This is a genomic window from Arthrobacter sp. PGP41 (assembly GCF_002953935.1).
Taxonomy (GTDB): Bacteria; Actinomycetota; Actinomycetes; order Actinomycetales; family Micrococcaceae; genus Arthrobacter.
Genome location: NZ_CP026514.1, coordinates 1 through 114,784 on the forward strand (window position 1 = coordinate 1; position 114,784 = coordinate 114,784).

Consider the following 114,784-nt stretch of genomic DNA (forward strand, 5'->3'; position numbering starts at 1 on the left):
GTTTTGAGGGAACCGATTGATGACAGTAGACGAAGCCAACCACGCCAATACTGTCGGAAGTTCCTGGCGGCGCGTTGTCAGCCTGCTGGAACAGGACCACCGCGTTTCACCGCGGCAGCGCGGCTTTGTCATCCTCGCCCAGGCGCAGGGCCTGATCGGGTCCACCCTCCTGGTGGCAGTTCCCAACGAACTCACCCGCGAAGTGCTCCAGACCCAGGTCAAGGACGCCCTGGATGACGCACTGCACAACGTTTTCTCCGAGGACATCCGGTGCGCGATCGACGTGGACACGGACCTGGTGCCTATCCACAAAGAACCCGAGCCCGTCGTCGTCGAGCCGTCCTTCTCCCCGGACCAGCTCATCGAGCAGAAGCCGCAGCCCATGCTGCCCAGCACTTCCCACGAGTTCGGCCGCCTGAACCCTAAGTACGTCTTCGACACGTTCGTCATCGGCTCCTCCAACCGCTTCGCGCACGCAGCGGCCGTCGCCGTCGCTGAAGCACCGGCGAAGGCCTACAACCCGCTGTTCATCTACGGTGATTCCGGGCTGGGCAAGACGCACCTGCTGCACGCCATCGGCCACTACGCCCGCCGGCTCTACAGCGGCATCCGCGTCCGCTACGTCAACTCCGAAGAGTTCACCAACGACTTCATCAACTCCATCCGTGACGATGAAGGCGCCAGCTTCAAGACCACGTACCGCAACGTGGACGTACTGCTCATCGATGACATCCAGTTCCTCGCGGGCAAGGACCGGACGCTGGAGGAGTTCTTCCACACGTTCAATTCCCTGCACAACAACAACAAGCAGGTGGTCATCACCTCGGACCAGCCGCCCAAGCTGCTGGCAGGATTCGAGGACCGCATGAAGTCCCGCTTTGAGTGGGGCCTCCTCACGGACATCCAGCCGCCCGAACTCGAAACCCGCATCGCCATCCTCCGCAAGAAGGCCCTGAGCGAAGGGCTTTCTGCTCCGGATGACGCGCTGGAGTACATCGCGTCCAAGATCTCCAGCAACATCCGCGAACTTGAAGGTGCCCTGATCCGGGTCACTGCCTTTGCAAGCCTCAACCGCCAGCCTGTGGACGTGGCACTTGCGGAAATGGTCCTCAAGGACCTCATTACCGACGACGGCGCCCAGGAGATCACGTCCAGCCAGATCCTCCAGCAGACCGCCGAGTACTTCAAGCTGAGCATGGAAGAGCTGTGCAGCAAGTCGAGGACCCGGACCCTGGTGACAGCACGCCAGATTGCCATGTACCTGTGCCGCGAGCTCACCGATATGTCGCTGCCCAAGATCGGCCAGGAACTTGGCGGCCGCGACCACACCACCGTGATCCACGCCGACCGGAAGATCCGCGAGCTGATGGCGGAACGGCGTGTGATCTACAACCAGGTGACAGAGCTGACCAACCGGATCAAGCAGCAGCAGCGCGACTCCTAGCCGGCGCACCCATACCTTATTAACAGGTGCATGTGGATAAGCCTGTGGATACTTAAGGGGACAACCGCGGTTAATGGGCTTAAAACCCTTAAGGCGCCTGTGGATTCGAGAAATCGCGAAAAATCTTGTCCCCATCCACACCCTGTTTAAAACCTGCGCCACCCACACTGGATGAACAGGGCTTAACCCCTGAATCCCGCGGCAGGGGAAGGTTATCCACAGTTTCCACAGCAGTTATTAACACTACTAATCCCAAGAAATTGAAATCCCTCAAACAACAAGACCTCCGCGCTCGTCCAGACCACACCGGGCCGGGCGGCCCTTCGGGCAGCGGAGAGCATCGGGGATGGGTTAATCCCCGATCTTCCGGCTAAGCTGTCAGCAGCGCTCCCATCCTTGGGTTTTCGTGTGGTTCCTGCAGCACGGACCATGCAGGTTCAGGTGGTGGGGCACCCCACTTTTAGGAACTGCCTGCGGGTAGTTCCAGGTCTTATGGCAGCAGCAATGAAAGGCGGCACCCTTCCGTGAAGTTCAGAGTCGATCGGGACGTCCTGGCAGAAGCCGTCACCTGGACAGCCCGGTCGTTGTCTCCGCGGCCGCCTGTGCCAGTCCTGTCCGGCCTGCTGTTGAAGGCTGAAGCCGGCACGGTCAGCCTCTCCAGCTTTGACTACGAGACCTCTGCCCGCCTGGAAATCGCAGCTGACGTCAGGGACGAAGGCACCATCCTGGTATCCGGCCGGCTCCTGGCGGACATCTGCCGCAGCCTCCCTTCGGCACCGGTGGACGTCGAAACGGACGGCAACAAGGTCACCCTGACCTGCCGTCGAAGCAGCTTCCACCTCGCCACAATGCCCGAGGCCGAGTACCCCCCGCTTCCTGCGCTCCCGGCAATCAGCGGAACTGTCCCCGGTGATTCCTTCGCCCAAGCGGTGTCACAGGTCATCATTGCCGCCAGCAAGGATGACACCCTCCCCATCCTCACCGGTGTGCGGATGGAGATCGAGGACGACCTCATCACGCTGCTCGCCACTGACCGATACCGCCTTGCCATGCGCGAAGTGCCGTGGAAGCCGGTCACCCCGGGCATCTCCACCAGCGCCCTTGTCAAGGCAAAAACCCTGAACGAAGTCGCCAAGACCCTCGGTAACAGCGGGGACATCAACCTTGCACTCGCCGACGACGACAGCAGGCTTATCGGTTTCGAGAGCGGCGGACGAACCACCACCTCGTTGCTGGTGGACGGGGACTACCCCAAGATCCGCTCGCTGTTCCCGGACTCGACTCCCATCCACGCGACAGTGCAGACCCAGGAGCTTGTTGAAGCGGTACGCCGCGTCTCCCTGGTGGCTGAACGTAACACCCCCGTCCGTCTCGCGTTCACCCAGGGGCTCCTGAACCTGGACGCCGGCACCGGAGAGGACGCCCAGGCATCCGAGGAACTCGAGGCCCAGCTTTCCGGTGACGACATCACGGTGGCCTTCAACCCCCACTACCTGGTGGAAGGCCTCAGCGTGATCGAGACCAAGTTCGTCCGGTTCTCGTTCACCACTGCGCCCAAACCGGCCATGATCACAGCCCAGGCGGACGCCGACGGCGAGGACCAGGATGATTACCGCTACCTCGTGATGCCCGTCCGCCTCCCCAACTAGCACCCTCCAACTAGGTAGCGCTAAGTGTCGTTTTGGAGGTTCAAAACGACACTTAGCGCTACCTAGTTGGGAACACGGTCCCGCAGCCACACCTCTAGCGCAGAAACGAGTTCCAGAATGCACATTGGACTGATCGGCCTTGGCAAAATGGGATTCAACATGCGCGAACGGCTGCGCAAGGGCGGCGTGGAGGTCACCGGTTTCGACCGGAACCCGGACATCACCGACGTCGCGACCCTTGATGAGCTTCTTGCCGCAGTCCCGGTTCCGCGGCTGATCTGGGTCATGGTTCCCGCCGGCGCAATCACGGACGCCGTCATCACCGAGCTCGGCGAAAAGCTGGACCAAGGCGACCTGGTGATCGACGGCGGCAATTCCCGCTTCACCGAGGACCAAAAGCATGGCGAACTTCTCGGGGCCAAGGGCATCCGCTTCGCAGACTGCGGCGTGTCCGGCGGAGTCTGGGGGCTGCAGAACGGCTACGGCCTGATGGCGGGCGGAGATGCTGCGGATATTGAACGCGCACTTCCAGTGTTTGATGCCCTGCGCCCGGAGGGCGAACGCGAAGACAGCTTTGTGCATGTGGGCGGGATCGGCGCAGGCCACTACGCCAAGATGGTCCACAACGGGATCGAATACGGCCTGATGCAGGCGTATGCCGAGGGATACCAGTTGCTGGCTTCCAAGGACATCATCAACGACCTCCCCGGCACCTTCCGCGCCTGGCAAAAAGGCACTGTGGTCCGGTCCTGGCTGCTGGACCTGCTGGTCAAGGCGCTGGATGAGGATCCGGGGCTGCAGAACATCGACGACTACGTCGAGGATTCGGGTGAGGGCAGATGGACGGTGGAAGAGGCCATTGCCAACGCAATTCCTGCCCCGGCCATCACCGCGGCACTGTTCGCCCGCTTCGAATCTCGCGAGGACAGCTCCCCGGCCATGAAAATGGTGTCCGCCCTGCGCCACCAGTTCGGCGGGCACGCCACCCGTCCAGCCAAGTAGCATCCACCCGGGAACCCGCGAGGTTCCCAGAATTGCCGAAATCCGCGTGTACCTCGAACACCTCTCCCTGACTGACTTCCGCAGTTACGCCCAGGTTGACCTTGCCCTGGGTCCGGGCGTCACTGTCCTGGTTGGATACAACGGCATCGGCAAGACCAACCTGATGGAGGCCATCGGCTACCTGGCTACCCTCAGCTCCCACCGTGTCAGCTCGGATGCACCCCTCTTGCGGTTTGGAACGGACCGGGCTTTGGTGAGGGCTCGCCTGGTCCGGGGCGGACAGACTACGGTCCTGGAACTTGAGATCAACGCAGGGCGGGCAAACCGCGGCCGAATCAACCGCAGTAATCCGGTTCGCGCCCGTGACTTGCTCGGCATCTGCCAGACGGTCCTCTTCGCTCCGGAGGACCTGGCCTTGGTCAAGGGGGATCCTTCTAACCGGCGCCGTTTCCTGGACGAGTTGCTCGCGAGCCTCATTCCGCATCATGCCGCAACGCGGAGCGATTACGACCGCGTGTTGAAGCAGCGCAATGCGTTGCTGAAGTCTGCCCGCGCAGGCAAATTCACTCCCGCCCATGAGGCAACGCTGGATGTGTGGGACCAGCACATGGCGAAGGCCGGCGCGGAACTCCTCCACGCAAGGCTTGAACTGGTGGAGCGGATCCGCCCGCACCTGGCGCGGGCGTATGCTGACCTGACCGACGGGTCAAAACCGGCAGATGCCGTCTACCGCTCCACCCTCCAGGACCAGGTGGACGACGACGGCGCAGCGCTGCCTCCCGCTGCGGGCAGCGCGGCTGGAGGTACTTCGGCGGACGTGGAGGACCTGCGCCAGTTCTCCGTGGACCAGTTGGCGGAGCGGTACGTCCGCGCCTTCGCCGAATCCCGCCGTAAGGAACTCGAACGGGGCATTTCGCTCGTGGGACCGCACCGCGACGAGCTGGAACTCATCCTCGGCCAGGCGCCGGCCAAGGGTTATGCCTCGCATGGGGAAACATGGTCCATGTGCCTCTCGCTGCGGCTCGCCTCCTACTACGTGATGCTGGACGACGCCCGTACCGGAGGGTCGGCTCCCATCCTGATCCTCGACGACGTTTTTGCCGAGCTGGACGTCCAGCGGCGGCGTAAACTGGCCGCAATAGTCTCCGGCGCGGAGCAGGTCCTGGTGACCGCCGCCGTCGACGCCGACATCCCGGAAGAGCTGTCCGGACGGCGGGTGAAAGTCATCCCGGGAGGTATTGATGAGCAGGGACAATGAGAAGGGCGGCGGGCTCCAGCCCGGCCGCGATCCCGACAACATCGATGCCCCGCAGGTTGCCCTGAACCGGATGCGCGAGGCCGCCGCAGCGCGGGGCGAAATCCGCAGGGCAGCGCACCGCCCGGGCACCCCCAAGGCGAAAAAGGGCACCCGCGACACCCGCGGCTTCAGCCAGTTCCACGCGACGGGCCGCGACCCCCTTGGCCTGGGCAAGGTGGTGGGGCGCCTGGTGGCGGAACGAGGATGGACCTCCCCGGTGGCGGTGGGGTCCGTGATGGCTGAATGGGCAACCCTGGTCGGGCCTGAAATCTCGGCCCACTGCATCCCGGAAAGTTTCACCGACACCACCCTGCACGTCCGCTGCGACTCAACTGCCTGGGCCACCCAGCTGCGGCTCCTTAGCACCAGCCTCCTGGAAAAGTTCCGGGTGGAATTGGGCGACGGGGTGGTGACCAGCATCCAGGTGCTTGGCCCTGCGGCTCCGAGCTGGCGCAAGGGTGGCCGCTCGGTAAACGGCCGGGGCCCCCGGGACACTTACGGGTAGTGCCCGGCACCGTCCTCTTGATAATCCGCCCAACGGCGTGTAGAGGCCTGTAAGGGATGCCGGGCGTATAGGCACCCGGAGGCCGTACCTCCAACGCGCCCTAGGCGCGGCCAACGCCCTCGCATGGGCACACCACTGCCCACCGACGGCCCCGGAATGCGGGGAAATGGGCTGGCGCGCGGTAGAATCTGTGTAGATAACTGGGCGCGGGTGAAACGTTGACTGAGTCCGTTTTCGCGCGCTCACAGCACGCGGAGTGCGGATCCCCACCATCAGCAGGCCACCGGCGCTATAAGTTTGTGCCTGTTGGCGGATGACTTTCCTGATCCAGGAGGGGACTCGGCCGGCCATCATCGAGAACAGAGGAGTCGACAGCGCCTGTGGCTAACGACAATACAGATATTCTGGCAGCTGAACCCGCAGTCGAGGATGCCCGTACGCCTGACACCCCGGCTGCATCGGCGACGCCGCGTGAATACGGTGCCAGCGACATCACTGTCCTTGAAGGCCTGGAAGCGGTACGGAAACGCCCGGGCATGTACATCGGTTCAACCGGACCCCGCGGGCTCCACCACCTTGTTTACGAAGTTGTTGACAACTCGGTGGATGAGGCCCTTGCCGGCTACTGCACCCACATTGAGGTTGTCCTGCAGGCCGACGGCGGCGTGAAAGTTGTGGACGACGGCCGCGGCATTCCCGTCGACATGCACCCCACGGAGCACAAGCCCACGGTTGAAGTGGTCATGACCATCCTGCACGCCGGCGGAAAATTCGGCGGCGGCGGTTATGCGGTTTCCGGCGGCCTCCACGGTGTCGGCATCTCCGTGGTCAACGCGCTTTCAAGCCGCGTGGACACTGAAGTGCGGCGCCAAGGCCATGTCTGGCGGATGTCCTTTGCGGACGGCGGCAAGCCGCAGGGCAGCCTGGTCAAGGGTGAGGAAACGGACCTTACGGGTACCACCCAGACCTTCTACCCGGATCCTGCGATCTTCGAAAGCACCGACTTCGACTTTGAGACGCTGCGTGCCCGCTTCCAACAGATGGCCTTCCTCAACAAGGGGCTTCGCATCACGCTGACGGACGAGCGCACCGCTGCTGAGGCGGATGCCGACGCCGACCTGGACCTGGACGCCGTGGTTACCGAGGGCGAAGTCAGCGCAGAGCACCGCACCGTGGTGTACCAGTACGACGAAGGCCTGCTGGACTACGTCAAGCACCTGAACTCCGGCAAGAAGGTGGATGTGGTCCATGAGGACGTCATCGCCTTCGAAACTGAGGACAAAGAGCGCAAGATAGCCCTCGAGATGGCGATGCAGTGGACCAACGCCTACTCCGAGAGCGTGCACACGTACGCCAACACCATCAACACCCATGAGGGCGGAACCCACGAAGAAGGCTTCCGCGCTGCCATGACGTCCCTGATCAACCGCTACGCGCGTGAGAAGGGAATCATCAAGGAAAAAGACGACAACCTCACCGGTGACGACATCCGCGAAGGCCTCACCGCCGTCATTTCCGTCAAGCTTGCCGAGCCCCAGTTCGAGGGCCAGACCAAGACCAAACTCGGCAACTCCGAGGTCAAGGGCTTCGTGCAGCGCGTGGTCACCGACGGACTGGGTGACTGGCTGGAGCGCAACCCCGGACCCGCCCGGGACGTCATTCGGAAGGCGATCTCCGCAGCGCAGGCCCGAATGGCCGCGCGCAAGGCACGGGACAACGCCCGCCGGAAGAGCCCGCTGGAATCCTTCGGCATGCCGGGCAAGCTCTCCGACTGCTCCTCGAAGAATCCGGAGAAGTGCGAGGTCTACATCGTGGAGGGTGACTCCGCCGGCGGCTCTGCCAAACGCGGCCGCAATCCGGAGACCCAGGCCATCCTGCCCCTGCGCGGAAAGATCCTGAACGTGGAGCGCGCGCGCCTGGACAAAGCGTTGGGCAACGCCGAAGTCCAGTCCATGATCACCGCCTTCGGGACCGGTATCGGCGAGGATTTCGACCTCTCCAAGCTCCGGTACCACAAGATCGTCCTGATGGCGGATGCCGACGTGGACGGACAGCACATCACCACCCTGCTGATGACCCTGCTGTTCCGCTACATGCGTCCCCTCATTGAGAACGGCTATGTCTACCTCGCCCAGCCGCCGCTGTACCGCATCAAGTGGTCCAACGCAGCCCACGATTACGTTTACAGCGACCGCGAACGCGACGCGAAACTCGTGGCCGGCCAGGCGGCCGGACGCCGGATTCCCAAGGACAACGGCATTCAGCGCTACAAGGGCCTCGGCGAAATGGACTACACCGAACTGTGGGACACCACCATGGATCCGGACCACCGCACCCTGCTGCAGGTGACGATGGACGACGCCCTCGCGGCGGACCAGATCTTCTCGATCCTAATGGGCGAGGACGTTGAATCACGCCGCAACTTCATTCAGCAGAACGCCAAGGACGTCAGGTTCCTCGATATCTAGGAAGCTCGCCGTCCTAATATTCGGAATCTCACATATACCTGAAACGGAAAATAATTAATGAGCGACGAAACACCCGAGAACCCGGCGTCCGACGCCGGCACTCCGGACACCGTTCTTGAAGGCGACGTGCTGATCGACCGCGTGGAGCAGGTGGACCTCCAGACAGAAATGCAGCGGTCCTACCTGGACTACGCAATGGCTGTCATTGTGGGCCGTGCCCTTCCGGACGTCCGGGACGGCCTGAAGCCGGTCCACCGGCGGGTCCTTTATGCGATGTTCGACGGCGGTTACCGCCCGGACCGTTCCTTCAACAAGTGTGCCCGTGTGGTGGGCGAGGTCATGGGCCAGTACCACCCGCACGGCGACACGGCGATCTACGACGCTTTGGTCCGCCTCATCCAGGACTGGACCATGCGCTACCCCCTGGCCCTCGGCCAGGGCAACTTCGGCTCCCCGGGCAATGATGGCGCGGCGGCACCCCGGTACACCGAAACGAAGATGGCTCCGCTTGCCATGGAAATGGTCCGGGACATCGACGAGGAAACCGTCGATTTCCAGGACAACTACGACGGCAAGAACCAGGAACCCACCATCCTCCCCGCCAGGTTCCCCAACCTGCTGGTGAACGGATCCTCCGGCATCGCCGTCGGCATGGCCACCAACATTCCGCCGCACAACCTCCGCGAGGTGGCGGACGGCGTGCAGTGGTACCTGGCCAACCCCGGCGCCAGCCGCGAAGAACTGCTGGAAGAACTCCTGCTGCGGGTCAAGGGTCCCGATTTCCCCACCGGAGCCACCATCCTGGGCCACAAGGGCATCGAGGATGCCTACCGGACCGGCCGCGGCTCCGTCACCATGCGTGCGGTGGTAAACGTCGAAGAGCTGCAGGGACGCACCTGCCTGGTGGTCACCGAGCTGCCGTACCAGGCAAATCCGGACAACCTGGCCATCAAGATCGCCGAACTGGTCAAGGACGGCAAGATCCAGGGCATTGCGGACCTCCGCGATGAGACTTCCGGCCGCACCGGCCAGCGGCTGGTCATCGTGCTGAAACGCGATGCCGTGGCCAAGGTGGTGCTGAACAACCTTTACAAGCACACCGATCTGCAGACCAATTTTTCGGCGAATATGCTTGCGATTGTTGACGGCGTGCCCCGGACCCTGAGCCTGGACGCCTTCATCCGGCACTGGGTGACCCACCAGATGGATGTCATTGCCCGCCGCACGCGGTACCGGCTGCGCAAGGCGGAGGAAGAAGCCCACATCCTGCGGGCGCTGCTGAAAGCACTGGACATGCTGGACGAGGTAATTGCCCTCATCCGCGCTTCCAACACCACCGAAGCGGCACGTGACGGACTGATGGAACTGCTGGACATCGACGAACTGCAGGCCAGAGCCATCCTGGACATGCAGCTGCGCCGCCTCGCCGCCCTGGAGCGCCAGAAGATCCAGGACCGGCACGCGGAACTTGAAGCGCTGATCGCCGAGTACAACGAAATCCTTGGTTCGGAGCAGCGCCAGCGCGAGATCATCAGCACCGAGCTCGGCGAAATCGTGGACAAGCACGGGGACGACCGCCGTACCCGGATCCTCATGGGCTTCGACGGCGACATGTCCATGGAAGACCTGATTCCCGAAGAGGAGATGGTGGTCACCATTACGCGCGGTGGCTACGTCAAGCGAACCCGCAGCGACAACTACCGTTCGCAGCAGCGCGGCGGCAAGGGGATCAAGGGTGCCCAGCTCCGCGGGGACGACGTCGTTGAGCACTTCTTCGTCACCACCACCCACCACTGGCTGCTGTTCTTCACCAACCTGGGCCGCGTGTACCGGGCCAAGGCCTATGAGCTGATGGAAGCGGGCCGCGACGCCAAGGGCCAGCACGTGGCCAACCTCATGGCGTTCCAGCCGGACGAACACATCGCCCAGGTCCTGGACCTGAAGGACTACCAGCAGGCGCCGTATTTGGTCCTGGCCACCAAACGCGGGCTGGTCAAGAAGACCCGGCTTGAGGATTACGACACCAACCGTTCTGCCGGCGTGATTGCCATCAACCTGCGCGACGGCGACGAGTTGGTGTCCGCACAGCTGGTTTCGGAAACTGACGACCTCTTGCTGGTGTCCCGCAAGGGCCAGTCCATCCGCTTCACCGCCACCGAGGATGCCCTCCGGCCCATGGGCCGGGCAACCTCCGGAGTCACCGGAATGAAGTTCCGCGAGGAGGATGAACTGCTGGCTGCCAACGTGGTGACCGACGGCTCCTACGTCTTCATCGTGACCGAGGGCGGGTATGCCAAGCGGACAGCGGTAGAGGAATACCGGCTTCAGGGACGCGGCGGGCTGGGCATCAAGGTAGCCAAGCTCGCGGAAGAACGCGGCGACCTCGTGGGCGCGCTGATCGTCCAGGAAGAGGACGAGGTGCTGGTGGTGATGGAGGGCGGCAAAGTGGTTCGGTCCTCCGTTGCCGGCGTCCCCGCCAAGGGCCGTGACACCATGGGCGTGATCTTTGCCAAGCCGGACAAAAACGACCGGATTATCGAGGTGGCACGCAACAGCGAACGCGGCCTTGAGGGCGAGGAATCACCGGAGGATGACGTAACGTTGGCTGAAGACGGCGGATCCCTCGAGGAATCAGCCAGCCCAGCATTGGCAGAAGAATCACCGGCCGTTGAGTCAGAGGACGCCTCGGGCAACGCTGAGCCGAACGAAGACCAAACGGAGGTAACGAGTGAGTAATCCCGACTCATTTCCCAAGTCGAACAATACCGTTCCCGACGGCAGCCGGCCCTCAGCCGCTCCCCGGGTCAACGCCCCCGTTCGTCCCCAACAGCGCCCTGCCGCACCAGCCTCCGCCCAGGGGCAGCGCCCGGTGGTCCCAGGCCAGCGGCCGGCCCAGGGCGACCGGCCTGCCGGACCGCCTGCACAGCGTCCTGTGGGACAGCCCGGCCAGCGCCCGGCACCCGGCCAGCGCCCGCCGTCGGGCGTTCCCGGGCAGGGCACCCCGGGCCTGGTCAAGCCTGCTCCGAAAGCCAAGGTTCGGCGTGCCCGGCTGCTGATCAGCAAGGTGGACCCGTGGTCCGTCCTGAAGATGGCGTTCCTGCTGTCCGTCGCACTGGGAATTGTCACGGTGGTGGCCGCCATTGTGCTGTGGACCGTTCTCGACCTCACCGGTATCTTCGACCAGGTGGACAGCCTGCTGGGCACCCTGGCCGGCTCCGAGGGCGGCGGCTTTGAGCTGAAGAAGGTGGCTTCGCTCGGACAGGTGGCATCCTTCGCCACCATCATCGCGGTGGTGAACGTGGTCCTGCTGACCGCTCTCTCCATGCTCTCGGCAGTGCTCTACAACATCTCTGCCACCCTTGTGGGCGGCATCGGCGTCACCCTTACGGACGACTAGGGTCCCCGCTTTCGCCGGCCGGATACCGGCGAAAATGCCCGATTTGAGATCGGGCCGGGATGTGCTGTAAAGTCATGTCTCGGCCCGATGAGGCATCGGGGCGTATAGCTCAGGCGGTTAGAGCGCTTCGCTGATAACGAAGAGGTCCCAGGTTCAAGTCCTGGTACGCCCACGGAACCTGTGCAGGTTCAAGCAGGTCTGGTTCGCGTAACCCGCAGCCCGGCCGGAACGGGGAGCATGTGAAGAAGTTGCTTGTACTGGCAGCAGCGATCGCAGGCGTCCTGCTCTACCGGAAAGCACAGGAATCCGAAGCCCGGAAAGATGCCTGGAGCAAGTCAACCGACTCGGTGGACTAGCGCCGGGCCCGGACTGGAGCTGGTCAAGCGGCTCCTGGTTCTAGGGTATGATTGACGGGTTGCTTCTTATGGGGGCATGGCGCAATTGGTAGCGCACCTGCTTTGCAAGCAGGGGGTTCGGGGTTCGAGTCCCCGTGCCTCCACCATAGGAAAGTCCCGGTCAGCGGAAACGCCGGCCGGGACTTTTGCTTTGTCCGCCGGCATGAGCTCAAACAGCAAATGGAACCGCGCATTAGGGTTGGTCAGTGAACTTCTTTATTGCAGCCCTCGGCGTCCTGGGGGTCGCGTCATCTGGTCCGCTGATTGCTGCCACCCTGGGCGCCACCACTGTGAGTGCCCTCGCCATTGCCTTCTGGCGCAACGCGATCGGCGCAGCCGTGATGGCCTCTCCCACGCTGGTGCGGGAGCCCCGGCAATTCGGCAGGATCACCAGGCGTGAGTTTCGCTGGTGCCTGCTGGCCGCCGTCGCCCTGGCATTCCACTTTGCCTGCTTCATCACCTCGTTGCAGCTCACCTCTGTCGCGGCTGCTACGGCGCTGGTGTGCCTGCAGTCGGCGTGGATCGCGGTCTTCCAACTCTTCCGCGGGACCCGCCACCGGTGGCAGGTGCTGGCCGGGCTGGGCGTCGCTTTTGGCGGTGTTGTTGCCATTACCGGGTTTGACATGGGCTCGTCCCCCCAGGCCCTGCTGGGCGACCTCCTGGCCGTGGCCGGCGGCGCGCTGGCCGGCCTTTACACGCTGGCAGGCGGAAAGGCCCGGCAAAGTATGACGACGGGTACGTACACCACCCTGTGCTACGGGATGTGTGCAGCCTTCGTGGCCGTCATGGCTCTGCTGGCCGGGCAACCGCTGGCGGGCTTTGAAGCGGCGGGCTGGCTGGGGATCCTGGCGATTACAGTCTGCGCGCAGCTTGTGGGCCACACAGCGTTCAACCACCTCCTGGCCTCCATGAGCCCGCTGGTGGTCTCCATGATTATCCTTCTGGAAATTCCGGGGGCTGCACTGCTTGCCGCGGTTTTCCTGGAGGAGACGCTCCCGGCCGGAACCTATGCCGGACTGGGCCTGATTTTGGCAGGAGTCGCCGTCGTCGTGCTGGGCCAAAGGTCAGGCAGGCCATGGCGCCGGGGAAGGCCAGCGCGGAACGGGCAGGAAGAACCGCCATCGGACCGGCCGCTTGCAGAGTTGGGAACGGACTGAGGACGCTTTGCCCGGGAGCCTACTGGCCGCCGCGGCGCACAGGCTGGGCTGTGTTGACCGTGTGGATGGCCCGGAGGAGCTTTGCGGGGAAGTACACCGAAAAGAACACCACCATGGGAGCCTTCAGCGCCATCTTCTTGACGTTGTGGGCTTTGTAGGTACGGTCGAACCGCGTGACGTAATAGCGGTAGTCCCGCGGTGAGTCCTCCAGCCGCCGGGCGGACATGCCGGAGACCATCTGTGGCCAGTACTGGATTTTCAGGTCGTGTTCGGCGAGGTGCAGGGACAGATCGATGTCCTCGTGCATCTCGTCCTTTTCATCACGGCAGGTCTCTGCCCGGATGGCGTCCCAAGCTGAGGATCGGAGGGCCATGTTGGAGCCGAACAGGAAGTGGTACTGGTGTTTGGCCAGCTTGAGCATCAGCTGGCGCATCTTGTCATCGGCTTTGAGCCCAAACCGGCGCATCGGCATGTCGTAATAGACCACCGGACCCGTGGCCGCCTGGACCGACTGGTCCTGGAATGCCCTTTGCACCTGCTCCACCCAGTCCGGCTCCACTACCGAGTCGGCGTCGATCCGGCCCAGGACGTCCCCTGTTGCGTGGTCCAGCCCGAAGTTCCGGGTGGGGATAAGGCCTTGCTCCTGGTCCTGGCTCAACAGGATCAGCGGACTTTCCGGGTATTCGAGCTGCATTTGGCGCACAATGTCAGCGGTCCGGTCCTTGGACAGGTTGTCCACCACCACGATCTCGTGGGCGGGGACGGATTGGTAGATGGCAGCTATCAGGCACTGCCTGATAACGCTCTCCTCGTTGTAGGCCGGGATGACTATGGATACGCGGGGCAGGTTTGCGGCGTCGTTCAAGGCATCCCCAGAGGGTTGTTGGGCTGGCATCACTTCAAATCTAGCATCCAACCGCAGCCGCTCCAGGATGGCGGAAACCACGGGAGACAGGAGAAGGGCCCCGCCTGCGGCGGAGCCCTTCTCGGCTGAGCTCTCCGGCCTTGGCCGGACGACACAGCGGATTGCTCATCAGGACTGGGTAGTGCCTTTGTTCCCGTTGCTGATGTTGGACGCGATGTTCTTGGTGGCAGTCTTGGCATCGGTGGCCGGAGCCGGAGCGCTTTCCGAAGCATCTTCCGCCACGTGCTTTGCCTTTTCCCCGGCGTCCTCGGCCTTGTCCGCCGTGGCTTCGGCCGGGGAGGAAACCGGTGTTGCCAAAGGTTCGGCGGTGTCGGCCGCCTTTTCCTGGACCTCGTTCACTGTGGTGGCCGGAACCGGTGCAGGCGTGGGTGTCACCGGGGACGGGGTCTTCCACGGATCCTCGACCGGCTTGGACGCCTTCCAGGCAGCGACTGCGGCCGCAACGGCCGCCGCGATGACGCCGAAGACAAGCCAGCCGCGCTTCTTCGGCTTCTCCGGCTCGGCAAGCTGGATGCCTACGGTGCGGCCAGCCTCCGTTGCGGCTGCCTTGAGCTGGGTGCCGGTGGCCTGTGCCTGCTCCTGGAGGGCATGGATGATTCCCACGTCCCCAAGCTTCTGCGCGACGGCATCAACGTGGGCGGGAGTGCTCTCCAGGGTGCGGTGCACGGCCTCCGAGGCGTGGCCGATCTGGTCTGACAGACGCGGCAGGTATTCAACAACAACCCGGTCGCGGGCGTTGAGGATCACCGGCGTGGCCTTGTCCAGGGCATCATGCAGGCGGGGTGAGGCGCCTTCCACGGCGTCGTTGATCTTGGGCGCGAGCTGCGCAAGGCCGTCCTGGATACGGGGGGTCACAGTGGCTACGCCGTCCGCCAGATTGTGGGCAGCGTACTTCAGGCCTTCCTGGATCTTTGGGGATGCGGTGTCCAGGCCGTGCTGGAGACGGTCAACAGCTGCTTCCACACGGGGGGCTGCCCAATCCCTGGCGTTCTCTACGGCGCTGGCGACTTGCAGCTCAAGGTCACGGGCAATACGGTCCGACTTCTTCACAACTACCTCCCGATTAGGTGACGGTTCTGTGGTTAGCCTACGTTGCTTGGTGTTCACCGGCTATTCCCACCGCGGATTTTCGGCGGATTTCACCCAGCGCGGAACTGCCGCCGCAGCCGCAACGGCCCGCATGGGCCGTGGAAGAATGGGGGCTATGACTGCCATCGCAACTGCAAAAGCAACCATCCACACGAGCCTCGGCGACATCGCCGTGAACCTCTTCGGCAACCACGCGCCCAAGACCGTCAAGAACTTCGTAGGCCTTGCCACCGGCGAGCAGGCGTGGACCCACCCGGAGACGGGCGAGGACAAGACCGGCACCCCGCTGTACAACGGGACCATCTTCCACCGCATCATCAAGGACTTCATGATCCAGGCCGGCGATCCGCTGGGCCGAGGAACGGGCGGACCGGGCTACCGCTTTGACGACGAAATCCACCCCGAGCTCAGCTTCAACCAGCCCTACAAGCTGGCCATGGCCAACGCCGGCATCCAGATGGGCAAGGGCACCAACGGTTCCCAGTTCTTCATCACGACCATTCCCACGGACTGGCTCCAGGGTAAGCACACCATCTTCGGCGAAGTGGCTGACGAGGAATCCAAGAAGGTTGTTGACGCTATCGAAGGCGTCCGCACCGGCATGGGTGACCGTCCCGTGGAGGACGTCACCATCAACAGCATCGACATCGAACAGCTGTAACACCGAACCATGAGTTACGGAATTCCGTCGGCCGAGCCGTCCGCGCAGGTTCCGGTATGCCCGCGGCACCCGGACCGGCCCTCCTATGTGCGCTGCCAGCGTTGCGGGCGCCCCGCCTGCCCTGACTGCCAGCGGGCGGCCGCCGTCGGATTCCAATGCATTGACTGCGTCAATGAAACAAAACGTTCGACGCCGGAGGTGCGGACGGTCTATGGCGGCGCCGCAGCTGCCGGCAAGCCTTTGGTGACGCTCGGAATCATCGCCGTGTGCGCTGTGGTGTACGTGCTGCAGTGGGTCGTCCCGGGCCAGGCGGTCTACGAACAGTTCGCCTACAACAATGTCTTTGCCACCCCCCAGTACGGGGCGTTCGAGCCGTGGCGCATGCTGACCGCAGCCTTCCTGCATTCTCCCGATTCACTGCTGCACATCCTGTTGAACATGTACACGCTGTGGATCTTCGGCCAGGCCTTGGAGCCGCTCCTGGGCCGCATGCGCTTCCTGGCCCTGTATCTGTTGTCGGCCGTGGGAGGCTCCGTCGGCTACCTGCTCCTGAACCCGGTCCTGGTGCCCGGACAGGGGCTGGTGGGAGTAGTGGGTGCTTCCGGTGCCATCTTCGGCCTGTTCGGCGCCATGCTGCTGGTCCAGCGCCACCGCGGTGGAGACACCCGGCAGCTGTGGGTCCTCATTGCGATCAATGGAGTCATCGGATTCCTGATTCCCCAGATTGCCTGGCAGGCCCACTTGGGCGGACTCATCACGGGCGTGCTGTGTGCGGCAGTCCTCGCCTACACTCCCCGCGGCCCCCGGCAGGGCCTCCTCCAGGCCGCGGGACTGGTGGCCGTTCTGGCCCTGTTGATAGCCGTCAGCTGGGTGAGGATTTCCGTCTAGCCTGTTGCCACTGCTGCGAAACCGAACTGACCAGAATCCCCGGCGTCCGAAAGGACCCCGGGGATTCCGCTTTATCCACAGCACTTATCCACATTGTTGGTAACTTACATGCCTGTAGTTCATCGTTCGGCAGTGCCGCTACCGCGCAGTGGCAGGGAATTCGCCGGATCGTGCCCGCCCTTCTCCACATCTGTGGATAACTATTGGGGATAGGGGTGTGCTTAAGTGGACAACCGGCCCCCGAAAACCGGTCCTGTGGATAAACCCCTGAAAAGCCGCCGGCGTTTCTGGCTTTACCCGGGGCCAGGGCGTCCTATCAACATGGTTATGCACACTGTTAGTAAAGAACAGCTGTGTAGTTAGGCGCTGTTTGTCCCGCTGCATCGCAACGTGCGGGCCGCCGATCGCGCCACTGGCCCCAGCCTGTTTCCACAGCTGTGGATAACTTGTGGGTATCCCGATGTTGGTAAGTGGATAAGCTTCAGGTGCCTACCTATTGCGCCCAAGCCCGCTGCCGACAGGAGAATCCATGACCGCCGTTACCAAGCACGTCTTCTTGGACAAGCAGCATCCTGCGTTGTGGCGGGCGCTGAACGGACTGGGGCTCAAGGTCAAGGAGGCGGCCCAGGAGGCCGGTATCGAGGTCCGGACCGTGGAACTGCTTAATGTGCGGATTTCGCAGCTGAACGGCTGCGCCTTCTGCCTGGACCTCCATGTCAGGGAAGCGGTCGAGGCGGGCGAGACACCGCAGAGGCTGGCGGTACTGCCTGCATGGCGCGACACAGCACTTTTCACGGAGAAGGAACGTGCTGCCCTGGCGCTGGCCGAGAGCATCACGGAACTGCCGGGCCACAGTCCACAGGAGCATGAAGAAGCCTACGCCCGGGAGCGCCTCACTGAGGAAGAGTTCTCCGTGGTGAGCTGGCTGGCCATCACGATGAACGCATTCAACCGGATTTCCATCACCAGCCACCATCCGGTTCGGCGTGAGCGGTAGGCGCTGCCTGCCCATCCTCGGGATTATCCACAGGTATTCCACACTGTTAACAACCGCATGTCCGGTGCCGGATTGGCCGTGGGAGCCCTGTGGAAGGCGGCCGCGCCCACAGGCGGCGGGTGAGGCCGTCGGTTATCCCCATTGTGGATAACTTTCCCAACAGCTGGGGATAAACAGGGCGCTCAGCGGGACGGAGCGGGCCAGATTCCGGAGGACCCTCGCCGGTGGCTTCCCACCAGGTGGGTGTCCACCATTCCGATCGCTTCCATCAGGGCGAACATGGTGGTGGGACCGACGAAGGAGAACCCCTTCTTCCTCAGGGCCTTGGAGAGCGCAATGGATTCAGCCGACTGCGTGGGGATGTCCGCATGGACCGCGGGGTGCGGAGTGGAAACGGGCTGGAACTGCCACACGAAGTCCACCAGCCCGCCGTCCCGGCGCAGTGCGAGGGTGGCTTGGGCGTTAGTGATGGCGGCGCAGATTTTCAACCGGTTCCGGACGATGCCTGCGTCCTGCATGAGCCGCGCAACGTCGCCGTCGGTGAACTGCGCAACCGCATCAGGGTTGAAACCGGCGAAGGCAGCACGGAACGCGGGGCGTTTGCGCAGGATGGTGGCCCAGGAAAGTCCTGCCTGGAAGCCCTCCAGGCAGATGCGTTCGTAGAGTCCTTGTTCGTCCCTGACCGGCAGGCCCCACTCGGTGTCGTAGTAGTCCCGCATAAGCGGGTCCGTAGATGCCCAAGCGGGGCGGGCCAGGCCGTCATCACCCACGAGGACACCAGCAGCGTCAGGAGTCACGCTTTTCTCCTTTAGGGATTACCTGCCGTCCCGGCCGTCCGGGAGTGGACCCCGTCCAGGAAGGGTCTAGGAGCGCCAGCGGGTGGTCATGAGGAAGCCTACGATGGCGATGCCGAACCCGGCCACGATGTTCCACGATTCCCAGGCCTGCACGGGAAAGCGGCCCTCGCTGATGTAGAACGTGATGATCCAGAAGAGGCCGATGATCATCAGGCCGAACATAACGGGCTTGAACCAAACCGGGTTGGGCTTGTACGCCTGGGAAGCTGCCTGCTGCGGGGTGCTGGCGGTCTTCTTGCGCGGCTTTGACTCGGGCACTGGCTCTCCTTGGCGGGCTGAGGCAAGATCGGTGTTCCGGCCTTGGTATCCTGCAAGAAGGAAATTGCCAGCGGTCTGCGCGATCTTGGTCAAATTTGGATTCTTACTAGCAGCCAATTCTAGCCGTAGTTCAGGGGCCGCCGGTGCCCGTCTGAACTGCCCGGAGGAGAACGCGTGGTATTGCAGGAGAAGGCGAGGCAAGCTGCTGTGCCGCCTGCCGGCGTCGTCATACTGCGCGGGACGGTCCAGGTTGTTGGTGAACTGCTCATCACCGCCGGCATCATCCTCCTGCTGTTTGTGGCCTGGCAGCTGTGGTGGACCAACGTGGAATCAGACGCCAGGCAGAGCGAAGTGATCAAGGAATTCGCGCAGGACATTGCCGCCGCCGCCCCTTCCGCGCCGGCCGCCGCAGATCCTCCTGCCGCTGGAGAAAACTTCGGCGAGCCCGCAGTGGCCGCCGCGCCGGCCCATGCGAGCACGATCGGCATCATGTACATTCCCCGGTTCGGGGCGAACTACACGCGCCCGATCGTCCAGGGAACCACCAGCGATGTGCTCGACACCCTGGGCCTGGGACATTACGGGAACACGGCCATGCCCGGCGCGGTGGGCAACTTCGCCGTAGCGGGGCACCGCCAGACGCATGGCGCCGTCCTGGACAACATCCACACGCTGGTTCCCGGGGACAAGATCTACGTCCAGACGAAAGACGGTTATTACGTTTACGTCTTCCGGAACAACCAGATCGTCATGCCGTCGCGCACCGACGTCCTGGAACCGGTGCCGACGCGTCCTGGGGTCACCCCCACCGAAAGATACCTGACCATGACAAGCTGCAACCCGCGCTTCGGCGCTGAAGAACGTATCATCGCCTACGCGCTGCTGGATAGTTGGCGCCCTGCTTCTGCTGGTCCGCCCGCGGAAATCGCGGACCAGGTGGCTTTGGCGATCGGAAAGGGCTGAACATGTACGGCTGGATTTTCCGCCACCTACCCGGGCCGCTCTGGCTGCGGATTGTCACCTCATTGGTGCTCATTGCCGCCGCACTGGTATTGATGGTTCAGTTCCTTTTCCCCTGGATGTCCCACTACACCCAGTTCACCGACTCAACGATTGGTTCAGCAAGCCAGCCATGACCACAACCAAGATCCTCGTGGTGGATAACTACGACAGCTTTGTCTACACCCTGGTGGGCTACCTCCAGGAACTCGGCGCCGAAACCACCGTTGTCCGCAATGACGACGTCACCTTGGCGGAGGCCATCGAACTGGCCAGCACCCGTGATGGCGTACTGATCTCACCCGGCCCCGGAAACCCTGCCGAAGCCGGAGTCTGCATAGAGCTGATCAAGTGGTGCGGCGAGAACAGCGTGCCCATGTTCGGCGTCTGCCTGGGCCACCAGGCGCTTGCCGAGGCCTTCGGCGGCAAGGTGACACACGCCCCCGAACTCATGCACGGCAAAACATCCCTGGTGCAGCACATTGGCACCAGCGTGTTTGCCGGACTCCCCTCCCCCGTCACCGCCACGCGGTACCACTCGCTGGCAGCCGTGCGGGAATCCATCCCTGACGTCCTGGAGATCACGGCTGAGACAGCAACGGGTGTGGTGATGGGCCTCCAGCACCGGACGGCACCCCTGTGCGGCGTGCAGTTCCACCCGGAGTCCGTACTCACTGAGGGCGGCTACCAGATGCTGGGCAACTGGCTTGAGTCCCTGGGAATGAAGGGCGCGGCTGCCCGCGCAGCCAAACTGAGCCCGCTTATCCAGCACTGAACCAGCACTGAACCAGCGCGGTGCCGGGCTTAGCCCTTTTTGGTGGAGGTCGGGCTCGGAGTAGGCGTGGGTGTGGGGCTAGGCGGGGGCGGCGGGGCTTTGGCCACCACGATGGTGACGGTCTTGCCCTGTTCCACGGCCGCGTTCACGGGCTCGCTTTGATCCGTCACCCTGCCCGGCTCAACCTGGGCATTCTCGGCCTCAACGACGTTGAGCACCAGGCTCAGTTCCTTCAACGCCGCCTCTGCCTCTTCGCGGGTGCGACCACGGAGTTCAGGGACAGCGACCTTGCCGGTGGACACCACCAGTTCAACGCTGGTCCCGACGCCCACCTTCTGGCCGGGGGCGGGGCTTGTGGTGATCACAATTCCGGCAGGCACGGTGGCGCTGTTTGCCGTGGTGGTGGAAGGGGCCCCTACCAGTCCGCTTTGACGCAGGATATCCCTGGCTGCCGCCTCTGTTTTGCCTGGAAGGCTCTCAGGGATCATGACGGCGCTGGGGCCCTCTGAAATGTTGAGGATCACCTCGGCGCCGGGGTCCAGCGAGGCGCCGGACGCGGGATCGGTGCCGATCGCCGTACCCTTGGCAACGGTGTCGTGCTGCGACCGGACAATCCGGGGCCGGAGTTCCGCGTTATACAGTTCCTGCAGCGCCGCCGATTCTGTCATGGCGGCCACTGCCGGCACCGTGATCTTGGGCGCTGCCGGAGCAGGGCGGTTGATAATGCTGTAGAGCCAGAGCGCGCCGCCTGCCAGGACGAGGAGCGTGAAGACCACCAGCGTGCCAATCCACGCACGACGGCGTGACTTCTGCCGCGGGCTCCGCTCACGTTCCGGAGTCAGGCCCAGCGGCAACGCATCAGCTGACCGATAGTCATCGACGCCGGCCACCAAGGGAACCATGGTTTCGTGGTCCTCGGCAGAGGCGGGGATAGCCGCCGGCAGCCGGCCGGTAGGTGCGTCGTCGAGGAAGCCTGCCCCCGTGGCCTGGAAGGCCTCGGTGGCCGGCGACGGGACGTGGTCATTGGGGTCCGTGGGCGCTTCGGAGGCCGGGACCGCCGGGACCGGCACGCCGGACCGTGCAGCGCGCAGGGCACGCCGGAATGCCGCAGCATCCTGGAACCGGTCATCCCGGTTCTTTTGCAGCGCCTTCGCCAGCACACTGTCCAGGGCAGGATTCACATCGGGGTTGAGGCTGCTGGGAGGCTCGGGAATCTCCCGGACATGCTGGTAAGCCACGGACACTGGGCTGTCACCGACGAACGGCGGCCTGGACGTGAGCATTTCGTACAAGAGGCAGGCAGCGGAATACAGGTCACTGCGGGCGTCAACTGTTTCACCGCGGGCCTGCTCGGGAGAGAGGTACTGCGCGGTACCCACCACGGCCTGTGTCTGCGTCATGGTGGCTGAAGAGTCGGCGATGGCGCGGGCGATGCCGAAGTCCATCACCTTCACCGAGTTGGTGTTTTCGCAGTACATGACGTTGGCCGGCTTGATGTCCCGGTGCACGATACCGGCCTTGTGGCTGTATTCGAGGGCTCCGAGGACGCCCAGGCAATAGTCGATTGCCTGGTCAATGGTGACGTCATGCGCACGGATCAGGTCGCGGATGGTCTTGCCCTCCACGAACTCCATCACGATATACGGCACCCGGACGTTGTCCTCCGAGCCATCGTGGACCAGGTGTTCACCGGTGTCGTAAATGGCAACAATGGAGGAATGGTTGAGGGAGGCGACCGCCTGGGCTTCACGCTTGAACCTGGCCTGGAACTGCGGATCACGAGCCATGTCCGGCCGAAGCAGTTTTACGGCCACGGTCCGCCCCAACCGGGTGTCCACTCCCCGGTAGACGTCCGCCATGCCTCCGCGGCCGATCAGGCCGCCCAGTTCGTACCGGCCGCTGAGGACACGGCGGTTATCCACCGGGAGGCTGTCCTCGCGGTGCAACGGTGTGCGCGCTGACTCGTTCACTGGCTGTCCTGGCGGTTACGGCTTGCAGGTTGGCGGGGCACCGGGCAGTTGGCCGGCGGTGCAGGCGGGCAGGGGCGATGCCACGGTGGGCGCCGCCACCGCAGACGTGGTGGCTGACGGGGCCGGTGCGGGAGCAGACGTGGTGGGTGCCGGCGGCGCTACGGCATAGACCACCGTAATGGGCGAGCCCTGGGGCACCAGGCCCGTGGGATTCAATTCTATGACCTTGCCCGGGCCATCCGCGGTACTCTCCTGCGGAATCACGGTGACGGCCAGCCCGAGCCCGGCAAGCTCCGCCTGCACCTTGCGGTAGTCCTGCCCGAGGTAGGCGGCCGGGATGACATTGACCGTTTCCTGGGTGGGTGTGGGCGTGCGGGTGGCCGTGGGCGTGGGCGACTGCGTGGTCCTGGTGGGGCTGGCGGTGGTGCTCTGCGGGCTGCTTGTTGTTGCCCCGGAGGTGGGGTCGTTCACGGGAAAGAGGATGCCCCGCTGGCTAAGGAAGAAACCCACCAACGCGAACAGGAGCAGCAGGATCAGGGCAATCAACGGCCAGGTCCAGGGACTGCGGCCCTTCCGCTGCGGCTCATCGGCGGGCTCGTCGTCGTACGTTGTTTCTTCCGGGACCCACTTGCGCTCGGCGGCCAGGGCATTGGCCCGGGCGAGTGCGCCCTGGGGAGCGTCGGGCTCCGCCGCTGATGCGGCGGCAGCCCCCGCGGCTGCGCCCGCACCCAGCACCGGCAAAGCGGAAGTGGGAGTGGGCGAACTGTCGCGCTGGGCACCAATGACGCCCGTGGGCGCAGTGGCGGTGTCCACGGGAGCGGTGATGGGGCCGGTGTTGTCAGCGTCAAAAAGGAGCATGCCGGGAACAGCGGCCCGGGCGGCGCTGATATCGCCGTTCCGGATGGCCTCGGCCGCCTCTGCCAGCTTGATGGCGTTCTCCGGCCGGTTCTTTGGATCCTTGGCCAGCATGGACATCAGGAGGGCGCGCACCGGGGTGGGAAGGGATTCCGGCAGCGGCGGCGGGGCATCGTTGACCTGGGCCAGGGCGATGGCGATCTGGGACTCGCCGGAGAAGGGACGGTGGCCGGTCAGGCACTCGTAGCCGATGACGCCGAGCGCATAGATGTCCGAGGAACCGGTGGCAGTCTGGCCGGTGGCCTGCTCCGGAGCAAGGTACTGGGCGGTGCCCATCACCTGGCCGGTCTGGGTGAGGGGAACCTGGTCAGCCAGGCGGGCGATGCCGAAGTCGGTGACCTTGACCCGTCCGTCAGGGGTGATCAGGAGGTTGCCGGGCTTCACGTCACGGTGTACCAGGCCCTGTGCGTGGGCAACGGACAGCGCCCGCGCGGTCTGCGCAATGATGGACAGAGTGCGGTCCGGGGACAGGACCTGCTCGTGCTCAATGATGTTGCTCAGGGGCTGGCCGGGGACCAGTTCCATGACCAGGTAGGCGGAACCCTCCTCCTCGCCGTAGTCGAAGACGTTGGCGATGCCCACGTGGTTCAGGAGCGCGGTGTGGCGGGCCTCGGCGCGGAAACGCTGGAGGAACCCGGGATCGCCGGTGTACTCCTCCTTAAGCACCTTGATGGCGACGATGCGGCCCAGGACGAGGTCTTTCGCTTTCCAGACTTCGCCCATGCCGCCGATCGCGATCCGCGTGGTCAGCTGGAATCTGCCGCCGAGGGTGATTCCGGTTGTAGGCCTCACTTATTCAACACCGCCTCAAAAATTCTCTTCGCGTTCGGACTGGTTAGCTGGGCTCCCGTGGTGATGTCCACGCCTTCCATGACGATCGTGACACCCACCTGCGGGTTGTTTGCGGGGGCAAAACCGGTAAACCAGGAGTTGTTGGTGCCGTTCCCCAATTCCGCAGTTCCCGTCTTGCCGGCCACCTGGACGCCGGGAACGGCTGCCCTGTTGGCGATGCCCTCACCGACGGCACTGACCATCCACTCGGTGATCTGGTTTGCAATATCCGGGGTGGTGGAGGTCCGCAGCTGCTGGGGCTGGGGTTCGTCAATGACCCGCAGGTCCGGAGAGCGGAGGGTCTTGACCAGGGTGGGCCTCATCTGGACGCCGTCGTTGGCAATCGCCGCGGTCATCAACGCAACCTGCAGCGGTGTGGCACGGACATCCTTCTGGCCAATGGCGGACTGGGCCAGCCCGGGTGCGTCCAGGTCATTCGGGAAGCCGTTGCCCCGGGCATACCCGAGCTTGAGCTGGTCACCCATGTCCTCACCGAAACCGAACTTTTTCGCCTGCTCTGCGATGGCGTCCCGGCCCAGGTCCAGTGCAATGCTGGCGAACGGGGTGTTGCAGGACTGCTGCAGTGCGAAAGCGAAGCCCGCAGTGTCCCGGGTGTAGCAGTTGCCGCCAGCGTAGTTGGGAAGTTTGTACTGGATTCCCTCGAACGGCATTTCCGCCGGGTTGGGGAGCACGCTGTCCTTGTTGTACTTTCCTGATGCAAGCGCCGCGGCGGTGTCCACCAGCTTGTAGACGGATCCCGGCGCCAGCAGTTCCCCGGTGGGCCCGCTGACGTTCTGGTTCAGGTTGATGCCCGGGACCTTGAGCAGCTCGTTGATGTTGGCGGTCTCGGCGTTCGGGTCCTGGATGGCGATCAGGTTGGGATCGTAGGAGGGCTTGGAGACCATGGCAAGGATGGCCCCGGTTTTGGGATTGGTGACCACGATGGACCCGCGCTGCCCGTCCGGGATCAGGCTGTACGCCAGCCGCTGGATTTCGGGGTCAATGGTGAGCTCCACCGACGCGCCCTTGGGCTGGTTCCCCAGGAAGAGCTGGCCCACGCGGTCCAGGAACAGCTGGTCGGAGCTGCCCGTTAGTACCTCACCCATGGCCTGTTCCAGGCCGGTGGCACCGAAATTCTGCGAGAAGTATCCCGTGATTCCCGCGTAAAGTTCCGGCTGCGGGTAGGTCCGCTGGAACTTGCAGGTCTCGGACGTGCCTTCGACCGATTCTGCTACCGGAGTGCCCCCCACGATGATGGCACCGCGGTCGTTGCAGTAGTTCTGCAGGATGGCACGCTGGTTCCACGGGTTGGCCTTGAGCTCATCGGCGCCCACAACCTGGACGTAGCTGATGGCGCCGAAGATGAGGGCGAACATGGCGACGGCCGCCACCCATGAATGCCGTATTGCCTGGTTCACGAGTGCTTCACCGCCTCAGTAGGAGTATCAATGCCCATCGAATCTGCCGCCTCGCCCGGCCGCAGCGGTGTGGTGTCCACCGGACCGCGGGCTGTATGGGAAATCATCAGGAGCAGGCCCACAATGATCCAGTTGGCAAGCAGCGACGAACCGCCGGCCGCCAGGAACGGCGTTGTCAGGCCGGTCAGGGGGATGAGCCGCGTGACCCCGCCGATCACCACGAAGCATTGCAGCGCCACGGCGAAAGAGAGACCGCAGGCAAGGAGCTTTCCGAACGCGTCCCGGGTGCCCAGCGCGGCCCTGAACCCCCGCGTGAACAGCAGCAGGTACATCAGGACGACGGCGAACAGGCCCACCAGGCCGAGTTCCTCGCCAAGGGATGCGATGATCATGTCGCTGTTGGCGAACGGGACCAGGTCCGGGCGGCCCTGCCCCAGTCCGGTTCCCACCAGTCCGCCGTTGGCCATGCCAAAGAGGCCTTGGACAATCTGGCCGCTTCCGCCCGGTGAGCGGTCGTAGACCTCCGGGGTGAAGGCGTTGAGCCAGCCGTCGATGCGGAGCGCAACGTGGGAGAAGACCTGGGCGGCAATGAAGCCGCCGCCAAAGATGAGAGCCAGGCCTATTACTACCCAGCTGATGCGGCTTGTGGCCACGTAGATCATCACGATGAACAGGCCGAAGAAGAGCACGGATGAACCAAGGTCCCGCTGGAAGATGAGCACGCCGATGCTGACCAGCCAGGCCGTGATCATGGGTCCCATGTCCTTGAACCGCGGGAACTGCAGCGGACCGACTTTCCGGCCGGCCAGCAGGATCAGGTCGCGGTTGGACGAAAGGTAACCAGCAAAGAATATGGCGAGGGTGATCTTGGCGACCTCGCCGGGCTGGAACGTCATGGGACCGAGCCGGATCCAGACGCGGGCGCCCAGGATCTCGCCCGCGCTGATGCCGGGGATCAGCGGCAGGAGAAGGAGGACGGCGCTGGCCGCCAGGGAGATGAAGGTGAACCTGCGGAGGACGCGGTGGTCCTTGAGGAGCCAGATGACGGCGATCGCAACCGCCATTGCAATGAGGGTCCACCGCAGCTGGTTGTTGCCCGTGTCATCACCGGGCGCGTCGAGGCGGTGGATCATGGCCAGCCCGAGTCCGTTAAGGGCCACCACCAGCGGAAGTATTACCGGATCGGCATACTTGGCGCGGAAGCGCAGGACCCCATGGAAAACCAGGGAGGCAACGGCGAGGAGGCTGGACTGGAACCAGAAATCCGAATCAAAGGCCTTTTCCTGGTCGACGCCCACCAGCATGTTGGCGCCGATGCCCACGGCCAGGGCCAGCAGGAGCAGTGCGAGTTCGACGTTCCGCCGTGGCTTGGGAATGGTGCTGAGCTGGCTCATGGGACGGCCTTGCAGGTGACGGTGGGGCTGGGGGACGGGCTTGCCGGAGTGGCGGTGGCCTCCGGGGCCGGTGCAGGAGCGGCCGGGTCCGTGGGGGCTGGCGCCGCCTCGGATGCTCCGGGCGACGCGGAAGCTGTTGGACACCCTTCCTCTGGGGAGGTGGTCCCGGTGAGTTCGAGGTTCTTCACGATGCGCTGGGCATCGTAGAGGTCATTGGCAGGCACGGTCTGGCGCACCCGCTGCTGCGAGAACTGGGGCAGGGAATCCATCCGGATTTCTGTAACGGTTTCTAGGCTGGAGAGTCCAATGGGGCCGAGGCGCTGGGAGACGCCGTTGAAGATGGCGACGCGGGAGTCGTACTCGCCGACGTAGTAGCGGGTCTGGGTCCAGGCATACCCCAGCCAGAGGCCCGCGGTCAGGACCACCAGCACGGATGCGGCGATCGCCCAGGTAATCCAGCGCCGCGGTTTAAGCGGCACGAGGCTGTCATCAGCCTCGGTGCCGGGCTGTTCTGCCCGGTGGGTGAGGAGGGTGGCTGCCCTCCGCGCCACGGTGCGTCCGGCGATAGTGGGAATGGATCCGGATTCTGCGGCCGCTGCAGCTGCACCCACGAGTTCGTGGGGGCGCGAGGCGAGTTCATCCCGCAGGACCTCAGCGGACAGGTGCTCGCCCAAGTGCGGGTCGGTGGAGCCCGGTTCCACTGACCGGGTGCCATGGCCGTCCTTGGAAGGTCCGGCGGCGGCCGGACTGGCGCTGGCCGCTGGTTCATTGCCCGCGCCGGCGCCCTTGCCAGGGCTTTCGGTGCCGGACGTGTTCTTGCCGGGAGCTTTGGTGCCCTCAGCCGGGGCCTTCGGCCCCGCGGCGGCCTCTGGTGACGGTTCGACTCCTGCGGCAGGGGCTGCGGCGATGGCTGTGGAAGGGACGACTTCAACGGCAGCTGTGCTGACGTCGTCGGGCGTTTCCTCAACGATTTCCACCATGACCACTGTGACGTTGTCCGGGGAGCCGGCTTCGAGGGTCAGGTCCACGAGGGTTTCCACGCATTCGCGGAGGTCTTTGGTCTCCCGGACGGTACGTTCCACGGCGTGGCCGGCAACGTAGTTGAGCCCGTCGGAGCAGAGCAGCCAGCGGTCGCCGGGGCGGACATCCAGGGTGTCGAGATCGAGTTCCGGGCTGGCGTCAACATCGCCCAGGACGCGCATCAGGACGTTTTTGTGCGGGTGGCTTTCGGCCTCCTCAGGCCGCAGCCGGCCTTCGTCGATGAGGCGCTGGACAAAGGTGTGGTCCACGCTGACTTGCTTGAATTCGCCGTCGCGCAGGAGGTAGGCGCGGGAATCGCCGATATGTGCGAAGTAGAGCTTGCCCCCGGCCAGCAGGAGCGCAGTGACGGTGGTGCCCATCCCGGCCAGCTTGGGGTTCTGGTGCACGAGTTCGGAAAGCAGGGAATTGGCCGTCTGGATTTCGTCGGCGAGGACGGTGCCGGCGTCGCCGTCGTAATCGCCGCGGTCCAGGTGGATCATGTCCAGGACGGTGGCGGCGGAGGCTACGTCGCCGCCCGCGTGGCCGCCCATGCCGTCCGCGACGACGGCGAGGTGCCGTCCCACGTAGGCGGAGTCGTCGTTCTTTGAACGGATCCGGCCGACGTCGGAGCGTGCGGCGTAGCGCATGATGAGGGGTCGCTGCGCGGACCGGGGCCCGTTGGCGGGGGTTTGCGTGACGGCCACGGCTATGGCCTCAATTCGATGACCGTCTTGCCGATTCTCACGGGTACCCCTGGCTCAACCGGCAGGGCACGGGTAAGTTGCTGGTCCGCCAGGTAGGTTCCGTTCGTGGACCCCAGGTCCTCGATGAACCAGCGGCTGCCTTGGGGGAACAGCCTGGCGTGGCGGCCGGAGGCGTAGTCGTCCTCCAGGACCAGGGTGGCCTCCTGGGCGCGGCCCAGGAGGATGGGGCTGGCGGCCAGCGGAAGAGTGGTTCCCTTCAGCGGTCCTTCGACGACGACCAGTTGGTGCGCCTGCTGCTTCGCCGGTTGCGGAGGGGCTTCAGCAAGCTCCGGGTTCCTGCGGACCTGGCGTTGGGTGGGGGCGCCGGCGGCTGCCTTCCGGCCCACCATGAGGTCCCGCCGCATCGCTGAAACGATGCTGAAGATCAGCACCCAGAGGAGCAGGAGGAAGCCGAACCGCAGGACGGTGATAGTGAGATCGCTCATGGGCGGCCACCAGTGCTGGCAGGCAAAAGGCGGAAGATGATTTTTGTCCGTCCCATAGTGATGGTGGAGCCGTCAGTGAGTTCGGTGCTCCCCGATACCTTCTGTCCGTTGACGTAGCTGCCATTGGTGGAACCCATGTCCACAGCGCTGGTCACCCCGTTGGCCGTGCGGATTTCCAGGTGGCGGCGGGAAACGCCTGTGTCTTCGACATGGATGTCGGCTTCGGACGACCTGCCAAGGACGATGGATGGAGCGTTCAGGGAGTAACGCTGGCCGTCGATATCCAGTACGGGCTGAAGCCGTGCCGGCTGCCGGCTGGGGGCCACCGGCACGTTGGGGCGTTGTGGCTGGCCTGCGGATGCGCCCTTCGATTTCTCGGTTGAGGAGAGGATCTCGAAGTCGCCGGCACGCAGCTCGGCGTCCCGGCGGAAGGAAATCCGTACTGAGCCCTGAAGGGTGTAGCCCTGGCTGCGGACGTGGTTGATGACAACGTCGCAGAGTTCTTCGGCCAGCGGGGTGCCCCATTCCTGGGCCCGTTTGAAGTCGTCATCGTTGAGCTGCACGTCGAAAACGTTTGGGGCGAGTGTCCGGCCGGCCGCCACAGTCAGGGCCTTGTGGTCCACTTCGCGGCGCAGCCTGCTGGCGATCTCCACGGGTTCGACCTGGGCGCGAGAGCCGGTGGAGAAGACGCCCCGGACAGCCTTTTCAATGCCGCGTTCAACCTTGTCCAGCAGACCCATGGTTCTTCTCCTTTCCCCTCAGCCGCGGGGCAGTTTTCGTTCCGGAACTTCACCCGCAGTGCAGCTCGCAAGTCGGCGGTGTGCCTGCCTGCAGCAGCCACTCCTACATCAGATACTACTGGTCAGGGCTATGAATGACCTTAATCAGCAACGCCTGGGCACATCCAAAAGTTCGGTCTGTTGCCTGGCCTTGCGTGGGCGGACGGAGGCCAATTGGTGTTTTCCATCCACCTTCCGTTATGCTTGATCTCGCTGCTTTTACAAGGTAACGGATCCGGGAAACCGGCCGGCGCCGGGTGAAAGAAGTTGCGCGCGAGTGGCGGAACGGCAGACGCGCTGGCTTCAGGTGCCAGTATCCGAAAGGGTGTGGGGGTTCAAATCCCCCCTCGCGCACGCAAATGTAAAGAGCTCCGGTCGAGAGGCCGGGGCTCTTTTGCGTTAACTCCACGCCACGAACTTGGGCTTGTTCGCTAATCCGGGCCTTGAAGGTTCGGATCCGCGAACAACCTTAGGTTCCGGCGAGTTGCCGGGGCGCACGCCACGTTACGGCCGCGCGGAAGCCTTGAACCGGCGTCGTGAGTTGGCCAGGTGGCTGCGCATGGCAGCCGCTGCGGCAGCCTCGTCACCGTCCGCGATGGCCTCCGAGATGGAGCGGTGTTCCTGGACCACCTGGTCGAAGTGGTCGCGGGCGTAGTGCTCGACGCCGGTCATGAGGCGGGTGCGCGGCATCGCGATCATCGTTTGGCCCAGGGCCGCCAGGCAGTCGGAGTAGTAGGGGTTGCCGGAGGCGGCGGCAACGGCGCGGTGGAACTCGAAGTCCGACTTCATGGCGTGGGCGGGATGCCCCGCGCTGGCGGTGAACTCTTCGAGGGCCGCGGTGACGGCGCGCAGTTGCCGCTCGGTGTGGTTACGTGCGGCCAGCGCTGCGGCCTCGGTTTCCACGCCCATGCGGAACTCCAGCAGGTGGAGCCGGTCCTCCATGGTGGCCACGGGACGGGCCCCGGGTGCTGCCTGGGGCCCGTCCGACGGCGGGATGAGGGCGAAGCTGCCCCGCCCGCGTTCGGTCTCAACAAGTCCCTCTGCTTGGAGCCGGGTCAGCGCAGCGCGGACAACGGTCCGGCTGACGCCGTAGTCGTTGATGAGGGTGTTCTCGCTGGGGAGCTTTTCACCCGGCTGGATGACGCCGTCGACGATGCGGTTGCGAAGGTCAGCGGCGAGGTCCGCGGTGAGGTTCCGGGTCATGGCTTCAAGGTTACGCGCCGAACTCCGCGGACTCGGTGGACCAGGTACGTGCCTGGTCGCTGAGGGTGACGCCCAGGCCGGGGCGGTCCGGGACAATCATCCGGCCGTCCTTGGTTTCGAGCCGCTCATTGAACAGCGGGTCCAGCCAGTCGAAGTGTTCCACCCAGGGCTCGCGGGGGTAGGCCGCGGCCAGGTGGAGGTGGATTTCCATGGCGAAATGCGGTGCCAGGCCCAGTCCGCGCTCGTCTGCGAGTGCTGCCAGGCGGAGGAACTGGGTGATGCCGCCGACGCGGGGAGCATCCGGCTGGATGATGTCGCAGCCGTTGGCGTTGATGAGGCCCTTGTGTTCGGCCACAGACGCCAGCATTTCACCGGTGGCGATGGGGGTGTCCAGGACGTTTGCCAGGTGGGCGTGGCCCTCGAAGTCGTAGGCGTCCAGGGGTTCTTCGATCCAGATGAGGTTGAAGTCCTCGAGCTGGCGTCCCATCCGCAGGGCGGTGGCCCGGTCCCACTGCTGGTTGGCGTCCACCATCAGCGGGACGTCCCAGCCGACGTGCTCGCGGATGCCCGCGACGCGGCGCAGGTCCTCCTTGCTGTCCGGGAGGCCCACTTTGATCTTGATGCCGCCGATGCCTTCTTCGATGGACTGGGTGGCGCGTGCCTTGACTTCCTCGAGGGTGGCGTTGAGGAAGCCACCCGAGGTGTTGTAGGTCTGGACGGAGTCACGGTGTGAGCCGAGGAACTTGGCCAGCGGCAGGCCAGCGCGTTTGGCTTTGAGGTCGTAGAGGGCGATGTCGATCGCGGCCAGTGCCTGGGTGGCGACGCCCGAGCGGCCCACTGACGCTCCGGCCCACAGCAGCTTGGTGTAGATCTTCGCAATGTCGTTGGGGTCCTCGCCGATGGCGCCCTCGGCCACTTCCTTGGCGTGTGCGTACTGCGCCGGCCCGCCGGCCCGCTTGGAGTAGCTGAATCCGACGCCGGTGTGCCCCATCTCCGTGGTAATTTCCGCGAAGAGGAAGACCACCTCGGTCATGGGCTTCTGCCTGCCCGTGAAGACCTTGGCATCGCTGATGGGGACAGCGAGGGGCAGGCGGGCGGTGGACAGTTTGACGTGCCGGATCAGGTCGACGGAACTCATGGATTCTCCTTTGGGCGGCGCCGGGCTCCTTCGCCCGCCCACTTATAATATAAGCGCGTAACTTGTATTACAAGTACTGCCTGCATGGGCTGCTCAGTCCGTTGGGGATACCGCATAAACCGTTTTTCTGCTGATTCCGTATCACTCGGGCCAGGACGGACTTCGCAGCGGCGGCTGCTGCGGCGCGCCGATCCATCTCTGCAGCATCGAATTCGACGAGGGCCCGTGACCTAAAGCATCAGGGTGGCCACGGAGGGGCGTTTTCGCCGGTGAAGACCTGAGGACAACTAGGGTGTCCCCGTCCCGTCGATGCCTCCTGAGCCCAAATGGTGCCAGGATGAAATTTACGACTCTTTGATAGCCCTGTCAGGAAGGGGCGAGCCAGCTCTTTTCTGACGTCGGTTGACTGGTCGCCTGACGTCAGGTTGGGGTGTGCTTTCTCTGAACGACATGCGGGCCCGTGATGAGCCCGGTCTTCGGACCTATCAATTCCGGCTACCAGGGGGCCGTATTCAACCTCGCCCACTTTCCGGCAGGCTTCGGGCTCCAGTGTTTGGCGCTATAAACGATCGCCTGTGAACCAACCTGTATGCGAAGGGTAGTTGCTCTTCCTGGAAAGCGAACCGTTCGCCTGCCCGCTCGCGCGTACGCTCTAAACACCAAGTCCAGCTAAAACTGGCGCCAGGCTTTATGCTCTGAGCTTCTCGGGGGTCGCAGCATCATGCATAATTCGGCCTGTCTGGCATGCTGACTGCCAGTTCTAGCGATTCGTGCTTGTAGTGCAGCAGAAACTCGTGCTTGTAGTGAAGTCCAAGCCAAGGCGAGGCACCAACGTCGTCGATGCCGGCAGCCAATTGCAATGAAGTTTTTACCGCTGCTGCTTCGAGTCTCGGCTTAGTAGTCGGGCGGGTGACGATGGGTTTCATGCGGCGCATCATCTCTTGACTGCTCGCATGTGCTGCGGCGGAGCGCTTACGTCGGCAGCATGTCCCATTTCGGCCCCGGTTCTTGGGTAGAGACAGCTTTACAAGGCGCCCGGCCAGCCGGTGTAGGCCTCTGCCAGGTAGGCTAGTCCATGCCGGGAGGAGACCACGGAGCTGAGTTCCCCGAGCTGGCGGGCGCGGGAAAAATCGTCTGCGTCGGTGGGGGTGTGCAGCATGGTGGTCATCCAGTAAGAGAACTGCTGGGCCTTCCATACCCGTTCCAGGGCGCGGTCGCTGTACGTCTCCAGCAGTCGGCCGGACCCGGAGTTGTAGTGGCTGTCGAATCCTTCGAAGAGCACCTTGACGTCATGGATCGCGAGGTTCAGGCCCTTGGCACCGGTGGGCGGAACGGTGTGCGCTGCGTCGCCTGCCAGGAAGAGGTTGCCGTGGCGCATGGGGGTGTGGACGAAGCTGCGGAACGGCAGCACCATCTTTTCGATGACCGGGCCTTCCTTGAGTTCGAAACCGTTGCCGTTTACCCGGCTGCGGAACTCGGCCCAGATCCGGTCGTCATCCCAGTCGGCCACGTTCTCCTTCGGGTCGCACTGGAAGTACATCCGCTGGACGGTCTCGGTGCGCTGGCTGATCAGGGCGAAGCCGTTGGCGGAGTTGGCGTAGATCAGTTCATCGGAACTGCGCGGGGCTTCGGCAAGGATGCCGAACCAGGCAAACGGGTATTCGTGGAAGTACCACTTGCGGTGCGCCTCGGGGATCTGGAACCGGCAGTGGCTGCGGGAGCCGTCCGCACCCACCACGAAGTCGGCCTGGATCTCGAACTCCGCGCCCCCGGCGTCGGTGAACCAGACCTTCGGCTTTCCTTCCAGGTCATGCACGCTGGTGTCCGTGACGCCGTAGCGGACGTCGCCACCGTCGGCCTTCCTGCGGGCGGCGAGGTCCAGGAAGACGTCCGTCTGGGGATACAGCCAGACAGACTCCCCCACGAGGTCCTTGAAGTCCACGCGGTGGCTTTCCCCGTTGAAGCGCAGTTCGATGCCGTCGTGGCGGTCGCCGTCACGGAGGACACGGTCCGAAACTCCGCTGTCCACGAGCATGTTGACCGTGCCGTGTTCGAGGATGCCTGCGCGCACCGTTTCGGAGATGTCTTTGTGGCTGCGGACTTCGATCACGGTGGAGTCGATGCCCGATTTGGCCAGTAGGTGGGAGAGCATGAGACCGGCGGGTCCGGATCCCATGATGGCCACTTGGGTAGTGATGGTTTTACGTGTTGCCATGGTTCGTCTCGCTTCGTTGCGGGGCCCCGCAGTCGCGGCGCCTGAGTGTGTTACGCGGCGTGTGCCTCAACAGGACGACTGGCGCCGCGCTTACAAGAGTTTTTGGCGGTCCTGGGTACACGCCCTTTGAAGGCCGCGTTGGCACCTATAGGTGGGCCGGCGATTCTTCGCCCGTCCTTGGACGGGTACGGGCGGCCACACGGGTTACGGCCTCGCGTCGTGCGCCCACCGCGTTCTCGATGGCGCCTATTCCTTCCACTGTCATGCGGACCACATCGCCGGTCTTCAGGGGCGGGGGAGTCTTTGATCCGTTCCGACCCCAAAGTTCAGCCAGGCAGCCGCTGCCGCATGTGCCGGAGCCCAGCACGTCGCCGGGCCGCACCACGGAGTCCTGCGACGCGTAGGCCACCAGTTCGGCGAACGGCCAACCCATGTTGGAAAGCATGTCCTGCCCGATGCGCTGGCCATTAACCTCGACGGCCATGGAGATGGGCAGGAACCCTTCGGCGTCGTGGCGGTCCTCAAACTCGTCCGCGGTGACGATCCATGGGCCTAGTGTGTTGGCGAAGTCCTTGCCCTTGCAGGGGCCTAGGCTGACTTTCATCTCGCGGCGCTGCAGGTCCCTGGCAGACCAGTCGTTGAGGATTGTGTAGCCGAAGATGTGCTGGTGCGCCTCCGCTGCGGTTAGGTTGCGGCCGTCGCTGCCGGGAACATGCCCGACGACGGCCGCCACTTCGGTTTCAAAGTCCAGGTCCTCGCAGCCCGCCGGAATACCAATCACCTCGCCCGTTCCTGTCACGGTGTGCGGGTTCGTGAAGTAGAAGGTGGGCGCCTCGTACCATTCGGGCACCACACCGGCCACGCCGTCGATGCTCTTCCGGACGCCTTCCACGTGTTCCTCGAACGCCACGAAGTCCCGGATGGTGGCGGGCACCAGCGGGGCCATCAACTGCACGTCCGCCAGCGAAGAGGCAACGCCTGAAGTCAGAACCTGCCGTGCAATGTTCAGCGCTTCTTCGAGACCGGCGTCCAGGAGCGTCTGGACGTCCTGGCCGGCGGGCAGGGCGTAGCAGTTCGCGCCGTCCACAAAGCCGGACTGGATCCAGTCGCCGTCATTCCAGCGGGCAATCTTGACCATATGAATCTTCCTTAGGCTGGGCGGGCGGCGGGGACTGAAGCGGGCGTGATGCCAAGGGCGGCAGCGTTGCCGGCCAGTACACGGGCCTCGTCCTCTGCGGGAAGGCGTGCCTCGACAACCTCGTCCACGGGCAGGTCGGATCCCATGTCGAACGGATAGTCCGAGCCGAGCAGCACCTGCTCCGGGCCCGCCGCGGCGATGAGCGCCCGCAGTTCAGCGGCGCTGTGGACCAGCGAGTCGAAGTACAGCTTTTTCAGGTAGGAGGACGGCGGCTGCGCGCAGCCGTGCGCCTCCGTCCGGACCTTCCAGGCGCGATCGGAACGGCCCAGGGTGGTGGGAAGGTAGCCACCGCCGTGCGCAGCCAGGACCTTCAGGTCCGGGTGCCGGTCCAGTACCCCGCTGAAAATCAGGTGTGACACTGCCACAGCGTTTTCCGCAGGCTGGGAGACGGTGTTGGCGAGATAGAAACGGTCCAGCCGCTCATCCAGGGAGCATCCGAACGGGTGCAGGAACACCAGGGCACCCAGCTCCTCGGCCCGGCTCCAGAACGGTTCCAGCCGGGGGTCGGACAGCTCAACAGTGCTGCGTTCCGCGTCGGCTGGAGTGGCAGCGAACGACCCGATTTCCACCCCGAGCAGGCCGCACTCGAGCACCGCGTGCTCCAGGGCCTCCACCATCAAGGCGGGGTGCTGGAGCGGGACCAGGCCCAGGCCGTGGAGCCGCTCCGGGGCGCGGTCAACGAATTCCCGCACGGCCTGGTTTGCGGACTTCGCTACCTGCAGTGCCAGTTCTTCGCCTGCGAAGTAGTAGAAGTGCGACGGTGACGGAGAAACCAGCTGCACGTCCACACCTTGGGCGTCCATGTCCGCGAGCCGGCGGTCCAAGTCGGTCAGCTGCGGCCAGCGCTCCTTGATCATCCGGCCCGAAGCTGCCATCGATTCGGGTCCGTTGCGCCGCACTTCCAGGGCCTGCTGGGCGCCGAAGCCCTCGGGATCAGCCTCCGCCACCAGCTGTTGAAGGGCCGGAAGCAGGATATGGGCGTGGACGTCCACCGTGGGGAATTCTGCGGGGCGGGTGCTCATGCGGGTTCCTTAACTGCTGGCATCGTTGACTCCACTACCGAAGTGCTATCGGGTTGACGGGTGATCCGACTGCCCCGGTGATGGGGAGCGGGGCTGCGATGAGCAGGAAGTCGTACCTGCCGTCCGCTGCGCAGGCTTGTGCCAGTCCGTCCGGGTCCCACATTTCGCCCAGGAACAGTCCGAGGTTGGGGATGGCGATCTGGTGGAGGGGCTGGAAGGCGGCGTCGAACTCGTTGGGCCGGACCTCGAAGCCCCACGTATCGGTGGCTATCCCGGCTATTTCCGTGCGGTGCAGCCAGGGCCCGGTGGTGAAGGACAGCCCGGGGGCTGAGCCGCCGGCGTAGTCGCCCCAGCCGTCGCGGCGGACCCTGGTGTGCTGCCCGGTGCGGATCACCACGATGTCGCCCCGGCCCACCTTCGAGCTGGGCCCCTGCAGGTCAATGGTCCGCTGGAGGTGTTCGGGGGTGATGGCGAAACCGTCGGGCAGTTCGCCGTCGTTCCGTCCAAGGTCCGGGCCGAGCGCCCGGCCGACGTCGAGCAGGACGCCGCGGGTGACGATCTTTGCGGCGGCCGTTTCGATGCCGGTCACCAGGTCGCCTTCGGAGGTGACCACGTCACCGGCGGCCCTGCCGTTCCAGGCCTTGCGCTGGTCGAAGATGTGGCCCAGGCCGTCCCACTGCGTGGAGCACTGCAATGGCATGGCGATCACATCGTCCGCACCGCCGAAGCCGTGCGGGAAACCCTGGTTGCCGCGTTCGGCGTCCACCCCGGTGTCCGTCATGGTGTGGACCGGGTTGGTCCGGCGGCGCCAGCCCTTCTGGGGGCCGTTGGTGTCGAACGGCTGGGACAGTGAGAAGGCCTCGCCCGTCTTCACCAGGGCTGCGGCTTCGATGCGCTTGCCGGCGTCGATGAAGTTCAGGGTTCCCAGGACGTCGTCCTGGCCCCAGCGGCCCCAGTTGTTGTGGGCCGCGGCCATGGCGCGGATGCTGCCGAGCGGGTCGTCACGCCGGATCACCGGGGAATCGGTTGATTCCCCGGTGACGGTGGTTGATGCTGTGTCCTGCGTGGTCACGGCTGGCTGCCTTCAGTTGCGGTTTCGTCCTTGCAGTGGATCAGCTGGGTGCCAAGGCCGGTGATGGTGCCTTCCATGACGTCGCCGTCCTGAAGCAGCCGGCCCCAGTGCTGGCCGTTGCCGGCCGGGCTTCCCGTGAGGACCAGGTCGCCCGGTCGCAGCGGCATGATCTGGGAGGCTTCGCTGACGAGCTTGGCCACCCCGAAGATCATGTCCGAAGTGGACTCGTCCTGCATGGCTTTGCCGTTGAGCTTCAGGGTCACCTGGACGTCCTGGGGGTCGCCGAAGAACTTGGCGGGCACCAGCAACGGTCCGGTGGGCAGGAAGCCGGGGGCGTTCTTGGCGCGGTACCAGTCCGATCCGATTGCGGGCATGTCCTTGCGGAAGACGTACTCACGGGTGGTGATGTCATTGACCATCGTGTAACCGAACACGTAGTCCAGGGCTTCCTCAGGGGTGACCCGGAATGCCGTCCTGCCAATGACTGCCGCCAACTCCAGTTCCCAGTCGTGGGACTTGCTATAGGCCGGGAGGGTGAGGTTGTCCGTGGCGGATGCGATCGCCGCCGGGAGCCCGATGAAAAAGTACGGCGTGCCCTGGCCTGCCCGCTTGTCCATCATGGCGGCTGTTCTGGCGCGCACTTCCTCCTCATCCTCGCCGGGTTCGCGGTGGGCTGCGGCGAGGTCGATGACGTGCTTGCGGTAGTTCGCACCGGTCTGCAGGACCTGGGCCGGTTCCACCGGGGCGAGGACTTCGACGTCGGCCAGCGCCAGGCCGCTGTCGTCGCGGGCGGAGGCGGCGAGGCTGTCCAGCTGGGCTTCGGTGGTTTCCCAGTGCTCGATCAGGGAGTTGATGTCCCCGTCCAGCGGCAGGACCCGGCCACCGACGAGCAGGCCCGCGCGGGCCTTGCCGTCACCGGCTTCCTGGAACCGGATCAGCGCATAAGTTGCTTCGGCCATGGCGTCTTAGCCCCGGCCCTGCTTGGCGTAGGGGTTCAGGAGGGCTTCCTTCATTTCGGGGGAAGCACCTTCTTCGGTGGCCGTGAAGCCCTCGGCCGGCGGGAAGGATTCGGTCATGGAGAGCGGCATGGCGCCGTTCTTGTAGAAGTTGTTGGAACCGAGGGACGGCTTCCAGGTGTTGGCGTCCCAGTCCGGGACGTAGTTGCGGTAGCCGCCGGAGTTGAGCTCCACGCGAAGACCTGAGGGGTCGCGGAAGTAGAGGAAGTTCTGTTCGCCCACGCCATGGATGGAGGGGCCGTATTCCATTGGGGTGCCGTTTTCCATCATGACATCGGCGGTGCGGAGCAGGTCTTCGGTGGCGTCCACCCAGAAGGCGATGTGGTTGACGCGGCCGGCCCGGCTGGAAGTGTCCAGGACCACGCCGAGGTCGTGGGACTTTTCGTTGGTGGTCAGCACGGAGAACACCGTGATAGGTGCCTCGTCCAGGTCGACGAAGGCCATGACGCGGAAGCCGAGGGCCTCGTTGTACCACTTGGCGAAGCCGCGGACATCCGAGCAGGCCACGGTGACGTGGTCCAGGAAGCGCGGTGCGGCGGCGTGGCTGCTGCGGCGCTCCGGCCGGTCCGGGTAGGTGGATGCGAATTCGGGTTCAGCGACGAACTTTTCCACGTCGTAGAAGAGGCGCATGGGGTGGCCGTAGGGGCCGGTGAATTCGTAGGCCTTGCCGTAGCCGTGGCCGCCGGGGGACCAGGTGCCCTGGACGCCGGTCGCTTCGATCCGCTGGGCAGCCGCTTCAAGGGCTGCCTGGGAGTTGGTGCGCCAGGCCATCCGGCCCAGGGACGCCTCGGGTCCTTCGGTGATGACCAGGCTGTAGCGGTAGTAGTCGCCCCAGCAGCGCAGGTAGACGTTGTCGTCCCCGCGGTCGATGATGCGCATGCCGAACTTTTCCTCGTAGAACCGTGCCGACGTTTCGACGTCCGGGGTAGTGATCTCGAGGTGGGCAAGATGCGAGAGGGGAGTTTCCACGTTGAAGTCCTTCAGAGTTGTTGGCTGCTATCGGTTTGGTGCAGGTCCTGTAACCACTGTGAAGGAGCTCATGTATCGGGGGAAGCGCAGTTTCGCTATGCCCACCATTCACGTTGCAAATAGTGAAACCACAACCAGGTCGCCTCGCGCGCAGCGCTGATTTCTTCAAGGCGGTACCGGCCATAGCGACTGAAGATGCCGGGCATTGAAGATTCCTATTTCCGCTCATCATCGCCCGCTAGCTAGTTTGATTGCACGCCTCGAGCCGTGACCTGATAGAAGCCGATGAGATCCGCATGCATGGTTGCGTCGTGCACTCGTATCAGGCCAACTCCGCACACCAGAGAAGCTGGAAGGAAGCCTTGCATCCCCTTACAAACATCTACCTCCCTGCGGAGGCACGACGTGAACATGAGGACGTCAGGGACGGTCCCCGGTTTCCCGGCATGTTGGAGGTGACAGACGCTGAAGGAGCTGACCTGCCCGGCGCCCTTGGGAACGCCATCGCCGTTGTCTCCCGGGCCGCTGACGAGCACCGCACTGGAATCCTGATCTCGCGTATTGGCATGGACCGCTACATCGTGCGCGCACATCCTGCAGTCCCTTACGGGATGGTCAGGCAGTCCCTTTGAAGTGCTGGTGTTCCCGATCCCTAGGAGCCTTGGACCGGGTTGGAGCAACGCCGAGGCCTCGGTGCAAAATGCGCACCGAGGCCTCTTTCTGTTCTTCAGCTGGTTCAGGAGGTCTCGACGTGGGCTCTGACGTGGCTTCCGTCGTCGCTCAGCCAGCCTTTTCCGGCGGCGTAAACCAGCATGTTGGCGAAGCGGTAGTTCCAGCCCATCCCGATCCGGCCGGCACATTCGCTCTTGATCCAGTCCACAGAGACCATTACATCCGGGTCGTCCAGCTTGCCGGCCGCCGTGGACTCAAGCAGGTTAGGCAGGCTGTCCTTGGCTTCCTCCGACAGCAACACTTTGAAGGTGGTGCAATCATCCGGTTCATCCAGCGCAACGGATCCTGGGCTGACTCGCACGTGCACGGGAACTCCTTTTACATCATCAATGTCGGTGGTTTCCACTATGCCGAGAGCGCGCTACGCCCGGAAGACGGACTTTTGGATAGCCGGTATCGTCCGAAGTTATGCCCGCAGGAAATTACGGGCGGACGGAATCTCGCTGTCCTGCCAAAAGGTAGGACGCCACCATGCCGGCGAGCTTTTCCGCGATTTCCCGCCATTCGAGGTTTCCGCTGCCTTCGACGGTGCTCCCGAGGCCCAGCCGGCGGGCCACGACGCTGTAGACGACGTTGAAGCTCCAGTCGATGTCCGCTTCGTGAAGGAAGCCTTCCGGCCACTTGTGCAGGACTTCTGAGAAGTTTTTTGCGAGGGCAGCATGCGAAGCTGCGCCGCGCTTGGAAATCGTTTCGTCCTGGGTTGCCCGCAACATAAACGGTCGAAGGATGTCCGCGTATCGCCGAAGTACTTCGATCGTCCGGTCTACGGCTTCCTGCGCAACGGATTCCAGTCCCGCATCTGGACGGGCCGGCAGGGCTTCGAAAAGATGGTTGGAGACGGCGTCAATGTCATCCATTTTTCGGCCGTGGGCGACCCGGATGAGTTCATCCTTGCCTTGGAACCGCGCGTAGATGGAACCGATTGACACGCCGGAACGAGCGCTGACATCGGCCAGCGTGAAGTCGTCGTTGCCCCGCTGCTGAAGCAGCGCCAGGGCCGCTTCAATCGTTTTTTCAAACGACTGGCGGCTCCTGGCTTGCTTAGGTTCGCGGGACTTCGTGTCCGGAAGCGTCACAACGTGATCCTACAGAGGATTCCTTCACCTGCGGCGTTTCGTGCCACCCGGAGCTCCCATTCGCCAGATGGAATCAGCCAACGGGATTTCGTCTGATCCCAGCGCCGGAAGCCGTGCGGGTCCACCGCGATTCTTGCTTCAGCCCTCTCTCCCGCGGCGACATCGACCGCACTGAATCCCATGAGACGGTAGCCGGTTTCTCCCACCGCCTTTCCATAAACCTGGACAACGTCGCGCCCGGCCGATTCACCTGTATTCCGGAGAGTCACGTGGACCGAAACGCCTCCCACGCCGGCCGCCGCATCACCGGCACGCAGTCCTGCTGATGCCGCTACAGCGTCCACCAGTCTGAACCCCGTATAGCCGAGACCGTAGCCGAAGGGATAGCGGGCTGTCCGGCCGGACGCTTCGAAATGCCGGTAGCCCATAGGTTCACTGGCTGCGTAGTCCAGATCAAGGTCGGCGTCCAGCCCGGTTCCCCACCCGGGGATGTCCTCGTTCCTTTCCGGGAAGGATACCGGGAGCCTGCCGGACGGGGCGGTGTGGCCCGTGAGCACCGACGCGAGGCCGTGCCCGAACTCCTGTCCCGGGAACCACGCCATCAGCAACGCCTTGACCCTGTCCGCCCACGGCAGCAAAACAGCACGGGACGCGTTGACCACCACCACGGTTTCCGCATTGACCGCCGCCACCGCTTCAACCAGGCGGTCGCAGTCAGGGTCCAAACCCGCCGTCGTACGGTCTGCGCTTTCGCGGGACGAGCCCTGCTCGTCCCCGACCACCACAATGACGGCGTCCGCGCGGGCAGCAAGCCTAACCGCGTCCTTCAGTGGATTGGTGGCCCGTTCAGGGACCGCCACAGCGGTGATGGCCTGGACCCTGCCGGGTTCGAACGCCATCTCCACCACAACCTCCACCTCACCGGCCGGCAGTTCGAGGGTGATTCGTTGTGTCTCGGCCCGGGCGACGACGCCCATCACGTCATCCGGTGCGGGAGGTGGCACCTCCAGCACCTGTTTGCCGTCCACCCAGAGCGAGCTGGTGCCCGTACCCCCGGTTCCCAGAGACCAGTGCGCTGCAGAGTCCAGTTTCAGCCGCGTCGTGATGCGCGCCCGGCCAGGGACGCCGGCACCCAGGCCGGGCACCGGTCCGAACCATACGAACGACGACGCCTTCCGGACCTCGCTGTACAGGACCGCATCTTCCCCGGCAGGTGCAAGGATTTCCAGCAACACCCCCGGCGTTCCGTCCGGCGCGGTACTGCCCAGTTCCGACAGGGGCAGGGCCGACGACGGTACCGTCCCGGCCTCGTGGAGGACCTCAACGTCCGGCCCCATTGCCTCACGGATGGCGTCCAAGGGAGTGACGAGCTCACCCTCTGGCCGCACCGTGGCGAAGGTTCCGCCCTGAAAGCAGGGTTTGGCGGCGTTCGGCCCCACTACGGCCAGGGTCCGGATCCGGGCTGGGTCCAGAGGCAGGATGTTGTCTCTGTTCTCCAGCAGCACGAATGACTCGGTCGCAGCGGTGCGGAGGAGCTCGCGTTGCTCTTCCGGGCTCCGTAACCGGGCAGGTTCGGGAGCAGTGCCGCCGGTCCGTCGCCCCGTCCGGTCGGCCAGCCGGGTGATGCGTTCGACGGCGTCACGCAGCCGCCCCCCGGGAACGTCGCCTGCGGTCACGGCAGCCGCGAAACGGGAACCGAGGAACCTCGCCGGGCCTGGCATCTCCAGGTCCAGCCCTGCGTTGGCAGTGGCAGCGGTGTCATCGACACCGAACCAGTCCGAAACGACAACGCCGTCGTACTGCCAGTCATTCTTGAGGATGCTTATCAGCCCGGCGTGCTGGGAGCAGTGAGTGCCGTTAACACGGTTGTATGCCAACATCAGCATCCAGGGGTTCGCAGTGCGTACCGCAGTCTCGAAGGGCCGGAGGTAGGTTTCACGCAGGACTACAGGTTCAACGCATGAGTTCATCCGGCGCCGCTCGGTCTCCGTATCATTGGCCACCACGTGCTTGGTACAGGATCCCAGGCCTTGGGACTGAACCCCTTGCACCCAGGCCGAGCCCAGCACACCGGTCAGGAACGGGTCCTCAGAGAACATCTCAAAGGCCCTGCCCGAGAGCGGAGTACGCGGCAGGTTCAAGTTGGGCCCTAGGACGACATTCACCCCGCGTTCGAGGCCCTGCTGGCCAAGCAGCTGGCCGACGTCGGAAACCAGCCCCGGGTTCCACGTGGCACCCAGGGCGGTTCCGGAGGGCATGATGAGGGAGGTGTCGCGTTCATCCATCGTTTTGCTGACGATGCCCAAGGGGCCGTCCAGCAACACTATTTCTTCGACGCCGGCCTCAGGGCTCGCTGTGGTGCTCCAGCCGTTGAGGCCGCCCGTGAGTTCGGAGCCTGTGAGGTCCGGATCCGTCACTGCTGCGTTAGCGCCTGCCACGGGTCCAACTGTCACGGGGCAGCGACCTTTTCGGCGCCGGCGGCGGCTTCCGAGGACTGGAGCAGCGGCTGGACCCGCTCGGAGAAGAGGCGCATGGACTGCTCTGTGAAGCGGCGGCGCTCTTGGGTGAGGGGGCCGCCCATGAGGGCCATCAGGACGTTGCCAATGCCGAGGTCAGCGTACTTTTGAAGTTCGGCGGCGACTGTTTCCGGGCTGCCGTACAGGCACCAGGTGCCCTTGTAACCTTCAGTGCGGGCGTCCGGAGCCGGGCGAAGGTTCACTCCGCTGATAGCCTCGGCGGCTTTGTTGGCTGCGTGCTCGCGTTCCACTGCCTCCTGGTACTGCTCAAGAATGATGTCCATTTCGGCGGCCGCCTGCTCGTCAGTTTCGGCGATATGCACATGCTGGTAGGAATGGGTGGTCCACTCAAGAGCTGCCTTAACGGCCTCCTCTGAGTGGCCGGCCGACTCCAGGGCGTTGCGGTAGTTGGTGAAGTTCTTCTTGACCTCCTCGTAGGCGTTGCCGCTGTCAATAACCGGGGGCGTGAATGCGAGGATGAACGCAGGCTGCGCCTTCTTGGCGGCGCGCTCCACGCTGGACGGCCGAGCCGCAACGGACATGACGCGGGGTTCGGGCTTGGTGTACGGGGCCGGAACGATCCGGGAAACGACGGACCCGCGGTAGTGGCCATTGTCGAACGTGACGGGTTCATCACCCGGCTTCTTTGCCCACAGCTTTTCGGCGATCTCGAGGTTTTCGTTGGCGAGGCGCGAGCTGTCCTGGAAGTTGACGCCGAAGCCGATCATTTCTTCGGGTGTGGTGCCGCTGCCAACCCCTACCAGCAGCTTGCCGTCAGTCAGCTGGTCCAGGAGGGCAAGCCGTTCAGCGAAGCGGACCGGGTGGTGCAGGGCAAGGGTCTGCACGGAGAACCCGAAATGCATGCGCTCCAGTTTGCCGGCCAGGTAGGCGGAGAAGACGAAAGGGTCGCTGGCCGGGGGAGCGTACCCGGTGAAGTGGTGGTCCGGCAGGAAGACGGCGTCAAAACCCTTTTGCTCGGCGTCGACGGCGTGCTCAATCATTGCCTGCATGACCGGGCGGTCCTCTTCAGGGCCACGGGAACGGGAAGTGAGGAACAGTGAAAAGTGCATGGAAACTCCTGGTGAGTGATGTACGGGTTGTTAAGGCATTGCCTGGGCGGCAGGTTGGGCCGCTGCGGCAGAGTCGTCTGGGCTTGGTGACGTGGAATCGCTGGGCGGTAGGGGTTCGAGTTGGGCGGCAGCTTTGACCACGAGGCGCCGGAACCACTGGTGTCCCGGGTCCCCGGATTTGGCCGGGTGCCACCAGGCGCACTCGACAAGAGTGGGAAGGCTGATAGGCAGTTGCATGATCCGGACCCCGGCCACTGCTGCCAGCAGGCGGGCCAGGCGCTCCTGGACCAACGCAAGCCGGTCGGTGCCCGCTACGGCAAAGGGAAGCATCAGGAAGGTATCAACGATGACGTCTGTCTTTTCTCCCAGTTGCAGATCGTAGACCCGGCGATCGGCAAGGGTGGAATCAACCTCTGCCCCGAAAAGTCGCGCCCAGCGCGCATCCCTCATTTCCTCAATGGTCAAGCTGCGCTCCGGTGAATCTGCGCCAGTGACGCACACCCAGTTATCCGTAAACAGCTCCGTGTGGGGAAACCCGGAAAAGTGTCCCTTGGGTATCAGCATCAGGTCCGCATTCTGCAGGGTCTCCTTGATGCGGTCCACCGCCAATGGCGTGACTGCGTCAAAGTGGATCTGCACACCGGGAGCTTCCTCCTGCAACATCGCCATCAGCTTTCCGGATAACGCCGTAAGGCAGTAGTCGGAGGTGATGACCCGGAAACTCCTGGTGGAGGATGCCGGATCAAAGACCGCTTGGGCGTCGAAGGTGCGTTCCACAAGGCGCAGGATCTCGGAGACGTCCTCCTTAAGCACCTGCGCCAGCGGCGTCAGCTCATAGGCGGAGCCAACCCGCGTCAGCAACTCGTCGCCGAACTGCCTGCGCAATCTCTGTAGGGAAGAACTCATCGCCGGTTGACTGATGCCGATCCGCGCGCCTGCCCGGGTGACATTTCGCTCCGCAAGCAGAGCGTCGAGCGATACGAGCAGGTTCAGGTCGGCTGTCAGCAGATTGACCATGTTCTTCTCCACGTTGAGGGCGGTAACCGCTGAATGACGGAACCCGAATTAGAATACTGATACTAATTATGGGTCACGTCACAGCTGCGGTCAATGAGCGCAAGCGCCCGGCGGGCTACTGGGGAGGCTGGCCTCCAATTACTTCACTAATGGAGCGGGCAGCCGTCAGTAGGCGATCCCGGCACTCAGCGAGCCTCGCAGAAGATTCCGTACCGGAAAAGCCGTTCAGGGTCAGGGTCACCGCCACCTGTCCCGTCGAGTCGAAAACCGGGGCATGGAGCGAGGTCACTCCTGCCGGGTCATCGATCGAGGCGGGCCCGGTTGATGCAGTGCGTTCCAGCAGCTTGGGGAGGACACCACTCAGGTCCGGGGCGGCGGTATCGCTGGGGACCACAACCATTCGTTCAAACTCGGCCGCGGTGGCCGCTCCGGCGGAGACGGCATAGCCGGTCTCACGGACATGCTGCAGTTCAGCGTGGGCGACTTCGGGGTCAACGTGGCCGATGACGTTGCGGGCGTTGGCGATCCAGCGGGATTCCGCGGTGTCACCGGCCCAGGCGACGTGCAGCGGCGCGAGGGGCGCTGCCAGGCTGAAGGACACGCCTACCCGTGAGGGTGAGCCGCCAGGGGAGCTGTCCACACCGGCCGCCGTGAGGACTACTACTGAGTCATCAACAATGCCGCTCACCAGGACCTCAAGCTTGAGCTCTTCGGCCAGGGCCTCGATTTGGGGACGCGCGGCGTCCGCGGCTTTGACGTGCCGGGTAAGGGCTGTTGCGGGGGAAACTATCGACGGGATACTGAAGGAGCCATATCCGCCGCGAAGGAAGAGCAGCGGAAGATTCTTCGATTCCCCGACGCCAAGGGCCTTCACACGGCCGATAACGATGTCGTGGTCACCTGCGCGGATGACGTTCTCGATATCACAGTCGATCCAGGCAGCTGCTCCATCAAGCCTGGGGCTGCCGGAGGGAGTGTCGCCCCAGCTGTTGGCGCTGAAGCGGTCCTCGGCCTTGCGGGAAAACGCCCGGCATACGTCCTGCTGTCCGGCGGTCAGGACGTTGGCGCAGAAGGAGCCGGCCTCCTGAATCTTGGGCCAACTGGTAGAGCGAACATCAGGCATGAAGGCCACGAGGGGCGGGTCAAGGGACACCGAGCTGAAAGTGCCTACCACCATACCCACGGGTTCATCACCGCGTGCTGCTGTGATGAGTGTGACACCAGTAGGGTACTGGCCCAGGACATAGCGGAACCAGGCCGGATTGTCCGGGCTGGTTTCTTGGGAATCAGCCGTGGAAGCAGGAATGGTCTGTGCCATCGGAAGCTCTCCTCTTCGTCGAGTTTCCATCCAGTAAACGCGCCCGTTGGGTGGCTGCGGAAATAGTTCCGAGGTATGCGGGCTATCGACAATTCGGATGCCAGCGTTTGCCCTCAAGGGGCAGTCCCGGGTGATAGGTTCGAGGGGATGCTGGGGCCTCTAAGGGCCCGTCGGTCGGGGTGAAGACTCCCCCGGACGCGCACCTGGCCGGCGTCGAGCCAGTCTGCTGGCTTTCCCAGAACGAGGTTGCGGTGCGCCGTTCAAACTTGTCGAAGACCACTGATCCAGCGGCTGAATTTACGGATTCTCCATTAGTCGCTACCCCGTCGGCACCGCAGGTGCAGGACGGGAAACCCGCCGCCGGAATCCGTATCGGGCGGGTTTACGTTGCCCTCCTTATCATCGTTCTACTGGGGGCACTTGATCACACCATCGTGGCAACAGCTTTGCCAACGGTGGTTGGCGAGTTGGACGGTGCCCGCCACATGGCCTGGGTCATCACTTCCTATGCCCTTGCCATGGCTGTGGCCATGCCCATTTACGGGCGGCTCGGTGACCGATTCGGCAGGCCTGCCCTGATGATGATCGCCTTGGCGATCTTCCTTGGAGCATCCGTACTGTGTGGGTTTGCACAGGACATGTTCCAGCTCTCGCTGTACCGCGGCATCCAGGGCTTGGGCGGCGCCGGGATGGCGGTGCTGCCCGCCGCGATCATCGCCGACCTCGTTCCACCCCGGCAACGGCCGAAGTACCTCGGCCCGCTGGGCTCGGTGTTCGGCATCGCAACGGTCATCAGCCCGCTGGTGGGTGGTGCCATCACGGATACCGTCGGCTGGCGCTGGATCTTTTGGATCAACCTGCCAGTGGGCATCCTCGCACTTGCAATGGCATTTTCGCTGCGCAAACTCCATACAGTCCGTGGAAACGGAGGGGTGGACTGGCCCGGCATCATCTCAATGGTTCTATTCACCTGCTCCCTGGTGGGCGCAGTCGCGTTCTCCACTGAACCGGATGTCCCGGGGGAAGTCGTGCTGGGCCTCGGCGTGGCAGCGGCCGTGTTCGGTGTCCTGTTTGTAGGGGTGGAGATCCGCTCGCGGAATGCCCTGGTCCCGATGCGCATGTTCCGAAGCTGGCCGGTAGTTAACGCTGCTGGGCTGGGTCTGGTCATCGGAGCCGGGCTCTTCAGCGTTGTAGCTTATCTGCCGAGCTACGTGCAAATGGCCTATTCGACATCGGCTTCCGTGGCGGGGATGATCCTGCTGCCCCTGGTGCTGGGCATGATGGTGTCCACTAACCTGAGCGGTTGGATCGTCACCCGGACCGGGAGGTACAAGGTCTTTCCCCTGGCCGGCTCTGCCCTGGCCGCCGCCGTAGCAATCTGCCTTCGCTTCCTTCAACCCGGAACGCCCCTGCCCGTGGTGGCCATCCTGATCGCCCTGTTAGGACTGGCAGTCGGCAGCTTTATGCAACTCACCGTTGTTGCTGCCCAAAATGCCATGCCACATTCGGTGGTAGGTGGAGTAACCGCTTCGCTGGGTTACCTGCGCGAACTCGGCGTCACGGTAGGAACGGCTGTTTTCGGTGGAATATTCGCGACTTCACTGGCGCACGCCTCGGTCAACAACAACCTAGGCGTTCCGGCGTCGACCATCACCGATCCCCATGCGGCCCAACAACTTTCCGACACGCTGCAGTCGGGCGTGGCAGAAATCTACGCGGGAGCGTTCCTGCCCATCTTCACGTTGCTTGCCTGCATCTTCGGTGTCGGAGTGCTGTTGTCCATCTTCATGCCCGAGCAACGTCTTTCGGAAGCGCAACCCGGCAAGTAACGGACGGTTCTGAAACAGTTTGTCCGTTCTCTACTTCCGGTAGCTCTTCAGATGCACAGGCCCGTGCACGGCGGATCGTCTGGCTAAAACGTGGTCCCTAGGGCAGGGGGAGCGACACTGGTCTTACCCCAGGCGTCGTCGCGCGCTGGGGGCCAATGCAGTCATGCAGTGACGAGATGGTGGGCATAGAAGAAATCTATTTCCGCGCCTTCTTTGGCCTGGCCTAGGTTGAACGCAAGGAGCGGGTCCGTGCTGCTACCTCTCGGTATAACGGCATGCCCCGGTCGAACGACCCAACGAGGAGTTATGAATGGCCGCCCGAACTGATGCCCATGAGCCGCGGAGTGAAAGAGTCGGAGAGTTCATTGAAGAGCTCCTCTCTGCCATGACATGGGAGCAAAAGCTCGCCCAACTCCAGATCGCCTTCCGCCCGCACCTGGAGGACGCCAAGGAACTGGTCAGGGGCGGTACGGGAGCCATATTCTGGCCTCGCAGCGCAGGGGCCACCAACGAACTTCAACGCACGGCCCGTGAGGAGACGCCACACGGGATTCCGCTGCTCGTCGGGCTGGACGTGGTGCACGGCCAGCGGACCACCTTCCCGGTTCCTCTGGCGCAGGCTGCGAGCTTTGACCCGGCCGTGGCTGAGGCCGATGCCCGCATTTCAGCGAGAGAAGCCGCGTCAGGCGGCGTGAACTGGACGTTTTCCCCGATGGTCGACGTATCACGGGACCCGAGGTGGGGCCGCGTGGTGGAAGGCTTCGGTGAGGATAGCAACGTCAACAGCATTTTTGGTGCTGCCAAAATCCGTGGGTACCAGGGGGAATCCCTCGCGCATGCGGACTCGATCCTGGCCTGCGCGAAACATTTCGTGGGCTATGGCCAGGCTGAAGGAGGCCGTGACTACAACACCGTTGATCTGTCCATTCAACGCCTTCGGAATGTCTACCTTGAACCCTTCCGGGCCGCCGTCGAAGCCGGCGCCGCGACATTCATGGCGGCCTTCAATACCGTGTCCGGCCGGCCGGCCCACGCCAATAGGGGTCTTCTCACGGAACTGCTTAAGGAGGAGTGGGGATTTGAGGGCGTTGTGGTCGGTGATGCCGACGGGGTGACCAACTTAATAGATCACGGGGTGGCTGCTGACCTTTGTGACGCACTCCTGCAGGCCTTCACCGCCGGTCTGGACGTCGAGATGGGCGGCACTGTGGTCAGCGCTGACGGCGGGACGCTGTTCTCCGGTGACGATCTTGCCGCTGAACGGGTGGATGACGCCGTACGCAGGGTCTTGCGGCTGAAACATGCGTTGGGGCTTTTTGATGATCCGTATCGCGATCCTGCGCTGGAAATCACAGCGCCGACTGAGGAAAGCCGGCTGGCTGCCCGCGAAGCTGCCGAAAAGGCTCTCGTCCTCCTGAAGAACGACAACGACGTCCTTCCCCTTGAACGCTCCGAGCTCCGGGTACTGCTCGTCGGGCCCTACGCGGAGAGTAACGACCATCTTGGAGCATGGGTGCAGTCCTTCGCCGAACCTGCCGGCACCCTCGCGGATGCCATTCGCCGCCAGTGTCCTGACTGGACGCTGACCGTAAAGGAGGGCAGCAAATTTTTCCACGAAGACCAGGCGCTCCTTACTGAAGCGGTCGAAGCGGCGGCGGACCATGACGTGGTGCTTGTTGCCGTAGGAGAACCCTCGTCCCTGACGGGGGAAGCCAGCTCACGCAGCGACCTCAGACTACCCGGCGGCCAGGAAGAACTGATTCGGGCAATCGCGGAAACTGGTACCCCTTTCGCGGTGGTCATGTTCAACGGCCGGCCGCTGGTGACCAATGACTGGATAGATTGGGCTCCATCCGTGCTGGAAGCCTGGCATCTTGGACTGGAAGGCCCGGCCGCTGTCGCCCGTGCCTTGAACGGCGTCGTAAATCCCGGTGGGAGGCTTCCAATGACTTTCCCGCGGTCATCGAGCCAGGTGCCTATCTACTATGACCACGAAAACACGGGGCGGCCGGCGACGTCCTCTGCCCGCCTCGAGGAAGCCGACGTCGACGTTGCGCTCAAGGGCCCCGGCAACACGGACGACCGATATACGTCCAAGTACCGGGACCTTCCGCTGGGTCCGCAATTCGCCTTCGGCCATGGACTGAGTTACACGTCCTTCAGCTACGGACAGCTTCAGGTCGAGACTAAAGAATTGGCGCTCGATGTGTTGCGGGAGGGGCAGGTCTTCCGTCTCGTTATCCCATTAAGCAACACAGGAGAGCGGGCAGGGGACGAAGTTACACTCCTTTTCATCCGCGACCGGGTGGCTTCGCTGGCCCAGCCCGTGCGGAGGCTCCGTGCATTCACCCGGACAACCTTAGGAGCCGGTGACACGGAACTGCTGAGCTTCGAATTGGGTTGGAAGGATCTCGGGTTTTGGGACAACGAGGGGAACTACGTCGTGGAACGCGGCGATTTTGAGGTCTACGTCGGTGGGGGCATGGAAGGCTGCGCCGGGGCAGTGCTGCGCCTGACATGAACCGCTCGACCGCATCAAACACACACGATTCCTAAGCGCACCTGCTGCAGGCAACCAGACAAGGACTACTGACCCCGCAGCTGCCCGACGGACTCGAACCCGGCGTCACCATCATCTACTCAAATGCATTCCTGCCGATCTTTGCACTCCTTGCCTGCATTTGCGGCCGGAGCAGCGGATGCATGAAGGCATGAACCGTAAGTCAACTCCGGAGACTTGACGTGGGCTCCCTCCACGCTTACCCTAACAATAATCATAATTACGGTTATGATTTACCTACAATGCTCAAGGAGGAGCAATTATGTCCGACCCCACCCGCAAAGAAGTGAATCGGCGGACCGTGGAACGGTTCTTCGTTACGTCCGGTCTGGAGCGCGCTGCGCTCTTCGCAGCTGATGGCAGGAAGGAGCTGCCGTGGACTTCCATGGGTCATCCAATCGACATGGAGGGCATCCGGGAGATCAGCTACAACTTCACGCGGAATCGCCAGATTTTCACGGACTGGACCTGGAGCGGTGTTGAGATCTTCGACACCCAGTACGACGACCGCTTTTGGGCAGAGTGCGACGGCAGGGGAGTGATCCGGATCGACGGTCATGAGCCGGTCAATGCCGCGAACCACTACATCATGGCTTTCAGGTTGGCGGATGGGAAGATCAAGGAGTTCCGCGAGTTCTGCGATCCCACGCAGCCGTCACGTAATGACGCCGGTGAGCCGGTTCCGACGCCGCCGTTGGGTGACTGGAAGCCGCCGGCCGAGTGGCAGACGCCTGCGGAGCTGTTGAGCTAAACCACGAAGTAGGGAGTCCCATGGAGGCGGCAGGAACGGTCAGGAAAGTTCCACAGCAGGAGCGCAGCCGGAAATCGGAACTGAAGCTCCTCGCTGCTGCCGAAGATGTCCTTGCCGAGCGCGGGGCTGGCGACTTCAGCCTGGTGGACGTGGCTACCAGGGCCGGTGTGACCACGGGTACCATCTACTCCAGATTCAAGGGCAAGGGCGAGCTCGTCCATGCGGTCCATGAAAGAGTCATGGACCGCATGGGAGCCCATGCGGCCAGACTCTTCGCCGCTAGTGACGGGCCGGATGGGGACCCTTCCGGCGTAGCCCCCGGCGGGTCAGTCGCAGACACGCACGTGACAGCAGATCCAAGGGCGCTCATCACCGACCTGATTGTCCGCCTGGCAAGTGTGTTGGAAACGGAAGCGGCTGTCCTGAGGGCGCTGATGTTCCACGCGGTGGAGGATAAGTCCATTGCACAGCGCGGCGCGGACGCGCACAGGAAGCTGGAGGCGCTGTTCGACGACGCCCTTCGGCGGCTCAAACCGGTCGTTCCCGAGCTCCCTGACGCGCAGCGATACTGGGCCTTTACCTTCTCCTATGACGTCCTCGCCCGGCACCTGGGGCTTGGCCATTCATCCGCACGCATAGAGCAGGACAACTGGGACGACATGCTCCGGAACCTTTCCGCCATGGTCTCCGCTTACCTGCTGTCCCACAGGTAAGCGGTCAACACTTGGTCCGCCCTATCCGCCCACCGCAACGAGCCGTACCGGTCCGTAAAGGCCAGCGGGGCGCACCTCGGCGGTCGCCTCGAAGATAGCGGCACCCGGTCGTGAAAGGTCACCTTCCGCGGCATCGCCGGCCAGTCTGTTCCACCACGAATTGGTCACGGCGATCTCCAGGACGTTCGCCCCGGTGCTGATGCTGTCAGTAACATCCACACGGAACGGATACGTCCATAACGTGCGAACGTCCCGGCCATTCAACCGGACCTCGGCAAGGTCCCTGACATCTCCCAAGTCCAAAACCACGCTCTTGTCGCCCTCGCGCAGTGCAGGTTCGGCGGTAAACGTGTGCCGGTATGTGGCCGTCCCAGAGAAGTACTTCACGTCCGGTGCGTGGTCATTCGACCCCCGCCCGCTCCAAGGTGCAGGGGCGGTCAACGTGAATCCCGACGGCGACTGGCCCTCGCCGTCGAATGTGACCTCCCACGGTCCGTCCAAGGGAACCTCGAGACCGGCAGGCCGATGCAAGCCGCTTCCAAGCGGTGCCGTGCCACCAGCATTCCCGGTGCCAGCATGGCGCAGGAGAATGAAGACTGATCCGAAGGGTTCCAGTTGAAGGTCGACGGCGGTCCTGCCGGTGTCGACCTGCAGCTCAACAGCTGAGCGCGAGACCTCGACCGGGTCCCACAGTTCCGCGGCGGCTGCCCCGTCCCTGAAGGTCGCCCTGACCTTCTCGCGCCGTTCGCGCTGATTGCTGACGAAATACAGGTCCGCGCCATCAAGATGGCGGTGGATGACAGGCAAGTTCGAGTCTTCGGAAGCCAGCATGGTCCAGTCCGGGTCCACTCCCAGCGTGGCAAGTGCCGTAGCCACACCATCAGATGCCGGTACCCCGGCGAGATCCACCAGGCCCGCACGCCCAGCCCAGAGTTTCTCAACGGCAGCGGTCCATACGTCAGCGTCGTCGCCGCGGCTGGGTGTGCTTTCTGGACGCCACCCCGCAACGGTCGCCCCGGCGTCAAGGAGTTCGGTGATGCGCCGTACGGCAGTCAGCGTCATGCGGTGGCTGGTTCCGCCGAGGTACAGCAACCGGTAGCGGGTGCCGCCCGTAGTGAGCAGACCACCATCGGGAGTAACTGTGACGTGGTTGAGCAAACCGTCCAGGTTAATAAAATCAAAGCCGTGGCCCTCGGGAACTTCCGGCGGCACATCTCCGAACACGCCGGTCACCGGAGCCTCTTCGCCGTAGAAATATGCAACATCGGCAGCGTATGTTCCCTGCTGCAGGAGGTGGCTGCAGCGGGCCATGTAGTCGAGCCATGGCCTCGCCGCGTGAGCCCAGGTCTCGTTCCGGGAGAACGACTGTCCGAGGTACGGCGACAGCGTGATGCCAGGTTTGGGAACGGCATCCGGCTGGTGAGGGGACGTGTGGATGTTGATGAGGTTGACGCCCAGCACGAATTCCATGTCCACGATCGGCTTGAGTTTTCGGGGTGTATAGGTGAACGGCTTCCCGAAGGCACTCATAGACTCTGCGCCGGTGGCCGCTTTGCCGTAGACATGGGCAACCGAGGCGGCGCCACGGAGGTCTGCCACGTACGTGGGCTGGGGCCCGGATTCGGGTTCGAAGCACCACATGGCGCCCATGGGAACGTCGGCGTGGGATCGCATTTCCAGGTCATCGCCCAGTTGCGGCCGGTGGTCCTCGAGCGCCTCGGCGTAGTAGGCCATGCCCCGCTCACGGGCGATGCGGGCGATGGTCCCGTAGTGGTTCTCAGCAAGGAGTTCGGAGATAGTCCTCCGGAGGTCCCAGAGGACTGCGTCGCTCTGCTGCGCAGTCCCTACGAGGATGCCAGTGACGGCGGGGAGCCATGGCAGCAGGTCATAGCCCCGGCGTTCCCGGAACTCCCGTCGCATGGCGCCAGTCCAGTTTTGCAGGCCAGACTCGATGCTGTCGCTGAGCAGGGCCGATACTCCTTTGGTACCGACAGATTCGCTTCCGAGGGCATCTTCGAAGAAGCCGAGGTAGTGCTCAAAGTACTCGGTGACCAGACCGGCGTCGAGCTTGTCCACCTCCAGCCCGGTGGCATCGACGGGAGCCGGGGCATTGAGGTGCCCGGTCAGGGAGTACCCGAACCTGAGAATTGTCCACTCACCCTTCTCGGGTTTCCAGTCCAATGTTCCATCCGCGAGGAGGTGGCTGGTGACATCAATGACATCCTCCGGCGTGATGGCGTCGGAGGTGGGGCTCGGTCCGCCGTCGAGGGCGTAGTAGTCGGGGACGGGGGCGTAGCCGGCCTTTTCCTCTGCACGGGAGATGCGGGCTCCTTCGAAGAGCTGCAACGCGGAAACCCTGAACGTCGACGCAGCCCCACAGGGTGTTGCGAACGCGAGGGGCTTGAGGCCGGGCGCTACCGGGATGGTAGGCGAGGCCCCGCTCTCAAGGACCAACCGGAACAGCTTGGCGGTGACGGTGGGAAAGCTGGCCGAGCGAACCGGCGAGGGCGACGCCGGGAGGTCGGCGACAGGGCTGAATTTGATGCCGTCATTGCTGGCCTCCAGCCGTGCCAGGGGAGCTGGCGGTACGCCGAACCCGCGCTGTGCCGGCAGTCCAGCGCGCACCGAGGCTACCGGTGTGGGCTCGTCGAATTCGGCCATGACCCACCCGGCTGCCCCGTGACCGGCGTGTTCCACCGGGACGACTTCGAGGGCGGGCCAGAAGCGGCCGTCGGCAAGCGATTCAAGGGCACGTTCCCGTGTCATGGATCCGCTCGCGGTAGTTCGTGCCGGGGCAAGGGGAAGGTGACTGTTCCGGCGCGGGAACGCCAGCACAGCGACGTCGTCGTAGTGGTCCGGCACTCCGATCGGGTCCTTTCGGACCGCGGCGAAGGGCACGTCCTGGTAGGGGCCCGATAACGACGGCGGGGGCGCAATGGTGACGGGCGCCGCCTGACCGGCAGTCACTTCGGCGGCGCTCCACACGAGTTTCTTCATGCCGGCTGCCGGACGCACCCAGGGTCCGCCGGTAGCGCTCCAACCGGCAGATGTTGCAATCGCCAGCTCGAGGCCAAGCCTGTCCGCCGTGGCAGCGGCGCATCCTATGGCCGACTGCCATGCCGGGGAGCGGAATGTTGCCCGCTCCGGGGTGTACAGGGGGATCCCCATCGATCCGGTGAACGCTTGGACGCCGCCTGCCCCGGATGCGGCGAGCCATTCCAGGTCTTTCTCAATGCCTGCTTGATCAACGTTGCCGTCCATCCAATGCCACCACGCCCGTGGCCTGGCCGACATGGGCGGATCTACAAAACCCGCAAACAGGTCGGTACCTGTCGGAGAAGGGGCGGGTGCGGCGTCATCGAACACGGGGTCGTCCTTAGGTCAGGGAGGTGGCAGGAGCCGACAAAACTAAGTTCACTTTAGGAGGTGCTGCGAAGCCTGTGGGGAAAGCAACCATGCAGAGAGAAGATGGTGAGCATAGACGATAACTATTTCCATGGCCGCCATGACCTCACCTACCGTGAATGACAGGAGCCAGCTTGTGATCCAGGGAACACATCCCGACACGAGGCTCGAATCCACTGATCGCTATGGCGACAGGACAACGACGTCATGAAAGGCCACACCATGAACAAAGCAACAAGCCAGCGCCGGAGGTTCCTCTCCGCCGCGGCGCTGGCGTCCGTAACAGCACTGGCGTTGAGCGCCTGCGGCGGCGGCGAGTCAGCCAGCGAACCAATTGTCGAGGAAACCGGTCCGGTGGAAATCACCCTGGCAACTCCTGCCTATACCGGTGGAAATAACCCTTACCTGGCCTTGATCGATGCCTTCAAGGCAGAGAACCCCAATGTCACGGTCAAGCTCGTGGAGTCACCGGCAGACCAGCACGGCCAGACCATGCGCACCCAGCTTCAAGCCGGCAACGCCCCTGACCTGTTCTACGTCACGGCAGGGCGTGGCAACAACCAGTCGTTCGCCTCACTCGCGGAAGCCGGCTACATCCACGAGCTGACAGACCAGAAGTGGGCGGCGGACGCCATTCCGGAATCGGCAAAGAACCTCTACTACGACGACGACAAGCTCTTCGCCGTCCCGGCAGACCTTGGACCCCTTACCCAGCTGCAGAACACCGGGGTGATGAAGGAACTCGGCCTTGAGCAGGCAACCACACTGGACGAAGTTGTGGAGCAGTGCAAGACCGCGCGTGCGGCCGGGAAGTCCTTGTTCGCCGTAGCGGGGACCTCAGGCCCCAATCTTGGTGTCCATGCCATGGAGATCGCTGCCGGCATCGTCTACGCAAAGGACCCCCAGTGGGACGCCAAACGCGAGAAGAAGGAATCAACTTTCGCCGACTCCGATTGGAAGAAAGTGCTCGAGCAGATTGTCGAATTCAAGGACGCCGGCTGCTACCAGGATGGAGCGGCAGGAGCCGGCTTTGACCAGCTGTTCCCGTCCGTCGCACAGGGCAAGGTGGCTGCCGTGTTCGCGCCAGCCGGTGCCGTGGCCGCCCTCCGCGCCCAGGTCAAAGACGGTTCTTTCGACGTCAGTGTAATCCCAGGTGAAAAGTCCGAAGACAGCCGGCTGATTGCCAGCCCCGGCAACGCCCTGGCCATCAATGAAGCAGGGAAACACAAGGGAACCACCTTGAAGTTCCTCGAATTCCTGGCACAGCCCGCCAACCAGGACGCACTGGCCAAGGCCAACGGCAACGTGTCGATCACTGCAGCTGTCACCGGCACTGTCCCGTCGCAGTTCCCCACCCTTGAACCGTACTTTTCCGAGCCTGACAAGAAGATTGTCACTCAGCCCAACTACCTGTGGCCGAACAGCGGCGTCTATGACTCGCTGGGCACTGGCGTCCAGGGACTCCTCACAGGCCAGGCCACTCCGGACCAGGTCCTGAAGACGATGGATGAGCAGTACGACCGCGGCGCCTAGCCAACGGCGACGCAACCTGATTGGAAAAACATCCCCATGACCGCACAACTTGAGCAGAATACGGAGGGCGCCCGGGTCACCGGGCGCCAGCCCCGCTCCACCAAACCGAACGGCAACAAGGATCTTCAGCGTTCGGAGCGCCGCTTCGCTACGTGGTGGTGGTTCACGCCCGCACTCCTGGCCCTGGTGCTCATCCACTACGCCCCGAGCGCCATCGGTGCTTTCTTCGCCTTCACTAACTGGAAAGGCATTGGAAAGTGGCAGTTTGTCGGCTGGGATAACTTCGCTGCGATAGCCGAGGGCGGCCCTACAACGACGGCCCTTATTAATACCTTCATCATCGGTATCTCGTTCGTGATTCTGACCAACGTGCTGGGTTTGATGCTGGCGCTGGGGCTGAACCGGACAGTCAAGTCCCGCAACGTCATCCGCACGCTGATTTTCGCGCCGGTGGTCTTGAGTTCGCTGGCGACGTCCTATATCTGGAAGTTCATCTTCGAACAGGACGGACCGCTCAACGAGTTCTTGGCTTCGGTTGGCCTTGAGTCGATGCAGCGGACCTGGCTGGGGGATCCGGCCACTGTCCTTCCCGCCATCATCATCGTCATGGTGTGGCAGAGCGTCGGCCTGGTGATGGTCATGTATTTGGCCGGTCTGGCTACCGTTTCTCCCGAACTGGAGGAAGCTGCGGCGCTGGACGGCGCTACATGGTGGCAGCGCTTTAACTACGTGATCCTGCCGGCCATCATGCCGTCGGTGGTTATTGCGATGACGCTCATGCTTATAAATGGCCTTCGGGTCTTCGACCAGATCCAGGCTTTGACCGGCGGCGGCCCTTACGGTGCCTCCGAGACCCTCGCCGTCACCATCTATAAGGAGACGTTCGTTATGGGCCGCTTCGGCTTTGGCGCCGCCCTGGCCCTGGTCATGTCCGTGATCATCATCATCCTTACGGTGGCCCAGCGCCTCCTCCTTCGCACGAACTCCAAAGGTTAGCCAGCCATGTTCCGTTATACGAAAAAGACCCTCCTCCGCGAGGCACTGCTGATCCTGGTTGCCCTGATTTTCCTGCTGCCGTTCTATTTCCTGATCAATCTCGCCTTCAAGAACGGCAACGACGCCCTCACCACATCGGCGATGCAGCTCGTCACCAACCCCACGTTTGAAGCCTTCGGGCAGGCCATTCGCGGCGGCCGCCAGGCCACACTGATGGACGGCATGCTCAACAGCATCATCATCACAGCGGGAAGCGTACTCATCCTGGTGGCAATTGGCTCGATCTCGGCGTACACACTGAGCCGCCGGACGGGAAAGCTGAGCAAGGTGGCCATGGGGCTGATCCTGGTGACCATGGTCCTTCCGGCGCAGGCGGCAATCATCCCAATCTATGTGGGAATGCGTAATGTCGGCCTCGTGGGCACACACACCGGCACGATCATCATGTACGCAGGTGCTTTGCTTCCCATTTCGATCTTCCTCTACATGGGTTTCACCAACGGGATCGCCAAAGACTATGAGGAAGCAGCCCAGATCGATGGGGCCTCGCGCTTCACGGTATTCCGGAAAATCATCTTTCCGCTCCTGTCCCCGGCGACCGGCACCGTGGCCATCTTTACCGGCCTTATCGTGTGGAATGACTTCTTCACAGGCCTGATCTTCCTCAACGGCTCCGATGCGGTCACGCTGCCGGTGGTGATCTACAACTTTGTGGGTGAGAGCGTGTCCCAGTGGAACGTCATCTTCGCTGCCATCATCATCTCGATGATCCCCATCCTTGCCTTCTTCCTCTTCGCACAGAAGCAGTTCATCCAAGGATTCACCGGCGGCGTGAAATCATGACCGCGATTGAAACGACCCGGCTGCATCCCGGGCAATGGGGCAACGGCCATGAGGGGCAACGGAAGGCGGACCGCGGAAACGGAACCTACCTCAACCCCATTTTCGCAGGCGACCACCCCGACCCCACTGTCCTCAAGGACGGTGACGACTTCTACATGACCTACTCATCGTTTGACGCCTCACCAGGCCTGATGCTGTGGCGTTCCAAAGACCTCGTCAACTGGGAGCCGATTGGCCCCGCACTGCCCGATCCCATCGCGATTGTTTTTGCCCCCGACCTCGTCAAACACGGGGACAGGTACTTCATTTACATTCCCTTCATTCCGGCGGGGTGGGCGCCCGAGTTCGGAAACCAAAGCAGAATTTTCGTCATCTACGCCGACGATATCTCTGGCCCTTGGAGCAAGCCCGTAGACCTTGGGATTACTGGTGCAATCGACCCCGGACATGTAGTCGGAGAGGACGGCAAGCGCTACCTCTTCACCAACGGCATCAGGAGAATCCGGCTAACCGATGACGGCCTGGCCACCGACGGTCCCCTGGAACGGGTTTACTCAGGATGGAAATACCCGGAGGACTGGGTCACTGAGGCCTACGCCCTCGAAGGGCCCAAATTATTTAGACACGGTGAATACTTTTACTTGATCAGTGCGGTAGGAGGGACAGCAGGTCCTCCCACCGGCCACATGGTCACGGTAGCCCGCTCAAAATCCATCCACGGACCGTGGGAGGACGCGCCGACAAACCCCATCGTAAGAACCCAAAACGCCCAGGAAAGCTGGTGGTCCCGCGGGCATGCCACCCTGGTGGAGGGCCCGGCTGCGGACTGGTGGATGATGTACCACGGCTACGAAAACGGGTACCGGACGCTCGGACGGCAGGTCCTGCTGGAACCCGTGGAATGGACAAGTACCGGCTGGCCGCGCGCGCTCGGTGGCGACCTCTCGAAACCTTTACTCAAGCCACTTGACCTCCCGGGGCAGGAACATGGAATCCGCCGCTCGGACGACTTTTCTGGATCCCGGCTGGATGCCCGCTGGTCCTTCTACAGCCCCGGCGCCGGTGAAGCGGATCGGATACGGCTGGATAAGGAAACACTCATCCTTCAGGGCAAAGGCTCCAGCCCCGCAGATTCGTCCCCTCTCACAGCACTGGCGGGAGACCACGCATACGAAGTATCTGTCAGGATGACCGCTTCCGCAGAGGACACGCAAGGCGGCCTGCTTCTGTTCTTCAACCGGCGTCTCTACCTGGGTGTGGGCTACGACGGCGTAGCAATGACCACCTACACCGGTGGTATTACCAGCCACTGGAAAGAACCTGCTCCTCCTGCTAAGTCCATTCACCTGCGCATCGTAAATGACCGCCACATCGTCACGTTCTTCTACAGCGTGGACGGTGAGAATTGGACTCGGCATGGAATGCGGATTGAGGCCTCGGGCTACAACGCGAATACGGCCGCCGACCTCCTGAGCCTCCGCCCGGCATTATTCGCAACCGGCACCGGTCACGTGCATTTTGAAAACTTCCAATACCGCGTTCTGGGCGACTGATCGTTTTCAAGCCCAAGCAGTCCTTCCAGTTTCCGAAAGTTGAACATGAACACCGCGCCACGACTTGAGCACCACGACGCCCACACGCGACTGATCGTTGACGGAAAACCATTCCTCTGTATGGGCGGGGAGCTACACAACTCCAGTTCCTCCGATCGCCAATACATGGCCGAAGTGTGGGAAAAGATTTCCGGATCAGGGGCAAATACTGTGATTGCCACAGTGGCCTGGGACCAGGTGGAGCCTCAGGAAGGGACCTTCGACTTCTCCGTTGTCGATGGGATTCTCGAAGATGCCCGTGCAGCCGGCCTGAGACTGACCCTCATCTGGTTCGGGGCCTTCAAGAACGCGTCATCCACTTACGCACCCACCTGGGTTCGGGCCGACAGGACACGCTTCCCTCGCGCGGACCGCGGACCGGAGCCCATGGAAACACCCTTCTCATACAAGGGCTCTATGCCTCGACCGACACTTTCCGTGTTCTCCGACCAGCTCTTCAACGCCGATAGAACGGCCTACTGCCGATTCATGGCACATCTTGCCGAAGTCGACCAGCAGCACACAGTGATCATGGTCCAAGTCGAAAACGAGGTCGGGCTTCTCGGAGCTGGCAGGGACCGATCGGCAGCAGCCCAGGCAGCCTGGGAATCGCCGGTTCCGGTGCCACTTCGCAAGGCCCTGGCGAACAATGCCGACGTGTTCGATCCGACAGTGGCAACAGTCCTGCAACCAGTCATCGCTTCGGAGGCAAGTTGGGCTCACCATTTTGGTGACGGCAACCCCGTTGCTGACGAAAACTTTCATGGCTTGGGCCTTCGCGACCTACGTCGGTGGACTCGCTGCCGCTGGAAAGGAAATTCTGGAGCTTCCCGCTTTCGCCAATGCCTGGCTCGGGCCGCAACACGGGCAGGAACTTCCCGGAAACTACCCAAGCGGCGGGCCGACCGCGAAGATGATTCCGGTATGGCGGACGGCAGCGCCAGCCATCGATTTCCTCGCCCCGGATATTTACGTTCCGAACTCAGCCGAAGTCATGGCCCAGTACGCGTCGTCCGAAAATCCCTTGTTCATTCCCGAAGCCCGGTTCCGAGCCGGGGACGCCTTTCTTGCTGTCGGGCGCTTCGGTGCTCTGGGCTATCAGGTCTTTGGCCTTGAAGATGGCCGTCAGGTGAACCAGTACGGCCTAGCCTGTCGGGCAATCCTGGCACTTGCCGGCCAGATTGTTGACGCCCAGCGAGATGAACGGATCTTCGGATTCGCTTTGGAACAAGACGAAGATCTTGTCTCGACGACGCTCGGTGGCATCTCTATTACCGTCCGAAATTCAGCAAAGCTCTACAGGTCCATGCTCCTTGACGCCGGTGTAGTTTTGCCGCCGCCTGCAGAGCTCCCGGGTGAGACCGAGGGCGCGGCCCACGGGCACACTCCCGGGGATGGCCGTCCCTTCGGGCTCATCCTTGAAACGGGACCATTGGAGTTCCTTGTGGTGGGGCAGGGCGCGCTGTTCGATTTCTATAAAGAGGACTCAGAGCTCGAAGTTGATTCCGTGCGTGAGCTGCGGTTGACCCAGGACGGCTGGCGGGACGGCCGCCTCTTGAACGGCGACGAGCGGCTTCAGATTTTGAAGAATGACATGATCAGCGCTTCCAGGATCAAGCTGCTCGAGCTTTCCAAGTCCACTTAAGACGCGAGGGTGCATGTAGAAGGAGGGAAAGCTATGCACCAAAGTGAAAGCGTTTCCGACGGCTACGGGGGCAACGACATAAGCGCCACGGGAACCCCGCCCCGGCTGCTGCCGGCGCTGGAATGAGCACGGGCTTGAGACCTAACGCATCTAGCACGACACCCTCTCTGCCGTCCCCAAAGAAGCTGCGATGGGGCATCGCCGGTACGGGAGGGATATCCCAGCAGATCACCGCCGACCTCACTCTCGTGGACAATGCGGACATCGTCGCCGTATCCAGCCGCCAGGCATCGTCCGCCGAAAAATTCGCACGAACTTTCAGCATCCCGACTTGCTTTGATGACTACCAAAGCATGCTTGCTGCCGACATCGACGCTGTATACATCGGGACGCCCCAAGTCACGCACTTCGAGTACGCGCGTGAGGCGCTCACCCGAGGCCGCCACGTCCTCTGCGAGAAACCGATTGGCTTGAATGCTGGTGAGGTGAGGGAACTTGCCTCCATCGCCTCGAAATTCGACGTTTTTTTGATGGAGGCGATGTGGATGAAGTTCAACCCTCTGTACCTCCGCTTGAAGAAGGTCATCGAAAGCGGAGCGATCGGGGAGATCCGCAGTATCAGATCCTCCTTCGGCGCCCCATTCCCGGAAGACGACTCAAGCCGCTGGAGGCCTGGCGGCAGCGCCTTACTGGACCAGGGCATCTATCCCGTGACCCTCAGCCACATGTTCCTGGGCCAGCCCTCGAGCATCACCGCGGCGGGCATCACGCGGGAAAACGGAATTGACGTGAGTGAGAACTTCACGCTCAACTATCGCGACGGATGCTTTGCCCAAGGCTCCAGCTCCATGATCAACTTCCTGGACCAGTCCGCATCACTATCGGGAACCCGGGGCTGGATCACCATAGACACGGGCTTCTGGTTCGCGTCGCAGTTCCAAGTCCACCGTTTCAGCATCGAAAAGGGCGAGACAACCGAGACTTATGAGACGAAGCGGGAGGGCAACGGGTACGTCCCAATGCTCCGCGAGGTCACTGCCGCGATTTTGAATGGAGAAAGGGAACATCCGTCCCACACCATGGACGAGACCGCACGGACCTTTGACACCCTGGACGAAATACGTCGACAGATCAGATAAATGCACAACCACGAAGGGCCCGCTAGGAAAGTACGGCTAAGCGCAGCAACCCTTCCGAGGCCAGGAGCAGGAATGCTTCAGGGATAGGAGTGGGCGAAGTTCCGCTGATCCCATCTGCTCTAATGCACGCCTAGTTTTGCCTTTTTGAGCTGCTTCCCCGCCCTACCTTTAAAGGCCGATAACGGATATTCCGTCACCCTGCCACCGCCCGGGCAAACCACGACTTGGTGATCACGTGGCCGGAACTGGTGGCGACTTCGTGCCGTCCAGGGCGCTGGAGTCAATTCAGGTTATCCACGGCTTCAAGTAGGAGCCGTTGGGGTAGCTCCCTGGTACGTTGGCGAGCCTCGCGACCTCCGCACTGGTGATTTTTGTCTGCACCGTTGCAGGCCGCTCGTGCGAAAATGCAAGTTGCTGAAGCTTATACTTGCCAGTAGTTTTGCTTCTCGGTTGTTTCGCACATCCCCCAAATTGTGAAGCGACCAGGAAGGCCCCGCGGCGTCCCCCATGTTGCGGGGCCTTTCGTTAGGTGATGCCTGGCCAGCGGATGGGTTCCAAGGCCCCGTCCCCGTAGCCCACACACTCGCCAGTGTTTTCGAAAGCCCAACAGCGTGAATTTACGTTCTTGCACGCCTCCCTTGGGTACGAAGCCGCAGAACGTTCAAATTGACCGCGGCCGGCAGTTCTTGCAGTTGCTGCCAATCCCCCTGACGAAACGCCGATAATAAAGAGCATGTAAAGCAGAACTCTGCGTATCTCATCAGATGAATCAATAGGCTCGCTCCCCCGATCCGTAATGAGTGCTCCACATCATTGAGACTCCGTCGGTTTTGGCGGCCTGACGGCATCACAGAGTTGTGAGAGGTCTCATAGCCCATACGGATTCCGGGCCGCTCAGGGCGTCGCGGCGAGAGAATGCCGCATCCAGTCAGGAAAATGGCAGCCGCTGACCGGCCATCCGGACAGGTCAGCCGTGGCTGGAATCGGTCTCTCGCCAAATCCACTGGCATGCACGGGTATTAGTGAGCCAAGGCACGACGCCAGGGTCAGGATGTGCCGATGAGCAATCGCGCTAGATCCGCCGAGCAGTGGAGATCAAAGTGGCTCTGAGTCGTGGCAAGCAGCTTTGCGTTTGCCGTTCCGACGGCCTCGTCGAGTTTTTCTCCTTCAGATTCTAGGAATTGTGATACCCCCATTAGGAACTCGTGGGAGAGTGCCTCACCCGGATCGCGGGCGAGAAAGTGCGCGACCATGCCGCTGCCCTTATCAACAACACCAAATTGGTTTGAAAGAGAAGACACGATAGCGCTTTGGCACGCTGCTTCGAAGTGTGCATCTATTCGGGACAACACTTCACGACTAAGGTGGTCGGTCGTTGACGCTCCAGGAATGCTAGATGGTATCGCCGACGCGAGTACGCAGTTCTCCCATATCCACTCTTTAACATCTTCAGGCAACTCATCTCCGCTGAGTTGGATATCAAGATGTTGTCTGAAGTTCCTGCGGAATCGTTCTGATAGACGGCGCGAGTCCAGCATCTCGTCAACAAAGAGCATTAGCTCCGGTACGGTGTGGATGACGGCCGCCGGGCGAGGAGAACCCTGCGTCCAATGACTGATCTCCTGCCGGACTCCCCCTGAAATGCGGGGGCCAAGCGCGGTAGGTCGAAAAACTAGAAGGGCCTGGTTGCAGCTCACCAGGAGGTGGTCTCTGAATGCGATTTCATCGTAGATAGTTGCCTGCAAAAGTCCTATCACGCCCCGGTCCCGAGACGTGAGCTCGGTTCCATTGCTGAGGGCGTCAGTGAAATGTGGAGCGTCCTCGTTCGGGCGAGAATACAGAGCACGTTTTGGGACGGGCCATCGATCGGCGAGTTGAGCTGAATAGCGTTCTAGGTTGTCACCATCGGAGCTGCGTCTGAATCTAAGTTCATCGATTGCCGTTGGTTGGATCGCGACAACGCCAACAGAATCGCGCTGGGTTGCGGCGACGCGAGCGTCGAAGGTGCGGCGTAAACCTCCGGATAGGCGGTTTACGTCAAATGCAAATTGTCCCCAGCGGTCGTATTCGTTATGACCGTCCGATTTGAGGTTTTCCCCGCGGGGTTCTGTGATCTTGTGCGAGATGTAGGCCGACTTGATGTCCGGCCATCGGCACAGCGCTACGAGACTGTCCACTTCATGCTTAACGGACAAGACTGTCAGGGGAACGTCAAATGCCTTGGCAATCCCCTCCGCCGCCACCATTTCTGAGCGTCGCCAAGCTATCAATCGGAGTAGATTCTTGACATCCATGTCGAGAATCACCGATCTCGTTTGCTCGGCAGTGAAGCCGACCGGCAATAGTCCACCTGTAGCTAACTTCCAAGCGTGCGGCGTGTAGTCCTCGATAGCCCTGTCGCGCTGATAGAGGCCATCCGCCTTCTGCAGACGTGCGTACATGTCATAGATGTCATCAATCAGAACTATGACTCGCCTAAGCTGCAGCCGCCGGGTGCCATCGGAATCAGTCGAGTCCTTCCCCACTGCTGGTCGCTCCACCAGTCTTCTGAGGCGTGCTTCGAATGGCGGGGTGTAAATCTCGAGCCGTCGCCCGGAAAAAAGTGTCAGGTGACCGGCCAAGACTGTTGCAGGGGCGGCAGATGATTCAAGTTCGTGGGAAGCGGAGCCGAAAGCCCGATCCCAGTAATCCAAGACGGTCTGCCTACTGTTGTTTGAGCAGACGTCTAGCATCGAAGCATCGCTTCTTCGGGTTTCAGAACGATAGAGACCCTTGAGATGCTCCTCAAGGTCACACACAGCCAATTCGGGGTGGCCACTCAGCGTGGCTGCTGTTTCACTTAGACCCGTTCCTGTCGCTGAGCAAACTAGAACTAGCGGCGCAGGATTTTCCGCGTCCTTCAACGCTTGAAGTAACTCTGGATGGCCACATGCCCCACGATCACATCTGTAGACGTGATCACCGTCGGGGAGGTGAAGGCATCGCCAGCGTCCTCAATACTGCAAAAGGCAAGCCGTGGACCGGATCCCTTGGTGAGACTGTCGAAGAACTCAACTTCTGATGGGTCTTCATCATCGACAAACATCGTGCCGTCAAGAAGCATTGGCGTTTCCAAAATTCTAGGTGTCACTTTGTCCCCATCCATCTAGTTGTACCTGCCACTTGCCGAAACACTAGCTCTCTCGGTGCACCTTCTTCAATCAACAACTCGACTCATGCTTTGGTATATCACCTGGGGTGCCAGCGTAGCGGTCATTGACGCGCCATGGGTTTCAAAAACAGAACGGTCATTCCCTTCAAAGCGCCCTTCTGATGTCAGACGGAACCGAGGGTCGCTATTTCAAGTCAAAGCAGCAGGAAACCAAACCCCGGCCAGGGGTACGTGGTCCAGGTTATCGACGTTGGCCGGGGCTGTGACCGGCGGCCAATAGTTTCCCGGATCACCTAGCCGCGTTACAACCGTAAGTAGCCTCCGGGCGGATCAGCCAGGGCCGCAACTCACCCGACATATTGCTTTATGCTTCGACGGCCAGAGGCCCTCGCTGTGTGCCTCATGCAAAAATGGCCCAACCCTCGGTGGCCTTCGTGCCGCGGTTGCCGGCCACGCGCGGGTCCTCGAAGAAATGCAGCCTCCAATGCAGGTGGAGAATTACTCGTAGGCCGACTCCCGCGCCGTTGACGGAATCTCCATTATCGGTCCTCATGCGCCGGGAACGTGGTTCGAGAACCCCATTTGGAGCCATCCCGAAGAGAGGTGGCCGACGCCTCGTTTGAGGCGGAGAGTTCGCCATAGAAGTCGATTAAAAGTTCACCACGTAGGCCGTTTTGCGCAGTACGACGTGAGCAGCGAGCACCTGGTTATACACACTACTTCCCTGATCTGGGGGCGAGGCCGGAGGCAGGCACCTACGCGCATGATCGTGGCCGAATCAGGCCGTAACTATCGCGGTCCGAACGGCCAAGGACTGACCATCATCCCTGGCGAGGAGGGCATCCGGTTAAACGGCCCTAAGGCTGCCGGCGAATCATTCGAAACATTCCATCTGTGGGAGCGCCAAGAAGCTCGGATATCCAAGGACGGCTGAGTCTTGTAAGGCCGGGAACCTGCCTTAGGGCGAGGTTGTTACAGCGATCTTGATTGCCGCCGCCGTCCGGGCGCTGAGATCGACAATGGGCGTCCTCGTGAGCGACGCACTGTGGGACAACTGGGCCGTTGGTCTCCATCTGTTCGAGAGAGTGGTGCGGCCACTGGCGGACGGGGAAAAGATCGGACGGGAGCTCAAGATCGAGTGGTTGCGGCCGGATACTTTCCACATGGCTGACTGCTCAGCCTCACCGCAGCTCCTACCCCCGCAGGGCCCCCAGCCCGGAAATCAGCGCCTCCAGCCCCAGGCTGAAGGCCGCATCGGCCGGGGACCCGCCGCCATTCGCGGCACTCCGCACGGCGGCGGTGAAATGAGGCGTCGAGCCAGCCATCGTGCCCGAATCGAAGATGTCCGCCGGCGCTGTCACGTCGTACGCAGAGCCGAAGATAAAGGACTCCAGCGCCACGATCGAGGACACCACCCGATCCTGTGGAAAGCCGGCGTCGAGGAATCCCTTGCTCACGGTCTCGTACATCGCCAGCGTCTGCGGCGCGTCCGTCACCGGAAGCACGGCAATGACCGGAATGAGCGGCGTATGCCGGGCGAAGACGTTCCGGTAGCTCCACGCCCAGCTCCGTACCGCCTCTTCCCAAGGAGCCGAGCCAAAATCGGACACATCCACCAGTGAGGTCAAGTGGTCCTCCACCAGGAGCAGGACGTCCCGTTTCGAGGTGACGTGGTTGTAAAGGGCCGACGGCGCCACGTCCAGTTCCTTGGCCAGGCCCGCCATCGTGAGCCCGTCATAGCCCTTGCGGTTGATGAGCTCCAGCGCAGCCGCCGTGATCCCCGCCTTGTCCAGCAGTGCGGCGGACGGTCGTCCCGCGCGCCTCTTGGCCCCCGCAGCTCCAGCGGGGGTTCCGGGATTCTTCGCGGAGCGTCCCTGTACAGCTGGTCCTGCCGGCATCACTGGCCTTTCGTTGGTGGTCTCCAGCATTATTCCATCCGGCACTTCCGGTCCCGGCGCCAAACAGCTATAGTTCTCATAAATGAACGTCATTCATTTATTGGTTCCCGGCAAAGGAACCCAAGAGAGGACACCATGCTGAACCTGAACCGCGACGTCGTGGTCGTCGGAGCCGGACCCTCGGGACTCACCGCAGCCCGTGAACTGAAGAAGGCCGGCCTGAGCGTCGCCGTACTGGAGGCACGCGACCGCGTGGGCGGCCGCACCTGGACCGACACCGTGGACGGCGCCATGCTGGAAATCGGCGGCCAGTGGGTCTCGCCGGACCAGACCGTGCTCCTCGACCTCCTCCAGGAACTCGGCCTCCAGACCTATCCCCGCTACCGCGAGGGCGATTCGATGTATATCGGCAAGGACGGCATCCCCGTCCGCTACGCAGGCGACACCTTCCCCGTAGGCCCGGATACCGAAGCCGAGATGAACAAACTCATCAACCTGCTGGACAGCCTCGCCGCCGAGATCGGCCCGGCCGAGCCCTGGGCCCACCCCAGGGCTCGGGAACTGGACACCGTCTCCTTCCACCATTGGCTCCGCCGGCACTCCGGCAATGAAGAGGCCTGCAACAACATCGGCCTCTTCATTGCCGGCGGCATGCTCACCAAGCCCGCGCACGCGTTCTCCGCCCTGCAGGCCGTGCTGATGGCCGCCTCGGCGGGGTCCTTCACCCATCTCACCGACGAGGACTTCATCCTGGACCGGCGTGTTGTGGGCGGCATGCAGCAGGTCTCCCTGCTGCTCGCGCGGGACCTGGGGGACGACGTCGTCCTTAATTCCCCGGTGCGTACCATCAACTGGGAGCCGGACCCCGACGGCGGCCACCGCGTCACCGTCGAATCGGACCGTGCCACCGTCAAGGCCCGGTTCGTGATCATGGCTGTGCCGCCCAACCTCTACTCCCGCGTCTCGTTCAACCCGCCGCTGCCACGCCGCCAGCACCAGATGCACCAGCACCAGTCGCTGGGCCTGGTGATCAAGGTGCACGCCGTCTACAGTCGCCCGTTCTGGCGCAGCTCCGGTCTGTCCGGCACCTGCTTCGGCGCCGGCTCCCTGGTGCAGGAGGTCTACGACAACACCAACTTCGGCGATACCAGGGGCACCCTGGTGGGCTTCGTCTCCGATGAAAAGGCCGACGCCGTCTTCGAGTTGGGTGCCGACGAACGCAAGCGCGCCATTCTGGAGTCCATCGCCGGCTTCCTCGGCGCCGAAGCGCTCGAGCCCGAGGTCTACTACGAGTCCGACTGGGGCTCTGAGGAATGGACCCGCGGCGCCTACGCGTCCAGCTACGACCTCGGCGGACTCCACCGCTACGGCAAGGACCAGCATGCCCCAGTCGGGCCTATCTACTGGTCCTCCTCCGACCTTGCCGCCGAAGGGTACCAGCACGTCGATGGTGCCATCCGGATGGGCCAGCGGACTGCTGCCAGCATCTGCAAGGCAGCCCGCTTGGCCGTTCCCGCCTGAGTCCGGGCGCCCCTCACGCAGTGGCTGGTTCCAGCGGTATGCCTGGGAGGGTGCTGCCGGATGCCTTCGAATCCAGGTATCCCAGCGCCTGGGCCACCGGGACGGCTGAAGCCGCAGCCCAGGCCTGGGGACGGCAGGAGGCAGGGTACGGAACCGGGGGCCACGTGTCCGCGGCGCCGTGGCCGGCAAACAACTCCGGAAGGCGCCAGTTGAACCCCTGTGCCGCCCTGAGTAGACCGCCGGCGAGCCGCCGTGCTTCGTTCACGTACCCGTCGGAGAGCAGGCCGCCCAGGATCATGGCGCTGTCGTGCGTCCATACCGATCCCGCATGGTACCTGGTGGGCCAGTAGGCGGCGTTGGTGGTGGAGATGGTCCGGATGCCGTAGCCGGAGTACATGGCGGGGTCCATCAGCCGCCGGACTACGGTTTCCGTTTCCTCGGCATTCAGGATTCCGGTGCCGAGGAGGTGCCCCATGTTGCTTGCCACGCCATCCACGGGGTTCTTCGCGGCATCCAGGGCGATCGCCGGATACCGCCCGGTTTCGTCTTCGCACCAGAACGTGGCCCGAAAGCGCTCGCTCATTTCCGCCGCATATGCGCGCCATTCCGCCGCCTCGGCAATGGCCTCCCCTTCCCCGAAGGCCTCCAGCAGGTCGGCGCCGGCGAGGGCAGCCGCGTATGCGTACCCCTGCACTTCACACAGTGCGATGGAGCCCTCCGCCAGGCTGCCGTTGTGCCAGCGGATGGAGTCGCCACTGTCCTTCCAGCCCTGGTTGGCCAGTCCGTGGCCCGATGTATCCAGGTATTCCAGGAAGCCGTCGCCGTCCGGGTCGGCGTGGTCCCGGAGCCAGCCAAGCGCGCGCGCCAGGTGCGGCATCAGGTCACGCACCTCGTCGTCCGGCATGCCTGCCTGCCACGCCTCGTGCAGCAGCATGATCCACAGCGGGGTGGCATCGATCGTCCCGTAATAGACCGGCGGGAGGGAAACTTTCCCGTCCAAAGTGACGGTGTTGGTGACGCGCCGGACCTCATGGAGGATTTTGCCCGGCTGCTCCGCGGTGGCCGTATCCTCCTGGACACCCTGGCGCTTGGCCAATGCCCGAAGGGTGCCGGCCGCAAGGGTCGTGTCGATGGGGAGCAGCATCCGGGCCGCAATCAGGGAGTCACGGCCGAACATCGTGAAGAACCAGGGCGCGCCCGCAGCCAGGAAAGTGTCATCCGGGGAGTTCCGGTCAGCCATCCGCAGGCCGTTGATGTCGCTGAGGGCATGGTGCAGCAACCGGGCGATGTCCGCTGTGCCGTGTTCCCGGGGCGCGTCCGCCCCCGCCGCGGACTGCACAGGAATTGCCAGTCCCTGAGTGCGTGGCGCCATCATGGGGGCAGCGGAATCACGCGCAGTCAGGCGCCAGGAAAACCCTGTGCTGCCGCCGGCGGGCACCGTCACCAGCCAGGTTGCGGTCACGACGGCTCCGCCGGCGCTGAGAGTTGGCGATCCGGTGAAAGAGAGCTGCAGGTTGGTGTGATCATCCCGCCACTGCCATCCTTCCGGACGGACCTGTGGCGGGTGTGCCGAGGACTGCCCCTGCTTGATCCGTTCCAGGGGAGTGTTGTCAGCGGTCATACGGAGTTCCACGGCAAACGTGGCCGGGCTGTCCTGGGCGGAGACGATCTCAAACGATTCGCTGACCCCGGATCCATCCGCCGCACGCGTCCGGCGCAGGGACACGAGCGGGTCCGCAACGGCGGGGTCCGTTCGGATGAAGCTCAGGTAGCTCACGCTGTCCGCCCCGTGCGTCTGGGTTGAAACCCACCGGGGTTCCACGCCGTCCACGGAAAGCACCGCGACGGAAACAACCCGCTCGTCAGAGCAGTAGATGCCCTGGGCTTCGGCACCCCTGATCTGGCCGTCCGGTTCGGACCAGGCCTGCACGGGTGCGGCAAAGACTCCGGACAAGTCATGCATAAAAGGCTGATGGGTCACGTGGAAACTCCTGGGGCATGAGGAGCGGCCTGATTATTTGATCGTTCAAAACTTTTTACCGGCAGGCGCGCTCAAAGGATTGACAGGGGATTTGAACGTTCATATTGTTTATGACATCAGCAGGGATTGCAACATCCCCGGCAGGGCTTCCCCATAAGGGCGAGCAAGCCGGGGATCGAACCAAAGGAGACGGGCGATGGCGTCACGGGTGACTATTGTGGACCTCGCCGAGCAGCTCGGAGTATCCCGGCAAACGATCTCCAATGTTTTGAACGCGCCACACCGGGTCAAGGAAGAGACTCGCATCCGGGTGGCCAGGGCAATCGAAGAAAGCGGCTATCGGCCCAACGCGGCCGCCCGGCAGTTGCGCAACCATGTGTCACGGAACATCGGCATGCGGCTGCAGCCGGCCGGCAACGGAATCAGCGGGACGGTACTCACGGATTTCCTGTACGGGCTTACGGAGGCTGCACACGGCCACGGATACCGCGTGACGCTCTACTGCGCGGACTCGGACGAGGAGGAAATCAGCCGGTACGAGGAGCTGGTCACGGAGGCTGACCTTGACGGCTTCATCCTCACGGCAACCCACCATGACGATCAGCGGGCCGCCTGGCTCGTTCAACGCGGGATTCCGTTCGTAGCCTTCGGCCGGCCCTGGAACGCGGGGAGCGACGTGCGCGAAGCCAGCCATTCGTGGGTGGACGTCGACGGCCGTATCGGGACACGCGAAGCCACCGAACACCTCATCGCGGCAGGGCACCGGAAGGTCGGCTACATCGGCTGGCCGGACGGTTCCGGTGTCGGCGGGGACCGGCGGGCCGGGTGGCAGGAGGCGATGGCGGAACATTTCGGGACGGAAGACCCTGCACCGCTCAACTACTCCGGCGAAGACACCGCTGCCAGCGGCTCCTCGGGCGCGGCCTACCTGCTGGCCAAGGGAGCCACCGCCTTCGTCTGCGCCAGTGACAGCCTCGCCCTCGGCGCCAGCGCGTACCTGCGGCAGTCCGACCAGCCCGGCCTGGCCTCAGCCGTCGTCGGCTTCGACAACACCCCGGTGGCGGCCGCCGTCGGCCTTTCCAGCGTGTCACAGCCCGTGGAATCCGCGGCCGGCGAGGTCATGCGGCTCCTGCTCGGCCATTTGAACAGCCCGACGGCGGAACCGCAGCACGTGCTGCTGCGTCCCAGGCTTGAGCTTCGGGACCTCCAGCCGTTCAGCCACTAGCTTTTACAGCCACAACAAACCCCAACTAAGGATCAGACAATGATGACTGCACTACACCCTGCCCAAAAACAGAAAGCATCCCGCGTGCTGGCCGGCGCCGTCACTGCCCTCGCCACCCTCGCCCTGGTTGGCTGCGGCTCCGGTTTCAGCGGCGGTGGCGCGGGCGGCTCGGAAACCCCTGGCGCCGGCGGCCCGCTGAACGTTCTCATCGCGTCCTCGGGGGAAGCGGAATCCACCGCAGTGAAAACGGCTGTGGCTGACTGGTCCGCCGGCGCCGGAACGGAAGCCACCGTCAACGTCGCCTCGGACCTGCCGCAACAGCTGAGCCAGGGCTTCGCCTCCGGCAAGCCAGCCGATGTCTTCTATGTCTCGGCCGACCAGCTGGCCAACTACGCGGGCAACGGCTCACTCGAGCCGTATGGAGATGCGCTGGCCAATAAGGATGACTTCTATCCAGCCCTGACCGAAGCCTTCACCTATGACGGGAAGCTCTACTGCGCACCCAAGGACTTCTCCACGCTGGGGCTGGTCATCAACCGGGACCTGTGGAGCCAGGCAGGGCTAACCGAAGCCGATGTTCCCCGGACCTGGGAGCAGCTCGAGGCCGCAGCCGCCAAGCTGACCCGGGACGGCACCGTGGGCCTGGCATTCGGCCCCGAGTACCAGCGCGTGGGAGCCTTCTTCGCGCAGGCCGGAGGCGGCCTGGCGAAGGATGGCAAGGCCAGTGCCAACAGCGGAGAGAATGTTGAGGCGTTGGGCTTCGTCAAGAAGATGATGAACGACGGCGTGGCCAAGTTCAGCTCCGAGCTTGGCGCAGGCTGGGGCGGCGAGGCCTTCGGCAAGGGCCAGGCCGCCATGGTGATCGAGGGCAACTGGATCCAGGGTGCCCTGGACAAGGACTACCCTGCCATCAACTACCAGGTGGCCGAACTGCCGGAGGGGCCGGGCGGCAAGGGGACCCTGACCTTCACCAACTGCTGGGGCATCGCGGCGGACAGCAAGAACAAGGACGCCGCCCGGAAGCTGGTGGAGCAGCTGACCAGCAAGGAAAGCCAGCTGGCCTTCTCAGCGGCCTTCGGCGTGATGCCGTCCATCAAGTCCGCCCGTGAGGAGTGGACCGCAGCCTTCCCGGCCCTGGCACCCTTCATGGCAGGTGCAGATTACGCCCAGACGACCCCCTTGCAGCAGGGCGCGGCTGACGTCCTGGCGGATTTCAACGCCCAGCTGGAGCAGCTGAAAGACAAGGAGCCCAAGGCCATCCTCGATTCCACCCAGGATTCACTGGAACCGGTCCTTGAGGGGGCAAAGTAGCGGTGGCAGCGCGAGCAGCAGGAATCCACGGCAGGCAGGCGCTGGCCGGCTGGATCTTTGTGGCGCCCGTCGTGCTGATCCTTGGACTGTTCCTCCTGGTTCCCGTGGTGATGGCCGCCTGGGTCAGCGTCTCGGACTGGACCGGGCGGGGCAGCCCCTTCGGCCCGGGGGTGGGGTTCGTGGGAACCGAGAACTACCAGGCAATCGTTGCCGGCGGCGGGCTGGCGGAAAAGGATTTCGGAACGGCACTGCGGAACAACGCCTATTACGTCCTGCTGGTGGTACCCCTGCAGACGGCCATGAGCCTGTTCCTGGCCGTGCTGGTCAACAGGGAGGTGCTGCGGGGCCGCGGACTGTTCCGGACGGCCTTCTACTTCCCTTCCGTTACCAGTTCGGTGGCCATCACGGTGCTGTGGCTGTTCCTCTTCAGTGCAACGGGCGTGGTCAACAAGGTGCTCAGCTTCGTGGGCGTCCAGGGGCCCAACTGGTTCCAGGATCCACGCGGGGTGCTGCACCTGCTGCTCTCCGCCGTCGGTATTGCGGGGCCCGCCGCCACCGGCGGCCAGTTCCTGGGCGTCGGCTGGTGGGAGTGGCTGTCCGGGCCGTCCGTCGCGATGTCGGCCTTCATCCTCATGGCGGTTTTCACCACGTCCGGAACCTTCATGCTGCTGTTCATTGCGGCGCTGCAGGGGCTTGGATCTGAAGTCCAGGAAGCGGCACTGGTGGACGGAGCGTCCGGCTGGCAGCGGTTCTGGTTCGTCACCCTGCCCATGCTCAAGCCCACGCTGTTCACGGTCCTTACTCTGGGCCTGATTGGATGCTGGCAGGTTTTCGACCAGATCTATGTGGGAACCCAGGGCGGCCCGTCCAAAACGACACTCACCCCCGCGTACCTCAGCTTCAACTCCGCCTTCAACAACCAACAGTGGGGCCAGGGCGCGGCCATCAGCTTCATTCTCTTTGGCATCATCGTTGTCTTCGCGATGGTCCAGCGCTGGCTGCTGCGGGATAAGGACAGTGCACGATGACCATCCAGACCCGGCCCAGGCCGGACTTACACACGACGCCGGTACCGGCCGCTGGTGCCCGCCGCCGCTTCACTGGAGGCTGGCTGGCCTACGGGCTGCTCACGGCCCTGGCCTTGGCCTACTCCTTTCCGTTCCTGGTACAGCTGGCCACCAGCTTCAAGACCGAGCCGGAGGCTGCGGCAAACCCGCTTGGCCTGCTGCCCTCCACCTGGTCCGGGGCCGCATACACCGCACTGTTCGCCAATTCCGACTTCCCGTCGTGGACCGTGAACTCGCTGATCGTCACCGTCCTGGTCACCGCCGGCCGGGTGTTCTTCGACTCCCTGGCCGGCTATGCCCTTGCCCGGCTGCAGTTCCGGGGGCGCGCCACCGTGTTCGCCATCCTGGTGGGCGTCATGGCGGTGCCGGGGGTGGTCCTGCTGATCCCCAAGTTCCTGGTGCTCAACCAGTTGGGCATGTATGACTCCTATTCAGGCATGGTCCTGCCCCTCCTGGCGGACGCCGCGGGGGTGTTCATCATGAAGAACTTCTTTGAGTCCGTTCCGGCGTCCATCGAGGAACAGGCCCGGATCGACGGCGCGGGAGTCTTCCGGACGTTTTGGTCGATTGTGCTGCCCATGTCCATGCCCGCCCTGATGACCATCGTGATCCTGAGCTTCCAGGGTTCCTGGAACGAGCTGAACCACTTCATCGTTTCCACCCAAAGCCCGGAGCTGACCACCCTGACCAAAGGCGTGGCACAGCTCGCATCCGGGCAGCTGAGCCAGGGAACCCAGTATCCGCTCAAACTGGCTGCCGCCCTGTTGATGACCGTGCCTGTGGCGATTGTGTTTTTCATCTTCCAGAAGCGGATCATGAACAGCAGCGCCGGAGCGGTGAAGGAATAGCCCGTGGCATCCCGGAGCAGGCCGGCTGAAATATAGGCATGCCTATCAATAGGCTGGCGGTGGGGAGCGTCCCCCGACGGACCGGACACCCCCGAGGTGTGCCTGCTCCGGGTCGATTCCGACTCCGCCGAATACTGGACGAGCCCCGGCGGAACGGCCGCCACGGTGTTCCAGTGGGTGAAGTCCAAGGTCACCAACAGCCGGATGAGCGTCGGCGAGAGCGGCACGGTGGAGCTTTAGTCCAGCTCCACCCTTTGCAACGCTGCGAGGACCTCCGGCAGCAGGAGATCGTTCCGTCCCCAGGCGGGATCGAAGACCTCCACGTACCAGGAGTCGGACAGCAGCAGGGCCAGGGCATCGTTGGTTTCGTCCGCCCAGTCCTGGACCTGCTCCTCCTTCACCGGATTTTCGCTTGACCCGAGGACCGTGGTCACTTCTGTCCCGGCCAGGGTCACCGGTATCGCTGCGCTGCTGGCCTCACCGGGAGCATGGGCCACCGTCACCAGTTCCGTGCGCGTGGACAGGGCCAGCAGGGCAGTGGCCGCGGCGGCGGAGCAGAACCCTGTCACGTACTGCCGCTGCGCAGCCGATTCGGTTCTGATGCCGGGCTGGGACTCCTTGGTGAACATCCCGTTTCGGTTCAGCTCGGCGAGGGCAGCGGCAAGCGGCCGGGTTTCGTCGTCGAAGCCGGGCGCAAACGTGCCCGGCTGGTACTGGCTTGCCCCTTCCAGCCACCGGGCGGTCAGCTCGCCGGCGGCCGCGAGCGTCGTGGCCTGCCGCCAGACCCCGCGGTCTTCCAGCAGCCGGCCGAACTGGTCACGGGTTGGTAATTCCTGAGGATCCATCTTCGGATGCTATCGCCGCTGCTTACTGCGTTCCATGGCAGCGACACAACGGGTAACGTCCGGGCCTACGCCTGCTCGGCCGGAATGCCTGCTGCCCTCTCGGCAGCGGCGAGCGTTGCACCGAGGCTGGTGACGGCGTCGGGATACCCCTGGTGGGGGACCGCACGCAGCGCCTCAGCCTGCCGCATGGCCTTGATGAGGGCGGAAGTTTCCGGTGTCCGGACGTCCGTCAAAGCCGGGTAATCGATCATGCAGGCCGGATCCAGCTCATATCGGCGCCATCGCGCGATCAGTTCGTCGTGGCGCGCCTGCGCTTCCCGGTGCGCCGCTACCTGCTGCAGGGATTCCCGGCGGCCGCTGCGCCACGCCAGGTACCGCGGGCTGCCCACGTACGCAGCCACTCCGGCCGCCACCCCCGCGCCGCCAAGGAACAGTCCCGCCCACGGGGATATGAACGCCGGGATCAGCAAGGCGGGAACAGCCACGGATGAGCCCAGGAACAGATCCCAGAAGAGCTGGTCCTGCCGTTCTGCCGTGTCCTCCCGTGCGAGGAGGGAGCGGCGCCGGATGACAAAGACCGTGGCCGCAACGCTGGCCACCAGCACCATGCCGCACAAAACCACCGCACCTGCCCCCTGCAGCAGGCCCTGCACTGCGGCTTCGGCCATGTCTGACACCTTGCACCTCCGGCATTGAAGGCCCGGACAAACAGCCCGGGTGGTCCTTCCATTGCAACGTTTTCCGGCCGCCCGGTCAATGGCCGGGACTCCGGGTTCGGTGCATGCCCTTCTGCCCGGGGACAAGGCACCGTACCTTGGGACCATGAGACTCAAAATGTGCAGCATCCACGTCAAGGACCCGGCCGCCGCCCACGATTTCTACACAGGAACCCTGGGCTTTGAGACGCTGATGGCCATGCCGGAGTACAACCTGTACATCATCAAGGACCCCGGCGCGGACAACGGATCTGTCGGGCTGCTGCTGGAGCCCAGCGACAACCCCATCGGCTCCACGTACATGAACGCGGTGCACGACGCCGGGCTCCCCGCCATAGTGTTCGGCGTCCCGGATGTGAAGGCTGAGTACGAGCGCCTGCTGGCAGCCGGGGTCAGCTTCAAGAGCGGCCCCACGGAAGATCCTTCCGGGATCAGCGCCGTGTTCGACGACGGCTGCGGGAACTTCGTCCAGCTGCACCAGGACTGAAACGACCTGGCTGAGGAGCCGCGACACAGACCTGCCCTGACATAACAGAGGCTTGTCCGCGGATCCGGACCTTCAAGGTCAGGATCCGCGAACAAGCCTAGGTTTCGAGGGCTAAGCGGCTACGCGCGCGCCTTCTTGGCTTCCTTCTTGGCCGCCTCTTCCTTGACACGCTGGGCCTCGGCCCGGACGGCGGCGTGCGTGGCGCGCTCGGTAACCAGCCACTGCGGCGGAGCCTGGAGCAGCGCGGTGATTTCCGCCGTCGTCAGCGCTTCCTCAACGCCGCCACGCGCCAGCCCGCTGATGGAAACGTTCAACTTCTGCGCCACCACCGGGCGCGGGTGCGGGCCGTTGCGGCGCAACTCGGCGAGCCACTCCGGCGGGTTGGCCTGGAGCTCGGCGAACTCGGCGCGCGTGATGGTTGAATCCTGGAACTCCTGCGGTGTTGCGGGCAGATAGATGCCAAGTTTCTTGGCAACGGTGGCCGGCTTCATGGACTGGGAGTTTGCAGAGGTCATGCTTCAAGGGTATCCGGGCGGACGGTACTGTGAAGACGTGCCCTCCGAGAACATCCCCCAAAGCCCTGCCCCCGACGAATCCCCGGAGCAGGAGGCACCCCGCGTGCTCCGGTTCGCCTACGTGGCCGGCGTGACGCCCGGTAAGTGGATCCGCCGCTGGGAAGAGCGCGTGCTTGATGTCCCGCTGGAGTCCTTTATGGCCGACGACGGCGCGCAGGTTGAGGTGCTGCGCAACGGTTCCGCCGAGCTCAGCTTTGCCCGGCTTCCGGTGGAGCGCGAGGGCCTGAACGTCATTCCGCTCTACGAGGAACAGCCTGTGGTGGTAGCGCCCAAGGGCCACGAAATTTCGGTCTTTGAAGAGGTGGCCCTGGCGGACCTTGGCGAAGAAACCTTCCTGGACGTCGCGGAAATGGGAGGGCCCGAGGCTGCCCTGCAGGTGGTGGCCTCAGGTGCCGGCCTGGTGATCCTGCCGATGTCCGTCGCCCGGCATTTCAACGTTAAGGACACCGTGGCACGGCGCCTGACGGGCGCCCCGGGCACGGAGATCGCTTTGGTGTGGCCCGCGGATTCCACGGACGAAGTGATCGAGGAGTTCATTGGGATCGTGCGCGGCAGGACGGCGCAGAGCTCCCGCCAGCCCTCGGCGCAGCCGGCCAAGGTGAAGAAGGATCCCAAGCCGGACCGGCGCGGCACCGGAGCCAAAAAAGCGCCCAAGGTTGCCCAGCGGTACGCCCCGAACCCGGACAAGGGACGCGGCAAGGGCTCCCGGAAGAAGGGCAAGCGCTAGCCGGAAGGGATCAGTTCTTAACGCCGCGAAGGCCAGCTCCGAGGCGGAGCCGGCCTTCGTTGACCTAAGGGTTCCTAGGTGTTGTGGAATCTAGGTGTTTTTGACGTGGTCTGCGGCGTCGGTGGCGCGGTCTTTGACGTCGGTGGCGGCGTGTTGGCCTTCGGCTTTGACGTTTTGGGCGGCGTCGGTGGCGGTGGCTTTGACGTTTTCCATGGCTTCCTGGGCGGGTTCCTTGAGGTCCTGGGCCATGTCCTTGGCGGCGTCGGTGACCTGGGTGGCCAGGGGCTCGGCGGCGGTCTTGAGCTGCTGGGCTGCCTCGCGTTCCGTCTGGCTGGCCGGGATCAGGGAGGAGATGAGCATTCCGGCGCCGAACGCGATCAGGCCGGCGGCCAGGGGGTTGCCCTGGGTTTTGGCTTTGATCTGGTCCGGGGTGTGGGAGATCGCGGTGCCGGCGTCGGAAAGCGTGGAGGCCACGTTGTCCTTGGCTCCGTGCAGGGTGTCTCCGGTGGAGTGCAGGGCGTCGGTGGTGTGCCCGGCGCCGGAGTGCATCCGGTCCTGGACCCGGGTGGTGGTGTTGTCTGCTGCTCCCATGATTTTCTCCTTCACGCCGGTGACCGCGTCTTTTACTTTGTCGGTTTGGCGGTGGACGATGTTGGACGGGGTGACTTTGTCGGCCACGGCGTCAACGTTGGTGCCCAGGCGTGCGCGGGTGGCTTCTATGTCTGAACGGATTGCGTCCGGGTTATCGCTCATCGGTTTACCTCACCTGGTTTTAGGGTTGGGGGAATTTCGGACAGGGTCTCGCCTGTCTGGGGCAGGCCCTTGATCTGTTTGAGTTCCTTGCGCCCGATCGAGGCCAGGACGGCTGCGATGATGCCCCAGATCACGGCGACGATCAGGGCGGCCCAGCCCAGGGGCATCAGGGCGCCCAGGGCGAACATCAGGGCCAGGGACAGGAAGACGAGCACGAAGTGCCCTGCCATGCCTGCCCCGCCGAGCATCCCGGCGCCCTTGCCTGCTTTCGTGGCTGACTGCTTGGCTTCTGCCTTGGCGAGTTCGAGTTCCTGGCGCATCAGGGTGGACAGGTCGCGGGTCACGTCCCCGAGCAGCTCGCCCAGCGAAGCGTTGTCAGCCTTCTGATGCGCCGCACTCGGCGCAGGATCCGGAATAGAACTACTCACAGCTGGCGTCCTTCCGTTGACCGATAAGTGCCGTCCGCGGCGTGGTAGCTGCCATCTTCATCGCGGTAGGGGTCATCCTCGTACCGCAGGGGGGTGTCGTCTGCAGTTCCCCCGGGGAGGGTTGAGGTGGACACAGGTGCCCTCGTGCCGACTACCGGCTCGTCGAAGAGGTCGTCAGTGCCAGCGGCATAGACGGTCTCCGGATGAAGGGGCGCAACCGGCTGGGGCTGCACCGACCGCTGCGAGGACACGCCCTGGACTGCACCCTGTGCCTCCGGTGCCCCCGCGGTGAGGCCACGCGTGAGCCGTCCGGCCAGGACGCCGGCGCCGGCCGCGATCAGCAGGAACGTGCCGGGACGGTTCCGGGCAAACCTCTGGACTTCGCCGAGCAGGTCTCCCGGCTGCTTGTTCTCAAGCCATGAGGCGACCGTTTCGGTGGAGCTGGCTGCCTGCCGGATCAGGTCACTGGCGACGCCCTGCTGGTCGGGTGCGTCGGCCATGCTCTGCAGCTGGCTTGAGATGGTGCGGATGCCCTCCGCAGCCTTCTGCTGCTGGGTCCCGGCCTGGCTTGTCAGGCCCGACTTTGCCTGGTGCAAAAGATCCTGCGCATTGGACTTCGCCTCAGAGGCCACATGTGCGGCTTCCTCCTTGGCGGCCTGGGCAACCCCCTGGGCTGCGGAGGTGGCCTGGCCGGCAACCTGCGAAGCTTCTTCCTTTGCCGCCTGGCTCTTGGAGCCCCCGGCGGAACCGGCAGCGGGGGACGTGCCATAGCGTTCGTCAGCGCCTGAGTCCGGTGCACCGAAAGGATCGGTGGTAGCAGGGGTGGATGTCTGGGGCCATTGGTTCTCTGTCATCGGGCTCTCTTTCATGAAGGGTCAGCTGGCGATCAAGAACCAGCAGTGCTGGCTAGTAGTAAGCATGGTTACTAATTAGATACTAAGCACACTTCCCTTTTGGAACGCAAGGGGGCGGCCCAATAAGCGGCCGCCGGGCGCGGACTTTGGCTCACCGATAGTAAGCCTACTTGCGAATATGATGCTAAGCATGCTTATTGTAGAGACTGTAGCGACGCAAAAGAGGTGATCACACCCTGCATTTCGCCACCCACAGGAAGGCCACGGCCCGATGACCAGCAATCTTGATCCAGATGCCCGGAGCAGCTACCGCCTCATTTCGGTGGCAGCCCGGCTGGTGCAAAGGCGGCAGGACGATGCCCTGGCCCACTTGGGCCTGACGCGGGCCGCCGTCATAGCGCTGGAAGGCCTCGCGGCCGGGCCCCTTAACCAGGAGCGGCTCGCAGAGTCCATTCGCGTCCAGAGCCAGACTTTGGGACGCGTACTGATCCGGCTGGAAGGAGCCGGGCATATCACCAGGACCCGCCAGTCCACCGACCGCAGGCAGTTCAAGGTCGAATTAACAGAATCAGGCGTAGCGGCCCTTGAGGCTGCCCGCAGGGCCGAAATCAGCGCGTATCCGGATGATCCCAGCATTGACTGGAAGGTCCTCAGTGAGGAATTGGCTAAGTTTGTGAGCGCCTTGCCTGCGGAGCGGGAGCATGACGTAGTCCCGTTTGCCGCGCCTGAACACCGCCCGGTAAGGCGGCCCAAGGGCGGCCGCGGCACCGGCCTCCGCGGCGTGGACCAGCCCCGCCTTTGAGCCGCGGCAGCCGACCGACGCCGGGTGCTGGTGTCTGGCCGGCTGGGCAGATAGGTGTATAGCTAAGCCGAGCAGGCGTCCTTGAGTGCCTGGACGGATTCGCCCGGCACTTCGTCTCCAGCCGCGGCGATCTGGCCCAACGGCGTCGTAATCTCTGCGGGGACTCCGGCCGTGCGGGCGGCGGAGACCAGGCCGGCCAGCACCTGCTTGTCTTCCACGCTGACCAGGCCGTCCTGCACTACGGCGCAGATCTGCCGTTTCACTTCCGCGGCGCCTGCGGCAGCCACCTTCGAAGCGGCGTCGCTGGCAGCATTGCCGGCAGCCTCCTCAGCGGCACCACAGCCGGCGAGGAGCAGGAACAGGGGAACGGCGGACAGGGCGGCAAGGCGGTGTTTCATCAACCCAGCCTATCGGCCCCGTGCAAACGCGTCCGGGGAACAGGGCTCCCCGGCAGGACCCCCTGCCGAAGCGCGCCTGATGATCAGCGCGCGCTGGCCGCCGGAACGCCGAGGATGCTGTCCAGCAACCCGTTCCGGAACTTCCCGTCAGGATCGTGGGCCGATGCCAGGGAACGGAAGTCGGCGAAACGCGGGTAGAGCGCCTCCCAATCATGGCCGGCCGGGGAGAACAGCTTGCCCCAGTGCGGGCGGGCCCCGAAGGGCCGCAGGGCATCCTCGAGTTCCGGAAGGACCGCCTCCACCTCAGGCTGCAGCGGCTTCCACGTGAAGTGGAGGGCCACGCTCTGCTGCCGGTAGAAGGGGCTAAGCCAAAATTCATCGGCGGCACCGGTGCGGATCTCGGAAACAAACAGCAGTGGCGCGAGCTTGTCCGCAAGGCCCCGCACCTCCTCGATGGCGGCCGGGGCGTGCTCCAGGGGCAGGATGAACTCGCTTTGGAGCTCCTCGCCGTTGCTGGGTGTGAACTCATGGCGGAAATGGGGCAGGCGGTCCAGCCACCGGCCCGGCTGGTCCATCTGGAGCGTGCAGTTTTCGGCGGACATGTCCGGCAGCGGGTGCCTGGCGGTGCGGGCGGCCGAGGCACCGAACAGCTCACCCAGCGGCCGCTCCGAATCCAGTGCCTTGAGCCACACCTGGCTGATGGAATCCCCGGCATAGTCCGTGAAAAGACTGACGCTGTAGGCGCTGGAGACGATCTCGCGGAAGCTGCCCAGTGCCTGGTGCCACGGCAGGTTCTCCAAAACGCGCTGGCGCATCCGGAAGCTCGGCCGGACGCTGAGTTCCAGTCCGGTGATGATGCCCAGGGCGCCGAGACCCACCACGCTGGCCAGGAATTCATCGCCGTCCGCGCGGGAAAGCGTCACCTGTTCACCGGAGGGCCGGACCAGGTGGATGGATTCGACGGCGCCGGCCAAGGACTGGTTGTCCACGCCGGATCCATGCGTTCCCGTCTGGACTGCACCAGCCACGGAGATGTGCGGAAGGGATGCCAGGTTGTGGATGGCTACGCCGGACTGTTCGAGCGAGCGGCACAGCGTTCCGTAGCTGACCCCTGCACTGACGCGGACGGTCCGGCGCTCCGGATCCAGGTCGATCGTCCGGGGCAGGCCGTCCAGGAGCACGTGGACGCCGTCGGTGTCGCCCACCCGGTTGAACGAGTGGCGGGATCCCAAGGCTTTGACCCGGCGGGCCCCGGCCACGATGCCGGCAAGTTCTTCCACTGACGACGGCTGCCGGACCTCCGCTGAGGCGTACTCGAGGTTTCCTGCCCAGTTCTTCATTAAGTCGGCTTTCCGGTCGGAGGTGAAATTGGCTTTCTCCACTGTCAGCGCTAACAATCGGGCTGTCAAGGCACGTCCGTTCCCTTCCCGCCGGGTTTGGAACTGGTGCGGGGCGGCGGAACCCGCCTGCTGCCGGTGGCTTCGAAAGCGGCCGCAAGGTGCAACAGTCCCGTGTCGCTGTAGGCCCTGCCGGCAAAGGTCAGCCCCACCGGCATGGCGATGTCCGCAGCCAGACCCATCGGGACCGTCACCGTGGGAATGCCCAGATGCCGGGGGACCAGGTTGCCGTTGGACACCCAGACGCCATTGCGCCAGGCCAGCTCTGCCGAGTGCTCGTTGCGGTCGGCGTCGGCAGGGCCAACATCAGCGGCGGCCGGGAACACCACCGCATCAAGGTCCAGGCAGTCCATCCACTCCTCCAGGTCAACCCGGCGTGTCTCCTCCAGGCCGCGCAGCCCCTCGGCCAGGTGGGGTATCCCGGACAGCACTGGCACTCCGTTGTCCCGTATCCACCCCGGGTAGTCGCTGATGTCGTCCCCAAACCCGTGGTACCGGTCCGGCAGCGAACCGTCCGGCGCGGGGAAGATGCTGGCGCCGTCGACGTCGGACAGCCGGGAGAGGTTTGGGTCCCCGTTGGCATCCAGGAAGTCGTGCCAGGCCCAGGCCGAGAGGTCCACGATTTCCCTCCGGAGGTATTCGGGGGACACCAGGCCCCTCGTGGCAATGGTGGATGCGCCTGGCCGGTCCCCTTCATAGTTGGATACCACCGGGAAATCCACCTCCACGACTTCCGCCCCGGCTGCCTCCAGCGCGCGGCGGGCGGCATCCCACAGATCCATGATGGAAGCCCTGGTCTGGATGCGCTGCCCGGTGGGCCCGCCAATCCCCGGGGCGGGAGCCGTCCCGGCCTTCGCATCGGCGTTGATGTACATCCGCGGCACGCCCAGGCGCTTGCCGGCCAGGACGTTTGCCGCAGCCGCAGGGCCCGGGATGGCCAGATCCAGGTAGGAGGCTGGGCGCACCGCGGACGCTTTCGGCACCTCAACCCAGGGCTGCATCCGCCAGAAATCGCCGCGGGTTTCGGTATCGTCAGCCACCACCACGTCCAGCACTTCCAGGAGGTCATCCATGGTGCGGGCATGCGGGACCACCACGTCCATGGTGGGAACCAGCGGCCAGTTGCCGCGGACCGAGATCACGCCGCGTGAGGGGGTGTAGGCGCAGAGAGCGTTGTTCGACGCCGGCGCCCGCCCCGAGGACCAGGTTTCCTCTGCGAGGCCGAAGGCGGCGAAGCTGGCAGCCGTGGCGGTTCCGGAGCCGTTCGAGGATCCGGAGGCAAACGCCGCGGTCAGGTAGTCCGCGTTATAGGGGCTTTCCGCCCGGCCGTACACCCCGCGCTGCATCCCGCCGTTGGCCATGGGCGGCATGTTGGTGAGGCCGATCAGGACCGCCCCGCCGGACCGCAGCCGCTCGATGGTGAAGGCATCACGCCGGGCCACGAGGTCCTTGAAGGCCGGGGAGCCGGCAGCCACCGTCAGTCCCGCCACCTGGTAACTGTCCTTGGCGGTGTAGGGAATGCCGTCCAGGGGGCCGAGGGTGGAGTTCCTCGCGCGCCGTTCGTCGGAGGCCCTTGCCTCCGCCACGGCCCCGGGGTTCAGGACCACCACCGAGTTCAGGCGGATGCCGGACCTGTCGTATGCCTCGATCCGCTGCAGGTACTCGCGGACCAGTTCCTCGCTGGAGACCCGCCCCGCTTCCAGTGCTTCGCGGAGCTGCCTGATACCTGCTTCCACCACGTTGAACGGGCTCACGCTGCGGCGTCCTGTCGCCCGGCCGGCACCGGCTGCTGCTGGGTGATGCAATGGATGCCGCCGCCAAAGGCGAAGATGTCCCGCGCGTCCACCAGTTCTACGGTGCGGCCCGGATAGGCGCGTTCGAGGATTGCGGCGGCAACGGCGTCGTTCGGGTCACCGAAGCTGCAGAGGACTACTACGTTGTTGGCCACGTAATGGTTGATGTAGGACCAGTCCACGAACCCCTCGTCGTCTTCAAGGGCGGCAGGGGCGGGCACGTCGATGATGCGCAGCGGCCGGCCCTGGGCGTCGGCCTGCCCTGCCAGGACGGCATGGAGGTCCTGGCAGACCTCATAGTCAGGGTGGTCCGGATTGTCCTGGCGGTGCAGCAGGACAGTGCCCGGGCCGGCGAAGGCAGCCACGATGTCCACGTGCCCGCGGGTGCCGAATTCACCGTAGTCGCGGGTGAGCCCGCGGGGCAGCCAGATGGCCTTGGTGGTTCCCAGTGCGGCGTGGATCGCGGCTTCCACCGATGCCTTGGTGGCGCCCGGATTTCGCTGCGGATCCAGCTGCACCGTTTCGGTGAGCAGGACTGTCCCCTCGCCGTCCACGTGGAAGCCGCCGCCCTCGTTGACCAGGGAACTCGGATGGACCGGCACCCCTGCGTGCGCCGCGAGAATGCGGCCCACGTTCTGGTCCTCGCCCCATTGAGCCCACTGCTGGGCGCCCCAGCCATTGAACACCCAGTCGACGGCGGCCACGGTACCGTCCGGACGGCGCGTGAAGGTGGGCCCGCTGTCGCGCAGCCAGGCGTCATCGAGCGGAACGCCAAGGACAGTAATCCCCTCGCCGAGCCACTCCCTGGCGGTCGTCGCGTCACGGGGATCCGCCAGCACGGTCACCGGTTCATAGCGGCTGATGGTGCGCGCAACGCGTGACCAGGCCGCACGCGCGCGGTCCAGGGTAGGGCTCCCGGCTGGGCCGAAAGTTTCGTTGGGCGGCGGAAAGGCCATCCAGGTGCGCTGGTGGGTTTCCCATTCGGCGGGCATGCGGGCGGGAGCTGCGTCCGGCGTCGGTGCAGGAGCGGCAGCCCCGGAAGGCGAGTAAATGAATGGCATTCATTTATTATGGAGACGGCGATGCTTCCGCGCAAGGGGTTGGGAAAAACCTTCTGGGTGGTTGGTACGCGGAGGTGCAGCCCTTACTCGGCGGGCTGGCCCTTCCGGTCAACTGCCGCGAGGATCGCCCGTGCCAGTTCCGCCGGCTTGGTGAACTGGGGCCAGTGCCCGGTGGGAAGGTCCACGAACTCCACATCGCGGACCCGCGCCAGCTCGGCAACAAAGGGGTGGCCGGCGTCGATCCATTCGCGGAGCAGCGAGGAGGGGAATTGGCACGCAATTACCGTGGCCGGGACGTCATAGCGGCGGGTATCGTGCAGGTGCTGCTTGCTGTAGGCCACTCCCTTGGGTTGCGGGATGGCACGTGCGCGGAATGCTTGCCGCAGCCCGTCGTCCAGGTCAACGAGGTCGGCATTGTCGAAGCCTTCCCACGGCGGCAGCGGAATGTCGTCGCCGTCGGCCTTCAATTCGTTGTTGATCACGTCCCCTTCACCCAACGGGCCGCTGTCCACGTAGATGGCGCGTTCCACCCGCTCCGGGCGCGCGTCCAGCGCGCCGTGGATGACGGCGCCGCCCCCGGAGTGGCCCACCAGGACCACTTTGCCCTCGAGCGCGTCAATGGCGGCAACCACAAAGTCGATGTGGTCCTGCAGGCTGATGCCCGCCCGGTCCGCGTCAACGGATTCAAGGCCGGGCAACGTGAGCGGATGCGGCCGGTGTCCCGCGGCCTCGAGCGCCGGGACCACCTCCTGCCACGAGGAGGCATCCAACCAGAAACCGGGTACCAGGATGATGTCCATGCTGGAACCCTAACTTGTTGCGGCAGGCCTTGGTAGCGTCAGGAGCGCTTGTGCAGCGGGATATCAGCGGGCCGGGGACAGCGGCGTGTAGTCCAGGGTTTTGAGGGGGAGCGGCCCCTTGTCCATGGCCATTGTGATGGCGTGCTGCTCCGAGCGGGGGAGGACGAGCGACGTCAGTGTTTGCCCGCCCTCGTCGGGGAATACTTCGACGGAAGAGTGGTCAACGAAGACAGTAAGCTTCACCACGCCGCCCTTCGCTGGGGCTGCTGCAGTCCGCCGCTGGGTGAAGATCGGGCCCAGGTCGGTATCCGTGGGCTGTTGCCGGTCCAGGAACACGGTTCCGTCCTGGAAGTTGTAACCGATGGTGGCGAATGGAGAGCCTTCGCTTTCCATGCGAATCCGCGCCTCAGGCCCGTCGTGGGGTCCGGGCCGTTCAAGCGTCACGTCCAGCCGGTACGCCCCTCCCTGGGAGGACGGAAGGGCCCTCGTGCCGTCGGGTGTGGACCCTTTGAGATCCAGGGTCTGGCCCCCAAGCCGGCTCAACGATTTTGCAGGAGTGGAGACAAGGGTTGGGCGGTCCTGGACGGTTTTGAGGCGGATGTCCCGAATGAGGGTGTCCATTCCGCCGTGCCAGTCCCCGGTGGGGAGTTTCCGGGCGTAGTCCCAGTTGTTCATCCACCCGATTGCCTGCCGGGACTGCTTTTTCTGGCCCTCGGTGAGCCGGGGGTCGTCCCAGGTCACGGCTGCGTAGAAGTCGGACCCGGCGTCCAGCCACTGATGGTCCCCGTCCCGGGGCGTGAAGCGGGTTCCGTCCCAGTTTCCGGTCCAATAGGCGACACCAGTGGTTCTTCCCTCTTCTGTTCCGTTGGCGCTTGCCGCGAGGACCCAGGTTCTCTTGCCGGGATCGCCGTCCAGGTCCAGCTGGAACAGGTCGGGGCACTCCAGTGTCCCCAGGCCGGTCCGTTCGAAACCTGAAACGTAGCGCCAATCCTTCAGGTTGGAGGAGGTATACATGCCGATCTTGTGACCCTCGGCAAGGACCATGAGCCACTGCCTGCGTTCCCCGTCCCAGACGATTTTCGGGTCCCGCCAGTGCTCTGCGCCGGGGTTGTCCATCACGGGATTGCCCCCGTACGGGGTGAAGGTGAATCCGCCGTCGGTTGAATAGAACAGGGACTGGCGCTGGACACCCTGGTCCTGCTGCGTCAGGACTGAGATGACCGCGCCGTGCCCAAAACCGGCAGTGTTTTCGTAGTCCACCACCGCGCTGCCGGTTTCAATGTCCCCCAGCCCGTTTTTGTACTTCTCAATGGCCACCCCTTCGTCCTTCCAGGTCAACAGGTCTTCACTGGTGAGGTGGTACCACTCGGTTCCGTTGCCGTCCGGATAGTCGGAGTTGTACAGGTAGTAGTAATGCCAGAGCCCATTGAGGAAAAAGGGCCGTTGCGGGTCATTCATCCAGTTGCGTTCGGGCGTGATGTGGTAGTCCGGGCGGTACTTCGATGAGTTTTGCGGCCGGTCAGTGATTGGCCCTGGCCTGGTTGGCTGTTCCTGCAGGCCAACGTCGGAGAGCATCTGCCGGAGGGCTTCATCGGTGACGCAGCCCGGCCGGCGGATTTCCCCGGCTCCGGCCGGCACAGCGTCTTCCTCGAGGTTTGAGCGTACGTAGATTTCGCCGTCAACCCTGGCTGCCGCCACCCAGCCGTCGGCGCAACTGATGCTCCTGAGGTCCGCTACCCCTTCCGCTTTGACCGGATGGGCTGCAGAGAGGCTGTGGTCACCGCCGGCCAGCCAATAGGAGGCATAAGCGCCCGCTGAATCCTTGGATGCGGACTGGGCCGCCGCAACGTTCTGAAGCGCCTCTTCTGCCCGGACTTTGGCGTTCGATCCCTCGATCGGAACAACGGTGGTGAGAAGGGCGGCCAGGATTGCGAGGGCTGCTGCTGTCCAGGCAATGCGCCGGCTGGTGGCAGTGCGGAGATCGGGTTTTTCCAGCATGGTGACCATTTCGGTTGGGACTGCTCGTCTGCGCACGGGTGCGCCACGGCAACGGAGCGGGACGCCTGGGTTGATGGCGCCCCGCTCCGCATTGGTGTCAGCTTGCGCACAGGCAGCGAACCTGCGCATGCGCTGCCTGCAGGCAGGATGTTGTCGAGGTGGCCTCGAGGGTGGTTACTTGTAGTGTCCCTCGCCGCCGACACGGACGTTGGTGGGCAGGTAGCCGAACGGGCCCAGCCCGTTCTCGCCGAAGCTGCGGTCAACCTGCGTGACGCCGTTCTTGAAGTTGATCTTCACGGTCGGGGACAGGGAGCCGCCGCGGACGCCATTGACGTTGTCGATGAACGACTGCACGAGTCCATTGGGCTGCACGTAGTGCGAGTAGGCCTGGAACTGCCGGCCGTTCTGCTGGCCGGAGATGGTGCCGCTCGGGTTGTTGGCCGGCAGGTTCAGGTCGGTGGGCGAACCGAGTGCCAGGCCGGAGTTGTTGACGGGCTGGTAGTCGGAGCGCACGCCGTCGCCCACGAAGCCGTAGACGCCGTCGGGGCCGCGCATTCCGGCCGCGTACGTGAACTGGTGGCTGATCGTGTACAGGTAGTACTTGTTCTTGCCGTCCTCGTTCTGGATGAAGATCTGGGGACGTTCAGTCTGGTCGTTGACGCAGTTCGCGGAGAGGATCGGAGGCAAGAAGGACCACTTGGTCAGGTCCTTGTTGTCCGCCACGGCGAGGCCCACATTGCCGGTCTGGTAGAAGGCGCCGCTGCTGTTCACCTCGTCGAGGGATTCTGCGTTGGCATCACCCTCACGGTAGCCGAGGTCTTCCTCGGTGCACTGGTACTCGCCGCGGTTGCCGCCCGTGTTGCCTTCGAAGACCATGAACGTCTTGCCGGGGTGCGCCGGGTCGGCGAAGGTGAACGGGTCGCGGAACGCGAAGCCCGGGTTCTGCTCCTTGGTCTGGTACATCTTGCCGTCCGGCTCCAGCAGCTTGGTGTGCTCGAAGCCGTCGAACCAGACGCGTTCCTCGTTGGCGTGGATGTTGCCGAGGGCCTTGGCGATGGCCGCGTCCGGGGCGATGCCGCCGCCGCCCGCGTTGCGCTCGGCCACATCGTGGAAAGTGGTGGCCGTGTAGAACACGTTCACGTGGTTGCCCTGCATCAGGCGGGTGGAGCCGGACCACTCGGTGTTGCCGATGGAGGAACCGTCCACGAAGAGGTGTCCGCCGTAGTTCCACTTGTCCTTGGCCGGGTCCGCATTGGTCTTGCGGAAGAAGAAGCCGATGCGGGCGTTCCAGTGGCGCTGGTCGAAGTTGTAGCCGGCGTGGCGGTCAGCTACGAGCGAGAAGATGACGTCGTAGCCCTTGTAGCTGATCTGGTTGGCATTCTCGTCGGTCAGGGACCAGGTGTCCCAGACCCAGACGTCCTCATTCATGGTGGGGAAATCCGCGGGGATTTCCGGCATGGTGACGTCCGGGCTCATCGAGTTCTGTCCGGGAGCCACCGTGGTGTCGCTCTGCGCCATGATCTGGCTGGCATCGGCGCGGGTCCACTTGGAGGTGAAGTCCGACGCCGGGTCGAAGGCTTCCTGGGTGTGTTCCGTGGGGAGCGGGAAACCGGGGGTCGGCGCCGGCATCTGCTCTGCGGCCGGCGGATCGGCAGGCTCGTTGGCCTGCGCCGACGGTACGGCAAGGAAGGCCGAGGCAGCCACGGCTGTTGCCAGTGCCGCGGCGGCGGACCGCCACCGCGGCATCCGGGGGGTTTGGGGGTGCTTGTGCATTATTGCTCTTCTCGCGGAGTTGTAACTGTTCGTGGAAGACGGGCATCTGCCCTCATTTCCCGATACTCCGGCGGCCCCGATTCCGCAGGCGTCATCAGGGACGCCGTTGTTCGGGGGCGAACCGGCGTAGGACCGCCGGTTCAAAGGCCAGGAGACTTTGTGGGCTCCGGGCCGCACCCACCGTAGGGAGAGGTGGGAACCAGGTGCAAGTATGTTTCCAGGCACCCAAATGCCAGTTTCCCGCTGATCATGTAAGCGCTTGCATCTGAAGTTGCGCGCGCGTAATCGGTCTGGCTATCCAAGTCAAATGTTTCTTCCGGAGTTCGTGATCCCGCAAAGCAGCGTCCATCCGGCACTATCACCGCCGCCTCCGTCCGGCCAGGACGGCAAGTTCCCGCTGCAGCTTCAGGTAGTCCGCGAGCGGCACCAGTTCCCGGGAGGTGGTGACCACGTCCACTCCTGCAGCCTGCAGGATGACTTTCCGACGACGTCGTCCGCCACGTCCGCGAGGTCCGCCTTGGTGATAGGAGAGTGGCCCCCGGGTCCCACGCCGCCACAAGGGTGCGTTCCAACCGATTGTGCGTCAGGGGCCGGTCGACCGGGACCACCACGCCAACAGTGTCCATGTTGGCGGCCAGGGCCTGTGCCTCGGAGGAGGCTTTGAACGCGCGCCTGCCGCTCAGTTCCGAACTGCGCGGCAGGACGCTGAGGATCCTGCCCGTTGTAGCCACGGCGGGCACAACCGTCCATGGTTTTCTGCTTTTTGTTCCGGGCGGTTCCGTTGCCTAGCGCTGCAGTTCCAGTGCCCGCCGCTGCCGCGCGGAAATGCTTGAGACGTACCCGCAATTGGTGCACGTGATCTGGTAGGAACGCGACGTGGTGAACACCGGAATGAAGAAGAGCGTGAACTTGGTAGCCCGCTCCTCAAGGTGGTGGTGGGCGAACGCCCGGCAGTACTGGCACGTGGCCGGTTTCCCGGGCAAGGCCTTGAGCACTGTCTTGAAACCAAAAAGAAGGAGCATGGGGGTTGCCTTCCGGAATAGTCCTGCTGGCGGTCCCCCAAGAGTAGTCCCTGCACCAGCCCATCGTCCCATCCTGACAACCTCCCGGACCGGTGCGATACTTGGGGTCGGCACGGTATTCGGCAGCGGGGGGACTTCGGCAACATGGCTCTGGATACCGTAACCCTCCGGTCCGCCTTTGGCCTGATGGCGCTGGTGCTGATGCTGCTCTTCTACTTTTCCGCCTACCGGACCACGCGCTCGCCCTACAGCGGCTGGTGGTGCCTGGCGCTCTTGTTCTTCCTGTCAGGATCCAGCTGTTTCCTCCTGGACGGGACAGCCCACCAGGTCTGGGCCAACCCCATGGGCAACGTGCTCCTAGTGCTCGGCGGAGTGGCCGTCTGGTCTGGCGCCCGATCGCTCCGGACCGTGCCGCCGCCAAAGTGGGCGTTTGCCGGCATCCCCCTGGTGACCCTGGTGGCCTCGGTCCTGGACAGCCCGGCCACCAACACCTGGTCCGGGGGCCCCGTGTTCCTGGCAGCCATGAGCCTTACCGTAGGCTTGGCGTCGCGCGAACTCTGGCGGTTGGAACCGGGATACTCGCGCGTGAGGATCCCCATGGCAGCGGCGGCAGGCGGGCTCTCCGTGTTCTACCTGCTGCGCTGGGCGGCGTTCGTCCTTGAGGGGCAGGACGGCCCCATCTTCGTTACGGTTTTTGGCTCTGCGGTCACCACGCTCGTGACCATGGTCCTCCTGGTGGTGGTCTCCTTCAGCATGGCGGCCCTCAGCAACGAACAGCAGACCAGGGCGCTCCGCATGGTGGCCTCCCGCGATGACCTGACCGGGCTCCTCAACCGCAAGGCATTCCTGAACCTGGCGGCAGAACAGTTGGCTGACCTGTCCATAACCAGGGGCACCGGCGCCCTGGTCCTGGCAGACCTGGACCACTTCAAGGCGGTCAACGACACCTTTGGCCATGCTGCCGGGGACGCGGCCCTCCAGACCTTCGCGGACGCCTGCACCGCCACGGTGCGGACCACTGACCTGGTGGGACGCTACGGCGGGGAGGAATTTGTCATCCTTATCCCCGGAGCCAGCGCTGAACGGGCAGAAAATATTGCTGCGGCGATCAGCCGGCGCCTGGCCGCGGCAAGCACCGTGGACGGGATGGAGATGCCCACAGCCAGTTACGGAATTTCCACGTACGACGGCGCCACAACGGACGTGGACCGCCTCATCGCCTCCGCGGACGCCGCCCTCTACCGGGCAAAGTCGCTCGGCCGGAACCAGACGGCGCGCAGCGATCGGATGCTCTAGCCTCGAAGGGCAGCCGTAAGCCCGGCTGATAAAATAGCGGCGTTGCAGGGCGGCCTTATTGCTGGTCCAACCAGCGCCGTAACCAAGTAAGGGACCAGACACACATGACGGCAGGCGGGTCACACCTCGGGACTTCGGAGACGCAGCCGGCAGCGCCGGCCAAAGCCTCCGGCCCGGCCACGGGCCGCGCCTACCTAGCTACCATCGAGGGCTTCGTCGGGGCCCTGATGATGTTCATCGGTTCCATCGGGACAGGGTGGATCGCCAACGGCTCACCCATGATCCGCCAGCCGGTGGTAATCGCCCTTCGCACGGAGGGCTGGGGAGTGACAGTGTCCACCGTGCTCCTAACGGTGGGCGCCATGGTGCTGATTCGGTCCTGGCTCCGGCTGGGCCAGCGCTTGGCGGACTGGGGCAAGTCGTCGCTGCGGTCCGTCGTCATCGCCATCTCCGCCTGGTCCCTGCCGCTGCTTTTCTGCGTTCCCGTATTTTCCCGCGACGTCTATGCCTACACTGGCCAGGGCAGGCTGGTGATGGAGGGCCAGAACCCTTACCAAGTGGGCATTTCCACCCTCAGTAACTGGTTCTCGCTGGGCGCCGATCCTGCCTGGGCGGAAGCCAGGACCCCCTACGGCCCGTACTTCCTCTGGCTGGCGCGCGGGGTGGTGGGGCTGACCGGTGCGCAACCGGACGTGTCGGTCCTCCTGTTCCGCCTCCTCGCCGGCGTCGGAGTCCTGCTCTGCGTCATCTACGTGCCCAGGCTGGCGGAACTGCACGGCATCAACGGGGCGCGCGCACTGTGGATCTCCGTGGCCAACCCGCTGTTCCTGATCAGTTTCATTGCCAGCGCGCACAATGACGCCCTCATGGTGGGCCTCGCCGTCGCAGGCGTCTACCTCGCGGCCACCCGACGCTACGTGCTCGGCGTGCTGCTGGTGACGGCCTCGATCGGAATCAAGCCGATCACTGTCCTCCTGCTTCCCTTTGTTGGCCTGATGTGGGCGGGCCCGTCCGCTTCCTGGCCCCGCAAGTTCCTGCTGTGGGCCGCGACGGCAGGCATCAGCTTCGGCGTGCTGGCCCTCAGTGGCATCCCGTACAACCTGGGGATGGGGTGGGTGTGGGCCATCATGGACCCCACTCCGGGCTATACCGGCTACTCGCCATCGGGCTTCCTGGGCCAGCAGGTGGAGTTCCTGGGCAACGTGCTGGGGCTCCCCGGCGGCACGTTCGCCACCCTCCTGCGGACGGGAATGAAATGGGCGGCGATCGCGCTGGTCCTGGTCCTGATGTTCCGCGGTGACTACTCCCGCGCGGTGCGCCGGATGGCGCTGGCGTTTACCGCCGTCGTGATGCTTTCGCCCATCATCCAGCCCTGGTACATCCTCTGGTTCCTGCCCTTCCTGGCCGTTACCGGCATCCGGGACGACTGGCAGATCAGGTCGCTGTACGTGGGCGTAACGTTCTTCGTGGTGTTCGGCGCGCAGGACCAGCTCTCCGTATGGTCCTTCGTGGAGCTTCCCATCGACGCATCCTCGCTGGCGTTCGTCACGGCCCTTGCCTTCACGTTCTACCTTCTATTCCTCGATTTGCATACACGGCGGCTACTCATAGAGGCCAGGCCGCTTGACCTGGTAAAACGCGGGTGGAACAGGGCTGGGGCCGTGGTTGAGGCGAGACGCGGGGCTGCCCGGCATCAGCCGTGACCGGCGATGTACGCTATCTGACCTCCCACCGTTGCCACCTGCGTATAGTCGCTTTCCAAAATATTTATGCCCGTTGCGGCATCTACCGTTTCGGCGCGGCGCCGGAAGCCGGGTGAATCGAGCTCAAGGCCGTGCCGCAGCCGCGTCTTCCGCTTGGCCGGGCCTTTCGGCACTATTGGCTGTGCTCCGCGCAGGTATCTACTGGAAACGCACCGGGACCACAACTGTCCTCGCTCCCGGAGGGGAGGGCCCGCCGGAGCGGATGTCTGGCAGATGACTGGTCTCATGCGGAGGGGTGCCTGATGTATGAATTCCTGGGCAGGGTTGACGCCGGCCGGAAGCTGGGGCTCGTGTTGGAACGTTTCCGCGCGGAAGACGTCCTGGTCCTGGGGCTGCCCCGCGGAGGGGTTCCGGTGGCGGCGGAAGTTGCGAAGGCCCTGAATGCTCCGCTGGACGTCATCGTGGTCCGGAAACTCGGCCTCCCGTTCCAGCCGGAAGTAGCAATGGGAGCCATTGGTGAAGGCGATGCGCGGGTCCTCAACCAGCGCGTCATCTCGCTCGCCGGAGTAACGGAGGATGATATCGAGGCCGTTGAGCGGCGCGAGCGCGTGCGGCTGGAATCCAGGCTGGAACGCTACCGCCAGGGGAGGCCCCGGAAGGACCTCGCAGGGCGCACCGCCATCATTGTGGATGACGGCATCGCAACGGGGTCCACGGCGCGTGTTGCCTGCCAGGTTGCACGCCACCTGGGCGCAGCAAAGGTGATCCTGGCAGTTCCAGTGGCCCCGGCGGATGCGATGGCATCACTGTCCGAGCCGGACCAGGTCTATTCCCTGATCAGCGCCCGGAACTTCCAGGCCGTGGGGTACTACTACCGCGACTTCTCGCCCACCACCGACGAGGAAGTGGTGCAGCTGCTCGATGCCGCCGCGCTGCGGGAACGCCTTGCCGGGGCGGGGGCTGCGGGCATCGACCAGGATGTGCAGATCGCAGTGGACGGGGTTGCGCTCCACGGCGATCTGCACGTTCCGGAACCGTGCAGTGCGGTGGTGGTCTTCGCCCACGGCAGCGGGAGCAGCCGGCACAGCCCCCGCAACCGCTACGTTGCCTCAGTCCTGCAGGGTGCGGGCCTGGGCACACTGCTGCTGGACCTGCTCACCCCGGCAGAGGAAGTGGACCGCGCGAATGTCTTCGACATCGCCTTGCTGGCTGAGCGGCTGGGCGCGGCAACCCGCTGGCTGAGCGGCAGGAGTGACACCGCAAGATGCAGGGTGGGATATTTTGGCGCCAGCACCGGCGCCGGTGCCGCCTTGTGGGCGGCAGCCGGCCCTGACACGGAAGTGGACGCCGTCGTTTCCCGGGGCGGCCGCCCGGACCTCGCCGGACCGCGGCTGTCGGCGGTGCGCGCACCCACCCTGCTGGTGGTAGGGGGCGCCGACACCCAGGTCCTGGCCCTGAACCGCCAGGCAATGGACCGGATGCGGGCGCCGGTCCGGCTGGAGGTGGTCCCGGGGGCAACCCACCTGTTCGAGGAGCCCGGAACGCTCACCCAGGCCGCAAACCTCGCGCGGGAATGGTTTGCGCGCTACCTGCTGCCGGGAAGCCAGGCCCGGAACTAGGCGCCTGCAGGCACCGCGGCAGGGGATTTACGCCCCAACTCGGCAGTCCGTTTCACCGACCACCACAGCAGCACCACCAAGAGCACATTGCGTGTGGTGAGGATCGCCGCCATCACCGGATGGGCGTGGATCAGCGGGGTGTAGAACAGGGGATAGATCACGAACGTGGTCATGGCGATGCCCATGAGCAGCGCTGCGGGGACCTTCCACCGGTTCCAGTCGTGGGCAAGCCCGGCAATGATCACCGGTGCCAGCCAGATGATGAACTGCGGTGAACCCACCTTGTTGAACACTATGAACGCCGTAACCATCATGAGCGAACCCTCAAGGAACAGCTCCTCCCGTTCGGCGCCGCGGTTCAGGGCCCGCACCAGCAGGACGGCGGCCACCACCGCGGCCAGGATCAGCAGCGGTTGCATCAGGAAAGCAGCTGTTCCGGCACCCGGGCCGTAGACCTCGGTGGAATTGATGGCGGTGTTGTCCGCCATCCTGGAACCGGCAATGTTGAACACGCTCAGCCACACCCACGGGGTGGAGAAGGTGGCTTCAAGCTGCATGCCGCGCTCGCCCTGGTTCAGGAGGAAGTCCATGATGTGCGGCAGGCCGCCGGAAATCCACGTTCCCAGCGCAACGACGGCGGTCACGGCAGCGCCTGAGAGGACCACATGGATCCGCTTCCGGCTGGCTATCACGATGGGTACCAGCACAGCCGCGGGCCACACCTTGATCCAGGTGGCGATGCTGAGCAGGATGCCGGCCACCACCGGCCGCTGGGCCGCGTACAGCAGCGCGATCAGCACGATCGGCGCGGTGATGCCTTCCACCCGCGCGAAGCTGAGGTAGCCCATGAAGACGGTGAAGAACAGCCACCACCAGGCGGGCGCAATGCCGCTCACCTTCCGCGGTCCGCGGGTGAGGAAGGCCAGCCCGACGGCGTTAAGGGCCGTGATGATCAGGAACCAGGCCAGGAGGTACAGGTCCGGTCCCGCGATATTGGCGAGGAAGATGGGGAGCTGCGCCAGCACCGGGTAGACCCAGGGGCTGATCTTCCCGTCCAGGTCCTGCGGGTTGTAGCCGTCCATTGCCCACTGGCGGTACTGCTCAGTGTCGCTGAAGGTGTCGCCATGCAGGAAGAAGGACGCCATCCAGCCCAGGAAGTAGAGATGCACGACGGCGAAGCCCCACCACACGGAGGACGGGCGGGCGAACCAGTCCACTACCTTGGCGGGGAGCACTTTGGTGCGGACGGTCACCAGCCGGTCAAAGAACTTCGTGGAAATTTCAGGACTCCTTCAGTACGGGAGCCGCTGCGGGCGTCTTCTTGCCCAGCAGGTAGAGGCGGCGGACGCTCCACAGGAACAGGACCACCAGCAGGACGTTGCGGATGGTCAGCACCAGCGCCATCCACGGGTTGTTGTGGCTCAGGGCGTCGTAGAAGAGCGGATAGATGAAGTACGTGGCCACGGCGATAACGATCAGCATGGTGGCCGGAACGCGCCATTCCCGCCAGCTGTGGGCAAGTCCGACGGCGACGGCCGGGGCGAGCCACACCATGAACTGCGGGGAGCCCACCTTGTTGAAGACAACGAACGCGGTGGCCAGCGTAAGGGCGCCGGCCAGGAGCAGCTCGGTGCGGTCCACGCCGCCGCTGATTTTCCCGTTATGGAGCGCCCAGAACGTCAGGCCGGCCACCAGCAGTGCCGCCAGCACCAGGAGGGGCTGCATCAGCACTGACATCAGCGCCGTGCCGGGGCCGTCCACCTGCATGGAGTTGATGTCCGTGTTCATGTACATGCGGGAACCGCCCACATCCAGGACGGACAGCCAGAGCCAGGGCGTGGTGAAGGTGGCCTCAAGCTGCATGCCGCGGTCACCCTGCTGGGTGAGGAAGTTCAAAAGCTTGGGAACGCTGCCCACCGCAGCGGCCAGCGCAACCACGCCCGCCGTCGTCGTAATTCCTGCCAGGACCACCAGCATCCGGTTCCGGACGACGGCGAACAGGGCCAGCATGACCGCTGCCGGCCAGACCTTCACCCAGGTGCCGATGGCCAGGAGGACGGAGGCGATGAACGGCCGGCCCACGCCGTAAGCGAGGGCGACGAGGACCAGCGGGGCGGTGAGCCCATCCACGCGGGCGAAGCCGAGCCAGCCCATCAGGAACGTGAAGACCAGCCACCACCAGGCGGCGGGGATCGCGTTGCGGTCGCGGCCGCGGCTGGTGAGCTTCAGCAGGGCCCAGCCGTTGAGCAGCGTGGTCATCAGCACCCACAGGAAAAAGAACGGTCCGGGACCGGCGACGCCCGCGATGGCAATGGGGATCAGCGCCAGGATGGGGTAGACCCACGGACTGGGGCCGCCGGTCAGGTTGGCGTCGTTGAACCCTGCCATGGCCCAGTCGCGGTAAATGAAAGTGTCGCTGAAGGCCTCGCCTCGAAGGGACACCGAGGCGGCGAAGACCAGGAAGACCAGGTGCACCACGATGAACCCGCCCAGCAGTCCGCGCCCGGTATTCAGGCGCGCCCGGGCGGGCGCGGGAAGGATGACGTTGCGGATCCGGGTGAGTCTGCCGAAGAAAGCGTCGGTTGAAATGGCGGAATCCTTGTCAGATTGTGGCGCGCGAATGGTGCTGCGCTGGTTGCTTGGGTACTGCCGCCTGGCGGTGGTTCAGGGGCATGGGAGCCGTCCGGAAACAGCGCCCACTCCTGTCCAACTCTAATTCACGCGCTTGGCGCCCGATAACTGTTGCCGTCACAAGGAAAGCGGTATCCCGCGCTGACCTGCGGCTTTTATCTAAAGTTGCTGGCTGTTGAACGTTAGGGAAGCATGGAGCGGGGCACAACGGTGCCCCCACTTCGTCTGCAGCCTTGGGGAGCGCAGGTGTCTGCCCGCCCCCTTTCCCTCAACCTACAAAGGCTAGGCCCATGAACTTCCCCCTCACCCTGACCGTCGCCGACCGCCACAGCATGGACGCTGAGCTCGACGCCGCCGTTACGGCGGCCAAGGCCCATGCCCTCGCCGGGAAGCGCCACGGCATCCTGGTCACGCGCCTCGGCGTCGACAAGTTCACCGTGGCCCTCAGCGAGGCAGTCCCCTTCGGCCTCACCCGCGAACACCAGGCCTGGTAAGCCAGGCGGCCGTCCGCGTTGCCGGCGCCCAGCTTTCCCCGGTGCCGCGTTTTCCGGACCCCACTCCCCTCTCCCAACCCTTCTGATGCACAGCTGTGCATCAGAAGGGTTAGCCAACCGTGACCTTCTAATCGTTCCGTCCCGACGCATGGCCCGTTACTGTCGACAGCACCATCCGGGACAACGGAGAAGAGGCACGATGAGCATCGACATCGAGATTGGTACAAGCCTCAGCAATGAGGACGCAGCGCACTTTGCGGCCAAGACGGAAGCAATTACCTCAGCGATGCAGAGGGTGCGGGAAAGCCACGCGGCATACAGCTGGGCGTGGACGGACGAGATCCGTTGCCGGGGCTGCAACGCCAGCCTGGACATACCGCCGCTGGCCAGCACGAACGTGACCGCGGACAAGATCTTCCAGGCGCATCAGTCCGCCCAGCTTGATGCCCTCCTGGCTGCTTACGGACATCAGCACGGCGCGTCCAGTTAGCGGTACCAGCCCACGGAACGGTCGTAACTGGACACCAAGGCTCCCGTGCCTGGTACGCCGCTTCCGCCCGCCGGAAAGTAGATGGCTCCGAACTCGGCACCTTGGGCTTCGATCCGTTTCCGCGCCCAGGCCTGGGCCTTCGCAATGTCCTTTTCCGGGATGCTTTCCCGGGTGTTGCTGCCCGCGCTGAGATGGATGTCCAGCTGGTACTCCCCGGGCTGGGAGGCGCCGGCATGATGGCCGGGATCCCGCTCGTCGCGCCTGCTGACCATCACCTGCGCCAAGGCATGGAGGACGGACGGGTCCCTGGCCGTGCTGCCGTGCTGCTGTTGTTCCATCCGCAGCGCTGAAACCACGCTCTCCACGGTGTCCCCGTCGCTGACCACGTACGACGCTCCGGCGACGTCCGCCTCCGAGCCCCCAACGCTTTCCAAATACTGCATAAATTGCTCGGAGCTGGACTGTCTGGAGTTCATGCACCCTCCCTGAGGGCTATTCGCGGCAAATGCCGACCCGCCCAACACTAGACCCATATGGGTCCCCTAAACGGGTGCGCCCGGGACTGATTGATTGCGGGCGGCGGCACGCCGGGGTTAATGCTGGCAGCGGAGTTGGCGCTGGCGCAGGTTGATGTGGCCATTGTGGGGCGGCGCCCCAACCAGCACTTCGCCGGAGCGCGGGCCGGCGGGCTTCATGTCAGCCACTTTCCCACCCGCAATCCCTACAGGCTGGGCCTGTGGCAGAACCACTCGAACGCATCCTCACCGGCTGGGTGGCGGAGCTGGCCGTCACGTTCTACCGCGGATGCGAGGTGACTGGCCTCGCGCAGGATGGCACCGGCGTCGGCCTCCACCTCAAGGACGGCAGGACGCTGCGGGGGGACCACGTTGTGGGGTGCGACGGCGGGCAGGAGCATGTGGCATGGGTGGGCGGCGGAAGCGACGCCGGTCTCAGGGAGGCGCTGGGCAGGTGGTTCGGACCAGCTGTGCCACGGGCTTCGGTGCCAAGCCCTTGACCCCCCTTTCGTTACGCCATGCTTCGGGCCGTGACCCCGTATTGCCCAGGGAGTCAGCGCGTTTCACCCTCGATTGAACAGCACGCTTACGGGTGGTTGGTTTGAACCACCGGCCCCGAAAGGAAAGAACAATGACGGAACACTTTGACCTCGCCCCGCAGCGCCTGCGCCACGTCCTGGGCCACTTCGCCTCCGGACTGACCGTCATCACCGCCGTCGCGGACAACGGTCCCGCGGGCTTTACCTGCCAGTCCTTTTCCTCGCTCTCCCTGGACCCGGCCCTTGTCACCTTCAGCCCTGCCCGCAGCTCCAGCACCTGGCCGCGGTTGCGCGACGCGGGCCGCTTCACCGTGAACATCCTGCCCGCGGAACATCGGCACCTGGCAGCCCGGTTCGCCCGTTCCGGCACCGACAAATTCGCCGGCGTCGACTACTCAGCGTCACCCCTGGGCAATCCTTTACTGGACCAGGCACTGGCCTGGGTGGATTGCGAACTGCAGGAGGAGTACGACGGCGGCGATCACACCATTGTGGTGGGTGCTGTCCGCGCCCTGGGGGCGCGGGAAGGCGCCGAGCCGCTCCTCTTCTTCAAGGGCAGCTACTTTGAAGGAGTGGAGTCCCGTGCCGGTCGGCTGGAAAAGGCGGCATGACGGGGCCATGTTCGCCCCTTCATGCTTTCCGTGGCCATGAATGGGCGGCTGCGCGGGGCAGATAGGGACAAAAGACCGTCCCGTCCGGAGGCTTCGCACACGGTCTGGATTGTTGCCCGGCGTGCCCCTTCAGCGTAGCTGATGGGGCTTCCCCTTCCTCAAGGCAACGAAGCCAGCAGAGCCTGGCCGCTCAGGAGGAATCCGCGGACCGGAAGGTGGCTCCGCCGTCGGTGGACACGACGAGCTTTTCGGCGCTCGCGGCCCAGATCCATGGCTTGCCATCAGCGCCTGTTACAGCTGTCATTGCCTGGACCTGGCCCTCGATTTGGCCGGTACGGGTCCAGGTTCTTCCGGCGTCGGCGGAGTAATGCACGGTCCCGCCGGGTTCGACGCCGACTACCTCCGTGGCGCTGGCGAAGGCGACGAACTGGACAACGGGGGCTGTGGCGTTTAGTTCCCAGGTTTTCCCGCCGTCGGTGGAGCGCTGGAGCCCTTCGCGGGTGGTGGCGAGAACAGTGTCGCCCGTCGGGGCGCCTGCCAGGACGGCCGGAACGAAGCCCGCCCTTGCCGGGGTCCAGGTTTTTCCGTCCGGGCTTGTTTGAAGCGTCCCATCGTAGGCGACGATGCCGGACGTGGTGGCGGCGAGGGCGTGGAAATCAGATTCGCCCTGACGGGAGAGCTGTTCCCATGTCTTGCCGCCATCGACGGACCTGATCAGGCCCATGGGGTTGGGCAGATCGGAGCCGGGGCCGGGATGTCCGGATGCGTAGAAGACACCTTGGCCAGCCGCTGCGGTAAAGCCCATCAGGTCGTTGGTGGCGCCAATTTTGGTGCCCGGTGGTTTGGTGACGTCAAACAGGCCTTCATGGGTGGCAAGCAGCACCTGGTTCGTCTTGCGGTTCACGCTCAGTCCGTGGACGTGTGAGCTGGGCAGCCCGGAGGTGGGGGTTGCCGGGGCAGAGCCGGCGCCCGGACTACCGGATGTGGCGCTTGGAATGCAGGCGGAGAGGGTAAGCAGGAGAGCAGCGGCGGTGAACGCGGCCAGGGGCCTGCCGGTTCCAGGATGCAGGTGCATGGGTCCTCCTTCGCGGTCACCGTTGCGTGCTCAAGACTATCGGCCCAGCGGCAGGGCACTGTCCGGTACAACGAGCCTGGGGCGGGTTCCGTTTCACCATGGTCAGCGGACCTGGGGTTGGGAGGGCGTTCAGGCCCTTGCGGTGCACCAAAGGCGGGCATCACACTGGGGGCAACAATGGCGGCACCTCCTGAAAGGTATGGCTCATGGGGCGGCGATGGAGTGGTTCGGTGAGCAGGACAGCCCGTGACCGCTGACCATTCCTCCCACCACATGCACCGGGGAGCGGTGGCGCGGGGCGGAGCGGTTCCCGCCGGACCGGGCATCCGGGGCAGGATCCAGGCGCTATGGCACACTGTGGTCGGCGCCGTCGGTCTGATCATGGGGCTGTTGCCGCACGTTCTGCACCACATCGGCCTGCTCGCCGGGACTGCCCTGGCGGCAGGGTCTGGCGGCACGGCACTTTTCGGCGCCCTGGGGCTTCTGGCATCGGTTCCTCTGCTGGTCCGGCTTTACAGACGGTTTGGCAGCTGGATCGCACCGGTGCTGGGACTGCTGGTTTTCGCCGCCATGTTTTCCCTGTCCGCGTTTGTCATAGGTCCCGCGATCAGCGGCACCGGGAATGACATCACCCCCGGACCGGTGCCCACCGTGGAACACACCGGAGGGCACACCGGCGGCCATTGAACGCCCGCGTTCGTGTGAGCGCCAGGTCATGGAGCACCGGGGACATCTGTTTTCCTCGGGCCATTTGACCCGCAGCTCCCCGTACCAGGCCCTCGCGGCCTTGGGCGCAGGGACTGCTGACGGTCCTTATCGCCGCCACCGCGGTGTACCTAGCCGCCCGGGCCAAGACCTTAGCCTCGTTACGCAGACTATGCAGGCGGGCGCCCGCTGCCCCTCGCGAGGGCAGCCTGCTCCGCGGCGGCCAGCATGCCGGTAAAGGTCGCCGTCAGCATCTTGTCGATCAACGGCCCGGTGAACCGGCCAACGGGGCCACCGCGGGGTACGTACCGGTAGTCGAAGGTGGCCAACGTCCCGCCGCCATCGGGCTCGAGCGTCAGCGTGGACTCGGCCTGCTTGAACGGCACCAATGCGCTTGGTTGATTCCGTGTATCCATCCTGCGGCCCTCCTCCCACACGGTGACGGTTTCATCCATGCTGCCCACCGGCTTCAGGCCGACGCGGCGCCGGGCACCCACGCCGCTGGTCTTGCCGTCAATGGCTCTGGTGGTCCTGACGCCGTTCCAATGGCTCGCGAGATTGGGGAAGTCTGCAAACAGGGCCCACACGGAACCCGTGGATGCAACCATGCGACGTTGCACCGTGATGTGACGTTCAGGCATGAGGACCACTCCAATGCTCAAAACCGAGGATAAGCCCCAGATTCCTCCCATGCGGCCGCGATTGCAACGGCCGAGGAATGGCCGCCCGGGCCAAGACCTCAGCCGGTTACTGTGTCGCCGTGCCGGTGGGCGACCTTCCATGCCCCGTCCTCGCGGCGGTAGATTTGCGTTGCCCGGAGCACGTAGCTGCGCGGTGCGCCGTCGACTGAGGCTGAAGTGTGTTCCAGTCCGGCCGTATATGCCATGTCGCCCACAACGTCGTACGCCAGCAACTCGAACCTGTACGCGGTGCAGTTGGAGAACTGCCTGGCAAGGCCCGTGAACAAGTCGTCCAGTTCCTGCTGCCCGAAGGCGTTGCGCCATGCGCCCAAAACACTCACGGGTTCGTTGCGGGACCAGAGTGCCCTGCGCGGGGCGGCATCACCGTTGTGGATAGCAAGTTCCGCATCGTGCAGCTGGGTCCTCACCCAGTCCAAAAAATCGGTACGGTCGCTCATGCCACCAGTATGATCCCGGAACTCGGCCGCTGCGAGCTCTTTCTCCGGTCTGGCTGCGGTCCTCCCGCCACCTCAGCTGCTGAACGCCGCCGTCCTGGCAACGCCGTCGTAGCCGCCGGACGGTGCCTTGAGCCCGTAAAGGGCGCCGACGGTCGGAGCCACGTCCACCGTCCGCGCAGGATCAGAGGACGTCCGGCCGCGGAGCACCCGGGGGCTGCCGCCGGAGATGAAGAACGGGATGGGTTCGGTGGCGGGATGCCCGTGGTTGCCGGGGATGGGGTTCGAGACAATGTAGGGGTCCGAGAACCGCCAGCCGGCGCGGCAGAAGGCCACCAGGTCGCCGGCCTCTGCCCCCAGCCGCAGCTCGGCGGGAGAGTGCACCGACAGCACGCCGGGATGGGACTGGACCAGGGAACGCACTGCCTGGAGGCCGGCTGCCTTCTGCTCGGCCGGTCCGGTCCAGTACAGCAGGTCCGCACCGCCGTTCTGGGCCACGGTGACGGAGGACCGGAGTTCCGGCCGGGCCTGGAGGATCAGGTCCACCGAAACCACGTTGGTGGGCAGTGACCAGTCCATGGAGTGGTCCGCAAGCACCACCAGGACGCTGGACTCCCACTTGCCCGTATCAACCAGGTGGTCCACCAGCCGGCCCACCTGCAGGTCGGTGCCGGCGAGGGCTGTATTCCGTGCTGCCTGGAGCGTGGTCCCGGTCAGGTCCGAGTGCCCCATCCGGTCAACATCGCCGAGGTTGGTGAACGTGAAGTCCGGGTCGGGGCCGCTGACGATGGCCAGCAGCGCGTCCATGGTCGCGGCGTCCGGAGCGTGTCCTGTCACGGGCAGCAGGGGAGAGGGCTCCCAGCGGTAGCTTGCCCGTGTGCCGAAGATTCCGTAGAGGTACTCCTTGCTCAGGACGGAGGCGGTGGTGAAGCCGGAGTCGCGCAGGCGTTCAAGCAGCGTGGGAAAGCGGAGGTCGGTTTCGCGGTCCATGTCCCTGGCTGCCCCTTCGGCGGGATCGTAAACCGAGTTGGCGGGGACTCCGGACCTGTCCGGCCGGACGCCGGTCATCATCATGACGTGGTTCGGGATCGTCTCCATCACCGGCAGCGACCTGGCGGCAGGGAAGTTGGTGCCCGCCGCCCGCAGCGCGGCGAGCCGCGGGGTCAGCTCAGGGGTGATCTCGTCCGGCCGGCAGCCGTCCACCACAAGGACATAGGTGCGCATCCGGGCGGTGCCGGGATTCGTCGCCGGGCCGGCCCATGCGGTGCCGGGCGCCGCTGAAAGGACGACGGCGGCGCTTCCGGCGCCGGCCAGGCGCAGGAACTGGCGGCGGTCCGGGTTCACAGCGCGCCGCCGGTTGCCGCGACGACTTTGCCGGTGCCGGCACCGACCCTGAAGGAGGTGGACAGCGTGGCCGCCGAGGCCTGCGCAGTCCGGTCGGCAAGGACGTACCAGTCCATCCGGACTCCCGCAGGAGTGACGTCCAGGACGGAGTAGCCGTGCGAGTCGAAGTCGAGGTACTTCACGTGGGGATTGGCCGTCCTGATGGCCGCCTCCACCGCCAGGGAGGAGCTGCGGGGTGGGGCGTTCAGTATGTCGTCGAGGTTGTCGCTGGTCACCGACGTGCAGACCAGTTCCGCCGCCACCGAATCGCCGGTGGTGGGGTATGTCAGGGGGTCGGCGGGGAGGTCGCAGGCCCACCCGGAGTGGATGTCGCCGGTGAGGAAAACAGTGTCCTTGATTGCCTGGTCCCGCAGGTGCCGGACCACCCGGCTCCGGTCCGCCTCGTAGCCGTCCCACTGGTCCACGTTGTAGGGGACGCCATCGACGGTGGTGCCGCCCATGAGCTTCTGGACCCCCGCCAGTTCGGCCAGGCTGAGCGTGGAGGGAACCCGGACGGGCGCAATCATCACCGGGTTGCCCACCAGCTTCCACTGCGGCCCGCCGGATGTAAGGTTGCCCAGCAGCCAGTCCATCTGCGCAGCTCCCGTGATGGTCCGGTCCGGGCTGTCCACCGCGGGGTCGAGCCCGTTGGCGGCCTGCTGGCTCCGGTAGGAACGAAGGTCCAGCATGGAGAGGCTGGCCAGGGCACCGAAATCAAGGCGGCGGTACAGCGGACCTCCGGGCTGGTAGCGCACGGGCATCCACTCCGCATAGGCCTGGTTTGCGGCCGCGCGGCGTTCGGCCCAGAGCCCTTCTGCGCCTTCGGTGTGGTTCTCCGCGCCACCGCTCCAGGCATCGTTGGCAGCTTCATGGTCGTCCCAGGTGACGATGAAGGGTGCAGCCGAATGCAGGGCCTGCAGGTCGGCGTCAGTCTTGTATTGGGCGTGCCGGCGCCGATAATGCGCGAGCGTGGTCATTTCGACGGCGGGCTCGTGCGGGCGGACGACGACGTCCCTCGCCTGGTATTCCCCGGGCGCGTACTCGTAGAGGTAATCACCGAGGTGGAGCACGGCGTCGAGGTCCCCTCGCTGGGCGAGATGGCGGTAGGAGCTGAAGTAGCCGGCCTGGTAGTTGGCGCAGGAGACGACGCCGAAGCGGAGCTGCTCCACCTGGGCTCCGGCCGCCGGTGCCGTCTTGGTCCGGCCGACGGCGGACACCCCGCGGCCCATCGTGAACCGGTACCAGTACGGTGTGCCTGGCTGCAGGCGGCCGGCGACCACCTTCACGGTGTGGTCACGCTCCGGCCCGGTCTTCACCGAGCCCTTTGAGGCGATCCTGCTGAAGGCGGGATCTGCCGCCACTTCCCAATTCACCGTTGCGGCCGGGCCGAGTCCGGAGCCAGGTGTGGCTTCCGGGCTGGGGGTCACCCGGGTCCAGAGCACCACGCTGTCCGGGTGCGGATCGCCGGAGGCAACCCCATGCGCGAACAGCGGATCAGCCGCCTGGGCGGGGCTCGAGACGAGGGGCGCCACTCCGGCGACGGCGGCGGCAAGGCCGCCTGCGCGGAGGACCTGGCGTCGAGTGGGCGATTGTCCGTACTGGCGGGTAACAAAAGGCATGTACTCCAGTATCAACGCCCCGTGCGGCGCATACGGCGGATTTTGCCGGATGTTCACCGATTGTGCCACCAGGGTTCTCCCGAAGTTCCGCACGCTTCGGAGGGAAGATTGTGTGCAGGTCCCCTAGTGGACAGAGCCCTCGAGCAGTTCCGACAGCCTGCGGGCGGCGCGTCGCAGCTCCGGGACATTGGCCTTGATTTTCTCTTCGGTCGTCGCCTCTGCCGGGCAGTTCAGCGCCATGGCCTCGTTGGCGCGGCCTGCCCTGTTGGTCAAGGCAACCCCGACGGAGAGCACTCCCACGACGCGCTCGTTCGCGGAGTACGCGTAGTCCAGGCCTGGCCCGGGCAGCCGTGACCGCAGCTCCTCAACCGTGAATCCCGGCTCCTCATGGCCAGCGGCGATCGCGGCCGCCACGACCTGTTCGAGCTCTGCGTCAGAGGCATCTGCAATCAGGATTTTCCCTGCTGCGCCGCGGGTTAGTGGCAGGCGTTTACCCAAGGGAAGGTCGTACTGCATGGGCGCCTCGCCTTGAACCCGCGCTACCAGGATCCGCTCGTTCCCGAGCCGGGTATGGAGAGACACGGACATACCGGTCTGCGTTGCCAGCTGTTGCAGGACCGGACGTCCCGCAACGGCCAAGGGATCGTTCTCAAGGAAGCTCTTTGCCGCCGGTAGCACGGCCGGCCCGATCCGGTAGGACTTGTCTGTCTGGCTCACCATGCCGAAATCCTGCAGCACCCGCAGGATCCGGAGCGTGGTGGGCAGGCTCATGCCGCAGTTCCTGGCCAGGTCGCTCAGCCGCTGGGGGCGCTCGGCGCGCTGCAGTTCCGCGAAGACCTCCATGGCGCGGGAGAGGGAACGCATGTTCGAGGCCTTGGGGCCCTCGTCTGCCGGGCTGCCCGCGGGCGTGGGTGTCGTCGTAGCCATCCTTTCATTCTATGTAAGTTTCTTGCGCTTGACAGCGTGTGTGTCTGCTGTCACTATTTCTCTGTACGCAATATAGTTTCATTCTGTGGAACGTAATGACGCAGTGTGAAAACGACGCACAGTAAGAAGGAACCAATGACAACGGAGTCAGTGATGACCAAACCAACGAGCACCGGCCGGGTGGCTCCCTCCGTGCTCGTGGGGATCGGCGCTTTCGCCGCCGTCGGCGTCTACGTCCTAGTCAGCTCGCTCGGCCTCGGCCTCTGGACTTCCCTGGGACCAGGCCCTGGCCTGTTCCCCTTCGCGATGGGCGCGGTCCTCGCCGCCATGGCCGCGGTGTGGCTGCTCCAGGAACTCCGCCGTCCCAGCGAAACGGCAGCAGGCGTTGACCGCGGACTTGTGGCCGCCGTCGTCCTGAGCCTGGTGGTCCTTGCGGCCGTCATGGACCTGCTCGGCTTCCAGCTCAGCATGTTCCTCTTCCTCCTGTACCACCTGAAGCTGCGCGGCTGCCGAGGCTGGGTCTCCTCCCTGGTCACGGCGCTCGCCGGCAGCGTGGGTGCGTTCTATGCCTTCAACTACGGACTGAACGTGTCATTGCCCGTCTCGGCCTTCCCCCTGCTGAACACGATCGGACTCTAGGCATGGATATCTTCAACGAACTTATGGGCGGTTTTGCCTCCGCCATGACATGGCAGAACCTGCTCTTCGCCTTCCTGGGCTGCCTCCTTGGCACCATCATCGGAGTCCTGCCCGGAATCGGTCCGGTCGCCGGCGTCGCACTGCTCATCCCGCTCACCCTCAACCTGGATGCCACCGGCGCCATCATCATGCTGTGTGCCATCTTCTACGGCACCGCATACGGGGGAACCATCACCAGCGTGCTGCTGAACACTCCCGGCGAAGCCGCCTCCGCCATCACCACCATTGACGGCTACGCAATGACCAAGATCGGCAAGGCCGGAGCCGCCCTGACCATCGCCGCCGTCGGATCCTTTGTGGGCGGAACCGTAGCCACCATCGGGCTGGTGGCGGCAGCCAAGCCGCTCGGGGAACTGGGCCTGCTCGTGGGGCCGCCGGAATTCTTCGCGCTGATGGTGGTGGGCATATCCCTGCTTGTTGCGCTCGCCGGCAAATCGATGGTCAAGGCGGTGATCTCGGGCGCCCTGGGCCTGCTGATCGCCATGGTGGGCATCGACCCCGTCGCCGGTGCCCCCCGGTTCACCTTCGGCATGGACCGGCTGCTGGACGGTGTCAGCTTTGTTGCCGTGATCGTGGGCGTCTTCGGCCTCTCCGAACTCCTGTCCTACCGCAAGGAAACGGCAACACCCACGGTGCACGCCCCGAACTTCCGATCGCTGCTTCCCACCGGCAAGGAGTGGCGCCGGAGCGCACCGGCCATGGCCCGCGGCACCGGGATCGGCTTCGGCCTGGGCCTCATCCCTGGGATGACCGGCTCCGTGTCGTCCCTGCTGGCCTACGGCGCGGAAAAGAAGTTCTCCCGCCACCGCCACGAGCTCGGCAAGGGCGCCATCGAAGGTGTTGCCGGTCCCGAAACGGCCAACAACTCCCATGCCAGCGCCGCCCTGATCCCGCTGTTCACCCTCGGCATTCCGGCGTCCCCCACCATCGCCGTCCTGATGGGTGCCTTCCTCCAGCAGGGCCTCACCCCTGGTCCCACCCTGTTCACCGAGCACTCCGAGATTGCTTGGGCCATCATCGCCAGCCTTTTCATCGGCAACCTCCTCCTGCTGGTCCTCAACGTTCCGCTGGTGGGTCTTTGGACCTCCATCCTGCGGGTCCCGTCGTCGATCCTGACTGCACTGATCCTGCTCTTTATGGTGATCGGCGCCTACACCATCAACTTCAGCGTCTTCGATGTCTTCGTGATGATCGGCTTCGGCCTCCTGGGCCTTGCCCTCCGGCACCTGGACATCCCGCTGGCACCCATGGTGCTGACCCTGGTCCTCGGCCCGCTGATGGAACGCTCCCTGCGCGAATCCCTGGAAATTTCGCAGGGTGACTTCAGCATCTTCACCAGCCGTCCTATTTCAGCAGTCCTGATCGGCCTGGGCCTGCTGATCGTCTTCAGCCCGCTGCTAAAGCTCCGCAAGCCGAAGGCGCTCAACGAAGACCCCGAAACCTAGACCCTTTCCGTACTACCCCCACATCCGCTTCAAAGGAGAAGAACCATGAAAACCCGTTCCCGTATCGCCGCAGCCCTCGCGGCAGCATCCCTTATTGCCCTCACCGGCTGCGGCGCCAACGCCGGAGCCACCAACGCCCCCGGCGGCGACTTTCCGAAGAAGGGCAAGACGATTGACCTCGTGGTCGCCTTCTCCTCGGGCGGCGCCGTGGACACCGCTGCCCGGCTCATCCAGCCCATCCTGGAAAAGGAACTCGGCACCAACGTCGAGGTCATCAACAAGCCCGGCGCCGGCGGGCAGATCGGCTACACGCAGCTGACCAGCGCCGCTCCGGACGGCTACACCATCGGCGCCACCGGCTCCCCGTCCGTCGTCGTATCACCCCTGGATCCCGCCCGCGGCGCCAAGTACACCCGCGACAGCTTCCAGCCGCTGGGCCGGCAGGTCATTGACCCCGCCGTCATCGCGGTCCAGCCGGACAGCCCGTACCAGACGCTGAAGGATCTGCTGGACGCCGCCAAGGCGAACCCCAAGTCCATGACGGCGAGCACCACCGGCCTGCAGACCGGCGAACACTTCGCCCTGGCCCAGATCCAGGAAACCACCGGCGCCGAGTTCGCGCCGGTCCACTTCTCGGAGGGTGCCTCGCAGGCAACCACGGCGTTCCTCGGCAAGCATGTTGACATCCTCGTGGCCAACGTCAGCGACGTGACGGACCTGACCAAGCAGGGCAAGGCCCGCGTCCTGGGCGTCATGACGACCGAACGGTCCCCGTCGCTGCCGGATGTTCCCACGTTCAAGGAATCCGGCTACGAGGTTGAAGCGGGCACCGCACGCGGCTACTCCGCACCGGACGGGCTGCCCGCAGAGGTGGCCGAGAAGCTGGAAGCCGCCATCAAGACGGCCGTCGAAGACCCGTCCGTGGTGCAGAAGATGAACGACCTCGGCCTGCAGACCAGCTACCTCTCCGGCAACGACTACAAGCAGTTCTGGGCCGGGCAGGAAGAGGACTTCAAGAAGGCCCTCCCCCTGGTCCAGAAGACCGACTGACCCTCCCGCAACCACCGGACGGAAGAAACCCATCATGACAACCCCAGCAATTGACGCCATCGACGCTGACTTCCCCCGCCCCGACAGGGACGTAGTGGAACGCCTCGCCAAGCTGCCAGCGGCCAACATCGGCGATGCCGTGGACCGCCTGGGTGTCGCGGACTCCGCCATCCAGGCCGTCTGGCCGGGAGCCCGGCTGGCCGGGCCGGCCTTCACCGTATGGACGCGCCCCGGAGACAACCAGGGCATCCACAAGGCCCTGGAACTGGCCCGGCCCGGCGATGTCATTGTGGTGGCCGGCGGCGGTGACTCCTCGCGCGCGCTGCTGGGCGAGCTCATCGGTGAACGTGCCATTAACCTTGGCATTGCGGGTTTCGCGCTGGACGGAGCAGCGCGCGACGCCGAGGCGCTGGGTGAGATTGGCATGCCCGTCTTCGCCCGGGCTACTTCCCCCGCCGGCCCCTACAAGAACGGTCCCTTCCGCTTGGGGACGCCGCTCGCCTTCGGCGGCGTCCCCGTCCTGCCCGGCGACGTGGTCATCGGTGACTCCGACGGCGTGGTGGTCATCCC

General features: G+C 64.2%; 102 protein-coding genes, 3 tRNA genes and 3 pseudogenes (1 of these 108 cut by a window edge). 53 read left to right on the forward strand and 55 right to left on the reverse strand.

The window, feature by feature from the left end; genetic code table 11:
• Window positions 1–19: 19 nt before the first annotated feature.
• The 12 genes from dnaA to C3B78_RS00055 all read left to right on the forward strand — a co-directional run bounded on the left by dnaA (window position 20) and on the right by C3B78_RS00055 (window position 13,314).
• The gene (gene dnaA, locus C3B78_RS00005; protein WP_104996246.1) at window positions 20–1,444 is read left to right on the forward strand and encodes a chromosomal replication initiator protein DnaA; all 1,425 of its coding nucleotides are present in this window, start codon (window positions 20–22) and stop codon (window positions 1,442–1,444) included.
• Between the two features lie 524 nt (window positions 1,445–1,968).
• Window positions 1,969–3,093, forward strand: coding sequence for a DNA polymerase III subunit beta (dnaN, locus tag C3B78_RS00010; RefSeq protein WP_104996247.1), 1,125 nt, complete (start codon window positions 1,969–1,971; stop codon window positions 3,091–3,093).
• Window positions 3,094–3,210: 117 nt separating this feature from the next.
• Window positions 3,211–4,095 (forward strand): phosphogluconate dehydrogenase (NAD(+)-dependent, decarboxylating), encoded by an 885-nt coding sequence (gene gnd / locus C3B78_RS00015; RefSeq protein WP_104996248.1) that lies wholly within the window; start codon window positions 3,211–3,213, stop codon window positions 4,093–4,095.
• Between the two features lie 46 nt (window positions 4,096–4,141).
• The gene (gene recF, locus C3B78_RS00020) at window positions 4,142–5,353 is read left to right on the forward strand and encodes a DNA replication/repair protein RecF (RefSeq protein WP_104996249.1); all 1,212 of its coding nucleotides are present in this window, start codon (window positions 4,142–4,144) and stop codon (window positions 5,351–5,353) included.
• Window positions 5,337–5,897, forward strand: coding sequence for a DUF721 domain-containing protein (locus tag C3B78_RS00025; RefSeq protein WP_104996250.1), 561 nt, complete (start codon window positions 5,337–5,339; stop codon window positions 5,895–5,897). The genes recF and C3B78_RS00025 overlap by 17 nt, the downstream gene beginning before the upstream one ends.
• A gap of 380 nt (window positions 5,898–6,277) precedes the next feature.
• Complete coding sequence (gene gyrB, locus C3B78_RS00030; RefSeq protein WP_104996251.1) at window positions 6,278–8,365, forward strand: DNA topoisomerase (ATP-hydrolyzing) subunit B; 2,088 nt, start codon at window positions 6,278–6,280, stop codon at window positions 8,363–8,365.
• A 57-nt stretch (window positions 8,366–8,422) separates the two neighbouring features.
• Window positions 8,423–11,101: a DNA gyrase subunit A gene (gyrA, locus tag C3B78_RS00035; protein WP_104996252.1), complete on the forward strand. Its 2,679-nt coding sequence runs from the start codon at window positions 8,423–8,425 to the stop codon at window positions 11,099–11,101.
• A complete protein-coding gene (locus tag C3B78_RS00040) occupies window positions 11,094–11,762 on the forward strand; it encodes a DUF3566 domain-containing protein (RefSeq protein WP_104996253.1) in 669 nt (222 codons plus the stop codon). The genes gyrA and C3B78_RS00040 overlap by 8 nt, the downstream gene beginning before the upstream one ends.
• 98 nt (window positions 11,763–11,860) lie before the next feature.
• A tRNA-Ile gene (locus C3B78_RS00045) sits at window positions 11,861–11,934 on the forward strand.
• Between the two features lie 67 nt (window positions 11,935–12,001).
• On the forward strand, window positions 12,002–12,118 hold the full coding sequence (locus tag C3B78_RS19925) for a DLW-39 family protein (protein WP_234005471.1): 117 nt from the start codon (window positions 12,002–12,004) through the stop codon (window positions 12,116–12,118).
• 70 nt (window positions 12,119–12,188) lie between these two features.
• Window positions 12,189–12,264 (forward strand) — tRNA-Ala (locus C3B78_RS00050).
• Between the two features lie 99 nt (window positions 12,265–12,363).
• Window positions 12,364–13,314: a DMT family transporter gene (locus C3B78_RS00055; protein WP_104996254.1), complete on the forward strand. Its 951-nt coding sequence runs from the start codon at window positions 12,364–12,366 to the stop codon at window positions 13,312–13,314.
• Window positions 13,315–13,333: 19 nt separating this feature from the next.
• On the opposite strand, the gene C3B78_RS00060 is transcribed toward C3B78_RS00055, so the two are convergent.
• Together C3B78_RS00060 and C3B78_RS00065 are read right to left on the reverse strand one after the other, a co-directional pair.
• The gene (locus C3B78_RS00060) at window positions 13,334–14,209 is read right to left on the reverse strand and encodes a glycosyltransferase (RefSeq protein ID WP_104996255.1); all 876 of its coding nucleotides are present in this window, start codon (window positions 14,207–14,209) and stop codon (window positions 13,334–13,336) included.
• Window positions 14,210–14,347: 138 nt separating this feature from the next.
• Window positions 14,348–15,289, reverse strand: a complete 942-nt coding sequence (locus C3B78_RS00065) for a hypothetical protein (protein ID WP_104996256.1) — start codon at window positions 15,287–15,289, stop codon at window positions 14,348–14,350.
• A gap of 154 nt (window positions 15,290–15,443) precedes the next feature.
• Between C3B78_RS00065 and C3B78_RS00070 the strand changes: the two genes are divergently transcribed.
• From C3B78_RS00070 to C3B78_RS00080, 3 genes are all read left to right on the forward strand, one after another.
• A complete protein-coding gene (locus tag C3B78_RS00070) occupies window positions 15,444–15,989 on the forward strand; it encodes a peptidylprolyl isomerase (protein WP_104996257.1) in 546 nt (181 codons plus the stop codon).
• Between the two features lie 9 nt (window positions 15,990–15,998).
• Entirely contained in the window at window positions 15,999–16,877 is an 879-nt protein-coding gene (locus C3B78_RS00075; protein WP_104996258.1) for a rhomboid family intramembrane serine protease, read from the forward strand.
• A 529-nt stretch (window positions 16,878–17,406) separates the two neighbouring features.
• The gene (locus C3B78_RS00080; RefSeq protein ID WP_104996259.1) at window positions 17,407–17,874 is read left to right on the forward strand and encodes a carboxymuconolactone decarboxylase family protein; all 468 of its coding nucleotides are present in this window, start codon (window positions 17,407–17,409) and stop codon (window positions 17,872–17,874) included.
• A gap of 182 nt (window positions 17,875–18,056) precedes the next feature.
• On the opposite strand, the gene C3B78_RS00085 is transcribed toward C3B78_RS00080, so the two are convergent.
• Both C3B78_RS00085 and C3B78_RS00090 read right to left on the reverse strand, forming a co-directional pair.
• The gene (locus tag C3B78_RS00085; RefSeq protein WP_104996260.1) at window positions 18,057–18,671 is read right to left on the reverse strand and encodes a DNA-3-methyladenine glycosylase I; all 615 of its coding nucleotides are present in this window, start codon (window positions 18,669–18,671) and stop codon (window positions 18,057–18,059) included.
• Window positions 18,672–18,737: 66 nt separating this feature from the next.
• A complete protein-coding gene (locus C3B78_RS00090; protein ID WP_104999544.1) occupies window positions 18,738–18,989 on the reverse strand; it encodes a cell division protein CrgA in 252 nt (83 codons plus the stop codon).
• Between the two features lie 174 nt (window positions 18,990–19,163).
• Between C3B78_RS00090 and C3B78_RS00095 the strand changes: the two genes are divergently transcribed.
• Genes C3B78_RS00095 through C3B78_RS00100 form a run of 3 tightly spaced genes read left to right on the forward strand, consistent with a single transcriptional unit; the run spans window position 19,164 to window position 20,763 of the window.
• On the forward strand, window positions 19,164–19,952 hold the full coding sequence (locus C3B78_RS00095) for a class E sortase (protein ID WP_104996261.1): 789 nt from the start codon (window positions 19,164–19,166) through the stop codon (window positions 19,950–19,952).
• Between the two features lie 2 nt (window positions 19,953–19,954).
• Window positions 19,955–20,125 (forward strand): hypothetical protein, encoded by a 171-nt coding sequence (locus C3B78_RS19800; RefSeq protein ID WP_199775299.1) that lies wholly within the window; start codon window positions 19,955–19,957, stop codon window positions 20,123–20,125.
• Window positions 20,122–20,763 carry an anthranilate synthase component II gene (locus C3B78_RS00100; RefSeq protein ID WP_104996262.1) on the forward strand — a complete coding sequence of 214 codons (642 nt, stop codon included), beginning with the start codon at window positions 20,122–20,124 and terminating at the stop codon, window positions 20,761–20,763. Before C3B78_RS19800 ends, C3B78_RS00100 begins: the two co-directional genes overlap by 4 nt.
• A 29-nt stretch (window positions 20,764–20,792) precedes the next feature.
• Here the strand turns inward: C3B78_RS00100 and pknB are convergent, their stop codons facing one another.
• Genes pknB through C3B78_RS00135 form a run of 7 tightly spaced genes read right to left on the reverse strand, consistent with a single transcriptional unit; the run spans window position 20,793 to window position 30,240 of the window.
• On the reverse strand, window positions 20,793–22,733 hold the full coding sequence (gene pknB, locus C3B78_RS00105) for a Stk1 family PASTA domain-containing Ser/Thr kinase (RefSeq protein ID WP_104996263.1): 1,941 nt from the start codon (window positions 22,731–22,733) through the stop codon (window positions 20,793–20,795).
• A gap of 15 nt (window positions 22,734–22,748) precedes the next feature.
• A complete protein-coding gene (locus tag C3B78_RS00110) occupies window positions 22,749–24,440 on the reverse strand; it encodes a serine/threonine-protein kinase (RefSeq protein ID WP_104996264.1) in 1,692 nt (563 codons plus the stop codon).
• Window positions 24,437–25,897, reverse strand: a complete 1,461-nt coding sequence (locus C3B78_RS00115) for a penicillin-binding transpeptidase domain-containing protein (protein WP_104996265.1) — start codon at window positions 25,895–25,897, stop codon at window positions 24,437–24,439. Before C3B78_RS00115 ends, C3B78_RS00110 begins: the two co-directional genes overlap by 4 nt.
• Window positions 25,894–27,291 (reverse strand): FtsW/RodA/SpoVE family cell cycle protein, encoded by a 1,398-nt coding sequence (locus C3B78_RS00120; RefSeq protein ID WP_104996266.1) that lies wholly within the window; start codon window positions 27,289–27,291, stop codon window positions 25,894–25,896. Before C3B78_RS00120 ends, C3B78_RS00115 begins: the two co-directional genes overlap by 4 nt.
• Window positions 27,288–29,015, reverse strand: a complete 1,728-nt coding sequence (locus tag C3B78_RS00125) for a PP2C family protein-serine/threonine phosphatase (protein ID WP_442778250.1) — start codon at window positions 29,013–29,015, stop codon at window positions 27,288–27,290. Before C3B78_RS00125 ends, C3B78_RS00120 begins: the two co-directional genes overlap by 4 nt.
• Window positions 29,016–29,017: 2 nt before the next feature.
• Window positions 29,018–29,500: an FHA domain-containing protein FhaB/FipA gene (locus C3B78_RS00130; protein WP_104996267.1), complete on the reverse strand. Its 483-nt coding sequence runs from the start codon at window positions 29,498–29,500 to the stop codon at window positions 29,018–29,020.
• A complete protein-coding gene (locus C3B78_RS00135; protein WP_104996268.1) occupies window positions 29,497–30,240 on the reverse strand; it encodes an FhaA domain-containing protein in 744 nt (247 codons plus the stop codon). Before C3B78_RS00135 ends, C3B78_RS00130 begins: the two co-directional genes overlap by 4 nt.
• A 310-nt stretch (window positions 30,241–30,550) precedes the next feature.
• Between C3B78_RS00135 and C3B78_RS00140 the strand changes: the two genes are divergently transcribed.
• A tRNA-Leu gene (locus C3B78_RS00140) sits at window positions 30,551–30,633 on the forward strand.
• Between the two features lie 150 nt (window positions 30,634–30,783).
• Here C3B78_RS00140 and C3B78_RS00145 read toward each other — a convergent pair.
• The 9 genes from C3B78_RS00145 to C3B78_RS00180 form a co-directional block, all read right to left on the reverse strand.
• The gene (locus tag C3B78_RS00145) at window positions 30,784–31,482 is read right to left on the reverse strand and encodes a FadR/GntR family transcriptional regulator (protein WP_104996269.1); all 699 of its coding nucleotides are present in this window, start codon (window positions 31,480–31,482) and stop codon (window positions 30,784–30,786) included.
• A gap of 10 nt (window positions 31,483–31,492) precedes the next feature.
• Window positions 31,493–32,620: an L-talarate/galactarate dehydratase gene (locus C3B78_RS00150; RefSeq protein ID WP_104996270.1), complete on the reverse strand. Its 1,128-nt coding sequence runs from the start codon at window positions 32,618–32,620 to the stop codon at window positions 31,493–31,495.
• Between the two features lie 719 nt (window positions 32,621–33,339).
• Window positions 33,340–33,546 carry a hypothetical protein gene (locus C3B78_RS19590; protein WP_158677158.1) on the reverse strand — a complete coding sequence of 69 codons (207 nt, stop codon included), beginning with the start codon at window positions 33,544–33,546 and terminating at the stop codon, window positions 33,340–33,342.
• Between the two features lie 98 nt (window positions 33,547–33,644).
• A complete protein-coding gene (locus C3B78_RS00155; RefSeq protein WP_104996271.1) occupies window positions 33,645–34,835 on the reverse strand; it encodes a 4-hydroxybenzoate 3-monooxygenase in 1,191 nt (396 codons plus the stop codon).
• 145 nt (window positions 34,836–34,980) lie between these two features.
• Window positions 34,981–35,973, reverse strand: coding sequence for a fumarylacetoacetate hydrolase family protein (locus C3B78_RS00160; protein ID WP_104996272.1), 993 nt, complete (start codon window positions 35,971–35,973; stop codon window positions 34,981–34,983).
• A gap of 11 nt (window positions 35,974–35,984) precedes the next feature.
• Window positions 35,985–37,055, reverse strand: a complete 1,071-nt coding sequence (locus tag C3B78_RS00165) for an amidohydrolase family protein (protein ID WP_104996273.1) — start codon at window positions 37,053–37,055, stop codon at window positions 35,985–35,987.
• Window positions 37,056–37,089: 34 nt separating this feature from the next.
• A complete protein-coding gene (locus tag C3B78_RS00170; protein WP_104996274.1) occupies window positions 37,090–38,127 on the reverse strand; it encodes a cyclase family protein in 1,038 nt (345 codons plus the stop codon).
• The gene (locus tag C3B78_RS00175; protein WP_104996275.1) at window positions 38,124–39,086 is read right to left on the reverse strand and encodes a fumarylacetoacetate hydrolase family protein; all 963 of its coding nucleotides are present in this window, start codon (window positions 39,084–39,086) and stop codon (window positions 38,124–38,126) included. Before C3B78_RS00175 ends, C3B78_RS00170 begins: the two co-directional genes overlap by 4 nt.
• 6 nt (window positions 39,087–39,092) lie before the next feature.
• The gene (locus tag C3B78_RS00180; protein ID WP_104996276.1) at window positions 39,093–40,112 is read right to left on the reverse strand and encodes a VOC family protein; all 1,020 of its coding nucleotides are present in this window, start codon (window positions 40,110–40,112) and stop codon (window positions 39,093–39,095) included.
• Between the two features lie 362 nt (window positions 40,113–40,474).
• Between C3B78_RS00180 and C3B78_RS00185 the strand changes: the two genes are divergently transcribed.
• Window positions 40,475–40,744: a hypothetical protein gene (locus tag C3B78_RS00185; RefSeq protein ID WP_104996277.1), complete on the forward strand. Its 270-nt coding sequence runs from the start codon at window positions 40,475–40,477 to the stop codon at window positions 40,742–40,744.
• A 104-nt stretch (window positions 40,745–40,848) separates the two neighbouring features.
• On the opposite strand, the gene C3B78_RS00190 is transcribed toward C3B78_RS00185, so the two are convergent.
• The 6 genes from C3B78_RS00190 to C3B78_RS00215 form a co-directional block, all read right to left on the reverse strand.
• Entirely contained in the window at window positions 40,849–41,190 is a 342-nt protein-coding gene (locus C3B78_RS00190; protein ID WP_104996278.1) for a hypothetical protein, read from the reverse strand.
• 76 nt (window positions 41,191–41,266) lie between these two features.
• Window positions 41,267–41,920: a TetR/AcrR family transcriptional regulator gene (locus C3B78_RS00195; RefSeq protein WP_104996279.1), complete on the reverse strand. Its 654-nt coding sequence runs from the start codon at window positions 41,918–41,920 to the stop codon at window positions 41,267–41,269.
• Window positions 41,917–44,358 carry a beta-glucosidase family protein gene (locus C3B78_RS00200; RefSeq protein WP_199775300.1) on the reverse strand — a complete coding sequence of 814 codons (2,442 nt, stop codon included), beginning with the start codon at window positions 44,356–44,358 and terminating at the stop codon, window positions 41,917–41,919. Before C3B78_RS00200 ends, C3B78_RS00195 begins: the two co-directional genes overlap by 4 nt.
• Window positions 44,359–44,369: 11 nt before the next feature.
• Complete coding sequence (locus tag C3B78_RS00205) at window positions 44,370–45,506, reverse strand: LLM class flavin-dependent oxidoreductase (protein ID WP_104996280.1); 1,137 nt, start codon at window positions 45,504–45,506, stop codon at window positions 44,370–44,372.
• Between the two features lie 30 nt (window positions 45,507–45,536).
• Window positions 45,537–46,523 (reverse strand): LysR family transcriptional regulator, encoded by a 987-nt coding sequence (locus C3B78_RS00210; protein ID WP_104996281.1) that lies wholly within the window; start codon window positions 46,521–46,523, stop codon window positions 45,537–45,539.
• Window positions 46,524–46,638: 115 nt separating this feature from the next.
• Window positions 46,639–47,841 carry a flavin reductase gene (locus C3B78_RS00215; RefSeq protein ID WP_158677159.1) on the reverse strand — a complete coding sequence of 401 codons (1,203 nt, stop codon included), beginning with the start codon at window positions 47,839–47,841 and terminating at the stop codon, window positions 46,639–46,641.
• Window positions 47,842–48,179: 338 nt separating this feature from the next.
• On the opposite strand from C3B78_RS00215, the gene C3B78_RS00220 reads away from it, so the two are divergent.
• The 4 genes from C3B78_RS00220 (at window position 48,180) to C3B78_RS00235 (ending at window position 53,694) form a co-directional block, all read left to right on the forward strand.
• Complete coding sequence (locus C3B78_RS00220; protein ID WP_267895234.1) at window positions 48,180–49,670, forward strand: MDR family MFS transporter; 1,491 nt, start codon at window positions 48,180–48,182, stop codon at window positions 49,668–49,670.
• A gap of 310 nt (window positions 49,671–49,980) precedes the next feature.
• On the forward strand, window positions 49,981–52,191 hold the full coding sequence (locus tag C3B78_RS00225; RefSeq protein WP_104996284.1) for a glycoside hydrolase family 3 N-terminal domain-containing protein: 2,211 nt from the start codon (window positions 49,981–49,983) through the stop codon (window positions 52,189–52,191).
• Window positions 52,192–52,492: 301 nt separating this feature from the next.
• Window positions 52,493–52,981 carry a PhzA/PhzB family protein gene (locus C3B78_RS00230; protein ID WP_104996285.1) on the forward strand — a complete coding sequence of 163 codons (489 nt, stop codon included), beginning with the start codon at window positions 52,493–52,495 and terminating at the stop codon, window positions 52,979–52,981.
• A gap of 20 nt (window positions 52,982–53,001) precedes the next feature.
• The gene (locus C3B78_RS00235; protein WP_104996286.1) at window positions 53,002–53,694 is read left to right on the forward strand and encodes a TetR/AcrR family transcriptional regulator; all 693 of its coding nucleotides are present in this window, start codon (window positions 53,002–53,004) and stop codon (window positions 53,692–53,694) included.
• A gap of 21 nt (window positions 53,695–53,715) precedes the next feature.
• Here the strand turns inward: C3B78_RS00235 and C3B78_RS00240 are convergent, their stop codons facing one another.
• Entirely contained in the window at window positions 53,716–56,988 is a 3,273-nt protein-coding gene (locus tag C3B78_RS00240; RefSeq protein WP_104999547.1) for a glycosyl hydrolase, read from the reverse strand.
• Window positions 56,989–57,321: 333 nt separating this feature from the next.
• On the opposite strand from C3B78_RS00240, the gene C3B78_RS00245 reads away from it, so the two are divergent.
• The 7 genes and pseudogenes from C3B78_RS00245 to C3B78_RS00275 all read left to right on the forward strand — a co-directional run bounded on the left by C3B78_RS00245 (window position 57,322) and on the right by C3B78_RS00275 (window position 64,847).
• The gene (locus C3B78_RS00245) at window positions 57,322–58,632 is read left to right on the forward strand and encodes an ABC transporter substrate-binding protein (RefSeq protein ID WP_158677160.1); all 1,311 of its coding nucleotides are present in this window, start codon (window positions 57,322–57,324) and stop codon (window positions 58,630–58,632) included.
• 36 nt (window positions 58,633–58,668) lie between these two features.
• On the forward strand, window positions 58,669–59,628 hold the full coding sequence (locus C3B78_RS00250) for a carbohydrate ABC transporter permease (protein WP_104996288.1): 960 nt from the start codon (window positions 58,669–58,671) through the stop codon (window positions 59,626–59,628).
• A gap of 6 nt (window positions 59,629–59,634) precedes the next feature.
• Window positions 59,635–60,471 carry a carbohydrate ABC transporter permease gene (locus C3B78_RS00255; RefSeq protein ID WP_104996289.1) on the forward strand — a complete coding sequence of 279 codons (837 nt, stop codon included), beginning with the start codon at window positions 59,635–59,637 and terminating at the stop codon, window positions 60,469–60,471.
• Window positions 60,468–62,024, forward strand: a complete 1,557-nt coding sequence (locus C3B78_RS00260) for a family 43 glycosylhydrolase (RefSeq protein ID WP_104996290.1) — start codon at window positions 60,468–60,470, stop codon at window positions 62,022–62,024. Before C3B78_RS00255 ends, C3B78_RS00260 begins: the two co-directional genes overlap by 4 nt.
• Window positions 62,025–62,069: 45 nt before the next feature.
• Window positions 62,070–62,612 (forward strand): annotated as a pseudogene (locus C3B78_RS20330) (beta-galactosidase); the annotation flags it as partial.
• 181 nt (window positions 62,613–62,793) lie between these two features.
• A complete protein-coding gene (locus C3B78_RS19930) occupies window positions 62,794–63,708 on the forward strand; it encodes a DUF5597 domain-containing protein (protein ID WP_234005626.1) in 915 nt (304 codons plus the stop codon).
• Window positions 63,709–63,842: 134 nt separating this feature from the next.
• Window positions 63,843–64,847: a Gfo/Idh/MocA family protein gene (locus C3B78_RS00275; protein ID WP_158677162.1), complete on the forward strand. Its 1,005-nt coding sequence runs from the start codon at window positions 63,843–63,845 to the stop codon at window positions 64,845–64,847.
• 1,046 nt (window positions 64,848–65,893) lie between these two features.
• Here the strand turns inward: C3B78_RS00275 and C3B78_RS00280 are convergent.
• From C3B78_RS00280 to C3B78_RS00290, 3 genes are all read right to left on the reverse strand, one after another.
• Complete coding sequence (locus tag C3B78_RS00280; RefSeq protein ID WP_158677163.1) at window positions 65,894–67,288, reverse strand: hypothetical protein; 1,395 nt, start codon at window positions 67,286–67,288, stop codon at window positions 65,894–65,896.
• 458 nt (window positions 67,289–67,746) lie between these two features.
• Entirely contained in the window at window positions 67,747–67,950 is a 204-nt protein-coding gene (locus tag C3B78_RS00285) for a hypothetical protein (RefSeq protein WP_104996295.1), read from the reverse strand.
• A 1,241-nt stretch (window positions 67,951–69,191) separates the two neighbouring features.
• A complete protein-coding gene (locus C3B78_RS00290; protein ID WP_442778280.1) occupies window positions 69,192–69,896 on the reverse strand; it encodes a TetR/AcrR family transcriptional regulator in 705 nt (234 codons plus the stop codon).
• 135 nt (window positions 69,897–70,031) lie between these two features.
• On the opposite strand from C3B78_RS00290, the gene C3B78_RS00295 reads away from it, so the two are divergent.
• Window positions 70,032–71,417, forward strand: a complete 1,386-nt coding sequence (locus C3B78_RS00295) for a flavin monoamine oxidase family protein (RefSeq protein WP_104996297.1) — start codon at window positions 70,032–70,034, stop codon at window positions 71,415–71,417.
• A 13-nt stretch (window positions 71,418–71,430) separates the two neighbouring features.
• Here the strand turns inward: C3B78_RS00295 and C3B78_RS00300 are convergent, their stop codons facing one another.
• Window positions 71,431–73,398 (reverse strand): glycogen debranching N-terminal domain-containing protein, encoded by a 1,968-nt coding sequence (locus C3B78_RS00300; protein ID WP_104996298.1) that lies wholly within the window; start codon window positions 73,396–73,398, stop codon window positions 71,431–71,433.
• Window positions 73,399–73,594: 196 nt separating this feature from the next.
• Between C3B78_RS00300 and C3B78_RS00305 the strand changes: the two genes are divergently transcribed.
• The 5 genes and pseudogenes from C3B78_RS00305 to C3B78_RS00325 form a co-directional block, all read left to right on the forward strand.
• A complete protein-coding gene (locus C3B78_RS00305; RefSeq protein ID WP_104996299.1) occupies window positions 73,595–74,623 on the forward strand; it encodes a LacI family DNA-binding transcriptional regulator in 1,029 nt (342 codons plus the stop codon).
• 39 nt (window positions 74,624–74,662) lie between these two features.
• Window positions 74,663–75,934 (forward strand): sugar ABC transporter substrate-binding protein, encoded by a 1,272-nt coding sequence (locus C3B78_RS00310; protein WP_104996300.1) that lies wholly within the window; start codon window positions 74,663–74,665, stop codon window positions 75,932–75,934.
• A gap of 2 nt (window positions 75,935–75,936) precedes the next feature.
• Window positions 75,937–76,962 (forward strand): carbohydrate ABC transporter permease, encoded by a 1,026-nt coding sequence (locus tag C3B78_RS00315; protein WP_104996301.1) that lies wholly within the window; start codon window positions 75,937–75,939, stop codon window positions 76,960–76,962.
• Window positions 76,959–77,849, forward strand: a complete 891-nt coding sequence (locus tag C3B78_RS00320) for a carbohydrate ABC transporter permease (RefSeq protein WP_104996302.1) — start codon at window positions 76,959–76,961, stop codon at window positions 77,847–77,849. The genes C3B78_RS00315 and C3B78_RS00320 overlap by 4 nt, the downstream gene beginning before the upstream one ends.
• Window positions 77,850–77,921: 72 nt before the next feature.
• A pseudogene (locus C3B78_RS00325) lies at window positions 77,922–78,089 on the forward strand (pyridoxamine 5'-phosphate oxidase family protein); the annotation flags it as partial.
• Here the strand turns inward: C3B78_RS00325 and C3B78_RS00330 are convergent.
• Together C3B78_RS00330 and C3B78_RS00335 are read right to left on the reverse strand one after the other, a co-directional pair.
• The gene (locus tag C3B78_RS00330; RefSeq protein ID WP_104996303.1) at window positions 78,086–78,694 is read right to left on the reverse strand and encodes a DUF6919 domain-containing protein; all 609 of its coding nucleotides are present in this window, start codon (window positions 78,692–78,694) and stop codon (window positions 78,086–78,088) included. The pseudogene C3B78_RS00325 and the gene C3B78_RS00330 overlap by 4 nt on opposite strands.
• A 65-nt stretch (window positions 78,695–78,759) precedes the next feature.
• Window positions 78,760–79,362: a hypothetical protein gene (locus C3B78_RS00335; protein WP_104999548.1), complete on the reverse strand. Its 603-nt coding sequence runs from the start codon at window positions 79,360–79,362 to the stop codon at window positions 78,760–78,762.
• A 154-nt stretch (window positions 79,363–79,516) separates the two neighbouring features.
• Here C3B78_RS00335 and C3B78_RS00340 point away from each other — a divergent pair, with 154 nt between their 5' ends.
• Window positions 79,517–79,897, forward strand: a complete 381-nt coding sequence (locus tag C3B78_RS00340; RefSeq protein ID WP_104999549.1) for a VOC family protein — start codon at window positions 79,517–79,519, stop codon at window positions 79,895–79,897.
• A gap of 119 nt (window positions 79,898–80,016) precedes the next feature.
• On the opposite strand, the gene C3B78_RS00345 is transcribed toward C3B78_RS00340, so the two are convergent.
• Window positions 80,017–80,412 carry a DUF5997 family protein gene (locus C3B78_RS00345; RefSeq protein ID WP_104996304.1) on the reverse strand — a complete coding sequence of 132 codons (396 nt, stop codon included), beginning with the start codon at window positions 80,410–80,412 and terminating at the stop codon, window positions 80,017–80,019.
• Between C3B78_RS00345 and C3B78_RS00350 the strand changes: the two genes are divergently transcribed.
• Window positions 80,375–81,199: a LysR family transcriptional regulator substrate-binding protein gene (locus C3B78_RS00350; RefSeq protein WP_234005475.1), complete on the forward strand. Its 825-nt coding sequence runs from the start codon at window positions 80,375–80,377 to the stop codon at window positions 81,197–81,199. The genes C3B78_RS00345 and C3B78_RS00350 overlap by 38 nt on opposite strands.
• Before the next feature lie 90 nt (window positions 81,200–81,289).
• Here the strand turns inward: C3B78_RS00350 and C3B78_RS00355 are convergent, their stop codons facing one another.
• From C3B78_RS00355 to C3B78_RS00365, 3 genes are read right to left on the reverse strand one after another with little or no spacing between them, the layout of a single operon-like run.
• Window positions 81,290–81,952 carry a DUF3618 domain-containing protein gene (locus C3B78_RS00355; protein ID WP_104996305.1) on the reverse strand — a complete coding sequence of 221 codons (663 nt, stop codon included), beginning with the start codon at window positions 81,950–81,952 and terminating at the stop codon, window positions 81,290–81,292.
• Window positions 81,949–82,380 carry a phage holin family protein gene (locus tag C3B78_RS00360; protein WP_104996306.1) on the reverse strand — a complete coding sequence of 144 codons (432 nt, stop codon included), beginning with the start codon at window positions 82,378–82,380 and terminating at the stop codon, window positions 81,949–81,951. The genes C3B78_RS00355 and C3B78_RS00360 overlap by 4 nt, the downstream gene beginning before the upstream one ends.
• Complete coding sequence (locus C3B78_RS00365) at window positions 82,377–83,234, reverse strand: hypothetical protein (RefSeq protein ID WP_104996307.1); 858 nt, start codon at window positions 83,232–83,234, stop codon at window positions 82,377–82,379. Before C3B78_RS00365 ends, C3B78_RS00360 begins: the two co-directional genes overlap by 4 nt.
• A 271-nt stretch (window positions 83,235–83,505) precedes the next feature.
• Here C3B78_RS00365 and C3B78_RS00370 point away from each other — a divergent pair, with 271 nt between their 5' ends.
• Window positions 83,506–84,036: a MarR family winged helix-turn-helix transcriptional regulator gene (locus C3B78_RS00370; protein WP_104996308.1), complete on the forward strand. Its 531-nt coding sequence runs from the start codon at window positions 83,506–83,508 to the stop codon at window positions 84,034–84,036.
• A gap of 62 nt (window positions 84,037–84,098) precedes the next feature.
• Here C3B78_RS00370 and C3B78_RS00375 read toward each other — a convergent pair whose 3' ends face one another.
• The 9 genes and pseudogenes from C3B78_RS00375 to C3B78_RS00415 form a co-directional block, all read right to left on the reverse strand.
• The gene (locus C3B78_RS00375) at window positions 84,099–84,434 is read right to left on the reverse strand and encodes a hypothetical protein (RefSeq protein WP_104996309.1); all 336 of its coding nucleotides are present in this window, start codon (window positions 84,432–84,434) and stop codon (window positions 84,099–84,101) included.
• A gap of 83 nt (window positions 84,435–84,517) precedes the next feature.
• Window positions 84,518–85,774: a D-arabinono-1,4-lactone oxidase gene (locus tag C3B78_RS00380; RefSeq protein ID WP_104996310.1), complete on the reverse strand. Its 1,257-nt coding sequence runs from the start codon at window positions 85,772–85,774 to the stop codon at window positions 84,518–84,520.
• Between the two features lie 65 nt (window positions 85,775–85,839).
• Window positions 85,840–87,585: an amidase gene (locus C3B78_RS00385; protein ID WP_104996311.1), complete on the reverse strand. Its 1,746-nt coding sequence runs from the start codon at window positions 87,583–87,585 to the stop codon at window positions 85,840–85,842.
• On the reverse strand, window positions 87,582–88,685 hold the full coding sequence (locus C3B78_RS00390) for an agmatine deiminase family protein (protein ID WP_104996312.1): 1,104 nt from the start codon (window positions 88,683–88,685) through the stop codon (window positions 87,582–87,584). Before C3B78_RS00390 ends, C3B78_RS00385 begins: the two co-directional genes overlap by 4 nt.
• An 83-nt stretch (window positions 88,686–88,768) precedes the next feature.
• Window positions 88,769–89,485, reverse strand: a complete 717-nt coding sequence (locus C3B78_RS00395; protein ID WP_104996313.1) for an alpha/beta fold hydrolase — start codon at window positions 89,483–89,485, stop codon at window positions 88,769–88,771.
• A gap of 63 nt (window positions 89,486–89,548) precedes the next feature.
• Window positions 89,549–91,519 (reverse strand): glycoside hydrolase family 32 protein, encoded by a 1,971-nt coding sequence (locus C3B78_RS00400; protein WP_234005476.1) that lies wholly within the window; start codon window positions 91,517–91,519, stop codon window positions 89,549–89,551.
• Window positions 91,520–91,657: 138 nt separating this feature from the next.
• Window positions 91,658–93,256, reverse strand: a complete 1,599-nt coding sequence (locus C3B78_RS00405; RefSeq protein WP_104996314.1) for a glycoside hydrolase family 68 protein — start codon at window positions 93,254–93,256, stop codon at window positions 91,658–91,660.
• A gap of 430 nt (window positions 93,257–93,686) precedes the next feature.
• Window positions 93,687–93,969, reverse strand: a pseudogene (gene rsgA, locus C3B78_RS00410) (GTPase RsgA); the annotation flags it as partial.
• 72 nt (window positions 93,970–94,041) lie between these two features.
• Window positions 94,042–94,278, reverse strand: coding sequence for a zinc-ribbon domain-containing protein (locus tag C3B78_RS00415; protein ID WP_104996315.1), 237 nt, complete (start codon window positions 94,276–94,278; stop codon window positions 94,042–94,044).
• Window positions 94,279–94,422: 144 nt separating this feature from the next.
• Between C3B78_RS00415 and C3B78_RS00420 the strand changes: the two genes are divergently transcribed.
• From C3B78_RS00420 to C3B78_RS00435, 3 genes are all read left to right on the forward strand, one after another.
• The gene (locus C3B78_RS00420) at window positions 94,423–95,574 is read left to right on the forward strand and encodes a GGDEF domain-containing protein (RefSeq protein ID WP_104996316.1); all 1,152 of its coding nucleotides are present in this window, start codon (window positions 94,423–94,425) and stop codon (window positions 95,572–95,574) included.
• A gap of 104 nt (window positions 95,575–95,678) precedes the next feature.
• On the forward strand, window positions 95,679–97,277 hold the full coding sequence (gene mptB / locus C3B78_RS00425; RefSeq protein ID WP_104996317.1) for a polyprenol phosphomannose-dependent alpha 1,6 mannosyltransferase MptB: 1,599 nt from the start codon (window positions 95,679–95,681) through the stop codon (window positions 97,275–97,277).
• Between the two features lie 302 nt (window positions 97,278–97,579).
• Window positions 97,580–98,896 carry a phosphoribosyltransferase gene (locus tag C3B78_RS00435; RefSeq protein WP_104996318.1) on the forward strand — a complete coding sequence of 439 codons (1,317 nt, stop codon included), beginning with the start codon at window positions 97,580–97,582 and terminating at the stop codon, window positions 98,894–98,896.
• On the opposite strand, the gene C3B78_RS00440 is transcribed toward C3B78_RS00435, so the two are convergent.
• Together C3B78_RS00440 and C3B78_RS00445 are read right to left on the reverse strand one after the other, a co-directional pair.
• Window positions 98,893–100,149 carry a glycosyltransferase 87 family protein gene (locus C3B78_RS00440; RefSeq protein ID WP_104996319.1) on the reverse strand — a complete coding sequence of 419 codons (1,257 nt, stop codon included), beginning with the start codon at window positions 100,147–100,149 and terminating at the stop codon, window positions 98,893–98,895. The two genes, C3B78_RS00435 and C3B78_RS00440, sit on opposite strands and share 4 nt — an antisense overlap.
• Window positions 100,150–100,177: 28 nt before the next feature.
• Entirely contained in the window at window positions 100,178–101,449 is a 1,272-nt protein-coding gene (locus C3B78_RS00445; RefSeq protein ID WP_234005628.1) for a glycosyltransferase family 87 protein, read from the reverse strand.
• A gap of 368 nt (window positions 101,450–101,817) precedes the next feature.
• Between C3B78_RS00445 and C3B78_RS00450 the strand changes: the two genes are divergently transcribed.
• Complete coding sequence (locus C3B78_RS00450; RefSeq protein ID WP_104996321.1) at window positions 101,818–102,021, forward strand: hypothetical protein; 204 nt, start codon at window positions 101,818–101,820, stop codon at window positions 102,019–102,021.
• Between the two features lie 199 nt (window positions 102,022–102,220).
• A complete protein-coding gene (locus C3B78_RS00455) occupies window positions 102,221–102,511 on the forward strand; it encodes a hypothetical protein (protein ID WP_104996322.1) in 291 nt (96 codons plus the stop codon).
• Here C3B78_RS00455 and C3B78_RS00460 read toward each other — a convergent pair.
• Window positions 102,508–102,987, reverse strand: a complete 480-nt coding sequence (locus C3B78_RS00460; protein WP_104996323.1) for a hypothetical protein — start codon at window positions 102,985–102,987, stop codon at window positions 102,508–102,510. The genes C3B78_RS00455 and C3B78_RS00460 overlap by 4 nt on opposite strands.
• Window positions 102,988–103,107: 120 nt before the next feature.
• On the opposite strand from C3B78_RS00460, the gene C3B78_RS20265 reads away from it, so the two are divergent.
• From C3B78_RS20265 to C3B78_RS00470, 3 genes are all read left to right on the forward strand, one after another.
• Window positions 103,108–103,326, forward strand: a complete 219-nt coding sequence (locus C3B78_RS20265) for a hypothetical protein (RefSeq protein WP_311218418.1) — start codon at window positions 103,108–103,110, stop codon at window positions 103,324–103,326.
• Window positions 103,248–103,526, forward strand: coding sequence for an FAD-dependent monooxygenase (locus C3B78_RS00465; RefSeq protein WP_199775377.1), 279 nt, complete (start codon window positions 103,248–103,250; stop codon window positions 103,524–103,526). Before C3B78_RS20265 ends, C3B78_RS00465 begins: the two co-directional genes overlap by 79 nt.
• Before the next feature lie 131 nt (window positions 103,527–103,657).
• A complete protein-coding gene (locus C3B78_RS00470) occupies window positions 103,658–104,176 on the forward strand; it encodes a flavin reductase family protein (RefSeq protein ID WP_104996324.1) in 519 nt (172 codons plus the stop codon).
• A 190-nt stretch (window positions 104,177–104,366) separates the two neighbouring features.
• On the opposite strand, the gene C3B78_RS00475 is transcribed toward C3B78_RS00470, so the two are convergent.
• Window positions 104,367–105,251, reverse strand: a complete 885-nt coding sequence (locus C3B78_RS00475) for a F510_1955 family glycosylhydrolase (RefSeq protein ID WP_104996325.1) — start codon at window positions 105,249–105,251, stop codon at window positions 104,367–104,369.
• Window positions 105,252–105,497: 246 nt separating this feature from the next.
• On the opposite strand from C3B78_RS00475, the gene C3B78_RS00480 reads away from it, so the two are divergent.
• The gene (locus tag C3B78_RS00480) at window positions 105,498–105,938 is read left to right on the forward strand and encodes a hypothetical protein (RefSeq protein ID WP_104996326.1); all 441 of its coding nucleotides are present in this window, start codon (window positions 105,498–105,500) and stop codon (window positions 105,936–105,938) included.
• A 188-nt stretch (window positions 105,939–106,126) separates the two neighbouring features.
• Here the strand turns inward: C3B78_RS00480 and C3B78_RS00485 are convergent, their stop codons facing one another.
• From C3B78_RS00485 to C3B78_RS00505, 5 genes are all read right to left on the reverse strand, one after another.
• Complete coding sequence (locus C3B78_RS00485) at window positions 106,127–106,597, reverse strand: SRPBCC family protein (RefSeq protein ID WP_104999552.1); 471 nt, start codon at window positions 106,595–106,597, stop codon at window positions 106,127–106,129.
• A 98-nt stretch (window positions 106,598–106,695) separates the two neighbouring features.
• Entirely contained in the window at window positions 106,696–107,094 is a 399-nt protein-coding gene (locus C3B78_RS00490) for a nuclear transport factor 2 family protein (RefSeq protein WP_104996327.1), read from the reverse strand.
• 72 nt (window positions 107,095–107,166) lie between these two features.
• A complete protein-coding gene (locus C3B78_RS00495) occupies window positions 107,167–108,435 on the reverse strand; it encodes an alkaline phosphatase family protein (RefSeq protein ID WP_104996328.1) in 1,269 nt (422 codons plus the stop codon).
• Window positions 108,432–110,093 (reverse strand): alkaline phosphatase D family protein, encoded by a 1,662-nt coding sequence (locus tag C3B78_RS00500; protein WP_104996329.1) that lies wholly within the window; start codon window positions 110,091–110,093, stop codon window positions 108,432–108,434. The genes C3B78_RS00495 and C3B78_RS00500 overlap by 4 nt, the downstream gene beginning before the upstream one ends.
• A gap of 123 nt (window positions 110,094–110,216) precedes the next feature.
• Window positions 110,217–111,020, reverse strand: a complete 804-nt coding sequence (locus tag C3B78_RS00505; protein ID WP_104996330.1) for an IclR family transcriptional regulator — start codon at window positions 111,018–111,020, stop codon at window positions 110,217–110,219.
• Between the two features lie 135 nt (window positions 111,021–111,155).
• Between C3B78_RS00505 and C3B78_RS00510 the strand changes: the two genes are divergently transcribed.
• The 4 genes in view from C3B78_RS00510 to C3B78_RS00525 are tightly spaced (at most 45 nt apart) and all read left to right on the forward strand, a layout consistent with a single transcriptional unit that may run on beyond the window.
• On the forward strand, window positions 111,156–111,659 hold the full coding sequence (locus C3B78_RS00510) for a tripartite tricarboxylate transporter TctB family protein (protein ID WP_104996331.1): 504 nt from the start codon (window positions 111,156–111,158) through the stop codon (window positions 111,657–111,659).
• A gap of 2 nt (window positions 111,660–111,661) precedes the next feature.
• A complete protein-coding gene (locus C3B78_RS00515; protein WP_104996332.1) occupies window positions 111,662–113,164 on the forward strand; it encodes a tripartite tricarboxylate transporter permease in 1,503 nt (500 codons plus the stop codon).
• 45 nt (window positions 113,165–113,209) lie between these two features.
• Window positions 113,210–114,214 (forward strand): tripartite tricarboxylate transporter substrate binding protein, encoded by a 1,005-nt coding sequence (locus C3B78_RS00520; protein WP_104996333.1) that lies wholly within the window; start codon window positions 113,210–113,212, stop codon window positions 114,212–114,214.
• Between the two features lie 34 nt (window positions 114,215–114,248).
• Window positions 114,249–114,784, forward strand: partial view of a methyltransferase gene (locus tag C3B78_RS00525; RefSeq protein WP_104996334.1) — the 5' portion only. Its footprint extends 94 nt past the window's final position; only the first 536 of its 630 coding nucleotides appear in the window; its start codon is at window positions 114,249–114,251; the stop codon falls past the right edge of the window.

Coding starts and splice junctions, on each gene's coding strand:
- C3B78_RS00460 (WP_104996323.1), bottom strand. CDS start 102,987: ATGAACTCCAGACAGTCCAGCTCCGAGCAATTTATGCAGTATTTGGAA.
- C3B78_RS00435 (WP_104996318.1), top strand. CDS start 97,580: ATGTATGAATTCCTGGGCAGGGTTGACGCCGGCCGGAAGCTGGGGCTC.
- C3B78_RS19800 (WP_199775299.1), top strand. CDS start 19,955: ATGTACGGCTGGATTTTCCGCCACCTACCCGGGCCGCTCTGGCTGCGG.
- C3B78_RS00420 (WP_104996316.1), top strand. CDS start 94,423: ATGGCTCTGGATACCGTAACCCTCCGGTCCGCCTTTGGCCTGATGGCG.
- C3B78_RS00355 (WP_104996305.1), bottom strand. CDS start 81,952: ATGAGCGATAACCCGGACGCAATCCGTTCAGACATAGAAGCCACCCGC.
- C3B78_RS00145 (WP_104996269.1), bottom strand. CDS start 31,482: ATGACCCGGAACCTCACCGCGGACCTCGCCGCTGACCTTCGCAACCGC.
- C3B78_RS00250 (WP_104996288.1), top strand. CDS start 58,669: ATGACCGCACAACTTGAGCAGAATACGGAGGGCGCCCGGGTCACCGGG.
- C3B78_RS00455 (WP_104996322.1), top strand. CDS start 102,221: ATGAGCATCGACATCGAGATTGGTACAAGCCTCAGCAATGAGGACGCA.
- mptB (WP_104996317.1), top strand. CDS start 95,679: ATGACGGCAGGCGGGTCACACCTCGGGACTTCGGAGACGCAGCCGGCA.
- C3B78_RS00215 (WP_158677159.1), bottom strand. CDS start 47,841: ATGGCACAGACCATTCCTGCTTCCACGGCTGATTCCCAAGAAACCAGC.
- C3B78_RS00340 (WP_104999549.1), top strand. CDS start 79,517: ATGAGACTCAAAATGTGCAGCATCCACGTCAAGGACCCGGCCGCCGCC.
- C3B78_RS00335 (WP_104999548.1), bottom strand. CDS start 79,362: ATGGCCGAAGCCGCAGTGCAGGGCCTGCTGCAGGGGGCAGGTGCGGTG.
- C3B78_RS00365 (WP_104996307.1), bottom strand. CDS start 83,234: ATGACAGAGAACCAATGGCCCCAGACATCCACCCCTGCTACCACCGAT.
- C3B78_RS00060 (WP_104996255.1), bottom strand. CDS start 14,209: ATGCCAGCCCAACAACCCTCTGGGGATGCCTTGAACGACGCCGCAAAC.
- C3B78_RS00330 (WP_104996303.1), bottom strand. CDS start 78,694: ATGGATCCTCAGGAATTACCAACCCGTGACCAGTTCGGCCGGCTGCTG.
- C3B78_RS00080 (WP_104996259.1), top strand. CDS start 17,407: ATGACCGCCGTTACCAAGCACGTCTTCTTGGACAAGCAGCATCCTGCG.
- C3B78_RS00205 (WP_104996280.1), bottom strand. CDS start 45,506: ATGCACTTTTCACTGTTCCTCACTTCCCGTTCCCGTGGCCCTGAAGAG.
- C3B78_RS00520 (WP_104996333.1), top strand. CDS start 113,210: ATGAAAACCCGTTCCCGTATCGCCGCAGCCCTCGCGGCAGCATCCCTT.
- C3B78_RS00225 (WP_104996284.1), top strand. CDS start 49,981: ATGGCCGCCCGAACTGATGCCCATGAGCCGCGGAGTGAAAGAGTCGGA.
- C3B78_RS00510 (WP_104996331.1), top strand. CDS start 111,156: ATGACAACGGAGTCAGTGATGACCAAACCAACGAGCACCGGCCGGGTG.
- C3B78_RS00370 (WP_104996308.1), top strand. CDS start 83,506: ATGACCAGCAATCTTGATCCAGATGCCCGGAGCAGCTACCGCCTCATT.
- C3B78_RS00310 (WP_104996300.1), top strand. CDS start 74,663: ATGATGACTGCACTACACCCTGCCCAAAAACAGAAAGCATCCCGCGTG.
- C3B78_RS00500 (WP_104996329.1), bottom strand. CDS start 110,093: ATGCCTTTTGTTACCCGCCAGTACGGACAATCGCCCACTCGACGCCAG.
- C3B78_RS00260 (WP_104996290.1), top strand. CDS start 60,468: ATGACCGCGATTGAAACGACCCGGCTGCATCCCGGGCAATGGGGCAAC.
- C3B78_RS00100 (WP_104996262.1), top strand. CDS start 20,122: ATGACCACAACCAAGATCCTCGTGGTGGATAACTACGACAGCTTTGTC.
- C3B78_RS00120 (WP_104996266.1), bottom strand. CDS start 27,291: ATGAGCCAGCTCAGCACCATTCCCAAGCCACGGCGGAACGTCGAACTC.
- dnaA (WP_104996246.1), top strand. CDS start 20: ATGACAGTAGACGAAGCCAACCACGCCAATACTGTCGGAAGTTCCTGG.
- C3B78_RS00155 (WP_104996271.1), bottom strand. CDS start 34,835: ATGGCAACACGTAAAACCATCACTACCCAAGTGGCCATCATGGGATCC.
- C3B78_RS00395 (WP_104996313.1), bottom strand. CDS start 89,485: ATGGACATCATCCTGGTACCCGGTTTCTGGTTGGATGCCTCCTCGTGG.
- gyrA (WP_104996252.1), top strand. CDS start 8,423: ATGAGCGACGAAACACCCGAGAACCCGGCGTCCGACGCCGGCACTCCG.
- C3B78_RS00505 (WP_104996330.1), bottom strand. CDS start 111,020: ATGGCTACGACGACACCCACGCCCGCGGGCAGCCCGGCAGACGAGGGC.
- C3B78_RS00235 (WP_104996286.1), top strand. CDS start 53,002: ATGGAGGCGGCAGGAACGGTCAGGAAAGTTCCACAGCAGGAGCGCAGC.
- C3B78_RS00175 (WP_104996275.1), bottom strand. CDS start 39,086: ATGGCCGAAGCAACTTATGCGCTGATCCGGTTCCAGGAAGCCGGTGAC.
- C3B78_RS00245 (WP_158677160.1), top strand. CDS start 57,322: ATGAACAAAGCAACAAGCCAGCGCCGGAGGTTCCTCTCCGCCGCGGCG.
- C3B78_RS00130 (WP_104996267.1), bottom strand. CDS start 29,500: ATGAGCGATCTCACTATCACCGTCCTGCGGTTCGGCTTCCTCCTGCTC.
- C3B78_RS00305 (WP_104996299.1), top strand. CDS start 73,595: ATGGCGTCACGGGTGACTATTGTGGACCTCGCCGAGCAGCTCGGAGTA.
- C3B78_RS00150 (WP_104996270.1), bottom strand. CDS start 32,620: ATGAGTTCCGTCGACCTGATCCGGCACGTCAAACTGTCCACCGCCCGC.
- C3B78_RS00405 (WP_104996314.1), bottom strand. CDS start 93,256: ATGCACAAGCACCCCCAAACCCCCCGGATGCCGCGGTGGCGGTCCGCC.
- C3B78_RS00320 (WP_104996302.1), top strand. CDS start 76,959: ATGACCATCCAGACCCGGCCCAGGCCGGACTTACACACGACGCCGGTA.
- C3B78_RS00210 (WP_104996281.1), bottom strand. CDS start 46,523: ATGGTCAATCTGCTGACAGCCGACCTGAACCTGCTCGTATCGCTCGAC.
- C3B78_RS00470 (WP_104996324.1), top strand. CDS start 103,658: ATGACGGAACACTTTGACCTCGCCCCGCAGCGCCTGCGCCACGTCCTG.
- C3B78_RS00230 (WP_104996285.1), top strand. CDS start 52,493: ATGTCCGACCCCACCCGCAAAGAAGTGAATCGGCGGACCGTGGAACGG.
- C3B78_RS00240 (WP_104999547.1), bottom strand. CDS start 56,988: ATGTCGGCCAGGCCACGGGCGTGGTGGCATTGGATGGACGGCAACGTT.
- C3B78_RS00160 (WP_104996272.1), bottom strand. CDS start 35,973: ATGGTCAAGATTGCCCGCTGGAATGACGGCGACTGGATCCAGTCCGGC.
- C3B78_RS00450 (WP_104996321.1), top strand. CDS start 101,818: ATGAACTTCCCCCTCACCCTGACCGTCGCCGACCGCCACAGCATGGAC.
- C3B78_RS00280 (WP_158677163.1), bottom strand. CDS start 67,288: ATGTACGCACGTCTGCAGAAGGCGGATGGCCTCTATCAGCGCGACAGG.
- C3B78_RS00290 (WP_442778280.1), bottom strand. CDS start 69,896: ATGCCGGCAGGACCAGCTGTACAGGGACGCTCCGCGAAGAATCCCGGA.
- C3B78_RS00025 (WP_104996250.1), top strand. CDS start 5,337: ATGAGCAGGGACAATGAGAAGGGCGGCGGGCTCCAGCCCGGCCGCGAT.
- C3B78_RS00375 (WP_104996309.1), bottom strand. CDS start 84,434: ATGAAACACCGCCTTGCCGCCCTGTCCGCCGTTCCCCTGTTCCTGCTC.
- gnd (WP_104996248.1), top strand. CDS start 3,211: ATGCACATTGGACTGATCGGCCTTGGCAAAATGGGATTCAACATGCGC.
- C3B78_RS00475 (WP_104996325.1), bottom strand. CDS start 105,251: ATGCACCTGCATCCTGGAACCGGCAGGCCCCTGGCCGCGTTCACCGCC.
- C3B78_RS00390 (WP_104996312.1), bottom strand. CDS start 88,685: ATGCCATTCATTTACTCGCCTTCCGGGGCTGCCGCTCCTGCACCGACG.
- C3B78_RS00345 (WP_104996304.1), bottom strand. CDS start 80,412: ATGACCTCTGCAAACTCCCAGTCCATGAAGCCGGCCACCGTTGCCAAG.
- C3B78_RS00285 (WP_104996295.1), bottom strand. CDS start 67,950: ATGCTTCTTGACGGCACGATGTTTGTCGATGATGAAGACCCATCAGAA.
- C3B78_RS00295 (WP_104996297.1), top strand. CDS start 70,032: ATGCTGAACCTGAACCGCGACGTCGTGGTCGTCGGAGCCGGACCCTCG.
- C3B78_RS19590 (WP_158677158.1), bottom strand. CDS start 33,546: ATGAAACCCATCGTCACCCGCCCGACTACTAAGCCGAGACTCGAAGCA.
- C3B78_RS00255 (WP_104996289.1), top strand. CDS start 59,635: ATGTTCCGTTATACGAAAAAGACCCTCCTCCGCGAGGCACTGCTGATC.
- C3B78_RS20265 (WP_311218418.1), top strand. CDS start 103,108: ATGCTGGCAGCGGAGTTGGCGCTGGCGCAGGTTGATGTGGCCATTGTG.
- C3B78_RS00165 (WP_104996273.1), bottom strand. CDS start 37,055: ATGAGCACCCGCCCCGCAGAATTCCCCACGGTGGACGTCCACGCCCAT.
- C3B78_RS00485 (WP_104999552.1), bottom strand. CDS start 106,597: ATGCCTGAACGTCACATCACGGTGCAACGTCGCATGGTTGCATCCACG.
- C3B78_RS00380 (WP_104996310.1), bottom strand. CDS start 85,774: ATGAAGAACTGGGCAGGAAACCTCGAGTACGCCTCAGCGGAGGTCCGG.
- C3B78_RS00490 (WP_104996327.1), bottom strand. CDS start 107,094: ATGAGCGACCGTACCGATTTTTTGGACTGGGTGAGGACCCAGCTGCAC.
- C3B78_RS00515 (WP_104996332.1), top strand. CDS start 111,662: ATGGATATCTTCAACGAACTTATGGGCGGTTTTGCCTCCGCCATGACA.
- C3B78_RS00070 (WP_104996257.1), top strand. CDS start 15,444: ATGACTGCCATCGCAACTGCAAAAGCAACCATCCACACGAGCCTCGGC.
- C3B78_RS00135 (WP_104996268.1), bottom strand. CDS start 30,240: ATGGGTCTGCTGGACAAGGTTGAACGCGGCATTGAAAAGGCTGTCCGG.
- C3B78_RS00415 (WP_104996315.1), bottom strand. CDS start 94,278: ATGCTCCTTCTTTTTGGTTTCAAGACAGTGCTCAAGGCCTTGCCCGGG.
- C3B78_RS00075 (WP_104996258.1), top strand. CDS start 15,999: ATGAGTTACGGAATTCCGTCGGCCGAGCCGTCCGCGCAGGTTCCGGTA.